Raw genomic sequence first — 115,343 nt, 5'->3', positions numbered from 1 at the left:
CGAGCTCGCGCCGCCGAGGAAGCGCAGGATCAGTATTCCTGCCGTTCCAGCGGGAACGCGTAAGCCACAACCCTGCCTCCACCACTCCCACCGCGGCGACCGCGGTCACGATCCACGATCCGACCAGCGACATCCCCCCACCCACGCCGGCAAGCAGCACGATCGCGCCGAGCTTGGCGACCGCGTGCCCCACGTTCTTCAGTGCCACCCACCGGGCGCGATGCATGCCGATCAACACGGAATCCAGGAGCGCGAAGGCAGCCAACACCACGACGGCCAGCGCGAAGCCCACTCGCTCCCAGGCCGATGCAAACAGCGCCGTGCCCGGCATCCACCACGCATAGCCTCCGCCGAGCAAGAGCGCAAATATTGCTGAACCGGTCAACGCGAAAGCGACCGCGCGTCCGCGCAATCTCCCAGAAGCTGGCAGGAATCTTTCTAGGAGCGGCCCCATGCTGAGGTTCGCGATCGATGCGAGCACGGTTCCCGTATTGACTGCTGTCGTTGCCCGGCCCACATCTGCAACCGGGTAGAGCGTTGTGGCTGCAATCCAGAAGACGAGCCCCAGAACCGCGGTTCCCGCACTCCCTCCCACGAGGAAGATCGAATCTGACGCTACCCGGCGGGAGTCACCCGTCCCGCTTCGACCGAGGATGCGGGGGAAGGATCGGGACACACTCGTAGATACTACCTGTTGTAGAGTTATTCTGTGTTGTCTGTTCCCCTCGCGCGCCCAGGATCCGCCATTTGCGGGACTGGTCATGCGCTGCCATCCCGCCGGATTCCAAACTCTGAGCTGGAGGCATTCCTCGACACCGATGACTCCTGGATCGTAACGCGAACAGGGATACGCGAGCGCCGCGTCCTCGCAGACGAATCGCTGCTCGATCTCGCAACCCGTGCTGCTGAACGTGCACTCGAAGATGCTGGCATCCCCGTCTCCGATGTGAACTTGGTTGTGGTCGCGACAATGACCGCTCTGGACCGCTGCCCGTCGTTCGCTGCACAACTGGGGGCGCGGCTTGGCGCCACGGACCCTGCGGTGTTCGACGTGAACGCGGCATGTGCCGGGTTCTCGCAGGCGCTCGCAATCGCCGACCATGCAATCAGATGCGGCGCGGCCGACCACGCACTGGTCGTCGGTGCGGATGCAATGAGCGAGGTTCTCGACTGGCAGGACCGCAGCACTGCGATCCTGATGGCTGACGGTGCCGGGGCCGTGGTGCTCTCTGCCTCTGAGCGTCCCGGTGTTGGCCCGGTGGCGTGGGGGTCAGACCCAGATCTTGCGCAGGCCATCACGATCGCTGCACCGGATCACCTCTTCCGACAGCAAGGACAAACAGTGTTTCGCTGGGCCATCACCCGCGCCCAGCATGTCGCTCGCGACGCACTCAAACAGGCCGGCATCACGGCCGCAGACCTTGCCGGATTCATTCCACACCAGGCGAACTTGCGCATCATCACTGCTCTCGCAAGCCAGCTCTCGATTCCTCTTGAACTGACTGCGCAAGAGGTCACCGAGTTGGGGAACTCATCTGCAGCGACGATTCCTGTCGCGTTATCGCGCATGATCGAACGAGGAGCGATTGAGGACGGACCGGTCCTGTTGCTCGGGTTCGGTGGCGGGTTTTCCTACTCCGGACAAGTAGTGATCCTTAACAGAGGAGACCGGTCGTGACAGAGGAAGTCGTTCCCGCGGCCACGCCGCTTGAAGAAGTACTCGCCGACGCGTGGGGCACGGTGCTGGGAATTGAACCGATCAGCAGACATGATCGCTTTGCGGAGCTCGGTGGAACTTCGCTCGCTGCGGAGAAGGTGCTGGTACTTCTTCGACGCCGTCTGGCGGTCGATCTCGGGGCGGAGGTACTCGTCGGCCGGCCGACACTCGCCGAGATCGCCGCACGCATCGAAACCACTCAGAGAACCCGTTTCACCCGTCACACGCCCGCGCATCGGAGATTGACGAACCCCGGAACGGTGACCTCCACGGTGCACTGCTTCGCAGGTGCGGGAGCCGGGAGCGTCAGCTTCCTCGGCCTCGCATCCATGGCTGACCCTGGCTGCGCCGTCATCGCCTACCAAGCGCACGGTCTCGAGTCGAGAGCGGTTCCCTCCTGGACTGTTCACTCGCACGCACGTCGTCACTTCAAGTCCCTGCTACGCGAACAGCCCCAAGGCCCGTACACGCTTCTCGGGCACTCATTCGGCGGTCACATCGCCACGGACGTCGCACAGCTCCTCACTGAGCAAGGGCGAACGGTCGAGCGACTGCTGCTCCTCGATACTGTGCTGAAAAGCATCGACTCCGCCTCCGTGGCTGACTACCGCCAAGCAAGCAACACTGCTTCACCACCACCGCTGAGCCAGCGACTGCGCACCCACCTCCGCGTCGCCACTGCCGGAGTTGTGCGCTACTCACCCCCGGTCCAGCAGGCAACCTTCTGGGAACAGGGCATCCGCATCCAAAACCGTCACAGGCCCGCACCGCTCCCGCCATACGCAAGAGTCCTCGTGTCCGATGAGAACGCCGAACAGGCCGCGCGGTGGTCCAGTGGACTCGCAGTCCCGGAGCAGGTGCACCGCATCTCGGGCACCCATTTGAGCATACTCAGCGACCCCGCCACACTGGCGCAGGTATGGTCCGCGCTCACTCCCGCACAACCATCGCCAAGCAAGGACATGCCGTGATCTTCCACCCCAATCTCACCACCCTCAACCACACGATCGCGTTCCACGCGCGGCATGCTCCTGAGCATGCCGCGATTCTCACCCCGACAGGCGCCACCGTCAGCTACAGGGAGCTTCACTACCGCAGCACACGCCTCGCCGGCGCGCTCCGCTCCGCAGGCATTCGTCCCGGCGACCGCATCGCCTGCCTCGGGCGCGAGACCCCGAGCTACTGGGAACTCCTCTTCGCCGCCTCCGCCACCGGCGCAGTGCTCGTCCCCATCAACCCCGCTCTGTCTGCTGCAGAAGTGGAGCATATAGTGGACGACGCAGACGCAGCACTCGTGTTCATCGACCACGACCACCCCCTCGCCGGGCAGACCGGCCGCACCGAGATCATCGCAGATCTCCCGAGCTTCACTGTCTGGCGAGACTCCGGATCCGATGCCGCGCCGTTCGAGACGCATCCGGATACGCCGATCGCGCAGCTCTACACCAGTGGCACTACCGGACTCCCTAAAGGCGTCGTGCTCGGGCAGCGCAGCTTCACCGCAATCCGCGACGCACTCGGCAACGCTGGCCTCGACTGGATCGATTGGTGTGATGGCGATATCGCGATGATCGGCATCCCCGGATTCCACATTGGAGGGCTCTGGTACGCCACTCAAGCGTTCCACGCTGGGGCGACGGTTTTCAGCATGCCGGAGTTCGACGCGGTGACCGCGCGCACGGCCATACGTTCCCTGGGCATCACCACCGCGATCGCCGTGCCCGCGATGCTGCGACAGATCCTCGACGCGCCTGGGAGTCTCAGAGATTTCACCACGCTCCGCAAGATCATCTACGGTGGCGCCCCCATCACCGAGTCACTGCTGCGCCGTGCGGCACGCGACTTCGCCGCTGACTTCGCACAGATCTACGGCCTCACCGAAACCGGCAACACCGCGATCTGCCTCCCGCCCGACCAGCACGGCCCGGATTCCACGAGACTACGAGCTGCAGGTCGCCCCTACCCCGGAGTAGAAGTGCGCATCACCGACGAGGACGGCGCCCCGGTGCCTCAAGGAGAGGTCGGGGAAGTGTGGCTGCGCACCCCGGCAGCGATGCTCGAATACTGGAACCTTCCCGAAGCGACCGCCGACACTCTCATCGAAGGGTGGATTCGCACCGGAGATGCCGGTCGACTGGATGCCGAGGGATACCTGTTCATCGAAGACCGCGTCAAAGATATGATCCTCGTCGCGGGCGAAAACGTGTTCCCCGCAGAAGTCGAAAACGCGCTTGCCGGGCACCCGGCAGTGAACGATGTCGCCGTCATCGGGATACCGGACGATGCTGCAGGGGAAGCCGTACTCGCCTATATCGTTCCTCACGACAAGATACCGACGAGCCGGGAACTGGCCCTGTTCCTGCGAAACCGGCTTGCTGCCTTTAAACGACCGACCCAATATCTCTTCGTCGACACGATTCCACGGAACCCGAGCGGGAAGATCCTGCGCCGCACACTGCGCGAACAGCACTGGCTCGACCGCGACCGGCAGGTGAACTAAGCATGCGAATACGCGGAGTCATCGCCGCAGTAGTGCTCGCGCTGCTAGGAACTAACACCCCTGCTCAGGCGACGACTCCCTCCACCCAGACCCAGCAGGCCTCGGGGTCGTGGTCGGTGCAGATCGCCGAGAGCGAGGCGACACTCGGCCCATTCGTCGCGGTAGAAGCGTTCTCTGGCGCGCGCGACACCATCACCGTCGAGGTTGAAAACACCTCCGCAAACGCGATCTCCCTATCGATCAGATCCATCGCAGTATCCGCTCCGCAGGGCATGCTCGATTACCGCGAGGCGGATTCGCGTCTCGATCCGAGCAACTGGGTGAGCAGAGCCGAAGCAGACGGCCCAGTCGAGGTGCAAGCCAGCTCGTCAGGCAGCATTCCGTTGACGATCAGCGTACCCAACACCGCCCACGATGGAGACTATCCGCTTGGTCTTGTCGTTACCGACGCGATCAGCGGCAGGAGCCTCAACTTTCCACTGCTGCTCCGAATCCCAGGCGAAGACCGAAACACACAGCTCGAGGCCACCAGCACGTTGTCACTCGACGGAGTGAGCACCTGGCCGCTGACACCTATGCGCGGCGAATCACACTACGAGCTTCGTAATACCGGAACCACTGTCGTCACTGGCGCGCTCGAGGTTGACGTCACCACCCTGTTCTCTCACCCGTCTCAGGTGGCGGTTCTTGAAGACGTGGTGGTTCTCCCCGGCGGCACTCTTTCTGGCACCTCATTCGACTCGGTGCAAGTCATCGGCGTCGGAGCACCTTCGCTGCGCTTCATCGCAGACGGGTGGGAGGCCACCGGAGAGGATCCCGCGGGAGGTTGGGAACAACGCTTCATAGGCGATACCACCCCAGCCATCCCGCTGCTGTCGCTAGTCGTCCTCGCCATCTTTGTTCTCGGGGCTGGTGCGGCCTGGACGTTCATTAAGCGACGCGCGATCCATCATGCGCGACCCGCTTCGGACGCGTGACCAGCGAAGATCTTGCCGGTTCTGGTGATCCCGGCTGGAATCGTGCCACTCAGAGCGATTGAGTATCAAGTTTAGAACTACATGTTGTAGAGTAGTGGCGATGTCTCACCAAACCGTCGCCCATCGGCCTGTTGCCGTACTCCTTGGTGTACTCAGCGTGATCGCATGGCTGATCTTTGCCTCGGGGGTACCCGCCTATGCGCATGATCAGGTGACGAATCAGACACCTGCCGCTGGAGAACATTTCGACACGTCACCTGACGAAGTCGCATTGACGTTCACTGGTGAGCCCCTTTCGGTTGGCGCGATCATCATGGTCGTCGACGCGGAAGGCGAGTCGTGGGAAGAAGGCGAACCATCGTTCTCAGGTTTCACGGTGACGCAGCAGCTGAAGAGCCCGCTGCCCGATGGCAACTATCAGGTGCGCTGGCGGATCGTGTCGAGTGACGGGCATCCCATTAGTGAGAGCTTCTTGTTCTCGGTCGGCGATGTCTCAGATGCGCTGCCGATACCGGAACCTGCTTCTGCGGATTCGCCGGTGTCTGCAGCAGACAATGCCAATCAGGGCGAGTTCTCGCTCGACGGCGCAAGTGACGATAAGACCTCAGGCGATTCCGGGCATTTGCGGACCGCGTTGCTCGCAGGTGCGGGGGCGCTCGCCGCGCTGATGTTGTTTGCATTGGGCCGTGTCGTAAAAACCAGGTCTTCTCGACGTTCGAAAGGAACCACATCATGAAGTCTGTCTCCCTCCCCAGAGTCACCGCATCCTTCGCGCTGGCCGGTGCGCTCGCACTCGGCGTAGTTGGATGCAGCACGACTCCCGCGAGTAACGAGTCCGGCGCTCCTTCTGCGTCGTCGAAGAGCGCGTCCCAGGAACAGTCTTCGACGATCAGCATCCAGGATGCGTGGGTTAAGGCAGCCGAATCTGGCATGTCCGCAGCTTTCGGAGTGCTGGTCAATGACAGCGGCGAAGATATCCGTGTGGTGTCGGCCACGTCTGATGCCTCGCCCATCATGGAATTGCATGAGACCGTCGAGAATGCGGACGGGAACATGGTGATGCGGGAGAAGGATGGTGGCTTCGTGATCCCGGCGAACTCGGAGTATGTGTTGCAGCCGGGCGCGAATCATCTGATGCTCATGGACATTGTGGATCCGGTGCTCGCCGGAAACACTGTGTCGTTCGCTCTCGAGCTGGAGGACGGGTCGGTATTCGAGTTCGAAGCCCCGGCAAAGGACTACACGGGCGCGAACGAGACTTATGTCGATGAGTAAGCAGGAAGACGTGGCGCCCACTGACGGGACGGGAGCAGATTTCACGAAGGAGCCGTCGTCGGGATTGTCGCGGCGTCGCCTCTTGTTCGGTGGTGTGGCGGCCGCGGCAGGAGCGGTCGCGGTCGTTGGGGCCGATGGGTTTGTCACGGGCCGAGAGGCCGCGGCACGTGCTGAGGCGCTCGAGGATGCGGAGCAGCTGCGAGGCGGCGAGACTATCCCGTTCTATGGTGTCCATCAGGCAGGGATCGAGATGGTGCCACAGGCTCACCAATCCCTGGTGGCCGTGACATTGCGGGAAGGAATCACCCGCGAAGATGTGCGGCGCATGCTGATGATCCTCACCGAGGATGCGGCCAGGCTCACGCAGGGAACCTACGCGTTGGCGGATTCGGAACCCGAGCTCTCCCTGCGGCCTGCGCGGCTCACCATCACCTTCGGATTCGGTCGACGCCTTGTCGATATCGTGAACCCTGCGGCCCGGCCAGACTGGCTTGACAGCATCCCGGCGTTTAAGCTCGATCGGCTCCGAGAAGAGTGGAACGACGGTGATCTGCTGCTGCAGATCGCCTCCGATGATCCACTGACCGTGGCCCATGCTCAGCGCATGCTCCTCAAAGACACACGCACCTTCGGGTCACTGCGGTGGGTGCAGCAGGGGTTCCGACGAGCCTATGGTTCAGAGAAGCCCGGCAGGACCCAGCGGAATCTCCTCGGGCAGCTCGATGGCACCGTCAACATGTCACCGGGGAGTGACGACTTCGCGGGCGTCGTCTGGAAAGGCCCCGTCGCAAACCCGGCCTGGCTCGATGGCGGAACAGGCTTTGTCGTACGACGAATCGAGATGCTGCTCGACAAGTGGGATCGGCTCGACCGCAGCGGACGTGAGCAAGCGGTCGGCCGCCGGATGGACTCCGGGGCACCACTCACCGGTACGAAAGAGCACGACGAACCTGATTTCGAAGCTCGTACCCCGATCGGCTTCCCGGTCATCGCAGAGTTCGCACACATCCGACGGGCTCGCTCAGCAGACCCGCACGAGCGGATGTTCCGTCGCGCCTACAACTACGATCAGCTTCCCACGGGAGATGAGATCTCGAACTCCGGGCTCATCTTCACCGCCTACCAATACAACGTTGCAACGCAGTTCGCACCAGTGCAGCGACGCCTCGACGAGCTCGATCTCCTCAACGAATGGATCGTGCACATCGGCTCTGCTGTGTTCGCGATACCACCCGGATGCGAAGAAGGTCAGTTCATCGGTCATACCCTCTTCGAAGCGTGACTGTGTGGCCCATTCTCTCTACACTCACCACGCTGTTCGCGGGCATGGTTCTGATCCTGTGGATCGGGTTGAGTGGGCCTGCGAGGCGAGAAGACGAGGAACCTCCCACGGTCCGTGAAGAGCTTGAAAACCTCTACTACGGCGCGAAACGACTGTGGAAGCGCTTCGCAAGAAGGATCTTCAGCATCGGGAAGCGGGACCCAGGCACTCAGGAAGAGAACGAATGAGAGTATCTGTCATCGGGCTTGGGCGTCTCGGCCTCGTCCACGCCGCCGCCCTCGCCTCGCTCGGGCACAGGGTCGTCGGAATCGAAACGAATACGGAACGCGTCGGCAAGATTCTTGATGGCACGCTCGAAATACACGAACCTGGACTCGCGGATCTTGTCCGTTCGGCACTCACAGACGGTACGCTCGACGTCACTAGCCAACCGAGCACCGCAATGGGAGCAAGGGTTCACTTTCTCACAGTTGGCACACCCGAACTCGCCTTTCACGAGGGGTTCAACGCTGGCTACCTCGAAAGCGCGCTGCGGTCCCTTGTACCCTTCTTACAGCCAGGCGATCTCGTCGTCGGCAAGAGCACGGTCCCGCCCGGGACAGCAGTGGCTCTCGCTGCCCAGCTTCACAGAGAGAGCCCCGATGCCGAGCTCGCATGGAATCCCGAGTTCCTCGCAGAGGGAACCGCAGTGCGAGACACCCTCGCCCCCCAACGGCTCATCTACGGTGTGAGCAGCCAGGAAGCCGCTGGTCGGCTCGATGAGGTCTATCAACCGATCCTCGACACAGGGACTCATCGCGTCATCACGGATCTCGCGACCGCTGAACTCGTGAAACTCGCCACCAACGCGTTCCTTGCCACGAAGATCTCCTTCATCAACACGATCGCGCAACTTGCCGCGACCAGTGGCGCCGATGCCCTCCAGACAGCGCAGCTTCTCGGTACCGACACCAGGATCGGCGCCTCCCATCTGAACCCAGGCCTGGGGTACGGTGGGGGCTGTCTCCCGAAAGACACCCGCGGGCTCGCGTACTATGCCCAGCATGCAGGCGCCATGGAGGCGGCCCAGTTCTTCGCTCAAGTCGACATAATCAACACCGTACAGAGGCAGCACATCGCCGAGTGGGTTATTGCACAGCTCCTTGAACGCCAGGGGTCGCAGGTCGCGATCCTCGGAGCGAGCTTCAAAGCTGATACAGACGACACGCGCGAGTCACCCTCGATCGCTCTCGCACACGTACTCATAAGCGCCGGGCTGCGCGTGCGTATCGCGGATCCTGTAGTGGTCGCGTCGTGCGGAGCGGACAGCCGGCTCGAGTTCGTACGCACCGCCGAGGAGGCGATGCGGGAAGCCGACGTGACGCTAGTGGCTACTGCTTGGCCGGAATACCGGCACCTGAACCCGGAAGCACTCCTTCCCACGGTCCGACGCCCGCTTATCGTCGATACTCGGCATTGCCTCGACTCGGAAAACTGGCGCAACGCCAGTTGGGACTACCGGAGCATGTTCAATCTTCCGCTGCACTAGATGTCGTTCAGCGGGTGGGCTTCAGCATCGTGGAGTGTCACGCTCGATCCGGCTCCTGGCGATTCTCGAAGCACGAGCTGGCAGCGGCTCGGCCGAGCCTGTTTCTATCTTCGGACGCTGTTGTTTGTCATCATCTCGGTAGCGAGTTATTGATGAACTCGAGTCTCACAAATGTCGACCCTGCGAGCGTGGCGGGTTGCGAGAGCTACGGAAGAACTGTCGCTGCAAGAGCCTTCGGAAGCCGTCGACGGGATGCAGATGGCCACCGCTTACTCGTCAAACGTGTCGCGCGAAGCCGCATCCCCGCATCCCCATCGCTTTCTGCGAGCAGCGTGAGCGCATTCGCAAGGTTCGCGGCCCCGGCCTGACGCGCCGCCGCATCATCGGCTGCGAGTTCAACGAGGAGTTTTGTTGCGCGATGCAAGTCGCGGCCCGGACGGAGACGGCCGAGGCAGAAAGCGTTGACGGCGGCAATGCGGAGCGCCCACCCGTGATGGTGGCGTAGGTGCGCATATTCATGCGCGAGCACCGCACCCAGCTGCGCCTTAGAAAGCAAATCCTCCACCGCTGAGGAGATAAATATCTCGGGACGCCTGCCTGGAACAGCAAACGCGACCGCCTCGTCAGAGTCGAACCTCACAAGGATGAACCCCTGCCGCGCTTCACGAGATCGTGCTACCGGAGCCATCACCTTCAAGGCTTCTCGTCGAGCCTCAACAATCGGCTCGGAGGATACGGAAACCATGGTTGCAACCGCTCCGAACACGCCGAGTCCGAACCAAGCGACCACAGTGAGCAGAAGGGACTCGGTCCCACCAACATAATCCGGTGCAGAAACTGCACCGATCACACTGATCGCAAGACCAGCCAGAATGAGTGCCACGCCGGTAAAGAGCGCCCCAAACCAAGCGGTGAGAGCAGTCCGTGGATGAAGGAGCTGCCAGCGTCCGATGGTCAGCACCAGCGGGGCGAGCAGCGACATGATCAGTGCGCTACCGAAGCAGGCAAGAACTATCCACAGCACGAGCAGAGCTAGCGCTTCTTGCGAGGTGTCACGAAAGCGGAACTCAGCAGCGCCACATCATCTTCGTCAAGATTGCCAGCGAATGCCAGCAGTGCGGCACGCCGATCACCCGCGCTACCAAGCGCAGACAACATCGTCTGGCTCGCATGCTCCTCATCCGACCGAGCAGGGAAGAACTTCACCTTCCGCGGAGAGCTCCCAGAGCGAACGACCTCGCCCTTCTTCTCGAGCCGAGTAAGCACAGTCATCAAGGTCGTATACGCCGGCACCTGACCAGAGAACAGATCCTGCAATTCACGGGCACCAATCGGTTGGGCTTGTGCACGCAGCAACCGCATGATCTCTTGCTCGAGTTCGCCTCGTTCCCGAGTTGCTCCACCAGTCATTACAAACCTCCTGAATCAACTCTACAAGATGTACTAGAAAGAAGCCCAGGCCTTCTGCCAATGAGGCAACGTTTCACTGCTACCTCACATCATGCAGGCGGATGAGGCGTTGCAGGGCCGTGCGCGCCTGTGCGGGTAGTACGCCGTTACCAAGCGCGGTAAGTTGCTGGTTCATCGTGAGGCCGTGCTGGCGCTCGGTTACCCAGCCGTCGGGAAGCCCCATGAGCCATTCGACAAACTTCGGCGCTGGACGCGGGCCAGTCTCGTCGCTTAGCAGAGCCGGCGCAGGGGCCACGCGGCCAGTGATCTGTTCCCATTGGGTCACTGCCTCGGCGTATCGACCCCATCGCCGAAGAGCCGCCCGATCAACATCCATAGGTTCTCGGGTTCCTCGCGCGGGTATCCGCTCGGGCCATGGAGGGCGAGATCGATGATCTGATGGCTCAACGCGATCGTCCCGCGCCGGGCCTTCACCCGCTGCAAACTCTCTCCGCCACGGGACGCGTCCGAGGCAAGTGGGGTTCGAAAAAGTGCGGTGGGCGAGGATAAACACGCGATACCTGGGGTGCGGTGCGCCGATGGCGGAAGCGGGTAGACCGATCCATTGCGCGTCATACCGGAGGTCGGCCAGGTCTCCGAGAACTGCTCCTGCTGCGCGAAGAGGTCGAGTTGCGGTTTCTCCCAGATGCCACGGGTCGGATTCCACACCGCGAGGGGTTGCATCTCGGGGGTTGCGTTGCTCATCGTCATCTCCTTGGAGGTTTGCGCGGATCGCGGGTGCGGAGAGCAGCCCACGGACGTTCTCAATCACGACCCACCCGGGTTGCAGCGCATCGATCGCTGCCGCCATGTGCGCCCACAGGCCGGAGCGAGTGCCGGGCTTCAGGCCGGCCATCTTCCCGACGGTGGAGACATCTTGGCAGGGGAACCCTCCGCAGAGGATGTCCACCCGAGGGACGAGGCTCCAGTCGATGGTGGTGATGTCTCCGAGGTTCGGCGCGTCAGGCCAATGGTGGGAAAAGACACGCGCGACGGGTTCGTTGATCTCCGAGAACCAGATCGTTCGTGCTCCGAAGACTTCCTCGATGGCAAGGTCGAGTCCGCCGTAGCCGGAGAACAGCGACCCGACACGCAGCGGCGCGGGCGGATCGGTGAGGGTCTGTGCTGCCACGGGCGAACCTCCTGGAACGGCGCTCCTCAGAGCCGCATTGCTTGCTCCGAGCTGGTCACCCACCAGGTGCACGAGCCACCCCACCCACTGCCGTTCAGCCGGCTCTTCCCGAGTCACGTCGGCCGACATCGACGCCCAGCGCCGCCGACCTCTCGCGGTTCGCTCGAACGGGTTGTCACGCCTCTTGCAAGCGAGGCATGACCGCGCCAATCGTCGCCGTTGGACCGATGGCGGGGTCGCTACGACAAATGAGAGAATTTCGGTATGGCCGAGTTGATCTACATTGATGAAACCGGGTCGACCGGCAAAGGCGCTCGAAACCAGCCGCTGCTCACCCTAGCTGCGGCGATCGTTCCCGAAACGCAAGTACAACCGTTGGCTGCGTCTCTCAGAAAACTCGCTTTCAAACATCTTGGCTGGGTTCCAAAGGATTTTGAGTTCCATGGGGTTGAGGTCTGGGGTGGCGCAGGTCATTGGAAGGACAAGACCCCTGCAGAGCTATTGGCGGCATTCCGCGATGTAATTGACCTCCTTGCAACCCTTGAGATTCAGGTGGCTTACTCGAGCATTCATAAGTCACGCCTCCATGAGAAGTACGACGGAAGCGCTGACGCCAATGCCTACTTGCTCGCGATGCAGTTTCTGCTGGAAAAGATCGAGCTGAGAGGTTCGTCAGAGCTTAAGATCGTGGTCGCTGATGAAGCCAAGGAACACGAATCAAACGCGATAAAGCTGATTTCGGACTTACAAAGCTATAACGTGGGCGTTGTGCCAGGAAAGAAGCTGAAGCGAGTCATCGACTCAGTGCATTTCGCTCGTTCTTCGGATAGCCCGGGTATCCAGATGGCGGACATGGTTGCCTTCGCGCTGCAACGAAAGCAATACCAGAAGGATTCGCACCCGGAAGCCGTCACCGCTCTAAATGAAATCTATGAGGCGATAATCTCTGCTCGGCTCACATACCGAGATGTTTGGCCTGCCGGGATCTAGCGATCTGATGAAGACGAGTCCTGAGCTACGTGCTTGAACAGAGGAAGTAGCTCGCGCACCTCCCTGTATGACCGTATCCCTCAGGGTGATGTCCGCTGGAGACGGCTACAAGTACCTCCTGCGCACCGTCGCCACAGGTGACGGCGACCGCGTGCTCTCCACACCGTTGACCAGGTACTACACGGAGGAAGGAACGCCGCCGGGTCGCTGGCTCGGGTCAGCCCTTACCGCGCTCGGCGGCGGAACGATGACCGTCGGTGACGAGGTTTCCGAGCAGCAGCTTCAACGCTTGATTGGGCAGGGCCGAGACCCGGTAACCGATCAGGCGCTCGGCAGTCCGTATCGGAAGTATCCAACCGTGGCTGAGCGGATCGAACACCGCACCAACAGGCTCGACGCCGGCCTTCCCGTGACCGAGCGTGCCGAAGCGGTCGCTGCAATCGCCGCTGAGGAGAATGCTTGCGGGGCGCGGAAGGCGGTTGCAGGCTTCGATTTCACGTTCTCGATCCCGAAGTCTGCCTCGGTGCTGTGGGCGGTGTCCGATGCTGGTACGCAATCGCTGATTGCGGATGCGCATCATGCGGCGGTTGCGGAGATGGTTGCGTTCATCGAGCGCGAGGTAGCTGCAACCCGTGTCGGTGCGGCAGTTCGCAATGGGGCGGTTGCGCAGGCTGATGTGTCCGGGGTGATCGCGACGGCGTTCGATCACTATGATTCACGGGCGGGTGATCCGCATCTGCACACGCATGTGGTGATCTCGAACAAGGTGCAGACAGCCCATGACGGCAGATGGCGCTCACTCGATGGACGCCCCCTTCACGCCGCGACCGTCGCTCTCTCCGAATTCCATGAAGCCGTGTTTGCCGACCACCTCACCCGTACTTCCGGCGTCGCATGGGAAGCACGTGAGATGGGACGCGACCGCAACCCTGCCTGGGCGATCACCGCGGTGCCGGAGCGGCTGGTTGCAGAGTTCTCCACTCGTGCGCGGCACATTGATGCAGAGACGGATCGTTTGATCGCAGCGTACGTTGCCGCGAACGGGCGCAGGCCTACGCCTGCCACCATCGTGAGACTTCGCGCACAGGCGACGTTGGCGACCAGGCCGGAGAAGCAGGTCCGTTCCCTCGCGGACCTCACGAGTGAGTGGCGGGAGCGTGCGTCGCACCTTCTCGGCGAGAACGCCACCCGCTGGGCCCGCACCGTCACCGCCAACGACGCCCCGATGCTGTTACGCGCGGACGATGTGCCCTTGGACGTGATCGCCTCACTGGGGCGCAGCGTGGTTGAGGCGGTCGGTGAGAAGCGGTCGACCTGGCGGCGCTGGAACCTCACCGCCGAAGCCGCACGCCAAACCATGCCGTACCGGTTCGCCACCACCCAGGATCGTGAAGCGGTCGTCGGAATGGTGGTCGATGCCGCCGAGCACGCCTCGATCCAGCTCACCCCGCCCGAACTCGCATCCAGCCCGACCGTGTTCCGTCGAGATGACGACAGCAGCAGATTCCGACCCGTCGCATCGACGGTCTACTCATCGCCGGACATCCTTGCGGCGGAAGACCGGCTCCTCGAGCGTGCCCGCACCATGACATCACCCACCGTGCCGGTCGAGGTGATCGAGAAGGTCACCCGTCGCCCGGACCGCGACGGCAGGCTCCTCGCGGACGATCAAGCCGCCGCCCTCGCCGGGGTCGTGATCTCAGGCCGAGTAGTGGACGTCTTGGTCGGCCCGGCCGGGGCCGGGAAGACGACAGCGATGCGTGCCTTACGCGCGGCGTGGGAGCGGGAGCATGGGCGCGGCAGCGTCGTCGGGCTGGCACCGTCAGCGGTGGCGGCGCAGGTCCTCTCTGATGATCTTGGTATTCGTACGGAGAACACCGCGAAGTGGTGGCAAGACCGCCAGAGCACCGGTGCATCGTTCCGTAGCGGGCAGCTCGTGATCGTGGACGAAGCCTCCCTCGCCGGCACCCTCTCGCTCGACCGGATCACCGAACATGCGGTGGAGGTGGGTGCGAAGGTGCTGTTGGTGGGTGACTGGGCGCAACTGCAATCCGTCACCGCAGGCGGCGCGTTCTCCCTCCTCGTCCACGACCGCAACGACGCACCCGAACTGGTCGACGTTCACCGTTTCGTCAATGACTGGGAGAAGACCGCCTCCCTTGATCTCCGTCACGGCCACACCGAAGCCATCGACGCCTACGCCACCCACGGCCGCATCACTGGCAGTGATACCGAGGCGATGATTGACGCCGCCTACACCGCCTGGCGTACCGACACCCTCGCCGGGGTTTCGACGGTGTTGATCGCGGACTCCAACGATTCGGTCCATGCTCTGAATCAGCGCGCTCGTGCCGATCTCATCCTCGATGGCACCGTGGACGCCCGCCGCGAAGCTGCCCTCCAAGGCGACGCCCGTGTTGGGGTCGGGGACACGATCATCACCAGGAAGAACGACCGCCGACTCCACACCCCGCGCGGATGGGTACGCAACGGGGACCGCTGGACCGTCATCGACGTCCGCGATGACGGATCACTCACCGTCCGCCGCGCGAACAGCCGCGGCACCGTGATCCTCCCCGCCGACTATGCCTCCGATCACGTCGATCTGGGATACGCAGTCACGGCGCATAGGGCACAAGGCATCACCACGGACACCTCTCATGTGCTCGTTGATCCGTCTACGACGCGGGAGAACCTGTATGTCGCGATGACCCGCGGCAGACAGTCGAACCTCGTCTACGTCGCGACCGATCGCCCCGACGACAACCACGCCACCCCGCACCCGGCGGATGATCCTAAGGCGACCGCTCGGAGCGTCCTCTACGGGGTCCTGCAGCACGTCGGTGCGGAACTTTCCGCGCACGAGACGATCACCGCCGAACACGAAGCTTGGGGGTCGGTGGGACAGCTCGCGGCCGAGTACGAGACGATCGCGCAAGCCGCCCAACACGACCGCTTCGCCACCCTCATCCGCGAATCCGGCCTCACCCCGGACGAAGCAGAAGACACGATCCACTCCGACGCATTCGGGGCACTCACCGCTGAACTGCGCCGGGCGGAAGCGAACCACCACAACATCGACGCTCTCATGCCGCGCCTCGTGGCAGCCCGCGGGTTCGGCGACGCCGACGACATCGCCTCCGTCCTGCACCACCGCCTCACCCGCGCCACCGAGAGGCCGGCTGGTTCCGGTCGTACCCGCAAGGCGCCCCGTCTGATCGCAGGTCTCATCCCCGAAGCAGCAGGACCCATGTCCGCCGAGATGCAGAAGGGACTCACGGAGCGGCGAGAGCTGATCCAGCAACGTGCCGAAGCCGTCCTCGACCAAGCCATCGCCGGACGGCAGGACTGGGTGCTCGCGCTCGGAGACACACCGGCAGATGCCAGAGCCGCGGCCGCGTGGAAACGGCAAGCGCGAACGGTTGCCGCGTATCGCGACCGATACGGCATCACCACACGCACGCTGCTCGGCCCCGCGCCTGATAGCCATGCGCAGAAGATCGACGCGGCACGAGCGAAAGCCGCCCTCGCGAGGCTCCAGGATCTCCGTTCTGAGAAGAGTGGCGTGCAGGCACAGGTGAAGCACCGAGAGGGAGCTTCTCGAGGACTGTGACCGGTGCCCTTCCTCTTGTCAGTAGTGCGACGTACAGTGGAAAGACAAGCAAGGCGACTTTCAAATGTGTGTCGCCGTCGCCCCGAGCGTGACGGTATGACGGCCTCCGGGCAGTCCTTCAAGGTTCTTTGTCGCCAGACCCTTAGAAGAGGACTGCCGTCATGATTCGCTCGCTCTGGACCCTCAGCATCCATATCCGCGACTTCCTGCGCCGCTACATGCCCACCAATATCCTCCTCGACGCCATCCGCACCCGCCGAGGATTCAAGTGGGGCGTGCCCGCAATGCTGCTTGCCGTGCCGTACCTACTCATCGCGAGCACCTGCACGAACCTCATCCACAACGGCGCGCCCGAATGGATGCACCTCATCGTGTTGCTTTGCATCTGGAACGCGCTCAAGTTCTTATGGATCGGACCGGTCAGCCTGGTGCATCTCGTACGAGCCAACGCGCGTGAGCACCGCGCCCACCAGGCTGTTCAGCGCTCCTGATCGGGGTCCGACCCAACCCGATTCGGGTTCTCGCTCCTAGTTGGAGTTCATCGACGGGGTGCGCCGCGTGACTACCCCGATCGTCCACCTTCGAGACTTGAGGGATGAACGATGAACCACAGACCAGCCCCCACGAACTAGAACCTCTCCTGAATATCAACGAACTCGCCGCTTACCTGGGCGTGCCTGTCTCTACCATCTACGACTGGCGTACCAATGGGAAAGGCCCCCGCGCCTACCGATTCGGAAAGCGGATCATGTTCGGTACCAACGACGTTCGCGCATGGATGGACACCATGCGCGAACCTACCGGCGCCGCCACCTTTCCCGAAGCCACCGAGTCAGCACGTGGGTAGGCCCCGCACCCCGATCGGCACCTTCGGAGTCATCGCAACCCGAGCACAGCCCCGAGGCAACTACGTCTCAAAAGCCCGCTACCGAGACTGGGACGGCAAGAACCGACTCGTGCAGACCACCGGACCATCACGCTCAGCTGCCGAACGGAATCTGAAGCAGAAACTCGCAGAACGCACCCTCTACCAGCCTGGCTTCAACGGGATGAGCGCCGACAGCCCATTCTCAGAACTCGTCGCCTACTGGCTCGAAGACATAAAGATCGAAGACCGACTCTCACGAACCACCAGAAACCTGTACGAGCGAGACATGCGCACCCTCGTCCTCCCAGCCTTCAAAGACCTCACACTCCGAGAGATCGGCGTAGCTCGCTGCGACTACTTCCTCAAACACCTCGCCAAACGCAGTTACAGTCGCGCCAAGCACGCCCGCGTTGTCCTCCGCCTCGCGCTCGCGCTCGCGGTCCGCCACGAGATTCTGCCCCGCAACCCGATGGACCATGTCTCCCGGCTCCACCGGAAGAAGACCATCCCGGATGCGTTCACTATCGGTGAGGTACAGGACATCCGCGCCGCGATCAAGGCCTGGGAATCCCGTCGGATACTAGCGGGGCCGAGGCCTGATCGGCAGCTCGGGCAGATCGTCGAGGTCTTGCTCGGTACCTCCGCCCGCATCGGTGAAGTGCTTGCAATCCGTCTCCAGGATCTTGACTTAGAGGGCCCGATCCCGACCGCGCGGATTGCTGGAACAATCGTCAGCCGCAAGGGCGAGTCCACCCACCGGCAGGATCACCCGAAGACCGATCGCTCCGTCCGTCGAGTAGCACTGCCTTCGTTCGCGTTGCACGCAATCCGCACACGGCTTCTTCGAACCGGCGAAACTGATCCGGATGCTCTCCTTTTCGGAACGCGAGCACGGACGCCGCACACAACGAACAACATCCGCCGACTTCTGCGGGAGGTAACAGATGACACAGGGATCGAGAACGTTACGCCGCATCGATTCCGCCGCACTGTCGCAACTGTCGTCAACGATGCGCAAGGCGCGCTACTCGCCTCCGAACTCCTCGGCCACACCGACCCGCGGATCACGATGCAGCACTATATCCAGCACAAAGAGACTGTGAACCCCGTCACCGCCGCGCACCTGGAACAAGCGTTTGGAAAGGCTGGATAACTGGATCTTGGCACTTCAGAGCAGTGATTCTGTGTATGCAAGATGGATGGGCCGTTCGCAGAGAGACTAACGACGACGCAGTTAGGCCTTACTTATATGATCAAGCTCCAGGGTGAGGAGAGGCGAGGGAGCATTCGACGGCGTGATGATCGTTGCACGCTTCCTCGCCCGCGTCACTGCAACGTTGAGCGCATATCGCGCGGACTCCAAATCTCTCGGTGTCGCATTCAGCCTGAGCAAAGGTTCATATCGCTCTTCATATGTGATGACCTCGTCGAACTCGCGACCTTTGGCTCGGTGAATGGTCATGACAATGAGATCTCTGTTGCCACGTTTGCTGCTAGTTAGTTGGTACTGAAGGACTGCGTTCCGGAGCGTGTCAGCTGCCCCGACATAGGAACCGTTCTCGCGCCAGATATCCGCCAACGATGTTTCGATTTCAGATCCCCGTGTGATGAAGTTAAGCATTCGCACATATCCAGCCATCTGCTTAATCTCGGTCGCATCAGACGCCGCAAGGATACTGACGATGGTGAGGTAGTCCCCGAGTACATATCCGCTTCGGGCTCTATTGATCGACCCGTCAAGGACTTCACGCAGCGCCTTGACAATCTTGACGTTGACGGGCGTACCTGTTCGGAGCTTGGTGGCGTATCCTTCTAAGCGATCGGCCATGGTGCGGGCGGTCGCTGAAAGCTTCGTTGACTTCGTTCGCAGGTAATGGGCCATTGCGCTGCAAACGGTTGCGTCTCGCTCGGAGCCTTCGCCGGACATTTGGAGAATCGCGCCTATAAAGATGAGTGCGGCATAGCCCTCCTCTTTTGTTGTATGGATGTCGATGCTGAGAGCAGGCAATTTCGGGTTGCTCTGTGACTCACTTATGTAGTCGTATACCTTCATAGCGAGGGCATTTGTTGGCGTGAGAATAGCGATCGTCCCACCGCCATCGTCCCGAAGCCGCTTTAGTGATGCAAGAAGGGTGAGTTTGAGCCTCATGAGTGGAGGGAAGTCGCTCAACAGTATGTCGACCTCATCGTAGGGAGGTTCAAAGTTCCCGCGAAGAGCATCGCGACCGAAACGGGTAATCGAACTGCCGGGACTCCGCCAGTTCCACTCTGAAAGGTCCACGTGTTGTGGCGCGAGTGCTTCGTCGAAGTCTGCGAAGCGAGTTTCGCTTGCCCCTTCCACGAAGTCGTAAATTCGTTGGCTCGGGTCTCCGAGGGCAACGAGCTGTGAGTGTTGGCTAAGCGTCTTGACTAGGGCCCACTGATCGTCTGTAGTGTCTTGGAATTCGTCGAGGACGATGAGTGGATAGGCCGACGCATAAGCCTTGAGGAGTGAAGGGCTCCCCGCGAGAATCTCGTTGGCAAGTCCTGCGAAGTCGTCGAACCCTACGTGTCCCAGCATCTCGAATTGCCGCCTGAACTCAGCGCGTAGGTCAACGTTGGGATCCTGAAAGTGAGATCGGAACGCGTTCTGTTCGGCCTGGGACATGATTTTCACACCTCGTGGCGCGCCTAGGAGGTAACCATGGCTACGTAGGATCGTCCATGCAAAGCTGTGATACGTCCCAACCTCTAGCTGGTGGCGCTCTTTCTTTGCGAGCTGGAGAGTTGCGTACTCTGCAACGCGGTCGACGGTTGCATTCGCGAAGCTCAGGAAAAGCACTCGGGTGTGGGGGCTGCCAAGGCCCTCATTAATCGCGCGAGCGGCCTTTCTAAGAGCCACGGTGGTTTTGCCACAGCCAGCACTACCGGTGACCATCACTGGGCCGTTAGCTTCCAACAGCGGCTGTATAGCGAGTTCGTAAGCTTCCTCAGGTTGCGGCGTCGCTGGCATGGTTACTCTGAGCCTTCCTAACCAGCGTCAGCGGTCGGCGCTATGGTGTCCGTGGAGACAGGTGCGGGAGGTTCGCTGGCTTCCTTCAATGCTTCCAGGACACTCGTCATAGAGGGAGGGAAGTCAACCTCCGCCAGACCTGCTACCAGATCAGCTGCGAAGCGATCTCCCTTGGTCTTCGATAGAAGCTTCTTCAGTGCCTTGACGTATTCGTCATCAGTATCCTCTCTCGGCCCTGTCACATGTGTAGGCCACGTCCCATTAGCGATTAGCGCATCAACATACTTGCGTTTCGCATCAACGGGAACTTCTGCCAGAACTAAGTCTTCGAAGCCGACGTACGGCTGCTCGAATGTGTAGTCAGAACTCGCCTTGATCTCGTCTAGACGATCAGCGGGCTGTTGATCAAATACTGAAGCAACATCTTTTCCAAGGCCGCGGAAGAAGCCCGCGAAGCCGGCGACGTTGGTTTCACCTTGTGCATCGAAAATAGCCCAACCGCGGGTGTCGAGCCTCGCAAATCGGGCGGGGTTGGCTCGGGCGGCAGTTTTGGCGAGTTCGGCGTACGAAGCAGCCTCAGTGTCTCCTTCCGTAACGAGAACTCTGCGAGCTAGCAGTGCTTCGCAGAATCGCGTTCGAATCCCGTTACGGAACGCCTTAAGACGCAGCGAGGCAGGCAATGTGACGGGTGTACTAGACAGCTGCCCGGTGCTGTGTGCACGAGAAAGCACGGTCATCTGCTCAGGTTCGAACTCTTCGAGCACGTAAGGTGAGTGGGTGGTAAATATGGACTGGCCGCCGAGCGCGAGAATGAGATCGACGACTCTCTTTTGAGCCGTCGGAGGAACTGAGATCTCTGGCTCCTCCATCGCGAAGATGACGCGTCCCTCACGTTTTTGGGCGATGAGAGTAAGCATGGCGATTACCAGTGAGTTGATAGTGCCCGATCCTTGGTGGTTGAAAGGCGCCGAATAACCGGTCACCCCCGTGGCCATGAAGGACTTGAGCACTCGGCGGAGGTCCTCCCGCGTGAGTTCAGACACCCTAAGATGCGGCGCATCTGCCCACTCTGCGGCGACGATCTGTTTCATAGCTTCATCGATACTTGAGAGAACCTGGCCAAACTCGGGATTCTCTTCTCCGGCCACAGCCACACTTCGTAGCTTTTGGAGGAGGGCCTCCCACATCTGAACTTCGACCTCAAACGTGCGAAGAACATAGTCAAGGAGCGAGCCGCGTTCCATCGACATGGCTCGGGTACCTGTCCGCAGGGCACGAAGCAGGAGGAAGCCAAATTCGCGCTTGTCAGCCGATCTCGCCTCGTTGGTGAGGTTCCCCTCATCGTCTTCTGGACTGCAGAACCAGGTTCGACCTTCGAAATCGTCCTCTTCCGCGTCGTACCGTCCAACGAATCGGATCCGCACGGAGGGAAGTGCGTCCGAACCTGGTCCAGGTAAAGATGTGAGCAGCGTGTTGCTGGCAGAGTCCCAGTACTCGAGGTTGTTTCGAAAACGAGATTGAAGCTCATCGTCAAGATCAACAATCATGACTTCGATTGTGATCTCATTCACGAGATATTCACCACCGTGAAAGTCGTGCTCATCGATGACTGGGCGACGGAACAAGCGATCAGCACCTAGTGCAAGTTCCGCGGCTTCGAGCACGGTGGACTTACCCGAGTTGTTGTCGCCGAGGAGCACTGTGTTTCCCGCGAACGAGACTTCCGCCTTTGAAATACCCCGAAAGTTTTCGATGGTGATTCGCGCTAGGTGCATGAGTCCTCAATCCCCTACAGAACGTTATTCGGCACATCGTCAATGATGCGCGATCCTATCCTCTCAGAGGATCGCTCAGACTCTGACGTAGCCCGCTCGCAAGACCATTGGCATTGACGCCCGCGCGTCGTCTCTGTAGTTGAGCTCTTAGGCATCGTGGTCACGTCACTTTCGGTTCGTAGACCGTCTGCCTCTTTTCCAGGCGTACCCCACTTTACGAAGCGAGGGAGTATGAGTTGTAGACGCGCTCGTCTGTTTCTGCAAGAAGGGTTGGCGAGGAATCGGCGAATCGTTCCGCCTCGGTATGAGACAGATCTGAGTGCGACACAGACCCGACAGAGGCGCAGGGCGCAGACAACATGGGAGAATCTGAGGTGAGGCCAGCTTGGATCACCGATCAGAGCAAGGAACGCGAGGAGGCGGCCGAGCATGTGGACCGACAACGAGACTGATCGCGACTTTCTTAACTTCGAGGGTGTCGCCGACACCATCGCCGAGGTCATCGTCAGCGCTGACGGACGGCCCGTATCAATCGGGGTATCTGGTGCCTGGGGTGTTGGCAAGTCCTCGATGATCAAGCTGACAAAGACGTCCCTCGCGAAGTATCAACCAGAGCAGGGACCAGAGAAGTTCGTCTTCGTAGAGTTCAACGCTTGGTTGTACCAGGGATACGACGACGCCCGTGCAGCGCTTCTCGAAGTGATTGCCAACAAGCTCGAGGCTGAGGCAGAAGCTCGCAAGGCAGGGATCGACAAAGCAAAGGACTTTCTTTCACGGGTCCGATGGTTCCGTCTTGCAAAACTGGTCGCGTTGCCTGCCGCGTCGATAGCGCTGGGGCTTCCGCCATTGGGACTCGCGGGCGAGATCGCTGGAGCTGTCAAGGATGCAACCTCTGGCAACCTGGACAATGAAGCGCTGGAGACTCTTGGCGAGCAGGCGGCGGCCACAGTAACCGCCGCGACAGCTCTGGTGAAGCCGAAGGAAGCGGTGTCACCGCCGAAAGAGATTCAGGCTCTTCGCGACTCGTTCGAAGACGCAATCAAAGCGCTTGATATCACGCTCGTGGTGCTCATCGACGATCTAGATCGGTGCATGCCAGGGACGACAATATCGACTCTGGAAGCTATCCGTCTTTTCTTGTTCCTTGAGCACACGGCGTTCGTCATCGCTGCCGACGACAATATGATCAAGTACGCCGTCAAGAAGCACTTCGGTGGACTGGAAGATGACGAACTAATCACCAACTACTTCGACAAGCTTGTACAGATACCTATTCGCGTACCAGCGCTTGGAACTCAAGAAGTTCGTGCCTACCTCATGATGCTGTTCATCGAGAACAGCGACCTCGTTCAGGCGCACAAGGATCAACTTCGGACATCGATTGCAGGCCAACTCCGAGAGTCTTGGAAGGGCAAGCGCGTCGACCGGTCATTCGTTAGTAGTTGCGGGATTGACTTGAAGCCCACGCTGCTTGCTCGGTTGGAGACAGCGGAGCGGCTTGCTCCGCTCATGACAACCTCGGATCGGATCGCGGGAAATCCCAGGTTGATCAAGCGCTTCCTCAACGCGCTTTCGATCCGCATGACCATCTCGACCGCTCAAGGCGTAGGCGTGGATGAAGCGGTTTTAGCGAAGTTGCTCCTGTTCGAGCGTTTGGCTTCTCCAGCGGCATACGCGGCATTGACAGGCGCGGTAAACGCCGACCCGGATGGAAAGCCTCAAATCCTAACTCCGTGGGAAGAAGCAGCAACGAAGGAGGAGGAGTTTGAGCCCGACGAGGCATGGAGTGAAGCGTTCGTTCGTGAATGGCTGGCTCTCCCGCCAGCGCTCGGCCAGATAGACCTTCGTGGCGCGCTCTATGTCGGACGCGAACATGCGCCCTTGGTCACCGCATCGGATCGTCTGTCCTCCGCGGCGGCCGATCTGCTTCGAGCACTTGTTGAGGATCCCCAGGAGTCCCAGGCCCTCGTTACTCAACTCGCGGCGCTGCCTCGAACCGAGTTGTCGATCATGATGGATCGCGTTCTTGCGCGCGCTCGCCAGGTCCAAGAGTGGGGAGCTCCGCCAATCTTGGATGCCTGCATTGCCCTCGCTGCGGCCGACCCAAACCAAGGACGAAGCCTCGCAGGCTTTCTCATCGAGCGACCCGGCAGACAGATTCAGGCAAGTATCGTGCCGAAGATCGAGTCGGAACCCTGGGCCGCCGATGTACTCAAACATTGGAACAACGCCACGGATGTCGAGGGGCCAGTAAAGAAGGTCATCGAAGGAAGGTCCAAGAGTGGGAACCTCGCAAAGTAGCACCGGACCAGGCGCCGGAGTCGCCCTCGTCCCACCGTGGGCCGACGACGTGCCCCCGGACAACCCATCCGACCCCAGCACCGACGACACATCCGACGAGCCCGACCAGAGCCGGCCGCAGGAAGCACCACCTGCACGGTTCAGGGACACTCGCCGAAGTCTTGGAAGCTATGCCAAAAATGGGGACAGCCGGGACCTTCGCCGGTCGCTCGGTCACTATGTAAGAAGCGGCTACGGCGGCACCGCGACCATGACGCGCCGGCTTGGTGGAACGGCAGCGACAGCCGGCCGGCTGGGCTCGATGTTTCAGTCTGGCCGAACGCCGGACGGGACGTCGCTCCGCGATGCAGCTCTGGCTAACGGGAGCGACGCGAATGCTGTACTCGACGCGATCGTTGACGCCGCCAGTCCCGCGGATGGAACGCAGGACAAAGAAGCATCACGCCTTTCGATCCGCAATGCGCTATCCGATTTACTAGTACGGTTCCCCGACGCCGACCTCTTTGCGCTGACCGAAGCGCAGAGGAACTACGTGATCGAGCGCTATGCAGCTCTCGACGTATATGCGCGATTCTGCCTCGACTTACAGAAGACTGTGCTGGACAAAGCCCCAGATGCAGTCACCGGGATGCGCCGGCTGAGATACATCCGCGAGTTTATCTCGGAGCAAGTCTCAGCCTCGTTTCGCAAGATTCGCGACAACAGCGAAACTCCGACGACCAGGAGCATCGCTCAACTTACCCGTGCGGCGCTCCGCGAGACGCTGGCAGTTTTCGAGGAGTACACCTCATGAAGTACCTCAGCGTTCCCAGGTTATCGGCGAGCGATCGAAGCGGCGACCGAACTCCCATCGTGTTGTTCGGACATGGCGAAACCAGCGATGTACTCACCGCGGGGTGGTCTGCTGCGGAAAAGGTCCGCCGACAGAAGCTGACGCCAGATGCCGTAGCGTGGGACTTGCTCGCTATCGCCCTGTCGGTTGTTGTCGCCGACGGCACGACGTTGCGAAGCGGAAGCCCAGACGGATGGACCCGGCAGATCGAACTTGAGATTGCCTTAAGTGATCCGGAGCGTTGGCACCCGCACGCCGAAGCAATCGCTACGGCGTTGAAGTTCCTAACCACCGATCTTTGGGCGATCTCGTTTCGAGACGGCGGAGCAATCCCAACCCCGCCCAAGAAGCCTCGATACCCGACGAGTGATGCTGTCGCGCTCTTATCTGGTGGCCTCGACTCTTTGATTGGTGCGATCGACCTCACTGCCGCAGGAACGACACTGCTTGCCGTCAGCCAAACGGTGCGTGGAGACGCGGCAAAGCAAGACCGGTTCGCCCGGCGCATTGGCGGGGGCATCGATCACCTCCAACTCAATCACAACGCAAGTACCCCACGTGGTGAGAAGGAAACCTCACAACGCTCCCGTTCACTGATCTTTCTGGCCTTCGCCGTGCTGGCCGCCACCGCCACCCGTCGTTACGCTTACGGCCAGCCGGTACCTCTCTACGTGAGTGAGAACGGATTCATTGCGATCAACCCGCCGTTGACAGCGGCTCGCGTAGGAAGCCTCAGCACTCGAACAGCGCATCCCGAGTTTCTGGGACGAATGCAAGGCATCTTCGATGCCGTAGGACTCAATGTCCAGATCAAGAACCCCTACGCGGAGAAGACCAAGGGCGAGATGCTTCGCGAGTGTCTTGACCAAGACCTGTTGTCCACCGAGGCGCCGCTATCAACAAGCTGCGGTCGATTCCAGCGCTTCAACTACAGGCATTGCGGTCGATGCGTCCCATGCCAGATTCGACGCGCTTCATTCGAGGCGTGGGGACGCCCAGACCCGACTGAGTACGTGTACGACAACTTGGCTATCCAAGATGAAGACCATGCAGCGTTTGATGACGTGCGTTCCGTAGCGATCGCGCTGCTCACGATCGAACAGGATGGCTTCGACCGTTGGCTCGGACCGACTCTCGGCTCTCCGCTAATCCATAACCGACTTGAGCTTCGAGACATGCTCCAGCGCGGCTTTGGCGAACTACGGAAAGTCCATGAGAGGTACGGTCTCGTATGATCGACTTCCACTGCCACCTAGATCTCTACCAATCGCCACCTGCCGTAGCCGACGAGAGTCAACGCCGCGGTATCGGCGTACTCTCGGTAACCACGACGCCCTCCGCGTGGAACGGCACCGCGAAGCTCGCCGCGGGACGTTCTGCGGTCCGCACTGCGATTGGCTTGCACCCTCAACTCGCAGGACAGAGAAAGCATGAACTGGCCCTCTTCGACACTTACTTGGCGAAGACTCCCTTTGTTGGTGAAGTAGGCCTAGATGGCTCTCCCGAGTGCCGCACCTTCTGGGAAGACCAGTTGGAAGTATTCGACCACGTGCTCCAAGCTTGTAGCGCCGGAGACGAAAAGGTCATCTCGATCCACAGCCGTAGGGCGGCCAAGGATGTACTTAACCAACTCGACCAGTACTCTCAGATCAAGACCCCGGTGCTTCATTGGTTCTCAGGCTCACACTCACAGCTGGGGCGCGCGATCGGGCGCGGGTGCTGGTTCAGTGTTGGTCCAACGATGTTGGCTGGCGCGAAAGGCAGAGACCTAGTGGCGGGCATGCCCAAGGACAAGATTGTCCTTGAAACTGATGGGCCGTTCGTACGGGTGCGAAGTCAGGTACTGAACCCATGGGATATCGTCACGGTCCTCGGGCCGATCGCGGAGCTGTGGGGTGTGAGCGAGCATGAGGCGAAAAGACAGATCGAAGCCAATGAGCGGGCGCTTCTCGCCCCTGTCGCGAGTGCGCTCAAAGCGGACTACTGAGGCATCAGTTTTCGTGGAGATCCGGATGTCGACCGTGATGCTCCCTTGTTTTGAGCGCCTGGAGCACAGAAGACGCTACGTGGGAATCGAACTTTGGGAACTGTTGAAGTTGCCGACGAACAAGAGCATCCGGGGCTATCCAGCGAAGCTAAGACGGTAGCGCCGACGTTCGGCAATATCATTGACTCATGAGCATGGGTCGGGACTCTCGGTGGCGGGTAGCTGCGAGCCACCCTGAACTGCAGGCAGCGCTCGCTGAACAAGACACCGGAACGCTCCTCATGGGCAGTCCTCTCCGGGCAATTGCAGATGATGCCGAAATCGACGACGACGTCCGTTTCGTGGCGGGCCTGCTTGCGACGATCTCGTGGTTCATGCCGAATGGGGACGACTGGACCAACCCGTACGGTCCTTTCGCTACGTTCGGCGATCGGCGGAGTTCCATTCCCGCGGACTTCACGGAGGCGGACATCGCGGTGCTGGGCGCGGTCATTGACCTCATCCCCAGCCTGATCCTCCGGAGTCGCGTCCTCGACGTGGTAGCAATCACTGGAGACCCTTCGCTTCGCCCGACTCGGCATGTCGAGCAGCTCCAGGCCCTGGTCGACCATGGGGTGACTAGCGAGGCCATCAGCCACGCCTCTGAGCAGTGGGAACGTGGGCTTGCCGTCGCCGTTCGCTTCCGCGGCGTTGCATCCGCGCAGCTCGATGAGATCGAGCGCCAGCTTGTTGAGGCCGCGAGCACTTCCTCCGACGGCGAGCTTGCGGTACGCGCGGCGCGAATGCTCGGCGAGAATCGACTTGGGCGAGAGCATGCAGCGGCGATCGCTGAACACCTCGCAGCACATGCTGAAGGCATTGAGTCCATCGCCGCGCAAAACACCTTGGAGGTCGCGGCCGAGTGGTATCTGCGGGCAGACGATCCAGGGTCGGCAGAAGAGACAACGTACGCAATCGTTCAGCGGCTGATCGCTGAAGCAGACGCGAGCCAGGCTTTTCGTGCATCCATTCACCTAGAGTTGGCGCTCAAGATTCTTCGCACGTTGTCCCGTGCGGCCCGCGAGCGCCTTGGGGCGATCGATCTACCAACCGAACTTGCGCGTCGAATCAGGGAGAGTGGCGCCGCAGCGATCGGTCAGATGCAAACGTTCACTACGGAGAGAGAGGACCTCGGCAGCCAGGTCACTGAGTTGCTTGCCGTGATCCGTAGCGACGATCCCGTTGAGTCGATTCGACGCTTCGCTGGCCTACAGCCGTTCGCGAGCGCGTCGACAGCTCGGACTGAGGCTGAGGAAGTCGGGCAGCAGTCCCCAGTTTCGTTATTAGTGACACGGCGAACCCTCAGTTCCGATGGGCGCACTGTGTACCGCTCGCCTGAGAGTGACGACGCCACAATCTACGGCGAGAAGGCAGAGATTTGGGAAGGAATGATCCAGTACTACCGGCAGCGGGTTAATCTTCTCGGCGGTATTCTGCTGCCGAGGGCATGGAGACAGCTATCAACTGCTCACCGGCTTCACATCGGGGATTTCCAAGCGCTTGCTTCGGGCAGTGCAATCGTGCCAAGCACGCACGAAGGGGTCTTCGCGCGTGGCCTGTACTACGGATACAACGGAGACTTCGGAGCCGCGGTTCATCTTCTCGCGCCCGCTGTCGAGGCACTCGTGCGACTGCACCTTGCGAACGCTGGTGAACGCACGAGCGTCATTAGTGCGGACGGCAATGAAAACGAGGTCGGACTCTCCGGACTCATGGAGAACGAGCGGGTCATCGACATATTCGGTGAAGATATTGTGTTCGAACTTCGCGCCCTGCTGTGCGGACCTATTGGCCCGAATCTGCGCAACGAGGTTGCGCATGGGTTGATCGGCGACACTGTCTTCTCCTCAGGAGTGAGCGTCTACCTCTGGTGGTTCACGCTCAAGCTCGTCTTCATGCCCTACTGGAACGCGCTGCACGATCCAGGGGCGGCTGAAGCGCGAGAGCCTGCAGCTCCGGGGCAGGAATCAGGCTAGAAGCCTCTCTCGAGCCTCTCGATCAGTGTTGCCTTGCGAGCGTATTTGGCGTTGATGAATCGATAGATGATGGCCGCATCCTCTCAATGGTCCTGGCTGACAGGTCATCATAAGCCTGGAGCCAAGTTGAGCCAGTTGTTCGTCGGTTCGGGGAGGGGACCAAAAGGGGACCAGAATCATGCAATCCACGCATTTCGTGACGTACTCTGCATGATCTGATCCGCGGAATCACGCGGTTCTTGGTGAGATTTGAGCCGTTCGGACGCCTGGGGGTCAAGGGGTCGCAGGTTCAAATCCTGTCAACCCGACCAAGAGAAAAGTTCCTGATCAGGAAGGTTTTCTCGGTCGTTCACCTGGGTAGTATACCAGCTCTGAACGACTTTGGTGTACCCAATTTTGTACCAACTGAACCCCTTGACCAGACGTGGTCAAGGGGTTCAGTTGGTACAATGGCGTCGTCGCTGCCTGAGGAAGTGCTGGTTCATCGATCGCACTGCCGCGCGCAAAGCGGAATTGTCAGGATGCAGGTACGCACGCGTCGTCTCGACGGAAGCATGCCCGAGAATGTCGCTCACCACATGAATCGGAATCCCCGCGTTCGCAAACCAGGTTGCACCTGCATGCCGCAGATCATGACGGCGCAACCCCTGCAACACTAGTGATGCAGCCAGTCCATCCCAGCCGGTTGCACTTCGCGAAGCTGCCGTCGTGATGACACCTCCGCGCGTACCCCGCAGCAGGGGCGCGTTGCGACGACGTTGCGTTGTGAGCCGTCGCAACACCGGTGCAACCGGATCGATTATGGGCACAAGCCGCGCACGACGCCCTTTTGGCGCTTTGACGCTCAGCCCGCCGGTTCCGGGGAAACACTGGCGCTCGATTGCGACGACTCCGTTCTCCCAATCCACCTCCCGGACCAAGAGGCCGGCAACTTCTGAAGTCCGTGCAGCAAGGAACGCACTCAGCATCACATGGTCGGAGTAACTCTGATGCACTTCGGCACATGCCGCCGCAATCCGCTCAACGTCCGCACGCGAAGGCATCTCACGGATCGATGCAAGCTTTCCCCGCGCCTGACACCTCCGGCTCGACCGGCATCGTGCTGGATTGCGGCTGATGATCTCATCACGGACTGCTTCGTCAAGCACCCGCGTGAGGGCGACAATCGTGTTCTTTACGGTTGACGGCGAGTATCGAACCTCCCACTCGTCGATGCAGCGATCCACGATGCCAGCAGAGAGATCGCGAATACGAACGTGGCCAAGCGTTGGCAGAACACGAAGCCTCAGGCCTGCGCGGTAACCGCTCGCTGTGGAAGTCATATCGACGCCACGCAGGAAGCGTTCCCCGATCAAACCTGCATAGACACTCAGCGTGATCAACGGGTCCAGCTTCTGGTCAAACGGCGATCGCATATTCTCAAAGAATGCCTCTGCCTCCGTTTCGTTCTCCACGGTGATTGAACGGCTCTTGCGTTGGCGTGTGGCGGGATCCGTCCAACGCACTCGAGCACGAAATCGGGAACCACGAGGACGGACGTCAGTGCTCAAGCGAGTTCCGAACGGAGGAAAGGAAGAATGATGGATGCTCATTAAGTCGAGGATTTCGCATCGCTAGCAGTCAGCGCCTCCGAAGCCGAGGGATGCGAGCGCCTCGCTAAAAGCGCGATGGTTGGGAGACCACACGGTTCTGTTCGCAATGGTCAGACTCGACGAGCATCACCAGGCGCGGGCTCGGGCTCAGGCGCTGGCTCGCGAACCACTGCTCAGCGCTGCATCGTTCACTAGGGCCTTGCGGCTCAGAGTTCTTCTATGAAGATCTGCGGGTGCGGGCGGGCCAAGCAGGCGTCGCTGTGCACTCAAAACTAGGGCCCGAAAGCGGGATCAAGGAGCACGGCTGTGAAGGGTCTGGAACGGGTTGTCAGTAGCTAGCCTCATGTGTTGAAGATTCGTTAACTTTCCCTCGGCGTAGGTTGCTAGTGCTCCCGGAGCGTCAACATCTAGGCTCCGCGGTGGCCGCACTGGCGGGACGAAACGTCGTCAGACACAGTTACCTGTACTCGATTCGTTTCGAAAGGTGGTTGAGATGCGTGCGATTAGGCCCAGCGCGCCAGCAGGGACTACTCGGAGCGCCCTGTACTGGGGTGCGAAGGCGGGGCGCTGAGAGCGCATTGCGCGAGGCATTTACATGCCTATTGATGCACCACCTGCAGACTGGGAGCAGATCGAGGCCGCGACTAGGCGACCAGACGCCACCATTTGCCTCCTGTCGGTGCTCGCTCACTACGATCTCACCGACGCGATCCCCGACGCGTTGGATGTGGCAATCCCACGTGGCGCGCGCGCCCAGAACACAGGGCGCGATCAGGTGGCACCACTTTAACAAGGAGACGTTCGATCTTGGACGGGACGAAATACTGATTGCGGGGAGCGGCCAGATGATCGGGATCTACAGTCCTGAGCGCACGATCGCCGATTGCTTCCGTTTGCGTTCCTCTACCGGGTATGAAATCGCACGGGACGCGACGAAGGAGTGGCTGCGTCGCGGTGGTAAGCCTGCTGCGTTGATGCAGATCGCCAGTCGGCTTCCTCGTGCAAGATCGACCGTCCTCACCACCTTGGAGTTGCTGGCGTGAACACTGACGAGGTCTACCGGGAAATTCAGAAGGCCGCACGCACTGATGCGGCGCGTCTCGGTATCCCGATTCCTACGCATGAGTATCTAATTCGACACGCGCTGGAATTGTTCCTAGATCGTCTCAATCGCACGCCATACACCCCCGACTTTGTGTTGAAGGGAGGTCTTCTGCTCGGAGCCTATGGTGTGCGTCGCCCCACGAAGGATGCTGACTCAAATGCAATCAGCGCGGACACCACCCCCGCCCATCTTGAGCAAGTCGTTCGGGCCGTAGCCGAGGTTGCCGTCAACGACGGCGTGATGTTCGATCTAGACGGCGTCAACGTGATCGAGATCCGGGACGGCGCTGAATACCCGGGCTTGCGCCTTCGCGTGAAGGTCGCAATCTCAACGTGGAAGGGCACCATCTCATGGGACGTGTCGACAGGAGACCCGATTGTTCCCGCTCTGCGCAAAGTTACGCTCGATCGAGTTCTGGGCGAGCCGATCACCCTCATCGGCTACGCGCCTGAATCGACTGTTGCAGAGAAGGGCGTTACCATCCTCGAACGGGGAATTACGAGCACTCGTTGGCGAGACTACGTGGACATCGTCACTCTTGGCAGCGTCGGACTGGATTGCGAAGCGCTTGAGCGCGCGGTGCGGGCAGTGGCAGCGTATCGGGGAATCGAGCTGCAACCCATCGGCCCGGTCGTTGAAGGCCATGGTGCTCTTTCGCAAGCAAAGTGGTAGCCTGGCGCCGGAAAGAGGGGCTCGAAGCGGCTTGTGATGAGAGACTGGACGACCAGCTGACACGTGTAGCAGCAATCCTTGACCCTGTGTTCAGTGCGGAGGAGTCGCCTAAAGCAACGGTTGATACTGAGAGTGCTGAGAAGTAGGTGCTCCGTGAAACGAAATGCGATCGATGCTGGCTGAATCCGCAAGCACGATCCGGGCTACCCGACAGTCCTCGGCACTCGAAAGTCGTGTCGTGCCGAACTTCTTCTTTCGGGGCCCGAGGGCCGAAACACTGGTCAAACCGCGACGGGAGCGAGAATCTGGCTGAGCGTTCCTCCTCCAGTCAGCTGGCCCAGACCGGCGGGACTATGGTAGCGCGCTTGAACGGCGACCGTGTCGTTGCCGTCAGGCACAGTAGAGGAAGACATGCGGCCTGTCCTGCTTATTCTCGACTAGCAAGTTCCGGACATCGGAGATTGGGAGTACGCCGGCGCAACACCGCGCTTCCGAACGGCGCTGTTTGCCAACAGGCGGCGTCTAGTGCGAAGGTGGTTGGACCATGAACCCTATATGCGATCGTCTCGCGATGTTTGAGTCAAGTGAGTGTTTCTGCGAAGCACAGGAGTCTCTGGCCAGACCGTGAACCCGATCACGGCTTGATCGCTACTTCGGCCTAGGCGCTTGACGCGCGTAGTCTGCGATGCGGGCGGCATGCACGTGTTCGCCTGTGACATAATTGAGTGGTATGGGACACACGATTGAGCTTGCCGCGGTGGCTCTGCGCGAGCCAGAGTATCTCCAGCTTGAGCTTGATTTAGGTCTGCCGCCAAGGATTCAAAGCCGGAAATCAAGACGCCGTCGGGCCGATGAAGCCGTGTCGAACACGCAAATCGTTAGTGAGTTCCATGTTGCCTTCGATTTGCCGATAGCGAGTCGTCCGCGGGGGCGAGTGTCGAACGAGCTCAGCAAACTCCGGGTGGAGCTTCTGCGGGAGGAGTTCGAAGAGTTCAAGAACGCAGTCGAGTGCGAAGACGTTGTAGCGATTGCAGACGCGCTTGGAGACATTGTTTACGTCACGTACGGCGCGGCGATAACGTATGGGATTGATCTAGACGCGGTCCTTCGCGAGATTCATCGCGCTAACATGAGCAAGTTGGGTCAGGATGGACGTCCTGTTATTCGAGAAGATGGCAAGGTGCTCAAAGGGTCGGACTATAGGCCGCCCAGAATTGTGGATGTTCTTCTCGATCAACCACCGCTTTTCATCGATTGAACCCGAGAGTCTTCGCGTTAGCATCGAGTGCGCCGGTACGTGATTCCGAATTAAGAGACCCGCGCTCCGTGGTGCCATTGGGATGCAGAAAGTACAGCGTTGCCTAACTGTGCTGAGTGACGTACCGTGAGCTCCACGATTGCATCTTTGCTTCCGCGGATGCGCTCCCAGTAAGGCAAGGAATAGTCTTCCAGAGGTTCAAAGGTCTCGGGACCTCTGGGGGGCATGTTTGGGACATGTACACTTCCGGTGTTGTATGGAGCTAGCTCGACGTTTGGATGATTGCCCAGAAACGTGGCGGTGTCGAGCATGAGCACGTCATGAACCTTGTTGCGATATGCCCTTGCGTTCAGGAGTCGAAGTAGTCGTTCCTCATCGACATGGAAAAAGACTCGAGTGTTGAGAGCATCAAGGAATTCCTGAGTGGTTACACCGGGAAACAGGCAGCGATCGATGAACTTAAGCGGAAGTTGATCGCGAACTGTGGCGTCATCCAGACCAGGGTAACTCAGCACATAGCTTCTGCGTCTTACGGTTTCTAGGATCTCATGCCGTACCGCGGGTGTGGGGTCGTAGAGATCGACGAGGGCGCTTGTAGATAGTAGTCCGTGACGCTGGATCGAAGGCCAAGAATCTGCCGCCGCCATGTGAAATAGTCGCGGATGGCGAGCAATGAAGTCTTCTCTGTTCAATTGAAAGCTCCCTATTTTCGACCTGAGCGCCAGGTTCGTCGATCGATTATGTTGCGGTCGGAGAAAGAAGTTGCTATCAGTGAGACTGACGCGCCAGTAACACTCTCGACCTCTTCTACGAACTGAAGCGTGGCGGGAGAGAGCTGTTCATAGCGGTACGCACTTGCATTGTGCGAGCTGATGTAATCTGCGAAAGTTAACGCGATATCGGTTGCAGAGTTCAACTCGGCCGATCTCCGGAGCATTGCCCAGTCGAACTCTGCGACCCGACGTTGCTTCTTTCCAACTGAACTAAGTTCAGTGACTTCGGTTCCTTCAACGCCGGATCGGGCCTCGATTTCATCCCAAGTGAGCTCGTTTCCGTTCCCAATCGGTCCCGAGGCACCGTTGACTCTGATGGGATAGGTTCGAGCCACCATGATGGCTCGGCGTACTCGACGTGGTCCTATACCCACCTCGGCCAGCGCACCGGCCACCGTGGTGTCCCTGCTAGTAACGTAGGGGTATGTCCCATGGTAGAGGCTGAGGCCTGTTCCTTGGGTGCCTTCCACTAAGACGCGGTTGCCCTGTTTGAACGCTTCGTGAAGAAGATCCGCAGTGGGATGAAGAAAGCTCGCAAACTCGGGAAGGTCCTTGGCTAATTGTGCTCTAGGTTCTCCTCTGCCAGTGATTCTTCGGGCTGCAGCGGCTCCTGCTCCTTGCCCCGTGGATTGGATCGCACGACGAAGGTCCTTCTCTGCGGCTATGTCCTCATCCGTTATGACCATTACCTGAGGGTCGATCTTAACTCTGCCGGGATCTACACCTGTCTCTTGCAGTTCATTCTGAAGAACCGAAAGGTTGAGAACAGCGCCGGGCCCGATGATAAGGTCTGCGTGAGGGTTCGATAAGGCCCCCGAGGGAAGCGAGCGATGGGTGTACGATTTTCCGTCGTGCCAGACTTTATGCCCGGCGTTTGGGCCACCCACCCGTATGAGTGAATGGTATTCCGGCGCCAAATAGTAGGAAACGTTCCCCTTGCCCTCTGAACCGTACTGCCCACCAACGAGCACATCCGCCAGCGGGTCTGTAAGGGAGGGGAGGAGGCCTAGTCGAGCTTCGCAACGAACTAGAAGATCTTTCTCCGTGTTGCGCAAAGTGTCAATAACCACATCGGCGTGCATGCCGAGATTCGCAATGAGAGCTTCGGTTTCGTTCTCAAGAACTTCTTCGTAGCTCCCAAGCTCTTCGAAGTACGCGTTCGATCCTCGCCGCTTGCGATATCGATTGGCGAGTTCTTCGCGGCTACTGGTCTCGAGATGCACATGAACTAGAGATCTCCCAAAGATCTCCCTTAGTGCGCTAACTTGCTGCTCAATTCGAACTGCGTCGATAATTATGAGGCTTTCGACAGTGTCTTTGCTGGCATGGGAGGCTTCAGCCACCCATGAACCTCCCGTTTCCCGGTCCAGTAAATCCCCGAACTCCTGAAAGTCTCTTCTGTTTGTCAAGCTCACTCGCCGCTCAGAGGCGCGCTTGGCCAGCACCTCCCGAGTGGAAATGATCACCCCGCCCCAACGTTCTTCCAGAGCCTTAGCGAGAGTAGTCTTCCCGGACGCGACAGATCCGGAGAGAGCAACGACGGTCGCCATGGTGTACTTCCTTTCCCACTCTCGCATCTTTGCGAGAGCCATGAACCTATTCTGTCGGAGCTGACCGTGCGGCGTGCACGACTCGCCGGGCCATAGGCTTCGGATCCTCGTCGGGGCCGAGGACAGCCCACTTGGCTGGGGCGCGTCTGGATTGTCAGGGATCAGACCGTAGTTCGGTCTCGAGCGCGTCAAGACCCGATCGAGCGGTAGTGACAAACTTCAGTGCACAGTCAAAGCAGTAGTGGAAGCGGTCCCTGTCGATTTTGACCACCAGAATTCGTTGCCCCTTTTCGAGCACGTGTCTCTTGTTGGCTTTGCAGTAGTGCTTTCGTTTCGCAGTGTCCACGGAGAGGGACCTCAACAATGAGCGTTGGCTACCCACGACGCAACTCCTCTTCAACATGGCCGATGATATTCGGTAGTTCCTTGATGAGATGGTCCAGATCCGCGGTCGAGTATTCGCTGCGGGTGCTCGCGCCGCTGGGGACCGTCTTTTTGATGCGAAGGTCGATGGCGGACTTCGCAACCTTAAAATTTTCACGGGTCTTGTCGAAGTCGCGGCCGGCGTGCTTGAGGTTGTGCTTGGCGAGGAACCGGCCGACTGCGGTCTTCACAAGCTCGTCGAGCAGCGCCCGCTTGGCCTTGCGGGATGCCTGCTTAGTTGGGGTGATCCGCTGCAACCGGTCGAACTGCTCTCCAGTGCTGATGCCTGCATCCTTCAGAACCGCGAGGGCCTCCGCGATCTTGGGGTCGGCAGTGAGGAGAGTGAGATTCTCCAGCAGTACGTCGTCCTGTGCGGTGATTACCGGAAGGTTGCTGCCTCCGCCGTTGCCTCCCGTGCCGGGCTCACGGGTTGTGGTGGGTTCCACCAGGTTCTCGTCGATCAGGTTCGCGAAGAAGACCTGGTCAGCCTCCGCGAACTCCTGGAAGTCTGTCCAGACGCCGGTGATGTTCCCTCCGACGTGGAAGACCACGACTCCGTCGTTGACGGGGTCGAAGGCGTCCACGCCGGGGATCGTGCGCATGATGCGGCCGACGAACTGCATGAACGGCCCGAGGTTGCTGAAGATGCTGAATACCGCAGCGACGCTGAGATAGGGGTGATCGAAGCCTTCGCCGAGCTTCCGAACCTGCACGATAACGTCCAGTTCGTGGTTCTCGAGCTTTTCGTGGATGCGCCCGTTCGCCTTCTCCGCGAGCAGGCTATGGACGAAGTCGGCACGCATTCCCAGTTCGCGGTACTTTGCGACGACCTGCTTGCAGTGCTCCATGTTGAGAGCGGAGGCGATGATCTTTAGGCGGGGCTGGCCGGTGGACTCCCGCATCTCCTGAAGCTTGCGGATGGATGCTTCGGCGATCGTGGTGAGGGTGGCCTCGGAGCTGACGATGCTGCGTCGGAAGCCGGCGTCCTCCTCGCCGAGACGGCGCACTTCATTCAGAGAGACCTCGACTTCGGTGCCTCCCTCATGGCGAACGTAGTGCAGTGTAGTCGGGTTGAGGCGGTATCCGTTGATGCGCTTGATGTACCCCTTTTCGACGGCCTTGGAAATTGGGTAGCTGTAGATGACTTGGCCGGTCATTACTTTTCCGTCTGCGCGGGCCGGGGTCGCGCTTACATTCAAGATCCGCGCGTCTGGGAACTTACGTCGCAACGCGTCCCAGCTCTCGGCGACGTTGTGGTGGCCCTCGTCGAAGAGGATCAAGTCGAAGAAGTCGCTGGGGAGCTTGCCGAGCCACTTGTTGTTGTCGCGCTGCAGCTGCTGAATGTTCGTGACGACAATGTCGGCTTCCTCGAGGTCGCCGATGTTGCTAGACGTTCCGCGGATCTCTGCAGGCTCAGGGAAGGGCTCGTGATCGAGGACCTTTCGCTTGGTATAGAAGTACTTCGGGTTGCTCGGGGTGAGATCGCCCAGTAACTGGTCGGCGATCTTCAGGTTCGGCGCGACAAGCAGAGCGCGCCTTGCCTTCGTCGCGAAGGGGGCAAGGGCAAGGAGCCCGGACTTGCCGCACCCCACTGGCAGGACGACCGAAACCTCGCGGGCGTCGACAGCGTTAAAGTCGTGCTTCTCGATCGCTTCAAAGGCGAGGATCTGCGGTTCCCGCAACTCCGGGTTGGCGGCAATCGTGGGTTGCGCCACGACGTACTGGTCGGTCTTCACGTACTTCTCCGAACATGATGGTAACGGGTTGGTGTTTATGCTGGGAATGGGACCGCCTACCAAGGCGGCTCCGCTTGGCTCACACGAAGCCTTAGCTGCTCAGCTCTTCTTCGTTGTGAACCACCGCCGTCTCGGGACACACGGCCGCGTGACGCGGCCGTTCTTCCCTTTGGCATGTCATTCGCCTCCTTTCTTGAAGAGGGAAAGGGACATCAGCTGGCCTCGCCTATCCAGTCCGAGATACCGACCCGGATCGCCGGCGGTAGCGTGCGAACGGTAAAGTCGGTGATGGACCAGGCGACCTGGCTGCGGCTCACCGATCGCAACCCCTCGAGAGCAGCCATCGACATCTCTTCCGACTTGACGTCCTGCAGTACCGAGACCAACACATCCCGCACATGCCAACGACCGTGGCCCGGGCCGAGGATGGCGAGCGCGGCGACCGCCATGCGCAGAATGCTAGAGTCGCCGATGGTATCGACGACACGCTGCATGAAGTTCGCAAGCACATCGCAGTACTCGAACGAGAAGCCCGTGCGCTTGACGTAGTCGGTGAACCGCTCGAACAGACGGCGGAACGCGCCTCGCTCGCGGTCCCAGAGGAACTCGATGGACGACGAGGTACACCATGGCAGGACCCGGCTGAGCGCCTTCATATCATCCTCGTCAGATTCGTCGAGAAGAGTGGCCCACTCAAACATTTCGATCAGATCGGCCGGTGTCGTTGAGGGGCTCAGCATTCGATCGCGGAGTCGTTCTGCTGTCTGTTCGCGAGATTCCCAGCTCTCGTGCTCCTGGCGAGCGCCGAGGGAACGCTCGAGCGCTTCGAGAAACTCCGAGACTGAGGCGTATCGGCCAGCGGGGTTGTTTGCGGTGGCGCGTTCTACGACCGGGCGCAAAGGGCCCGCCGTCATCTCCGTATTGACTGGGTAGTCCTGGGTCACGAGTTCCTGCAGGATCTTACCGAGGCTGTAGACGTCGGAAAGGTGGTCGGCACTGCGTGCCCGGGCCCACTGCTCCGGCGCTGCGTATACCCAGGAGCCCATACCAGCACGAAGCGTGGATGTGAGTGGGGCTGTATTTCGTTCCGCCTCGACTGCGAGGCCAAAATCGGACACCGCCCACTCGCCGCTCTCGAGTCGCAGCACGTTCGCGGGCTTCAGGTCCCGGTGGTAGACCCCGTTCCCATGGATGTACATAAGTCCAGTGCAGATCTGACGCATGATGTCCACGATCAGTGGCGGGTTGCTATCGACCTTTCTGATGAAGTCAGCCAAACTGCCCTGCGCTAGGGGCATTGCATACCAGACGTCTTGCTCGTCGGTCTCGCCTTGCGCGATCACGGGAATCACGTTGGGGTGAGCCAGCCCTTCCAATATCCGCAGTTCTCGCTTGAAGCGGCTGATCACTTCCGCATCCACGGTGGCTGTATCCCGCAGCACCTTGACGGCGACGAGGTTGCCTGTCTTCCGGTCGGTTGCCCGGAAGACGTCGGCGAACCCGCCGCTTCCGATCGCTGGAAGCTCAAGGATGAACCGGCCACCCAGGGTCCTGACAGTCAGGTCAGACTTCGGGCGTCCGGCTTTTCTCTGACGAAGGCCCGACCCATTCCAGGCGTTGACGACATCTAGATCCCAGATCGGCCCCTGAGCAATCTCCCCGATAGCATCCGGAAAGTCGGGTCGTTGCCGCAGTGCGGCGATTCGCTGGGGGGTCACCCCCAGTTCCTCTGCTACCTCACTCAGGCCGCCGAGCCTCATCGCCGACTCCAGCACGCAGTGAAATTGTTGTCCATAAATCAAGCATATCACTTAAATAGTTTATTGATATTAAACTATTATTAATTGGTGTCGTAGGAGGGTCCGGAATCGGTCGACCGTTCCCCATCTACGCTCGCCGGATTGGGTCCGACGTCAAGCTGCGGGCCAGGGGCATCATGATGGCATGCTCTGCCCTCTCGATCGTCCTGCTATCGCTCGACGACAGCTAACGCAGGCCGCGGCAGAAGGCAGTCGAGCCGACCCTGATCGCGCAGGCTAGCTCTATCTGCGCCCCTCCGGGGGGGGCGACTCAGTCGCCGTTAACTCGTCAGAAACTGGCTTCTGGAGCAGTGCGGTGGTTACGAATCTAGTGGGCCAATTTGGTGGCCAACATCCCTGGACCGCATGTAATCTGTGACGCGCTGTGCAATGTATGAGCCACCGAAACCTCCGAAAACGCGGGTTCGGAGCCCGATCCGTCTGCCTGGGGGTCAAGGGGTCGCAGGTTCAAATCCTGTCAACCCGACAGTTCAGTGAAGGGGACCGACATTCATGTCGGTCCCCTTCACTGTTCCGGAGAACAGAACCGCAACTGCAAGCAGGTACCTTTACGCTGCGAAAGACGCCGCGCTTCGTCGCGCCTACTAAGAAGAAGCCGTGAAAACAGGTCACCCTACCCAGCACACCCGCAATCCACCTCCCCCAACTTCGCGCCACCACCTACCACCCACCACCCGACCGCTTTCACCCCGCCACCCGGCCATACTTCACTGCTTTCTCGTGCTGCGCACACCCGCGCCCCGTATCGTTGATTTGAGACTGGTGTGCAAGTTGCTGGAGCGGCGGAGGGAACAGCGTGATCCGAGTAGTGATTGTCGATGATGAGGCGCTCGTGCGTTCTGGCTTTCGCCTCATCCTTGGTGCGGCTGACGATATCGAAGTGGCCGCCGCTGTCGATGGCCCTGAGGCGATTGACGTGATCCAGCGTGAAGAACCTGATGTGGTGCTGCTCGACATTCGGATGCCTGGCCGCAGTGGACTCGATGTGCTCGCCGATATTCGTGAGATGCCGACTCCCCCGGTGGTCGCGATTCTCACTACCTTCGATTCCGACGATTACATTGCACAGGCGCTCAGCGCGGGGGCCGCCGGGTTCCTGGTGAAAGACACCGATCCGGAACAGTTACCAACGCTCATCCGTTCGCTCGCGGCTGGCGGTATCGTCCTGTCGCCGCAGGTTTCGAAAACAGTAATCAATAGTTTCCTCGGCATCACGACAGGCAACGCAAGCACCGCATCAGGCAGCAGCAACGCCACCAGTAAAAGTAGCGAGCACAACAACAGCTACAACAAAGCAAAGTCACTCATCGCCCGACTTACCGAACGCGAACGCCAGGTGCTCGCGCTTCTGGCCACCGGGCTTTCAAACGCTGAAATCGGCCTCAAACTCCATCTGAGCGTTGGCACCATCAAAGATCATGTCAGCGCGCTCCTCGCGAAACTTGAAGTCACCACACGACTACAGGCAGCGCTCATCGCCGAACGTGCGGGCCTCACCGCGTCAGCAGATCACAGCGCATGAACCCGCTCAAACGAATCCCACCTGCCCTGCTTGATAGCGCGATCGTGGCAATCGCGCTGTTTGACAGTTTCTTTTATCTTTACGAGCCGACCCCGTTCGAAATAACTATGGCGATTGCGGGCCCGCTTGGTTTGTTTTTCAGGCGCCGCTGGCCTTGGCTTTCGCTGCTGCTCGCGATTCCGGCGCTGATCACCTCGTCGTCTTCGATCACGGGCCTGGTCGCGCTCTATTCTGTTGCGGTTGCCGAGCGCCGCCGCTGGGCAGTGCTGCTCGCGGGTGTCGCTATTTTCGCTGGAACTTCGGTCACCTGGTGGGGCTGGATCGACGGTGGATCTGCCATTTTCTCGATCATTTTCGCCGTGATGACCACTGCGGCCCCCATCGCGCTCGGCCTGCTGGTACGCACCCGACGCGAGCTGACGGCGAGGCTCAAGGAGCTTGAAGAGGCACGTGAGAGCGAACGGCGCTACGCAGAGGAAGAGATTTTGGCGACTGAGCGGGCAAGGATCGCGCGCGAGATGCACGACGTGGTCTCGCATCAGGTCAGCTTGATCGCGGTGCAAGCTGGAGCGCTGCAGGTGGGCAGCATCGACCCCGACACAAAAACCACGGCACGCACTATTCGATCCCTCGCCACGAAAACTCTCGATGAGCTGCGCCAAATGGTGACGGTGTTACGCGACTCGGGTGGCGAGCTCAGCCAGATCGCCCCGCAACCAACCATCGCCGATTTGCCAGAACTGATCGCTGCGTCAGGCATCCCATCAACAACTACGCTGGATCTTCCCGCCGACCTGCCCGCAAGCGTGCAGCGAGCAATCTACCGCACAGTGCAAGAGGCCCTGACGAACATTCGCAAGCATGCGCCGGGCGCAACCGCAACAATTACCGCGCACAGCATTCGTAACGACCTCTCAGTCACCGTGCACAACACCGCGGCCACCGCACCGTCGATGCAATTGCCTGCTTCGGGGCACGGCCTGGTTGGTCTCCGCGAACGTGCCGAGTTGCTTGGCGGCACGCTCAGCGAAGAAGCGACGAGTGACGGTGGATTTACGCTTACGCTCACGCTTCCTCAGGATTAGCACTGCGAACAAAAGCAGTGCCGGGTCGAAACGTAAGTCTCGACCCGGCACTATCGCGGCTTCCGGTTTCCCGTTCACCTCACCTACATCTCAAGCAGCGCCTCACGACGGGCGAGCCGTGCCTCGCGGCGGCGCTCCATCGCTGAATAGATGATCGGCACGAGTACGAGCGTCAGCAGGGTTGATGAAATCAAGCCACCGATGACCACAATCGCGAGCGGCTTCGAGATGAACGCTCCACCACCGGTCAAGCCAAGCGACATCGGAACCAGCGCGAAGATCGTCGCAGCTGCCGTCATCAAGATCGGGCGCAGCCTGAGCCTCGTGCCGTGATCCACCGCTTCGCGAAGCGGTACTCCATCTGCTCGTAATTTATTGATCAGGTCCATCAGCACGATCGCGTTCGTTACGACAATGCCTACCAGCATGAGCAAACCAATCAGGGCGGGCAAACCCATAGGTGTGCCGGTGATCAATAGCCCAAGAATCGCGCCGGTTGCCGCAAACGGTATCGACACCAAAAGCACCAGAGGTTGCCTGAAGTTTTTGAAAGTCGCGATCATCACGATCAGCACCAGCATGATCGCAACCAGCATTGCAATGCCCAGCTGCCCGAACGCTTCGTCTTGCTGCTGGCTCGCGCCGCCAACGTTGAAGGTCACACCGGCCGGCAGCTCGGTGCCTGCGATAGCTGCCTGCACCGAGGCATTTGCCTGACCCAGTTTTCCCTTCTTGGGCATCACCGTGAGCGACACTTTGCGCTCGCCCTCCGCGCGAATAATCATTGGCGGCACCAGTTCGTCTTCAACCGCGGCAATATCACTGATTTTCAGGCCCGTGCCACGAATCTCTTGCACGGCTTTTTGTTCGGCTTCAGCTTTTTGTTGTTCAACGAGCTGATTCGCCTGCTCGACCTGCGATTGGCGCAATTGATTCACCTGCTCGTCTGCCGCAGTGATGCTCGCCTCGGCACCCGAGATAGCTCCCTGCAACGCAGCGATCTGCTCGGCGCGCTCATTCTCGGCGCGTTCCAAATCATCTGGTTCGTCTGGTTTTGGAATCGGAACAAGCGGCTTCTTCATCAATGCGGTGAGCTGTTCTCGCAGTTGCCCCAGACTCGCGACGGCTTCTTTGCGTTGCGCTTGTGCATCGCTGATCTGTTTTGCCATCTCAGCTTCACCGCGCGCCTTGGCACTGTCGGCTTCCTGCTGGGCCTTGGCCTGCAGCGCGTCTGAGGCAACTTTTTGGGCTTCGGCTGTTTGCTGCGACGTGACAGGCAGCACGATGCTGCCCACTTGGTCGGCAGTGCGCTGGGTGCCCGGGGTTCGCATCAGAATCGAACGCGATTCGCCCTCGAACATCAGTTGACCGATTTGGGTGCCGTCCATTGCTTCCTGAATTGCTTTGGCGACACCGGCCCGGTCAAAACCAAGCTTCGCTGCTCGGGCCTCATCAAGTTTGATCCGAACCACGCTTTGCTCACCCGAGAGTTCGCTGCGTACCGACTGCACGCCCTTCGCTTTACCGAGTTTCGTTTCAAGCAATTCGCTGGCAGCTTTTAGTGCCGCAGGATCGTTGCCCTGGATCTGCAGATCGATGGCGCCACCACCACCGCCACCACCACCGCCGGCGAATGCGTCTTTGGTAAGTAGCTGAAATTCTCCGGGCTTTTTCATCTTGTCGAGCACGGCTTGAACCCGAGTAGCAACCTCTTCTGAGTCAGCACCCGATTCAAGCATCATTGAATACGAAATGGTGGGTGGCCCAGCCGTCTCGTCGTTGCCGAGTGGGATCGAGACGATTACGTCTTTCACTCCGTCGACTTTAAGTGTTGCCTTTTCGACCGGCTCGGCAGCGGCGATCAGATCCGCTGCTTTCAAAGGTGCCGGTGTTGCAGTGGCTGCGCTCTGTGCGTTTGCACTTGGCGCTCCCCCGATCTTTTCTTCGGTGTTCTCGGCAGCCGCACCGCCGCCCGGGGTCTGAATGAGTTCAAGACTCTCGTTGCCAGACGAACCAATAAAGTCAGTCTGAATCACTGAGGTCAGGCCGAGCGTGATCGCAAGTAGCAGCACGGAGGCGGTCACGGTAATCGCCGGGCGTCGCCAGGTCGCGCGTAGCTTCGGCATGATCGCGCGTTGCAGTTTGTCTTCTGGGAGTTGAATTTCGTCGGCGTCTCGATGCGCGCTGACAGCGGTGGGGTCCGCGCCCTCGGTAGCGACTGCCCCGCTCACGGCTGCATCACCCGCCCCTGCTTCAGCATTCGCCGGGGCTTTCCGCGGGCCTCTGCGGAGGAACCAATACGCCATCACCGGCACGATCGTGAGCGCCACCAGAAGTGAAGCCATCAGCGCTACCGAAACGGTCACAGCGAACGGCCGGAACAGTTGCCCTGTCGGCCCGGTCACAAAGATAATCGGCAAAAACACCGCAACAGTGGTGAGGGTTGAGGCTGTGATTGCACCCGCAACCTGCCTCACCGATGCAATAATTCCAGGCACAGTGATGCCGTCGACAACTGCCCGTCGGTTAATGTTCTCGATCACCACAATCGAGTCGTCAACCACCCGCCCGATTGCGATCGTGAGGGCACCGAGCGTCAACATGTTCAGGGTGTTCCCTGACCAAAGCAGGCCGATCATGCTGATCAGTAGTGAGAGCGGAATGGAAACCGCGGCAATAATTGTTGATCGCCACGAGGCCAAAAACACAAGGACCACCAAGATCGCAAAAAGCAACCCAAGTCCGCCCTCAACAGAGAGATCGTGCACAGACTGTTCGATGTAGGGCGCCGGATCAAAAAGCGTCACAAATTCTGCTTTGAGCCCGGGTGCAAGCTCGGCTAGCTTTTCTGAGACGGCATTCGAAATCTGCACAATGTTGGCGCCCTGCGCTGCGGTCACCGAGAGGGTAAGCGACGGTTTACCGTTCACTCGGGAGATACTGCCGACCGGCAACTTTTCGGCTTTTACATCAGCGAACTCTTTGAGCAGCACCAGGCCGTTTTCGGCGGGTACGGGCAAGTTTTGCAGCTCTTCAAGGGTAGTAATTGAGGTGCCGACCGTGATCGAACTCGACCCATTCGCCGTTGGCGCCTGTCCCGCTGGCAGCACCGCTCCCTGAGCCTCAAACACTTGAGTGATTTGCGTTGGATCAACCTTCAGCCGGGCGACGTCTGCCGGGCGTAAATCAATCGCGATGCGCTGCTCTTCGCGACCGCCAACTTCAACTTTTTGCACCCCGGGGATGGTCTTGAGCGTCGGCGCGACCTTTTGAGCGAGTGCGGTAGAGAAGGTGTCTTGGTTGCCTGTGCTGCCCGCGCTGATTTGGATAGAGGGAGCCTCTTTATTGCTGCCCGAGAAAACTTCAAGTCTCGCCGTGCTTGGGAACGAAGATTTCATGCCCTCGGCAGCTTGTTTCACGGCCTGCAGCGTCGCTTCACTATCACCCTCGAATGCCCACTCAACCATCACGTCTGAAGATCCGGTTGAGGTGGTCGAAGTCACAGTTTTCACGCCAGCAACAGTCTGCAGCGCCGACTCAAGCGGCTCCGTGACTGTCCGGCTCATCTCCTCAGGAGCAACACCCTCAAGCTGCACCGAGACGTAGGCCGCGGGGATGCTCGTAGGCGGCATCATCTCTTGTTTAAGCGCACCGGCCGCGAACACACCCAGCGTTGCGATTGCGGCTGTCACCAGCCCCACCAACAAACGATTCGCCAAACTCAATCGCGTCAAAAACACCCAGCTACCTCACGATCACAAACAATCGGCGGCACCCTATAGTGCTGCCGATTCCAGCATGCGCAAGGCGAGCTAGCGGGGGTATCCGCTACCCGGCTGGTCCGCCCCCGCCGGTCGGCCAGAAACTGGCCGAATACTGGCGTTTTCGAGCGCCGAAGAAAACCACACAGCAGACCCAACACTTTCCTGTGTCCGCACCGAGGTGTGCTTGTTCCGCACCCAATTGATCACGATTCGCACCGAATACATCACGTTCAACTCGGAAGATTCATTCTGCCCAATGAACAGGTGTTTCAGGCGTTGAAGCTGGGGGTGTGGCCCTTCTTAGTAGCATTTCCGCTCCCTCCTCGGCTCCCTCGACGAGCCGAAGCGATGCTGCCCTTTTGTGCGAAGTTCGTGCTGGGTCAAGCGAAGCGTGGGCCGAGCTCTGGCGGCGTCATTATTCAGCAGCTTTACTCACCGCGCGGCGTGCAATGTCACGTCACGAAGCCGAAGATCTCACCTCGCAGACATTCATTCGGGTTCACGAAACAATCATGCGAGGTAGTGGCCCAGTCGACACATTTCGCGCCTACTTACTTACAGCGGTTCGCCACGCCGTCTATGACTTCACGAGAACGCACCGAGAGGTTCCATTTGGGTTTGCGGAGGACCTTCCCGAGACAGAACAGTTGAGCGTCGCCCAATTCACTGAACACCCGCACAGCGCGGTAGTTCAAGCTTTCGAGTCTCTGCCAGAACGTTGGCGAAATGTGCTCTGGCTCTGCGAGGTTGAAGAGTTGCACGGCCAAGAGCTGGCACTGCGACTCGGGTTACAGCCAAACGCGGTCGCGGCACTTGCGTTTCGAGCACGTGCCGGGCTGCGCAACGCCTGGGTTGAATACAAATTGCGGGAGCGTTTGATTTGCTCCCCAGAGCATGACTGGGTAGCAGTCGCTGCTGTAGCTTTTCATCGCGAAACCCTTCGCGGTAGAGCACACACCCGATTGCTCGCACAAGCAGAGTCATGCAGCTCATGTGCGCTAGCACTGCACGAAGCACGCACTCTGCTCGAACGAGTTCGGTCGAGCCGCTAGCTGTTGTTCGACATCCGTCCAAGCTCCAGCTGCTGGGAAAAAACTTCAGCACTCGTTGGAGTGCTGATAATTGGCGCCTCTTGCATGGGGCTCAGCGTCACCACGCTCAGCACGCCTTCACCGAGATCTGCCTGCACCGAGTCGAACCAGGGTACCGAATCAGAGAGCTGAAAGCGCTGCTGGGCCCCCTCGACGGTTACACTCAACGCTCCCGCGTGGTCTCCAGAATCAATCATTGTGGGATCATTCAGCAAGATGCTCGACCCGAGCGATTGCAGAAATACCGTCATATCGGCAAAACTAATCAGGGCACTCGCCTGCTCACCAGAGAACACGGCAAATTTTGAGCCAATCTCGTTGGCTTGCACCTCCGGGACCCCGTAAGAAAGCCAATACTCTCTTGGTGCAGATATCCAAGCGGTGTCGCCAATTCGTACGATCTCAATAGGGAACGCACCCAGCAGAAACTGACCGTGCCACGAAAGCAGGTCTCCGCTGACCTGCACCACCCCAGAGAGTGCCGGTTTTCCGTCTTGCGCGACCTCAAGTTGCGTCTGAATCCCCTGCTGGTTGAGAATCGCCGCCCGCGCGTCTCGGTACTGCGCAAGCGTAGTGCTATCGGGTTGGGTGAACTGATCCTTGCTGCTTACTTCGTTCTCGGCAGCGTCTGCTGTCGCTTCAGTCGGGTTGTCGACTGTGCAGCCTGTCAGCAGACCGCCAAGCAGCACAAAACCGAGTAGGCCTGCGACCGTGGAACGCCAACCTCGGTTAGCCACCGACAAAGATCTCATCCGGAGACACACTGCAGCGTGATTCAATTGCTTGGCCGTGCTGATCCGCAGCCTCTTCATAGGCGAGTGCGAGTTCACCGAGGGCAGTTAATACTTCATCGTTTGCGATTGCGCCGCCATAAGAGCCGAGCACTTCATTGGCTTGTTTTGAGGTGTCTACGATTTTTTGCCATGTTTTCACTTCTGCTGGCTGTTCAGAGAGCTCTGCGAGCTTAGTGAAAATAACCTGGGTCTGAGTGAGGCGGCCAGACAAATCTTTCTCGACGCTCGCCGGCTCAAGCTGACCGGTCAGCACGTTGAGGCTGCGCATATCTTCAAAAAGCGCGCACTCGTTTGTCGCTTTCGAAAAGTCAAAGCCATCAATCTCAGCGAGAATCTCGTCTTGGGCAGCCTGCCGAGACTGTGCTTCTTCCTGCTCTTTCGACGTTGTAGCTGAAGGGTTCTTCTCCGCTTCATCGCTCGTGGTACAGCCGCTCGCCCCCAGTACCGCCACCAAGGCGATTGCACACAGCATGGTCATTTTCGAGCGTTTTGCTAACAAGGGTGTTCCTTCCTCAGAACTCAAATACCCGTCGTGTGTATTTGAGGAGAACCGTGTTCGGTTACCCGTCATGGGACAGGTGTGGTGGGTTCGGTGTTTCCACCGAACCCACCGAGCGGCTGAGAGCGCAGAGCAGGCTTTGTGCTCTCAGCCGCTGATTACTTATTCAGCGCTACCAGCGGTGCGGCGACGAATCACCGAAATACCCGCGGCAGATGCGCCGAGCAACAGTGCAATCGCAGCACCCCAAAGGAGTCCAGCGTTGTCACTACCGGTGTTTGGCAGGTTGGTGCCGTTGGTGTTGCCGCTTGCGTTTGCGTTGGCAGTTCCCTGTGCCTTTGCCGAAGCATTCGCTGCGGCACTCGCCTGGGTTGACTTGTCACCATTGGTCGACTTGTCGCCATTGGTCGACTTATCGCCCTCGGTTGACTTATCGCCCTCGGTTGACTTATCGCCCTCGGTCGACTTGTCACCCTCGGTCGACTTATCACCCTCAGTTGCCTTGTCACCCTCAGTCGACTTATCACCCTCAGTTGACTTATCGCCCTCGGTCGACTTGTCACCATCGGTCGACTTATCGCCCTCAGTTGACTTGTCACCCTCAGTTGACTTATCGCCCTCAGTCGACTTGTCACCATCGGTCGACTTATCACCCTCGGTCGACTTATCACCCTCGGTCGACTTATCACCCTCAGTTGACTTGTCACCCTCGGTCGACTTATCACCCTCGGTTGCAGCATCTGCGTCTGCAGCGGCCTCACCCGATGCGTTCGACGATGCGTCTGCGTCAGCAGCTGCCTGAGAAGCTGCCGAAGCGTTGCCGTTTGCCGCTGCCGAAGCCTCAGCATTCGCGTTCGACGATGCCTTTGCCGCGGCCTGCGCCGAGCCCTCAGCGTCCTTCGAAGCCTCAGCCGAAGCTTCAGTCTTGGCAGCAGCCTGCGCTGCAGCCTTCGCAGTTGCATCGCCAGCTGCCGAAGCTACGTCGTTGCCATTCGCATCAGCTGCAGCCTGCGCTGCAGCCTCAGCGGCCGCGTTTGCCTTACTGTCGGCCTTTGCCGAAGCAGAAGCAGACGCAGAAGCGTTCAGGTTGCCGTTTGCATCGCCCTCAGTCGACTTGTCACCCTCGGTTGACTTATCGCCATCGGTCGACTTATCACCCTCAGTTGACTTGTCACCTTCAGTTGACTTATCACCATCGGTCGACTTATCACCCTCAGTTGACTTGTCACCTTCAGTTGACTTATCACCATCGGTCGACTTATCACCCTCAGTTGACTTATCGCCTTCGGTCGACTTATCGCCCTCAGTCGACTTGTCACCATCGGTCGACTTATCGCCTTCAGTTGACTTGTCACCCTCAGTCGACTTATCACCATCGCTTGCTGCGTCAGCGGCTGCATTGGTTGATGCATCCGAAGACGAATCTGCGTCAGCAGCTGCCTGAGAAGCTGCCGAAGCGTTGCCGTTTGCCGCTGCCGAAGCCTCAGCATTCGCGTTCGACGATGCCTTTGCCGCGGCCTGCGCCGAACCCTCAGCGTTCTTCGAAGCCTCAGCCGAAGCTTCAGTCTTGGCAGCAGCCTGCGCTGCAGCCTTCGCAGTTGCATCGCCAGCTGCCGAAGCTACGTCGTTGCCATTCGCATCAGCTGCAGCCTGCGCTGCAGCCTCAGCGGCCGCGTTTGCCTCGCTGTCAGCGTTTGCCGAAGCAGAAGCAGACGCAGACGCATTCACGTTGCTCTCTGGGTCGCAAGAAATGCCGCCCTCTGAGATGTGCGCTGCAACATCGGTCTTCATGACGCCAAACTCAACATTGCCGAGCGCACCAATCAATGGCAGCTTGAGCAGCGAAGCGTCGAGGGTCAGACCGTTCATAGTGCCTGAAGCACTCGTGCCGTCTTGAGCCTCTACCTTGTTGGTGATGCCTCCGTAGGAGATCTCACCGGTCAAGATCGCGTTGATGGCCTTTGGCAGGATTTTGTCGAGCTCGATGCTCATTCCTGGATGCAGGCTGACGCTGAGTGCTCCACCAATTGCAGAAACAGTCATGTCAGGCATCTCGCTCACAACAAGCTTCGCGCCACCAGGCTGTCCATTCGCAACTGCGGTCATCTCAGGCCACTGGTTTGGATCTTCACCAGCGCCCCAAGACACACGAAGCGTGTTGCCCAGCACGGTAGCTTCACCAAACTGCCACTTCGAACTCGCAGCAACTGCGGTGCCGCCGACGCAAGCGTCATCAGCAACCAGGTCAACTGATCCCGCAGTTTTGCCGAGCTTCGCGCCCGCAAGCGGAAGCATTGGCTGCAGCATCGAAGGAAGCAGCGGCAACTTCGTCAGTACTTCCAGATCAAGCGTGGTCTGGTTCACACTTGCGAGGGTGCCAGATCCGGCAGCCACCACGGGTGCCCAAGAGCTGCTTGCGGTGCCAGTCAGCGCATCGATCTTCGCAAGCGGCGAAAGATCGACTTTGCCAAAGTTCTGGACTGCAGTCTGTCCCTCGACGTTTGTGAGAGAGACAGATTCGGCCTTCACCGGCTGAACTGGGATACCCATTGCACCAATACCGAGTGGCGTTGCGCGTGCGTACGAACGAGCGTCCGGGTTATTGATAATGCTGTTGGGGATACCGAAGTCGAATGCACCGAGCTGCCCGTAGTGGGCAAGTCCCTGGCTATCGGCCACCGAAATCGACTCAGCAATATTCGCGCGTGCGTTAATAAATCCGACAAGATCAGCAGCCGCGAACGCGCCATACGCACGTACGTGACCACTGAATTCGCCCTCGATCGGTGCGGCCTGGGCCGCAGCACCGCCGCCGATCAAGCTCGCAGCGACGACGGAGGCGACTACGCCGGAAGCCGCAAGGCGGCGCCCGACGCGCGACGGCGCCTCAGACTGTGGGCGTTTTGCCCGAAAAGCTGAACTCATGCTTCTCCTCATTTATTCATTCGAAGTGGGTAGCGCCTCAGAATGAAGCACCTTCGAGCGGAGCTGCATGCCAATGGCGCGCGGCTGCCCTCACATAGAGAGACTGGAGATCCGAGTTCGTATTACGCGCGAGTAGAAGTTTCTTCTCTTGTGGGGTCTTCGTCTCCCTCGAGAGACTTTCTTCCGTTGCGTCGGCCTTGCAATACCGGCACAAATCCAGCAAGATCACTTCGCTGTTCAGCTTCAGCTTTGCGCAGGATCCGGTTGAGATGGCTCTCAACCGTCCGAATGCTCATTCCGAGCTTGCTCGCAACCTCGCCGTTGTTTAGACCAGCCACCACTGCCGAAACGATCTCAGCCTCGCGAGAGGTAAGTCGGAGATAGTTCTGGGAGAATCTGCGTTCATCAACACTCGCCGTACCCGAAGCCTGTCGACACGCCTCGTATCGATCCAAACATCGATGTTTGAGCGCCAACTCACCCGTTGATTCTGCAATTTCAGCTGCGCGACGCCACGCATACAGTGCGTTTCCGTCTTCGCCATTTTTTGCAAGCTTTTCGGCTACTGACGCAATAGCCAAAGGATCTTCATCTCGAATCGCAATAGCGAGCGCAAACTGGGTGTGCAGAAGCGGGCTATCAACGTGATCAAGCCACATTTCAACTCGTTCAAAACGCTCGTCAGATGGCTCGATCTCTATCGCTGCCAGGCCGTGCAGCACGGCAGCAACCCGTCGTCCCTGTTGCCAGCCCGCTTGAGCGCTTGCCCAGAGCAAGTCGCCGTTCTCATGCTGACCTCTCGCAATAGCGATCTGAGTTTCGAGTAGCACTTGGCCGAGCCCGGGCCGATCTGGCGAAAGGTAGTCAACAAACTTCACCCTGTCGGCGATCGCGATCCCTCGCTCCAAATCACCTGATCGCACGAACGCTAGGGCGACAAGATTGAGTGAGTCTGCATGAGACTGTGCCTGATAAGTTCGCAAACTACTTAGGGCGCTAATACCGCAAAACAGCAGGGGAATATCGTCATAACGACCACGTAGTGTCAGCACAAGGATGAGCACATAGTAAGCAGTGTGCAAGGCGTCAAGGTCTAGTCGTGAACGTGCAGTGTCCACGGATCTACGCGCCTGTTCTTCGGCAGCAATCAGGTCTCCTTCAAAGCAGAGCAGCAGCGCACTGGTAATTGCGTAGTTGCTACTGCCCGCGGCGTTGACGCGTGAGATCTTTTGGCTAAGAGTTCTGGCGTGCAAAATATGTCCGTACCAGACCTCCCCAAGGAATCGTTCGTTCAGCATGAGTCGGGTCTGCATGAGCGGAGCAAAATCCGAACTCTCTTGATGCAGATCATCTTCTTGCCGCGCTCCACCGCACTCAAGAGATGCCGTGAGTCGAACAAATTGCGCACCCACTGGGCTGAGCTGCGACTCGGGCCCGGTGGCAGACTCGAGAGCTTGCCTCACCTCTTTTCCTTGCGCGATCTCGAGTCGAAGCCGGCAATAGGCAACAATCGCGAGCGCAAAGTCTTCTTTCATGCCCGAAAAATCGGTGTTTAGAATTTGGCTGAGTTCGGCCTCGGTTCCTGGCAGTTTTGAGAGATCCCGCGCTAGCTTCACGGCGTGCAAAGGGTTCGCATCCGCGGCCCAAAGCGCACGACGTTTTGCTATCTTTCGTTCGACTTGCTCGCCCATTGCCCGCAGGAATATCGCATCACTCTCACCAATCTTGCTGAGGTCTCGATCGTTTTTGCGGAGGTTAAGATCGAACTCACGGCTCAGCAAACTCACGCGATCCATTGGGGCGCCCGGTAGTGAACTCGTTGCACTACGATCGTGGAAATAATCAACAAGAATTGGTGGCGAAACCGCTGTACAGGATTCTCCATCGAGTTCATAGAATGCCATGAACCCCGCATTCGCGAGTCGATTCAAGCGAGAGGCACCAACTAGTTGTTCTGCCGCAAAAAGTTCAAGACTGCGCTCCGCGCTCAGCATCATCAGCGCTTCGCGATCCTCGTCGCTAATTCCCTCAAGCATGCTTGCGACCACTCCGCTTAATGCGGAATGCCACAATTGCGTCTCTAGTTCCCAAACGGCGTTTCGTTTTGTGATGCGGTCTGCCATGAGCAGGCCTTCAAGCACACCGAAGACCAGCGCAGGCACACCACCGCTATAGACAAAGAGCCTGCTCGCAGAGGCATAGTCGAGCGCTCCCCCCAGTCGCTCCTCGACCGCCACAGTCATTTCAGAGAAACCCATCGGGTGCAGTTGCACCACAAAACTCGACCTCGCAGATGACCCTTCAAGCCCGGTCGGGGTTTGCATAAAACTGTCAGTCGGGCGGCGGCCCACCACCACCGAAATCGAGGATCGGGCTTTTACGGTTTCGATGACTCCCCAAGACACTTCGTCCAGGTCGTGCCAATCATCGACAAGGAGCGCGAGCGGACCTACTGAGGCCAGCGACCGGAGTGAGTGCACGACCCCGGCAATACCGGTGGCTCTGCCGTCTGCCGCGATCCCGATTTCGGCCGCGTGCAGGGCGGCGAGCGCGTGCGGGCGCAATGAGAGCACACCCTTGATTCGAACGACCCGCCATTCTCGCTCTTCGAGCTCTAACGCTACGCGTTTGAGCATCGTGCTTAAGCCGATTCCCCGCTTCGCAACAAGATCGATGTCATGCCCGAGTTCAAGCATTTTTACGATGCGCTGCAGAGCAGTCGCTCTTGGCTGTTCCAAGCTGTTCATGTTCCCCGTTTTCCTTATCTGGTCTTCATGTTCAGGCAGCCACGCAGTCAGTTTGGGCATCCCTCCCAAAGTCAGTTCTGCATTTCACAGACCTTCAGGTGGCGGCACTGCAGAAGCATCATCACCCAATAGGAGGGAACTCAACGAGTAATTCGTCAACTTAAGATCAGCCATTCGGCGAAGGATGTGCTCAGATCACGCAATCGAGGGGGTCGAAACCTCTCTTCCGCGGGCGCGATGCCAGCGCTGCTCAAGCCCGCTCCAAGTTCGATCGCTAATAAAAATTGCGTCGAGGGCGATCATGCCGAGTGAGAACCAGGGCAATCCCATGAGCAGCCCGATAGCCGCGTGGAAACCCATAATGATGATCAAAGCGAGCACACGAGTGAAGCGATGCAACAACATCATTGGAAAGGCTGTCTGCACGAGTACTGTACCTATGGTGCCTATCGCAACCACGGGCCCCCAGAAAGTAACGAGATTGCTGAGCGCCGGCCACGTTCCGAATTCCATGGTGTGCAGTGGTGCGTAAATGGCAATGCCTTCTTGCCATGGCTCGCCGCCAGCTTTGAATAGCCCACCCGAGGCGTAAACGAAACAGATCTGAACACCGATCACCACAACCGCAGAATTGTGGGCAAGATTCGTCATCCAACTAGGAAGTACCGGCTGAAAGTTCCAGAGACTGCGCAATTTACCCGTGCGCAGGTGCGCAGTTCTTGATCTGCGTATTGCGTCGAGTGACCAGCGTTCGGAGATTCCACTAAAAAGTAATGCGATGAACACGATTCTGGTGAGATTATCGCTTTGGTTTTGCACATAAAGGTTGATGTTCACGAAGCCCACCCAGAGTACAAACAATGGAATCATGACGAGCCTTGTGCGGTAGCCGACAATGAACAGCGTTGAACAAACGATCAGGGCAAGCAGCACTAGTGTGATGCCGAGTTCCGTTCGAGCAGCTTCACGCACCAACGAAAATGGCCACATCGTTGAGAAACTACTCGATGGGTATTGCAGCTGACCTGTCCAGGCTGCGCCGGGTCCCCACGTGTAGTTGCGTGTTCCAAATTCGGACAGCGCGCTGCCGAGTAACGTCACACCGAGCAAGATCCGCACGACCGCTGTGCCGTAGAGCGCATGTTTTGCGTCGAGGGCCCAGCTTTCGACGAATGAAACCATTCGGTCAACGGTGTGCACTGTTGAGCGCCAGATTCCCGCGAGAAACACAGATATCGCTCGGAGCAGGCTGTTTACTGATGTTTGCGAGTCTTCCTCGATGTTTTGGGTTTCATCAGGGTCCTTCAGACCTATGGACGTGTTCACTGGCCAGACCTCCTCAAGGCATCGTTAAAAGTGCGCGCGAATGCCTCTTGAGATTGGTTCTGCAGTTCGAGCATGCCCCGCCAACCTGTCTCGACGATTTGTTCGGCTGGACGTTCTGCGTCGGGGTCGTGGCGCTGAGCAAAAGGAATGACATTTTGCCGACTCACTTGAAATTGCACGGTGACGACTGAATCTCCCCAAACTGCGCGAGCAACCTGTGCCGCATACGCCGATGCGTAGCGTTCTTGCGCAATATACGTCGCCACCGGGCTGTCCTCTTCGGCAGCCTCATCGAGCGAGAACTGCATTCTGCCTAGCCAGTCATCGCCCTTGTAATATCCAAGCTTTACGATTTCTTTTTGTTCATCGTTGAGCGCAGCATGTGCACCTTTGAAGTTCGATGCGAGCTGCGAGGCAAGGCCAGCGGCGCGTGGCGGGAAGACGTTATAGCGGGCAAGTGAAAGTTCTGCCGCGGTTGCATCAACCCACTCGGTCATTTCGAATTCGCCATCTTTTTCAATGTGCGCCCTCACTTTGAAGAGGTAGTCACCGTTGATTGGCGCGGGCGCAAACACGCTCCAGCTTTGCCCATACCAAGGAAGCATGTACTCGGAGAGCAGATTTCCCGGCACGACAGTGCGTAACTCGCTCGGCGGTGAGATCCATAGGAATGAGGCAAAAATGTGCCATCCGGTGAAGAGGGCAACTACCGTGAGCCCGATTCGCGCCGCAAGCGGTCGTTTTCGCCGTTCCAAGATTCCTCCGCATGTTCCGTTTCCAGGGGCTGCGCGGCGTTGCTAGACGTCACGCCCTGACCGAAGGCGAAAAACACCAGGCTGCATACGCATAATGCGGTATCAGCGGGCTCGTCGTGGCCAAGCTGAGTTTCACAATAGGCATCAGCACCATGTCTGAAAACTCCTCGGGCGTTCTTCCGAGTGGCGCAACACTTCAAGCGTGCACAGTTGCATGAATTAAGTGCAGGGTTCAACAACTTCAGCGTGCACTTACCCCTTCTTCGGTGCGAGTACCCACATGCGAGCAGTCGACCCACCTGGATCGGTGGCGAGAACACCAAAAACCCCCTCGACCACGTGTTTTCTCACGCAGAGCAAGGCAACATTCGAGACAACCCATCCCGCACACGCCCACCACCCTCTGAACAACCTCTTGCCCACACGTAGAGCACGCAGTTCTCGCACGCAATCGCCTCACTCCCCGTTTTGAGGCCCGTTCTGTGCTTAGGCTCTCTCATGTTCCACCCAACTTTCCCCCCAAAGCTCAGGAGGGTGGAACGCTTGGCAGAAAGTCAGCGTGCGTGGTTTCCATGACGTACTGGCCCTGCCGATGCGCCAAGGCGCTGGGCTGCCGTCGGGCTACACTTCCCGAGAACGACGGCAGTCCCTCAACTCGCGAACACGAGTAGGGTAACAATTCAAACAATCATTGACGCATATATTTGTTACCTGATTGAAAAGCTTCAAAAGCAGGGGTGGAATCGTAAATGGATCGGCTTACCGCGTTAATTCTGCTGCTCGTAGAGATGTACACCCCTCGAATCCGAGACCTCATCCTGTTGCTTGACGTAGAGGGACCGCTCGCCATCGATTCACCCGATGTCACGGTATTGCTGAAACGCTTGACCGAAATGCTCGACGAGGGTCTGATCTGCACCGAACTCGAGGACACGACTGAATACCCAGACGCTCGCCGTCTTCGAATCTCAAGCAGCGGAGAGTCAGAGTTGCGCAACTGGTTCGAAAAGCCGTACTCACCAACCCCGCGGGTCGAAAAAACGACATTCTCATTGCGCATGCTTGCGGCAGCAGCATTTGCACCGCACACGGCGCTCCGCACGCTTGAAACTGAAGTGGCATTTCGCAATTCACAACTAGAGCTACTCACAGCGCAACCGACTGTGGTCATTGATCACCCCGAGCCGACCGAGTCCCAACGCCGCGCCCGACTGCTGACCGAAACACTGCACCAAGGCAGGATCATCTCAATTCGCAATTGGATCGATGTACTCACAAAAATGCACTTCCAACTGATTCACGGCAGCACCAACTCGGCAGACCGTTAGAAGCCAAGAAGTCACCGGTTTCAAATCGAACAAAATTACTGCGGGCTCAAGCTCTCGCGGAGACACAAAACGCGGCTGAAATTTCCCGCCACTGTGCGGTAAAGTCTGGAATTATCAAGATTCCAATCGCACCTGCATTCGTGCCCTAGGAGCCCCGCATGCCCCCCTTAGCTCACTCCGCTGCGCCTCGCGTACTGGTGGTTGACGACGATCCCGATCTCGCGCTGCTGGTGAAGGTATTGCTTGAGCGTCGGGCAGGTGCCGAGGTTGAGGTTGCAAACAACGGCGTCTCGGCGCTCGCTGCGGCCACCGATTTCAATCCTGACGTGGTCGTGACCGACATTGAGATGCCCGGACTCAACGGTATTGAACTACTTTCCGAGCTACGCCAGCGCACCCCAGATGTTGGCGTCATTGTGATGACGGCGCACGTTTCGGTTGAGCACGCCGTTTCAGCACTGCGCGCGCAAGCCGACGAGTTTCTACAAAAACCGCTCGACAACGCCAAAGTCGTAGAAACCGTGCTTCACCTCACCGAAGAAAGTCGCCGCCGAGCCAAAGCGAGCCGGGCACAGCAGCGGGGCAAAGGCGAAACAGTGTTGGCCGTCGGCGCACACCCCGACGACGTCGAGATCGGTGTTGGCGGTTTGCTTGCCGCACATGCCCACGCGGGCGATGAGGTCACCATACTCACCATGTCGCGAGGTTCGCGCGGAGGCAATGCCGACAATAGGCAAAATGAGTCACTGGCTGCAGCTGAGCTTCTTGGTGCACGACTCTTTTTGAAAGATCTTGTCGACACTGAAATTTCAGGTGGCGGCGCAACCGTGCGACTCATTGAAGAGGTAGTGGCCGAGGTGAAACCCTCGATCGTGTACACACACAGCATTCATGACCGGCACCAGGATCACCGTGCCGTAAGCGAGGCAACGAGTGTAGCCACCCGCCACGTTGGCACTGTTGCTTGCTACCAGAGCCCATCGGCAACCATCGATTTTCGGCCGACGCGTTTTGTGCGTATCGAAGACTTTCTTGAGCAGAAACTTGAGCTCTTGCGCTGCTATCAGTCGCAGACTGCGACACGTGATTACCTCTCCCCCGATTTCATCACTGCAACAGCCCGCTACTGGTCACGTTTTGGTGGTGGCACGGCGGTAGAACCACTTGAAATCTTGCGAGAAACTTCTGGTCTTGTTTACGCCGACCGCCTCGCCGAAAAGGACGCCTAATGTCGATCAACGTTTTGGTCACCGGAGCGGGCGGAGCCGCCGGAGTCGCTGTGATCCGCTCGCTGCTTCGCAGAGCAGACCTCACAGTGTTTGCCGCCGACATGGATGGCTGGGCGAGCGGCTTGTATTTGGTGCCAGCGGCACAGCGCCGCATTGTTCCGCCAGGGGCCGGTAGCGATTTTGTGCCGGCGCTTGCGGCGCTCGTCGAAGCAGACAGTCTCGACCTTGTTATTTCAACGGTTGATGTTGAGCTGATCACTCTTTCCGAGCGGCGCGAAGAACTCGCCCCAGCGGTTTTGGCAGCGCCCTGTGCGGACACGTTGAACTACGCGCTCGACAAGCTGAGCCTTGCCCGGCAATGCGAATCAACCGGTTTGGTGCCGCGCACCGAGGCAGCGGGCGCAGACGCGAATAGGGTCGATTGGGAGTTCCCGGTGTTCGCAAAGCCTCGCCGAGGTGCCGGCAGTCGAGGCGTTCGAGTCGTGCCAGATCGTGCCGCGCTCGAAGCTCTTCCCCTTGACGAAGACCTCATTGTGCAGGATCTTCTGCCCGGTGAAGAGTACTCGGTTGATGTGATCTCTGACACCACCCAGCATGTCATCGCTGCGGTTCCACGCACCCGCACCCGCGTTGATTCTGGGGTGTCGATCGCAGGTCGAACTGTGCACGACCCCGAGCTCGAAGAAGCTGCGACGAGAATCGCTGAGGCTATCGGCCTTGTCGGAGTCGCAAATGTGCAGCTTCGCCGCAACCGCCAGGGCAAAGCCGTGCTGCTTGAAGTGAACCCGCGTTTTCCTGGCGCGCTCCCCCTCACGATTGCGGCAGGCGTCGACATTCCCTCACTCGTCGTGGATCTGTTTCTTGGCAAGTCGATGCCTGAGCGACTTGAATTTCGCGAACTTGCAACGGTTCGTTTTCTGGAAGACGTCTTCATCGACCCTGCCGAAGTGCTCGTTTCTGAGCACGCGGCGCACCAGGACGACTGATGCACGCGCTGCTTCGGGGCGACCACCACGTCCACTCCACCTTCTCTGACGACGCAGTCTCTTCGCTCGCCGAGAATGTGGCTGCCGCACACGCAATCGGGCTCACCGAGCTTCGCCTGGTCGACCATGTGCGCCGCGATACCGCCTGGGTGCCTGAGTTCGTGTCGGCGATCCAGCGCCTGGAAATTCCTGACGGGCTTACGGTTCTGAACGGTGTCGAGGCGAAAATTCTAGATCACGCTGGATCACTCGACATTCCCGTGCTGCCTTCAGCGGTGCAGACAATTCTGATTGCCGATCATCAGTTTCCCGCACCAGAGGGCCCCATTGGCCCCACTGAGGTGCGCCAACGTATTGCAAACGGGTGGGCAACCAGCGATGTACTCGATTGCTACGTGCAGGCGCTGATCGCGACTATCGAGCGGCACCCAGGAAACCAGCTTGCGCACTGCTTTTCGCTACTGCCCAAGATCGGTTTGAGCGAAGAAATGCTCGGCTCCGAGCGTCTCGCTGCCTGGGCGGAAGCTGTTGCGCGGAGCAACACTTCGGTTGAGGTGAACGAGAAATGGGGATGCCCTGAAACTTCGGCTCTCAATGCCGCCATCGCCGCTGGCGTGACTCTCGTCGCGGCAACAGACAGCCACAACGCGAATAATGTCGGCAGATACTCACGTGTCGCCGATCTGCTCAAAACGATCGAAGTGTTGCCATGACTCCCGAGCTCTCAGCATTCGACATTGTCGTCATCGTGCTACTGCTGATCTGCGTGTTTCTCGGCATGACTCCGGTGCTCACTTCGGCCTTTCAGTTTCTGGTGCTGCCGCTGCACGCGTTTCGTAATCACTTTCGTCAGGCGCAGCCGTTCACCCCTAAAGTCGCGGTTGTGGTGCCAGCTTGGAACGAGGGTCTTGTTATTGGCGCCTCGATTGATCGCCTACTCGCGCTTGATTACCCAGAAGATCAATTGCGCATATTTGTGGTCGACGACGCTTCGACCGATAACACCCCTGATGTGGTGCTTGAGCGTGCCGCAAATCACCCGGGGCGTGTGGTGCATTTGCGACGTGAAGTTGGCGGCGAGGGCAAGGCACACACTCTGAACCATGGCATCTCACGCATTCTTGCCGATGATTGGGCAGAAGCCGTGCTGATTATGGATGCTGATGTTATCTTCGCGCATGATTCGCTACGCAAACTCGCCCGCCATCTCGCCGATGAGAAGGTGGGGGCGGTCACCGCTTACATCGCCGAGGGCAGCGAAGACCGCAACTACCTCACTCGTTTTATTGCGATTGAATACGTTGTCTCGCAGTTGGCGGCACGTCGCGCTCAAAACGTTCAGGGCGCGATCGCCTGCCTTGCCGGCGGTGCTCAGTTGCACTCGCGCGCAAATCTTGAGGCCATCGGCGGGAGAATTCCCACCGGCACTCTCGCTGAAGACACGATGACGACTTTCGAGGGTCAGATCAAGGGCCGCCGAATGGTGTTTGAGCCCTACGCGGTGGTGCTTGCCGAGGAGCCTCGCACGATCGACAGTCTCTGGAAACAGCGGCTGCGCTGGGCCCGTGGAAACGTGCAGCTCACCTCTATCTACAAGCACCTGTGGTTTCGGCCCAGCCGGGAGCACCGACTTGGCAGCGTTTCTTTCGGGCTGATCTGGTTCAGTGTGTTGCTGCTGCCTGCGTTTATGTTGCTCGCTTCTGCTGCGCTCATGACGCTGCTCATTCTGCACAGCGATATCGCTGAGGTGACTTTCCGTTTCATGTGGATATTCACGGTGTGCGTTTACGTCTACCTGATGGTCTTTTCCGTGCAATTGGATCCGAGGATCGGCAGGCAGTCTTGGCGTGAAGCGCTGCTCTTCCCCGGTGTGGGCGCCTGGCTATTAATGTCTGCAGCGCTTTTTCCGCAGCTGCCAGAGGTCATCTCGGTTTCAGCGTTTGGCGTCGAGTTGAATGCCGATGGGCGATTTATTGTGCTCGCCTGCTTGTATCTTTGGGGGCCGGTATCGATGGCGGGTGCGTGGCTTGCGCGCTACGTCGAACGTCTCCCCGGCGGCAAGTTTTTTGCCGGGCTTATGCTTTACATATTCGGCTATGGCTCACTGCTCTGCGCGATCACAGTTGATTCGTACATCAAAGAGTGGCGACGCGCAGACGCGTCGTGGGTGAAAACCGAAAAGGTTGGAAGGGTTGTCTCGTGAACGATGGATCACCGAACACTTCTCGAAAATACACTCGTGAGATAGAAGACGACGCGCGTGCTGAGCGACGTCTGATTCCGCAGGCGCTTATTGCCCTGTGTGTGGTTATTGCCCTCGCGATCGTACGCGAATTGCTGGTGCGATGAGCGGGCGCCCACGCGCCCTCGTTGTAGAGGACAGCGCTGACCAGTTAGAGCTTTTGCGGTTTCTACTCAATCGTGAGGGTTTTGATGTGTTCGGTGCGCTCGATGGCGAGTCGGCGATCGCTTCGCTCAGCAGTTTCACCCCTTCGCTGGCGGTGATAGATCTGCTGCTGCCGGGTATCTCAGGTTCCGAGTGTGCCCGCCAGTTACGCGAGCGGGTGCCCGAGTGCCGCATTGTGATCAGCTCGGTGCTTGATGAGTCCGAGTATCCTGAAGCCGATGCTGCCCTACCGAAACCGGTTCGCGGCTCACAGGTGCACGACATGCTCGTACGGATGGCGCAATGAGCAAGGCCCAAGCGCCGAGCCGTTTGAACGGTTCAAACACTGTCTCGGCCGGTTGGTATCGAAGGATTAATGATCCGAGCCCGCTGCTGAAGCAGTCTCCCACGCTGCTGGCGGTACTCGTCGCTGCCGCACTGGTGCTCGCTTCACCCGGCATCGCGGTTACCAACATGCCTGCCGTTGTCGTCTCTGTGTCTGCAATTGTGCTTGCAACAATCGCGGCAGCATTTTTGAACAAGTGCGACGATGTGGATTGGCGTGTGCTTGCCATTCCGATGATCGACATTCTTGCGCTCGGACTTTTTCGCGCGGGCACCGGTGGCACTTCGTCGCTCTTTGGGTCTCTTGTGCTTCTGCCAGCGGTGTGGCTGGCAGCTTCACCGGGGTTGCGCCACGTGTTCACGGTTGGCGGACTTACCTCTATCGCTATGCTGATGCCCTATTTTGCGAATCCACCGAGCAACTCGGTCGACTGGCTTCGCGGGGTTATCACGCCGCTGGTTTTCGCTGCGGTCGCGGCGGTGGTGAACGAGCTTTCAAGGCAACAGCGGCTGCAACTGTGTCGGGCAAAAGAGCTGGTTGAACAGCGCACGGCGGCACTGCGCGAAAACGAGCGGATGGTTGCTCGTCTCACTGAATCAGAGCAGCAATACCGCGCACTTCTCGAATCGTATGACAGTCTTTGGGCTTCGATTACTGCTCAGGCCGTGATTGCGACCGACACTGACGGTCAGGTGGTTGCTTGGAACACAGGGGCCGGCCGCTTGCTGGGTCTTTCTGAGTCTGCGGCTCTTGATGGCGTAAACATGGAGCGTTTTTTCACTCCGGCTGCGATTGCGAACGCGATAGCTGATGAAAGGGTCGATGGCGAAGCCGGCTTGCGCGGGCTTTTTGCGGTGGTCGATTCTGGTGTTGACGTTGATGTGAACATTGACGCATTGCCTGCCACTGGTTTCAGTTTTCCAGCTCGCCTCACCGCTTCGATAAGACGCAATGGAGCGGGCGAGTCGATCGGGTATCTTCTGGTGCTCAGCGACGAAACACGCGCTGCGGAGATCGCCCGCATGAAGGATGAGTTTGTCGGCATGATCTCGCATGAGCTGCGCACGCCGCTCAGCTCGATTGTTGGTTTTCTTGACCTTTTGCAGAGCGACACCGAGTATCCGCTGACTGAGGAACAGCTCGGCTTTGTCGAGGTTATTGATCGAAACGCGCGCAGGCTGTTGCAGCTTGTCGGCGATCTTCTTTTCACCGCAAAGGTTGAGTCCGGGCATTTTTCGATTGACCGAAGCGAGATGGATCTTGCGTCCGTCGTTCGAAATTCTGTTGCCTCTGCGCGAATCCAGGCTGAACAGAACGGGATCGAGTTGCAGGCTGAGCTGCCAGTTGCCGAGATTCCGTTTAGTGGTGATGCCGGTCGTCTTGGTCAAGCGGTCGATAATCTGCTCTCAAACGCGCTCAAGTTCACTCCGCGTGGTGGCACGGTGACGGCTCGAGCGGTGCAGACACCGCAGGGAATTCTGCTGAGTGTGGCAGATACCGGTATGGGGATCCCCGAGGACGAGCAAGAGAAGCTCTTTACTCGTTTTTTCCGGGCCTCAACGGCGACGCTCAATGCGGTACCCGGTGTGGGGCTCGGTCTCAACATCACTCGAGCGATCGTTCAGGCTCACGGCGGCGAGATGAGTGTTGTCAGCAAGGTTGGCGAGGGTGCTGAGTTCAGGATTCTGCTGCCTCAGCAGTGACTCGGTGAATTTGTTGAGGCGAGGGCTCTTGCGTGCTCAATAATGGTTGCACGCTGCTCGTCGAGGCTCATTGGTGTGCTCATGATTGAACTGGCGAGGTGACGCAGTTCACACCAGCCGACGGCGAGCGCGATCAGGCTGAAGAGCAGTTGTTCGGCTTTCGTTTGGTCGAGATTTGGCAGCGCTGATTGCACCCCGCATACCTTGCTTTCGCAACCGAGTTTGCGTGATTCGAGTGCTACTGGTTCATCGAGTTCCAGGCTTTCCCATACAAGCAATCTCGAAAGTTCGGGTCGTTCTTCGCAGCGGTCGAGTAGCTGCGTCATGAATCCGGCGATGCTTTCGGGGCCGGATCCCTTGAACACAATTTGATCGAGCAGGGCGGTCAGTTCGTGCTCGAGCACGGCACCGAAGAAGGCGCGCTTGTCGCCAAAGTAGCGATAGATGCGCTCTTTGTTGACGCCGGCATCGGCACCGATCGTTTCCATTCGAGCGCCAGCGAAACCTGCGGCGGCAAATTGACGCACTCCCGCTTCAAGTAGTTTGCGCTTTGTGGTGTCGGTGTCCCAGGCCATGCGGCAAGCCTAGCAAATCCCAACCAAACAGTTGCAATTTATGCGCTGGATCGATACGCTCCATTTGCAACCAAACGTTTGGAGATTTTCATATGCCGTCCAACCCAACCGGAACAGGCCCATCCAGCTCCCCCGAGCAGCCGCGAATGCGCGCACTCGTACTCGGAGCACGAGGCGCGGTTGGTCGCGAAACGGTCGCCGAACTCAAACACCAAAATCACCAAACCGTGAGCGTTGGCCGCGGCAAAGAAAACGAACTGCAGGCAGACATATCAACAGCAACGGGTCGTGAAACGCTGCTCGCCGAGCTTCACAAAGGCGATGTCATCGTAAACGCTTCCGGCCGCGAAGACATCGAACTCGCCGAACTCGCAGTGCGCGCGCCATTCATCGAGATCTCAGCCACCGGGCGCTACCTTGACGCCCTCGAAAAAGCAGTCAGCGAGAGAACTCACGAGAGCCGCCCACAGCACTCGCTCGTGCTCGGCGCCGGTATCGCCCCCGGACTGAGCACGATCCTACTCGCAGCTCTCGATTCAAGACCCGGCGACAACCTTGACCTCGGCGTGACTCTCGGATCAGGTGAAAAACACGGAGCCGCCGCAATGGAATGGACCGAATCACTCATCGGCGCAGCGATCTACCAACCGGTAGAAGCACCCGCGAAGGTGCTCAACTTCCGGGAATCAAAAAAACTACCCGGCCTCGCCGGACGATCGCGCACCCACCTGCGCGCGGATTTTCCAGACCAGGTGATCCTCGGCGCCAAAAATGGCACCCTCATACGCAGCTACCTGGCCCTCAGCAGCGCAAGCATGACCACCTCGCTCGCATTACTCGCACGAATGCCACGCCTCGCCAGCCTCATGAACGCGGTGCCACCAATCGGTTCAGAAGACTGGCGCATCTTCGCAGCAAACCGCAGAACCGGGGAGACCATCGCCGCCGAAGGCCACGGCCAGTCACACGCGACCGGGGTACTCGCAGCTTTCGCCGCAGAGCGAGCATTTGCGCGCAGCCAACGAGACGAGGCAACAGGCACCGTCACGATGGCCGATCTTTGCACGGCCGAAGAAGCGGCTAGTCGACTCCGGGCTACCCTGCAACGAACTAGCTGATGGTCTGGTCGATAAGCACGCGCACCCTGTCAAACCGAGGGTCTTCAGCGCCACGCACATACGCGCTTGGCAGCGTCGAAATATCGGCCAAATAGGCAAGAGTATCTTCGGTGAGCACCTCACCCGGAACCACGTTCGGGATACCCGGCGGGTATGCCGCCAACATCGTCGCTGCAACCCGCCCCACTGCTTCAGCTGCTCGCACCGACTCGCTCGGCGCGAGATAGGCCTCCCGCGGGGTCAACGCGCCACGCCCCGGGCGCGGCGCAGCAATTCTTTTGACAAGCTCAGACTCAGCAGAGTCCCGGTTCGAGCCAGCGCCTGTTTCGCCAGCTCGAACCAACGCCGCCACCAGCCCCGAGACATCGGGAGAACTCCGCGGCCCAATAAGCGCGACAATCACTGTCGGCGAAGCAATCTCGACAAACACCGGCGCTGCCGCTCGCGCAAGGCGAGTTTTCATCTCGGGACCCGAAACCCCAAGGCCACGCACATCGATAGAAACATGCAGCGGATCAATCTCCGTCGCCCCTGCGCTCCTCAAAAAGTCCGGCTCAGCGATCCTCAACCCCGGTGTACGGTCGACCAGGCTGCGAAGTTCACGAGCAGCGGCGAGCGAAGCTGCCAGTGCGTCACCCTCAGTGGCAAGTTCTGACCTTGCAATATCGAGCGAAGCGAGCAGCAGCGAGTTCAGACTCGTCGACTCAGTGAGGCGGTACGCAGCCTCAAGCGCCGGTTCAAGTTTCCCTGCGAACGGCCCCTCGCAAAGGTGCAGAAAAGCAGTCTGAGTGAGGCTGCCGCCGAGCTTATGAATGCTCGAGAGTACAACATCGGCACCCTGCCGTGTTGGCGATTCGGGCAGCTCAGAATGGAACCCAAAATGCGCACCCCAAGACGCGTCAACCACCAGAGCGGCGCCGTGCCGGTGGCAGCTCTCTGCAATAGCGGGAATGTCAGCAACGACCCCAAAGTAACTGGGCGAGACAATCACTAAACCTGAATACGGATCGCCCTTGGCCGCAGCCTCGGCAAGCTCGCGTTCGACCTCAGCTGCAGTGACACCGTGCGCGATACCGTGCTCAGCGTCGGTGACAGGGAAAAGGTAGCTGGGTTCCGCCCCAGACATCACCAAGCCGTCATAGACACTCGAGTGGCAGCTGCGTTGCACGAGAATTCGCTCGCCAAGCATGCGCAACGCTTGCACAGCCATGCGGTTTCCCTGAGAGGCTCCATTGGTAAGAAACCAGGTGGTCCTCGCGTCCCAAGCCGCAGCGGCAAGTGTCCGGGCCCGCGAAAACGCGTTCCCTGGCCCAAGATCAATACCTTCTACCAACTGTGGGATATCAAGTCTCAGCGCTCGCTCACCCAAAAAATCGCTTAGTCGCTCAGAACCACCCGACTGCCCCGCAGAGTGACCGGGAATCATAAACGGCAAACCGTTTCGATCACGGTGCGCCTGCAGCGCTTCGGCGTATGGTGCCGCACGTTGCCCGGTGAGTGAACGGCTCACTTTGAGAACCGATCAAGAGCCGCATAATAGATCCCAGCCACCGGCACAAACCAGGGCCAGCCCACATGCCCCGGAATCGCAGGATGAGGTAGCTCGGCCCAAGGGTTATCGCGATCCCCGCTCACATTACCGGCGAGGATCTTTCCCATGTAAGTGGCCATCTGAACGCCGTGGCCCGTGTACCCCTGCGAGAACCAATAGCCGTCACGCTGACCAGAGTGAACCATCCGGTCGAGGCTGATGTCAACCAGCCCGCCCCAAGCGTATTCAACAGAAACATCACGCAACTGCGGAAAGAGTTCAACCATTTCACGTTGCAAGATTTCACCGCTCTTGCGGTCAGCTGCAACGTCGCGGCTCAAGAACCGTGCTCGACCGCCAAATGCCAGACGATTATCTTCGGTGAGTCTGAAGTAGTTCAACAGCTCCTTGCTGTCCGAACACACCCTGCGATTTGGCAGCAATGACGCAGCAAGCTCTGCCCCCAAGGGTTCGGTAACAATCACGAAGCTTCCGACAGGCGCGAAGCGGCGCTGCAACCAAGAAAACGGTTTCTTAGAATATGCCCCCGTTGCGACAACCAATTGCGCAGATTCAAACGTGCCACTCGAAGTGTGCACTCGGTGGCCACCGTTCGAGGTGCGTTCCACTTTGGTAACCGGTGTGTTTTCATGGATCCGCGCACCTCGCGAGACCGCTCCATTTGCGAGTATCGACAAAAACTTCGCAGGGTGCACACTCGCTCCCAGCGGATCGAGCATGCCACCAAAGTAGCGGTCAGCCCCAATCTCTTCACGCACGCCTGCCTGGTCGAGGTAGTGAGCTTCATACCCGGTAAGTTCACTGATCAATTCGGCTTCTCGTTGATAGCCGTCGAGGTGACTCTGGCGAGCCGCAAGATTCAGCAGTCCAGCCCGACGAAACTCTGCGTCACCGCCCTCATCAATCGAAATCTGCTCAATCAGGTCGATGGCATCGTTGTAGCGCTGGCGCATAGCAACGGCCCGATCTGCTCCAAATCGCTGCACGGCTTTTCTCAGCGAAATTGACAAACCAGTTGTGGCCATTCCCCCGTTGCGCCCCGAGGCTCCCCAGCCGATGGTGTGCGATTCAAGGACCCGCACACTCGCTCCGCGTTGAGCCAAATGATAGGCGCAAGACATGCCGGTGAGCCCTGCCCCCACCACGATCACATCAACAGCCGCAGAGTCAGCGACATCAGGAGTTGGCACGCTCGGGTTTGCCGTGTCCAGCCAGTAGGCGGTTTCCTTCATTGGATCCTCTTTTTCTTTCTCCGCAAGATCGGCGTGCCCGCCAGAACGTTTAGGCGTTCAATACTTAGGTGAGAAACTCACCGGCGCTACCGTCGTCTTCGAGCACGACAGCATCTTCCGGACGCCAGGTGGCAAGCATTGCCTGACCCGCGACTGCTTGAACTACCTCGTATTCCGATTTCGCCATGCCCGCGCTGCCATCAGGAAGAATCAGCTCATACCTCCAAGCATTACCGAGATAAGTAGCAGTGCGTACGATCACGGAGATCGCGCAGTCGCCATTTGCAATTGACGATTCCACGGGGCGCAGCTGCAGCTTCTCCGGTCTGATCAATACCGCTCCCTGATCCCCAGCCAAGCTCCCCTTCCCGGCCACGGCCTTTCCGAATGCGGTACCCGACGAGAACCCGTTGGTCGCAGCAAAACCTGCACCTCGTACAAGAGTGGAGTCCCCAACGAAGGTGCCAACAAACAGGGTCTTTGGAGCCTGGTACAGCTCCTGTGGCGTACCGAGCTGCTCAATTTTTCCGTTGTTAAACACGGCGATTCGATCAGAGAGCGAGAGCGCTTCTTCTTGATCGTGAGTAACGTACAAAAAGGTCGACTTCACTTCAAGGTGAATACGCTTGATCTCGCTTTGCAGCCAATCACGCAGTTTTTTATCCAAAGCACCCAGAGGCTCATCCATCAGTAGCACTGCAGGGTTGTAGACGAGAGCACGAGCGAGTGCGACTCGCTGCTGCTGACCACCGCTGAGTTCCTTGGGAGAGCGATCCGCGTACTCCGTCATATGCACCATTTCAAGCGCTTCATCGACCATGCGCTTACGCTCTGGTTTTGCAATTCTTCGGCGCTCAAGCGGGAACGCCACGTTTCCAGCTACCGTTCGGTGCGGGAACAACGCGTAGTTCTGAAAGACCATCCCGATGTCGCGTTTGTGCGGAGGCACAGTTGCAACGGAGCGGTCATGTATCTCGATTTGCCCCTCAGTCACCTGCGTAAAGCCAGCGATCATGCTCAGAGTGGTTGTTTTTCCTGATCCGCTTGGTCCAAGAAAAGTAACAAACTCACCCCGATTGATGTCGATACTGATGTTGTCGACTACCGCCTTGTCCCCATAGCGTTTAGTGACATCGGTGAGTCGCACGCCAACGTTCGAAGAGTTGGGCGAAACCGGCTCAGCGTTTGAAAATACTGCCTGTGTCATGTTGAAGTCTCCTCTGTTCTTCGAGACGGAATCTGCGAGTGCGGTGTCGTTCATCGAGAGACCGCCGCCCCTCGGCTACCCCGCCCGGAAAACTGCGCAAGCAGCATGATCGTGACCGATACCAGCATCACCATGACGGAGACTGCAGCAACGGTTGGGTCAGTGTCTTTCGTGACAGAGCGGAAGATCTTCACCGGCATGGTTTGTAGGTAAGGGGTCTGGATGAAGAGCGACAAGATAACCTCATCAAACGAGGTCACGAATGCCAGCAGCGCACCAGACAGCACGCCCGGGGCGATCAGCGGCAACGTCACCAGTCGGAAGGTATCCCATCGGTTTGCGCCGAGGCTCGCCGCCGCATCTGATAACCGGCCGTCGACACCGCGAAGACTCGCCAACACATTTGTGAGCACTAGCGGAAGTGAAACAACCGTGTGCGCAAGCACGAAGCCCGGCAGCGTGCCAAGCAAGCCCGTGTTGAGAAAAATTGCGTAGAGCCCAATGGCGATCACAATGCCTGGAACCAGCAGCGGCAGCATAAAGTACTGCTGCACCGCAGCGGCCCACTTCGGCTTCATTTTCACCAGGCCAAGTGCTGCACAAACACCCGCAATCGTGGCAACGATCGAGGTGACTACCGCCACCTGCGCCGAGGCCCAGAATGACTTCAGCCAACCCTTGTCGGTGAAAAAGTTTTCATACCAGCGCAGCGACCAGCCCTTTGGCGGGAAATTGAATGAGGCCTGATCGGTAAAAGAAATCGGAATGATTACCAGTGTCGGGGCGACCAACCAGACCACAACGATGACGGCAAAAACCGAAAGCGCAATCTTGAGTTTCACTTCTTCCCCCTAGCGGCACGACGGCGAGCGCTTCCAGTGATGAGTTGCAGCACACCGAGCAGCACCGCTGTGAGCAACAACAGCGCGATTCCCATGGCAGAGCCGTGGCCCCAATCCAAGAACGCCGAAAATTGCTGATAAATCAAAGCGGAAAGCATTGTCGTCTGCGGCGATCCGAGCAGCGCCGGCACAATGTAGAAGCCGAGACCAAGAATGAATACGGTGGTAGCTCCGCTAGCAACTCCGGGCAATGAAAGCGGCAGGTAAACCTTAAAGAATGCGGTTACCGGGTGGGCTCCAAGGCTCCGTGCAGCAGGCACCAATCGGGTATCAATGCCAAGCATTGCTGAGTAGAGAGGCAGCACCATAAATGGAAGAAGCACCTGCAGCATGCCGAGACCAACACCAAAGGTCGTCCGGATCAGTGGCTGTCGCCCAATTCCGACAAACTCAAGCACGTCGTTAATTGGCCCTGAGTCTTGCAGCAGCACCATCCAGGCGAGCGTTCGTACCAGGATGCTCGTCCAAAGTGGCATCAATACAAACAGCAGCAAGAGCTTCTGCATCGTTCCACCGACGATGGTCATCAAGTACGCGTATGGGTACGCAATCAGCACACAGGCGGCGGTGACGACGCTCGAAACCAAAAAGGTTCGAATTAGAACCTGCAGAAAAACTTCGTTCTCCGCGAGCCAGGCATAGTTGCTGAGTCCGATTTCTGGATCAGAGATGCTCCGCCAGGCGACGACAATGATGGGGACAAGGAAGAAGCAGGTGACTACGAGTAGGCCGGGCACCAGCAAGAGGGGCGTGGCCCGGCGAAATACCGGGCCACGCTTTAGCTCGTTCGAGAGTGACATAGTTGCACCAAGAAGCACAGTGCTCCTTAGGAGCCTGATGCCCACTTCGTCCAGGCGCCCTCTAGGTCGGAGTAGTTCTCTGTCCAGAATTGCATGTCAATCGTTTTTCCGGTGTCGAGGTGGTCGTTGATGAACCACATCTTCGCTGTGTCAGAGAGTTCTGGCTTTGAATCAACATTTACTGGCGCGAATGAGGTGAGCTCTGCTGCCTTGGTCTGCTGCTGCTCGCCGAGGAAGAAGTTGAGACCCGCGAATGCTGCTTCTGGGTCTTTTGCTCCCTTTGGCACTGTGAGTGCATCAACGCCGAGGATCCAGTCGCCCCACATCGGTGCAATTGGTGCTCCGGCATCAGTCGCACCGAATCCGCGCGAACTCCAAACCAGACTCATCACTACTTCGCCGCTTTCAAGCTGCTGCTGCGACTCTGCACCCGTAGTCCAGGTGATGAGGTCGTTGCCAAGTGACTTGTACTTTGCGATGGCTGCATCGATATCAGCTACGGTTCGCTGGTCCTCGCCCTTGCCCTCAGCGAGCAAAGCGAATTCCAGTACCTGTGGCTCTGCGTATGTGCTCAGTCCGATCGCGCGCTTACCGGGGAACTTCTCTGTGTCGAAGAAGTCTGCCGCGCTATTGGGTGCGTTCTGACCGAAGGCGTCTGTGTTGTAGGCGACGATGAAGCCGTAGCTAATTGTCGGCACCATGCAGTCGTTGGTAATAGTGCCTTCTGGGACCTTCGAAATATCGATCATCGAATAGTCGAGCTTTTCGTACAGTTCACCGCAGTATTGGCCGGCATCAAGCACGGTTGTATTCGCAATGTCCCAGGTGACGTTGCCTGACTCAACCATTGCTTTAAGTTTTGCTGCTTCGAATGAGTCCTGCACCACCTCGGCGCCGGATTCCTCCATGAACGGTTCCCAAACTGCTTCGGTACGGCCTTCTTGCGAAATACCGCCAGAATCAGCGATTGCCATGGTCACTCCATCAAGAATGCCTGGCTTCACTACGCCTGCCTGTGGTGTGCCGAAGTCCCTATCCTCCGGTGCCGCCCCTGTGTTTCCCCCGCTGCACGCCGCGAGGACCACAGCGAGGGAGACGACAGCTGCGCTCTGTGTAATGCGTTTCACCTGTAACTCCTTTGTCCAGTAACCCCGCGTTCTCAGAGGGTTGAGTTCAAACTATACTGAACAAAATGTTCAGTCAAGATAAAATTTTGATTCTTGTGTTGAATCGGTTTTTATGGCAACTTGGGAACAATTAGCTCAAGAACTCCCGTGAAATCAGGAGTTTTCTGTTAGAAATAATCACATTCCAACAAACGCGAGCACAGAAGCTTGTACAGTGACGTCAACCACTGAACAGGCAGATGTGCTGCGCTCACTGCACAAAGATGACGCAGTAGCGGCGCAGCAACACGGCTCGGAGAGGAACAGCATGGACGCAGGGTACGAAGTGGGTTCGCGAATTTCGCAGGCACGCAAGTTACGTGGCGCCACACTCAGAGAGATCGCAGCAGCCGCTGGGGTGAGCCCCAGTTTTTTAAGCCAGCTTGAGCGCGGTCTCACAAACGCGAGTGTTGCCTCGCTACGCAAAATCGCCAGCGCGCTCGGGGTTCCAGTAGCTGATCTTTTGGAGTCCAATCCCCGCCACACCCACGGAGTACTCCGGGCATCACAGCGCCCGTCGACCCCGCTGTCTTCCGGTTCAGAAAAATTCGTGATCGCGCAGCCACCCGTGCAGCACGTAGAGATTTACGTCGGCAGATTCGAATCAGGCGGCGCCACCGGCCAAGATCCCTATGTGCACGGAAAATCACAAGAGTTCCTCATTGTGCTTTCGGGGAAGATCTTGCTCGAACTGGGCGACCACAAATATGTCATGGATGCCCACGACAGCATCGAATACCTCAGTTCAGTACCCCACCGGGTAGAAAACATCGGTTCCTCTATCGCCGAAGTGATGTGGGTGACGAGTCCACCAACCACAAGCTCAACTCCAGTACCGAGCAGCGGCAAGAGCAACAGCACTCAAAGCGAAACCGCGCATCCTCACGAACTAGCTAACGCCCAATAGGGCTACACCTACAGCTTTCTCGCCTTCGCTAAGGCAGAAGCCACGTCGCCGGCAGGCGCCCTGGCAAGATTTGGCGCGCCCTGCGCCAAAAACCCACCCCGCCACTACAGGAGCATTCCGCAATGTCGCAGTATCAAGTAGTTGATCCGTCAACCGGCGAAACAGTCGCCACCTATCCAACCGCAACCGATGTCGAGGTCACCGCAGCCATCACTGCGGCGGGTAATGCCTACGACGGAACCAACGCCGCTCAGCGCGCAGAGCGCGCCGCAATGATCGCAAGAGTTGCAGAGCTACACCTTGAGCGCGCTGACGAACTGGCCGAGATTATCGCTCAGGAAATGGGAAAGCCGGTTGAGCAGTCCCGCGGCGAGGTTGAGTTCAGCGCCTCCATCTACCAGTACTACGCTGACGAGGCAGTGAAGCACCTGGCTGACGAAGAGATCCCCAACGAGGGTGGCGGTCGCGCCTTCGTCCGCCGGGTTGGTTTGGGTGTAATTCTCGGCATCATGCCTTGGAACTTCCCCTACTACCAGGTGGCTCGCTTTGCCGCCCCAAACCTCATCCTCGGCAACACAATTCTGCTGAAGCACGCCGAGCAGTGCCCACGTTCCGCTGAGGCGATTGAACAGATTTACAAAGACGCTGGCTTTGGCGAATCCTACGTAAATCTTCGTGCGGCGCACTCACAGATCGAACGCGTCATTGCAGATCCCCGCGTACAGGGCGTGTCATTGACCGGCTCAGAGCGCGCCGGTGCGGCCGTCGCCGAAATCGCTGGTCGTCACCTCAAAAAGGTGGTGCTCGAACTCGGTGGTTCAGACGTCTTTATGGTCGTGGATCCAGCGAACCTCGACGCAGCCGTCGAAATGGCTGTGAGCGGCCGCATCGAAAACAGCGGCCAAGCCTGCAACGGATCAAAGCGCATCGTCATACTTGATCGCTTCTACGATGAGTTTGCAGAGAAGTTCGTTCAGGCGATGGGTGCTGTCACCTCAGGCCCGGCTTCCGACACCGGAAAGGACATCGGTCCGCTTTCTTCACTTCGTGCCGCTGAACTTCTGAGCAGCCAGGTTTCTCGGGCCGTAGAACAGGGTGCAAAACTCCACATCGGTTCGACTGAGGCAGACGGCGCGTTCTTCCCGCCAACTGTACTGAGCGACGTGACCGCAGATATGGATGTGTACACCCAGGAGCTCTTCGGTCCAGCAGCGGTCTTGTATCGGGTGGCCGATGAAGATGAAGCAGTCGAACTGGCCAATAGCTCGCCGTATGGTCTCGGCTCGATTGTGATTTGCCAAGACACAGACCGTGCTGTCGCAATCGGCGACCGTCTGCAGGTTGGCATGGTGTTCATCAATGGCGTTGGACTCGACGCGCCGCACCTGCCGTTTGGCGGCGTGAAACGAAGCGGCTTTGGCCGTGAGCTTGGTCGCTACGCTCTTGAAGAGTTCGCGAACAAGAAGCTCTACGTATTCGCCGAGTAGCGTCAGCTAAGCGGCAGCCAAACAATAGCCAGGCGATAGGCGGCAACCGCTGCGGGGCCAGCTCAAATAGAGCTGACCCCGCAGCGGGTGTCGCCTGATCCCGTTCTCAGCTCATACCCGAGCCGCGGGCCCAAGCGAACTCTCAATACCGCTCAACACCACCTGAAGCTTGGTCGAAAACCACGCAAAGGGTTCGGCCAAGATCACCGCACGCACACTCTCTCGCACGGCAGAGTGGCCTGCAAAAGGCTGCTCAGGCCAGTGCCCACTCAGCTGTTCACGCTTCGGTCCGGTCCCAGGCACCAGAGCGTCTAGCTGCTCAACACCGCGGCGGTTATCGGTGGCCAGGTCAAACACAAGGTCACCAGCAAGCACCGCATGCTCTGGTGTGAACCCGGCTGCAACGAGTGCGGCACAGACACTATCAAAGAGAGTCACCATTGAGGCAGGAATGATCCCACGCGCCACCTCGGTTGCCGAGCCGGGGTACTTCGCAAGCGTGCGCCAAGCAGCGTGACCGTAGGATTCAAGCATTGGCCGCCAGGGCCCCTCAAGCTTAGGCCAGCTCACCTCGGCGAGCGCCCGATCAAGACCGATTCGCACCAGCTCATCACGGTCAGGTGCGTGCCGATACAGCGTACTCTCGCCGACGCTTAAACGCTCACGCACTGCCGCAAAGGTGAGCTGGGCAAACCCCACCTCGAGCACGGCTGCGGCGATGTCGTCGCGCGTGATCCGCGGTGGGCGACCCCGTCGCGCAAGCTCTGCCATAGCGCCCCCTAGCAATCTGCGTTACTCCTGCAATGATGCCAGATTGCGAAATCTCGGGTGCAACAACACGAACACAAACACGGCGGTCATCACAATCGCGCCAACGATCACGGGGGCTGGCGGCCAAAAACCGTAGAGTGCGGTACTCAGAGTCGGTGCGACCACAAAGGTGAGCCCGTTGGTAGCGCCAATCAGCCCAGCGAGGCTGCCCTGCTCTTCTCGCGACATCAGTAGCGAGGGGCCAGCAGCGTAGCCGGGCATCCCGATGCCGAGTCCGAGTCCGATGAGGAAGATCGCGAAGACCAGTAGCGCCGCACCGGCGTTTGGGATCAGTACGAGAAAGCCGATCAGTGCCGTCAGCGCGCCCACTCGCAGCAGTTTCGGTGGCCCCCACGAACTGCGTGGCACGATGATGGTCTGTGCCAGCACCATGCCAACTCCCGCCGCAAGCAGCACTCCGCCGGTGACCAGGCCGGTGAGTTTGGCATCGAGCATGAGGCGATCTTGCACGATGAATCCGGCAATCACTTGAATGCAGCCGAGTGAGGTCAGCATGCCAAAGCCCGCGAGCAAAAAAGGCCAGACGCGTGGGTCGCTAGCCTTCACCTTGACCGGGTTTGTGACGAGTTCGTGCCGCGGCTCTCGGCGCAGCCCAAATGCGACGAGCAGAAAACCGACGATCAGCAGCACTGGCACCACAATAAGTGGGGTGAGTAGGCCGAATCCCGCGAGCACACCGCCAAGCACGGCGCCAGCCATCATGGCGATGCCTTGCACCGCGCCGACCCCGGCGAGTCCTTTTACGCGCTGCACCTCATCGCTCGTGACGTCGGCGATGTAGGCCTGCGCCGTTGGCGGCACAGCGGCGATTGCGGTGCCAAAACCGATGCCACGTAGGAGCAAAAAGAGCGCAAAGAGTGAACCGCCGGTAAGCGCCGCACGCATTCCTGCCGCTGCAACAACCGCGAAAAGCGACATGGTGATGGCGGCGAGCGCGAGTGCGGCCATCAGCACGGGCTTGCGCCCCCACGATTGCGAACGTCGACCCCAGAATTGACTCGAAAGCACGACCATGACTGCCGCCGCGCTGATAGTGACGCCGATCTGCCATTCGGCAAGGCCCACCTCGCGCGCGAGCGGGGCGATGATCGGGTTCAGCGTCATCTGCGCCAGGTAGGCGAGAAATACCGCGCTAAGCAGCAGCGGAATCTGGGGGCGGTCTGCGGTGTTTTGCTGTTTCATGGGGCTCCGGTTGCGAACAGAATTCGGGCGAACATCACCACCTTAGTTTATTTATGGGGGTCTGCATTCATAATTGCTAATTTGGTAACGCTGGATCGCCCGCACCCAACCCCATTCGTCGAGTAGAAACACCGCTACCAAGCGAATGCGCCGTCACCAAGCGGACACGTTGCCACCAAGCGAATACGCCACCACCGAGCGACTACGTTGTCGCTGAGTGGATACGCCGGGGCGCCCTGATTCACACCGATTCGACGACAACGTATCCACTCGGCGCGCGCACGCGGCACGCGGGCGGCACGCGGGCAGCACAAAGCCCCGACGAGCTAGTGCTCTTGCCGGGGCTTTGCGCCGCGCAGGTAGGGGCTCACGCCCCAACCATTACAGTCCCTTACCGCTTGGCGAAACGAGAATCTTCACTGCGGTCTCGTTGTGGTTAATCAGGGTGTCGAAACCCTTGTCAACCAGGTCTTCGAGCGCAATCTTGCCGGTGATAAACGGCTTGAGATCGATCTTGCCGGATTCAACGAGCGCAATGGTGTCTGGGTGCGAGTTCACGTACCCGATGGTGCCGCGCACATCAAGCTCTCGCATCACAAGCTTGTGCATGTCGAAGGTTGCGGGCTTGCCCCAGATCGAGACAACCACGATCACTCCGGTGGGTCGCACCGCATCCATCAGGGTGTCAAATACTACCTGAACCGAGGTGCATTCAAAGGCAACGTCTGCGCCCTTACCGTCGGTGAGCTTTTTGACCTCGGCAACAACGTCCACTTCTGCCGGGTTGAGAGCCACGTCGGCAACACCAGCGTCGAGTGCTTTCTGGCGGCGCAGCGGCGAGAGCTCAGAGATGATTACCTTCACGCCGAGCGCGTGCAGCACGGCTGCGGTCAGTTGACCGATTGGTCCGGCTCCTCCTACCACTGCGGTCTGGCCCGCAACCACGCCTGAGCGCTGCACTGCGTGGTACGCGACTGATAGTGGCTCGATTAGCGCGGCTTCGTCGAGTGGAACCGCTTTATCGATCTTGTGCACCCACCGACTCTTCACCACAATGTTCTCGGAGAGCCCGCCGCCGCGGCCCGCTAGTCCGATGAAGTTCATGTCTGGCGAGAGGTGGTAGTCCTTCGACTCTGGGCCGGTGTCTACGCTGTCGCGAATAATGTACGGTTCGATCACGACGTGGTCGCCGACGGCGAGGTCGGTGACGCCCTCGCCCAGTTCTGACACGACACCAGAGAATTCGTGGCCGAGCGTAATCGGTGCGTCTTCACCTGAGATTGGGTGTGGGTGTCCGTGCGCTGGCACAAAGATGGGGCCGTCGAGATATTCGTGCAGGTCGGTGCCGCATATTCCTGTCCATGCGACGTCTACCCGCACGGTTCCGGCTTCGAGGGCCTGTGGTTCGATGTTTTCGATACGAATATCGCCGCGGTCGTAGTAACGAGCTGCCTTCATAATGGATTCAACCTCTCAGTTCACGATACGACTGATCGGAGGCCACTGAACCTTGTGAGTTCAGTACCAGCTGGTCAGTCGCTGGATCGGTTCTCACTCAATCGTGGCGATTCGATGGGCACTGCGATGACGCCGTTTTGCCCGTTCAATTCACTCACGATTGATACCTCAATCATAGGCAAGCAAAACTACACCTCGCTGTGAAACTTAGTCACTGTTCACAGGAATGTTTTGCTGCTCCGCGGAGTTAGGCCGAGGCAGCTTTTACGCGTTCGGCTCCTTGAAACGCCTGTAGTTCTTCCATCAGCCAAGAGCGATCGTTGCTCGCGCTTGCTTCTACGCGCCAGATCATCGATGTTGTGAAGGTTGGCACCGCCAGAGGCACTGGCGAAGTTGTTAGGCCCGCAGTCGATGCGATTGCTCTCGCCGCGTAGTCGGGCAGGGTGACAATCGCCGGGTTCTCGTGCAACACAGTAGAGATTCCCGCGAAGTGGCTTATCGAGAGCGGCACTCGGCGCTGCACGCCGGCCGATTCAAGTAACTCGTCGATAAAGCCACGTTGTGCATCAAATGAAACCCTGAGGTGCACGGCTTCTCTGAATTCTTCTTCGCTGAGCGGTCCTGACGCACCCCGCTGCGATTCCGAATACACGCACAAATAGCTGCCCGAGAACATTGCTTTGCTCCGATACTGCGACGACACCTCGGCTGGGGTCGCGCAAAGGACGAGGTCGATCCGCTCGTCTTCGAGCGATTGGTGCCATTTGCTCGAGTTGGTCTGGTGAAACGCAAATTTCACCTGCCAATCGGCTTCAATGCTGCGGCGCAGCAACCATGGCGCAATGACTGCTTCGATGTCGTCAGACATTGCCAGGTGGAACGTTCTCGTTGAGTCGCTTGGGCTGAATGCTTCTTCGGGGTGCAGTGTTCGCGCAAGATGGCCGAGCGAGAGCGCGATCGGCCCCGCTAGTTCTTTGGCTCGGGCCGTAGGTTCCATGCCGGTTTTGCCGCGTTCAAAGAGCGGATCCTGCACAATGCTGCGCAATCGCGAGAGCGCGGCGCTGACCGCGCTCTGCGAGAGGTGCAGCTTTGCGGCGGCACGAGTCACATTGCGTTCTTGCATGAGTAAGTGAAACACGACCAGCAGGTTCAAGTCGGTGCCACGTAAATCACTTATGTTCATAGTGCTCATAATAACTATTTGTTTCTCAAATGTGCGGGAGTTCGAGAAGATGCCTGTAGTACTGCTTCGTCAAGGGAGACACTTATGACAACCGCAACAAACACCTCAAATGCCACACCGCCGGGTGAGCAATCTTCGAGTGCGCCAGAGCTTGCCCGATCAGACATTCGAAAGCGCCAAATCGCCATCGGTGTCGGCAACTTTATGGAGTGGTTCGACTTCGCGGTTTACGGCTACTTTGCGGCAATTATCGGTGCGCAATTCTTCCCAAGTGGTAACCCCACCACCGAGATGCTCTCGGCCTTTGCGGTGTTCGCAGTCGGCTTTGTAGCCCGACCTCTCGGCGCACTTGTGCTCGGCCCCATCGGCGATCGGGCCGGCCGAAAAGCCGTACTCGTGATCACCGTAATGGGCATGGGCCTCACCACCGCCGCGATTGGCCTTGTGCCAAACTACGCCACCATCGGCATCGCCGCACCGATCCTGATCGTCGCCCTGCGGTGCGTACAGGGGATGATGGTCGGCGGCGAGTGGTCAAGCGCCGCCACCTACCTTGGCGAAAGCGCCCCAGCGGGACACCGTGGGCTTCACGCAAGCCTCGTGACCGCCACCGCAGGCGCGGCCTTCCTCGTTGGCACGCTCACCGCGACGCTGCTCAACAATGTGATGAGCGAAGAAGCACTGCACAGCTGGGGCTGGCGAATTCCATTTGTCGCCTCGGTTTTGATGGCGGTTATTGCAATCTTCATTCGCCGAAACCTCGACGACACCCCCGTTTTCAAAGAGCTCGAGCTGCGTCGCACCCAGCAGATTCAAGTGGTTGCCTCACGCTCACGCAAGATCAAAGCATTTGCAATCTCGCTCGCGTTTTCGGCACTTTTTGGGGTCAGCCTGTACTATTTCGTCACCTACGCCAACAATCACCTCTCGGGCGCCGTGGGCATGCCACGGGTCGAAGCGCTTTGGGTGTGTTCAATTGCTACCGCTTACTACGTGGCGATTCAGCCGCTGATCGGCCGAATCAGCGATCGTATTGGCCGCCGCCCGGTCATTCTGGTCGGCGCCGCAGGCATCACTCTCTCGGGTATTCCGATCTTTATGCTGCTGAACACCGGCAACTTCGCACTCGTGCTGCTTGGCCTCATTGTGCTGGCGACTTTTGTCACCTGCGCCGGGGTGATGGCTGTCACCCTGCTCGTTGAGGTGTTCCCCGCTTCAAGCCGCAGCACTGGCGCAGCTCTCGGCCACAACGTTGCCTATGCAATCCTCGCGGGCCCTGGCCCACTCATCGCCGCCGCGCTGATCCAGGCAACCGGCAACCTCGTTTCGCCTGCCTACTACCTGATCGCCGTCGCCGCGATCGCCGGTATCGCACTGTTCTTTGCGCTGCCGGAGACAAAAGACGTCGACATCACCGAGGGCTAAGCGGTATTTCCCGCAGACCACACGTATCCCGCACCCACCAGCAAGGAATTCACACATGAGTAAAGTCGCTGTTGTCCAGACCAGCCCAGTTGTTGGAAGCACGCCGGCAACCATCGCAAAAGCAGAACGGTTGATTCGTGAGGCCGGTGCCAATGGCGCAACGGTCGCGGTCTTCCCAGAAGCTTTTATCGGCGGCTACCCCAAGGGTGCAAGCTTCGACACCGTGGTTGGCACACGCACTGCTCTTGGGCGAGAGGAGTATCGCGAGTATTTCGACAGCGCCATTACGTTGAGCGGGCCCGAGATTGAAACTCTCTGCGTAGCCTCAGCAGAATCCGGGGTGTTCGCGGTTATCGGCATTATTGAGCGCCACGGCGACACGCTTTACTGCACAGCGGCGCTGATCGATCCAGAGCAAGGCCTGGTCGGCAACCACCGCAAGCTGATGCCAACTGCGAGCGAACGATTGATTTGGGGCTTCGGCGATGGATCAACTCTGCACACTGCGGACACCGCTGCTGGCAGGGTGGGCACGGCAATTTGCTGGGAAAACTACATGCCGATGCTGCGACAGGCAATGTACGCAAAGGGCGTCGACCTGTATTGCACGCCAACGGTCGATGACCGCCCGGCATGGCAGTCGAGCATGACTCACATTGCTCTTGAGGGTCGAAACTTTGTGCTCTCCGCCTGCCAGGCGCTACCAAAATCGGCTTACCCAGAGGGCACTGAATTTCTTCCGCAGATCGGCAATGAGCACTGGGTAATTCGGGGCGGCAGTGTGATCATTGATCCGCTTGGAAACGTCTTGGCTGGGCCCGTGTACGAGGAAGAAACAATTCTCTACGCAGACATTGACCTCAGCGATCGCACACGCGCGCACTTCGACCTCGACGTGACAGGCCACTACGGTCGCCCTGACGTGTTCGAGCTTCGTGTCGATACCCGAGCAAAGTCAGGCACGGTCTTCGACGCCTAAGACCTAGCGCAACACCCCGAGCTCACGGGCCTTGGCAACAGCTGCTGTTCGCGAAGACACCTCGAGCTTGGTGTAAATATGCACCAGATGCGACTTCACGGTGGCATCACTGATGTGCAGTCGGCTCGCAATCACACCGTTTGAGGAGCCGTCTGCCACTAATTGCAGCACCTCAAGTTCACGCGCGCTCAACACCGGCTGTGGCGAGCGCATTCGGGCAAGTAGCCGGCCAGCAATGGCGGGGGCGAGGGCAGTCTCCCCCGCCGCTGCGGCACGAATCGCTGCGATCAATTCTTCTGGCGGCGCGTCTTTAAGTAGGTAGCCACTCGCGCCTGCCTCAACCGCACTCAAAATATCGCCGTCGGTGTCGTAGTTGGTGAGCACGAGCACTGCAGGTTGCTCCGGCAGTGCTCGGATCAGTCTGGTTGCATCGGCACCGCTTTGCTCGGTGCCAAATTGTAGGTCCATGAGCACCAGATCCGGCAGCAAATTGGCCGCCAGATCCACCGCTTGATCTGGCGTGGCCGCTTCGGCCACCACTTCAAGATCTCCCGCAGTGGCGAGCATGGCTCTTAGCCCGGCGCGTACCACCGGGTGATCATCTGCCAACACAATTCGAATCATGCTGCTCCCTCGTCTGCCTCGATCAGGGGCAGCTGCGCGCGAATCTCGGTGCCGCCACCCTCATTCGAGACGATCGTCAGGGTGCCGTCGAGTTGGCGCACCCGTTCCTGCATTGCCTGCAATCCGAACGATCCTGCCTCATGCGAAACGGCGACCGCCTGCGTCGCGTCGAAACCTTTTCCATCGTCTCGAATGACCAATAGCACCGCACGATCGAGACCTGTGAGTTCAATATCGATGTTGCTCGCTGCTGCGTGCCGAATCGCGTTCGAAAGCGCACCCTGCGCGATCCGCAGGAGCGCGGTCTGTACGTCCATTGGCAGTTCAAGATCTTCTGCACGTACGGTGACGGGTATCGCGGTTCGCGCGGTTTGGTCCTCGCCGAGACGCCCGAGCGCTGCTGCCAGGCCATCATCGAGCCTGGTTGGTGTGAGCTCGCGAATGATCTGCCTCGTGTCGGCCAGGCTGTCGGCCGCGGTTTCGCGCGCCAAACGTAAATAGCCGGCCCCGGGTTCTACCGCGTCTGGTTCGGCCGCCCGCAAAAGCATTTGAATCGAAGATAGGCCCTGGGCGACGGTGTCATGAATTTCGCGAGCGAGCCGCGCCCGCTCAGCCAGCGCCCCCTGCTCGCGCTCAGTTGCTGCAAGCGCCGCTCGAGTGTGCAGCAGTTCTGCTACCAATCTCTCGCGTTCATCAGCTTCGCGGCGTAGTGCCCGATAGGTGAATCCGATGAGCAGGGCCACGCAGGCTCCGATGAGTGGCCCGATCACTCCGCCAAGCTCGAAGCCGAGGTGCAGACCCAGTGCGCAGATCGCGAATGCGGTCGAAACCAAGATCGCGGCAACTCCGCCTACCTCGGGCAAAATGTGCAGGTACAAAAAGAAGAGTGGGAAAACAAGGTACGCACCCTCCGGGCTGAGCCACACGAGCACCGCCCAGATCAGGGTGAGCAGAGTGATCCAGGCGAGGGCAAATCCGCGCTTTTGCATGGCACCGCCAGCACCAGCACCAGCACCAGCACCAGCACCAGCACCGCTAGCACCCCTGGCCGCAAACGCCCCAAGCAAATACACCGCAACAAATGCGAGCCCAGCGATCAGCACCCACATGGCCATCGGTGATGCCACCACATATGCGCGCACCATCACAAACACCGCGAGCCCGAGCAGCAGCGCATGCAGCCCAATGCGCAATCCGGTAAACACCGGGGCAAGTGTCGAGTGTGTGGTCACGTTTCCAGCCTAGGCGAGCACCACAAGAACACCATCAACCAAAAGTTTGACTGCAATTGCCGCTGAATTGGCGATGCCCTGGCATACCCCTCGGCGAGAGAGTTATCAGGTAGCTCGCACAGAGTGTGCCTGCGGAAAGGTTCATCGTGTTCGTCGCGTGGAGAGAATTGCGGTTTGCCCGTGGCCGATTTGTGCTGATTGGCGCGGTTGTCGCGCTGATTACCCTGCTCGTAGGCTTTCTTTCCGGGCTGACCGGTGGGCTTGCCGCGCAGAACATTTCGGCCGTCTTGCAACTACCTGGCAGCCATTTGGTCCTGCAGCAGCCAGAAAACGGTTCGCCAAGTTTTGCAACTTCTTCGCTGGATCAGCAAACGGTCTCTGACTGGGAGCAGGCGGCTGGAGTAGACGATGTGTCGGCGATCGGTATCGCCCAATCTCGGGCGCTCGCTGGCGCATCGGGCGATCCAACGGGTGTTGCGCTTTTTGGTTTGCCAAAGGGCAGCGCTAGCGACCAAGACAACTCGCTTCTCGCGCTGACCCCAACACAGAGTGATGAGATTGGTCTTTCGGCCGGTGCCGCAAAAGAACTTGACGTCACCGTCGGCGACACCGTGACGATTATTGGTCAAGAGTTCACTGTCTCGGCAATTGGCGAGGACCTTTGGTACAGTCACACCCCGGTGATCGCGATGAGTTTCGATGCTTGGAGCGAATCAAGCATTCGTATCGGTGGCAGCGGCGAAGCAACAGTGCTTGCGGTCACCGGCACCCCAGATTGGAATGCGGTTAGCGAAGCTACAGATACTTCAGCAAAAAGCACACTCGCGAGTCTTACCGCACTTGAAGCATTCAAATCAGAAATCGGTTCACTCGGGCTCATGATCGGCATGCTCTTTGGCATTTCGGCGCTCGTGATCGGCGCTTTCTTCACCGTGTGGACCATGCAGCGCGCTGGCGATATCGCGGTGCTTAAGGCGCTCGGCAGCACAACTGGCTCTCTCGTTCGAGACTCGCTCGGGCAGGCGCTCGTGGTGCTTGTGCTCGGCATCACAGTCGGTCTCGGCGCGGTGCTGGGGCTTGGCGCACTTGCCGGTCAAGCGCTGCCGTTTGTGGTCAGCCCGCTCACCACTCTGGCACCGGCCATTGTGATGGCCCTGCTCGGTCTTGCCGGTGCCGCCTTCGCCCTTCGTTCAGTTACCAAAGCAGACCCACTCACCGCCCTTGGGAGCAACCGTTGATTACTCTAAAAAACGTCACCCTCACTTTTCCTGACGGAGACCGCACCATTACCGCGGTCGACGATGTCACCCTGATCGGCAAAAACGGCAAGGTCACCGGAATCACCGGTCCCTCTGGTTCAGGCAAGTCGAGCATTCTCGCGGTTGCCGCAACACTCATCACGCCTGACTCCGGCAGTGTTCGTATCGGCACAGGTGCAAACGTGATCGATGCCGCTAACCTGTCGAAAGACGAGGCCACAACGCTGCGTCGAGAACGCATCGGCATCGTGTTTCAGCAGTCGAATCTGCTGCCCTCGCTGACCGCACGGGAACAGTTGCAGGTTATGGCCCGGCTCGGTGGCGGGCAGGGCGCCACCCGCAGAGCACAAATCGAGTCCCGGGTTGATGAGCTGCTTGGCGCGGTCGGTCTTTTCGAGCATGCCGACAAGCGACCTCACCAGCTTTCTGGTGGGCAACGTCAGCGAGTCGCGATTGCGCGTGGTCTGGTGCACAACCCCGAGGTGTTACTTGTTGATGAGCCGACAAGCGCCCTCGATCAGGAGCGCGGTGCCGAGATTATGGATCTGATTGCGCGGCTCAGTCATGAGCGCGATACTGCAACTCTTCTGGTCACCCACGACCTCGTGCACCGTGACTTGCTCGATGAGCTCGTCACGGTGGTTGACGGGCGTATTGTCGAGCATGCGGTAGCCGCATAGTCGTTTTCGCCAACACAAAACCCGGGTAGCGTGTGCGAGCTACCCGGGTTTTGCGCTGTAAAGCTTTGGGCTTTCACTGGCTCGACTATTCGGTTTTTGTAGCACCCTGCCGCTTCGAACGAAACGCCAACGCACCAACAACAAGCAACACACCACCGAGCACCCAAAGCGACCACGGCGCCTCACCACCGGTATTCACCAACGGCTTCGTTGGATCAACCGGCTTCACCGGCACCACAGCGTCATGAGTTACCGTCACCGTCGCAGTATCTCGAGCACCAAGATCAGCACCCGTCACCGAAGTGATCATTGCGGTGAAACTACGACTACCCGCCTTGTTCTTTATCGTCTCAATCTGAATCGTCTTGTCGGCAGTGTCACCGTCAGCCCAACTCACCTCAAAACGATCAGCGAAATAATCGTCACCATCTTTCGCAGTACCATCCTGCAACTCAATCACCGCAGACACCGCACCAACACCAGCACCCTGACGCTTCACCGTCAACACAGCAGGTGAACCAGCCTGAACCGTCACGTCAGGCCCCATCACAACCGCATCAACAACAGGCACAACAGCCGCAACCTCAACCGCGCCACGATCAGGAGCAACACCCTGCGGGCGCGCGATCCCACGCTGATCGACAAGCACATCACCCATTGCCGCAGTATCAACAAGCGGTGAATCATCGGCGGGCAAAAGCGTCTGCGTTAAACCACCGTTGTTCGCGAGCGCACCAAGTTTCCAGTCTGCAACTGGCAGCACATCGGTGCTGGCCGCATCAAGTTCACCGAGCACAGCCACGGTGTTGTTTGCACCCGTAACTGTGCAGACAACAGGGTCAATGACGGGAGCCGAGACCTCAGCGATCGCCGAATTACGAACGGTCAGATAACCAGATGGGCTGCACTCGTGAACATATGCGCCACCGGCCATGGTGACGTGCTCCACAAGTGCCAAGGCATCGTTTGTTATGCCCAGCACCGAGGGAAGCGCAGCACTCGGACGGTCTTGGCGATCAAACGTTGAATTTCGGATCACCAGTGACTGATGGTCTGCCTCGCCCGAGCCGGTCACGCTCACTTCAAGGTCGCTCGCATTCGCGCCGGCAAGCGGCACATTTCGCGCAAAGGTGGATCCCTCGATGCTCACGCTTTCGCCGTAGTCCAAGTCAATCTGTTCAAGGTGCATAGCAATTGCTGAGTTATCGAGGAAGCTAGATCCATTTACCCGAATACTCGAGTTGTTCTCAAAAATTGAGAGCGCCGCGAGTGCAGCCTGCACCCGCGAAACCGTGCTGTTCACAATCTCAAATGCACCGTAATTCGCTTGAGCGTACACGCCATAGTCGATGCTGTTTCCGTCATAGCCGGTAACACCGTCAACAGTGACTCCGTCAAGCTTCACCAAGAGCGCATTTGGGCCATCTTGATGTTCAAGGCCTTCGAAGTTGATAGCTGTCTCGGAAACGACCGAACCGATCACGTCAGTGTCTGCAATCAGCACAGTTCCGGTGACGCCATCAAATCGCAGCACCGAACCTTCGGAAGCAGTATTCGCGTTGAAGGTGTTCCCAACGATCCAGGCTGCGACGTTGTTGTCGCCGAACGCACCGTTTCCGTCTGAGACAGAGAGTGTGTTTCCTTCGATATTGGTATTCGTCACACTGTTTTTGGCAAACATAATCCCAGCTTCAATCGAACCGAGATAGACGCCAGCGAGTGTGCGGCCCTTGATATCGTCAATCTGATTTTGGGCAATATGCACGGCGGCTCGCGCTGGACTCGCAACAGCTTCGACCGAGTCAATCGAAAGCACAATACCGCTGGCTTCAACTTCCTGAGCATCGATATCAAAGAAGTTGTTGTCAATAATCAGGATCTGCTCATCTGCCGCCAACTCGGCACTGACCACGATGAGGCCAGCCATACGGGTCTCACTGAATGAGGAGTTCTTCATCGTGAGACCGCGATTGAGATCGCTGATGTTGAAAACAGAGCCTTCGGAATAATCGTTCCCGAAAGGCGATCCAGCGACGGTGACCTGATCAATCAGCACACCGCCGTAGGCAGACTCAATGTTCACACCGCCCTCGCTGAGATTAGTCATCCAGACCCGTTCGAAAACGAGGGGGTATTCGGCGACCGCGCTCGAAAGCTGAATCATCGGATCCATCGATGGCTTTGTGACTTTGAACTCAACGTCAAACACCTGCATGGTCACGTTGTCGCCCTCGAGCATATAGCCGAGGTCGTCTTGAGCGGGCGCCCAGTTGATGATGCTGCGTCCGCCACTTCCCTTAATCGTGACGCTTTGCTCAAGGGTAAGCGGCTGAGTAACGGTTACCTCAACACCGGCAGCGATCGCAATGGTGCTCGGTCCGGGCTCAAGATTGGCGAGACCTACCGCCTCGGCAAAGGTACCTGCTCCAGTATCGCCCGGATCTGTCACGGTAAAGGTGGTACCAGCCGGAAGCAGCGAGCGCTGCACTTCGATTGTTGCCGGTTCAGCGGCGACTGCCTGCGTCACGACAGTTGCGGGCACGAGCCCCGTAAATGCGAGTGCTGCGCCAGCACCAATCGCCAAGTATGCACGTATGCGCTTGCGCATGCACTCCCCCATTGTTTTAGTCTTGTGTCTAAATTAATGGGCGGACGTGCCGCTGTGCAATACTTTTTCGCCACATGCACAATGGCATACCATTTACGATTGAGAGCTCAGGCTGCCGGGTTCTGAACCGCGGGGCCAAGCGGCTGACGCCGCCGCAGAACTGTCTCAATAATTGCTGCGCTCGCAAGCGCTAACACAGTAGCCGCGAGAGTCGCTTCCAGTCGGTAAACACCCAAAGTGATGAGCGATTCTTCAGATGCTGTCGTGAGCAGAATTGCCGGGGTAAGAAAGAGAATGAACAGGGCGTAGTTGCCAGAGTTGATGTAGGCAACACAGAGCACCAAACACACGAGAGCGGCGATCGTTGGCACGGGGGCTGGGAACACGGCAAGACCCACCGCGAGCATGGCACCACCCACCGAAGCCAAGATCCGAAGATATCCGCGATTCTTTCGCTGATCAGCGCTCACCGAAAGCAGGATGCAAAACGAAAGAAGCGCCCAGCCCACATATGGAAATCCGATCGCCTTTGCTCCAAGCACGATCATGAGAGAACCGATTGCCGTAGCGAATCCATACGCCAGGCGTTCTCGAGTTGGCACCGATGTTTTGTGATCCGCCGCTCGTTGCCGCGCCAGCGCGGCAAACGCCAGCACAACACCCGCGCCAATAAGCGAGCCCAGCAAGACCTGCCAAATTTCGGCGCCGACCTCCGAGAGATTGGCGAAGGCCAGAAGATTCACCGGTGAGCGGGTGAGCATTGCGGTCTCTCCAAGCATGGTGAAGCCCTGCACCAGCGAGACAACAACGAGCGCGATCATAACTGCCAGCAAGCCCATACTGCTCGCAAAAAAGCCCAGCAGAGCAACCGCCAAGGACCAAGAAACCGCTATCACCCGAGCCCGCCAGCTCTGACCTCGCACGATCGAAAGCAAAAAGAGAATGGTCAGATAGCCCGAGGTAGCAGTATTTGGGCCAATCAGCGCATTGCATATGCCAAGCACAAAACCAGCAACTGCGACAAGAAGCACTGCAAATCCGATGGACTTGGGACTGAGCTTCCAACTCACTGGTGAACGACCTCCCGGTGAGGCGGGATCGTTCGAAACCTCGCTATTTCGCGCCAAAGTCACTCACGCTTCTTGCCGACCAGAGACTGCACCGCTTGCTGAATAACCGCAAACTCCGCCTGCCTTGTCGCAATAAATTCGAGCGCTTTGCGTCCAGTGGCAAGCACCTCGCTCGCAAACTCACCGACATCGCTAAAGCTTCGACTGACATTGCCAGCGAGGCCACCCTCAAGCGCCAAGCGCCCGACCAGATCAAGTCGCAGCACCTTCGACCCCTCGCTAAAGCTGAGTTCGTCTAGGTCTACCCAGACGATGCCGGGCCGGGTGGTCGACTCGAAGACGTAGCGACGATTTGTGAGGTCGAGCACCACCTGCCAAATCGTCTGCGAAGCATCCGGTTTTCCAGGATCCGGCGTACGGAACGGCTGGGCCACGTTTCGAATAATGCTGAACATTGCCGCAATCGCCGCAAGCTGTGTGGCCGGCTGCTCCTGGCGCTCCACATAGTACGAGGCGCGCGCAAAGCGATCGGTTGCGAGCGTCGATCCGGGTAATGGTTTTTCACCGCCGAGCCCCTCGAACTCTTTCACAAGTTCAAGCTGCTGGTCGTAAGTCGGCGAGTTGGTCATTACCTTGTAGTCGCGGCTGTGGTAAATCGTTGGCAAGCCGTCAGTGTATTCAATAATCGCCGAGTCACCAGTGGCATCATCAAGCGCGAGGTGCAGTGTTGGCACGAGATTGCCGGTTGGGTCAAATAGCTGCGCAATTTGCACCTGAGATTGCCGGGTCCACTCCACTGCCTCTTCAACCGTTGCAAAATTATCGAGGTAGTACTGCAGCCAGACAGCCTGGCTCAGTTGCGTGGCATCAGTGTCAGGCTTTCCGTATTCCGACTCCGCGAGCCAAAGAATGTGCCCCGCAAAACCCTTTTCGTTCATGCCGTCAGTGCCGACCAGGTCAAAGGCTGTGGCGACAAGGCTGCCGTATTTCGAAGTCCAATTCAGTTTGCCGTGCACCCCGTCGGTGCGTTTCATGCCGCGCGGATACTTCCACAGGTTAGTCAGTAGGTCCATCCGAAAGTCCATATTGCGACCCACGAGAACCGCGCCGTTCGCATCTGGCCAGACAACTCTTGTGCACATGTCTTCGATCATATTGCGAGCGCTACCAGCCTGAAACTCTCCGCAGGCAAAGATTCAAAGCAAAAGGCTCACTGCGAGTGATGCCTAAGCGCCCCACCCAGCTACGCATTTTTGTTCACGCTTGTACCCAAATGGGGCGCCTAGTGGACAAGAACGCAGTCACCTGAAATTCAATTGCATTTGATAGGCAAGCAGCACGCCAGCCACCAGCTTGTAAGGAGCCTCTACATGTCAGACCCGAAATGCCCAGTAACTTTTGGCGAAAACGGCAATAGTGCAGCCAGAACTCACGCTCAAAACAATTCTGATTGGTGGCCAGACCGTCTAAACCTCAAGATTCTCTCAAAACACTCCGCTGTTGCGAATCCACAGGGAGTCGATTTTGACTACCGTTCAGCTTTCCTCTCGCTCAACCTCGACGAAGTGAAACGCGACATTGCCAGCCTGCTCGTGAATTCCCAACCTTGGTGGCCCGCTGACTTTAACAATTACGGTCCGCTCATGATTCGAATGGCCTGGCATTCTGCAGGCACCTACCGCGTGTTTGATGGCCGTGGCGGAGGTGGCACCGGGCAACAGCGTTTCGCGCCCCTCAATAGCTGGCCAGATAACGTCGGTCTAGACAAAGCCAGACGCCTACTTTGGCCGGTGAAAAAGAAGTACGGCAAGTCGCTCTCGTGGGGTGACCTCATGATTCTCGCCGGAAACGTGGCTCACGAGGAGATGGGCATGCCAGCCTTTGGCTTTGCCGGAGGACGCCCCGACGTGTGGGAACCAGATGACGACGTCTACTGGGGATCAGAACGCACCTGGTTGGGCGACGAAGATCGCCTGGCTGGGGAAGCACACCGCAAGAGTCTGCAAAAACCACTCGCTGCCACGATGATGGGACTCATTTACGTAAACCCCGAAGGGCCCGGCGGCACACCAGACCCACTCGCCGCCGCGCACGAAATCCGCGAGACCTTCAAGCGCATGGGCATGAACGACGAAGAAACCGTGGCACTCATCGCTGGCGGTCACACCTTCGGCAAGACTCATGGTGCCGCTCCTGCTGACGATCATGTAGGGCCCGAACCTGAGGCTGCTCCCATGTCGGCGCAGGGACTCGGTTGGCAAAGCAACTTTGGCACCGGGCACGGCAACGACACCATCGGCTCGGGTATCGAGGTCACCTGGACTTATCACCCGACCCGGTGGGACAACGAGTTTTTGCACATTCTGTTCGGTTACGAGTGGGAGCTGGTCACGGGCGAAGGCGGGCATTTTCACTGGCGCCCAGTAGATGGCGGTGGATCGGACATGGTGCCGATGGCACAGGGCCACGAGCGCCGTGAGCCCCGTATGCTCACCACCGATCTGTCGCTGCGCGAAGATCCCGCGTACCGTGAAATCTCACTCCGGTTCCGAGACGATCAGATGGCATTCACGGAGGCCTACAGTCGCGCCTGGTTTAAACTCACGCACCGCGACTTGGGCCCAAAAACTCGATATCTTGGCGCTGAGGTTCCTGCTGAAGACTTGCTCTGGCAAGACCCACTTCCTGAGCGGGATTACCCGCTAGTCACTCCCGAAGATCTTGCTCTTCTTGAGCAGCGAATCGCCGAGTCTGGACTCAGCATTGCCGAGCTTGTCGGAACAGCGTGGGCGGCAATGTCGACCTATCGCGGTAGCGATAAACGCGGCGGTGCCAATGGCGGCAGAATTCGCCTCGAGCCGCAGCGCTCTTGGCAGGTGAACCGCCCAGAAAAGCTTGTCGGTGTGATTGCCAAGCTTGAGGCGATTCAAACTGAGTTCAACTCCCGAGAGGATGCTGACTCTCAGGTTTCTTTTGCCGACCTGGTTGTGCTCGCCGGCAATGTTGGTGTTGCCCGCGCAGCCGCGGCTGGAGGCGTCGATGTGTCTGTACCGTTCACGCCTGGTCGAACAGACGCGAGCCAGGAGCAGACCGATGTTGAGTCGTTCGGATATCTTGAACCAGCAGCAGATGGATTCCGAAATTATGAGAGCGAACGAGGCTTGGGTTACCCAGCAGAGCATTTGCTGATAGATCGAGCGAATCTCTTGACACTTTCGGCCCCCGAGATGACCGTGCTGCTTGGCGGTTTGCGAGTACTCGGCGCCAATTGGGACGGCTCAAACTACGGTGTGCTCACCGATCGTCCCGGTGTGCTGAGCAACGACTTTTTTGTGAATCTTCTTGATCTGAACACCACTTGGACGCCGCTTGATCCGGGGTCGCGCGCGTTTGAAGCGAGTGATGATGCCAGCGGCGAGCGCAATTGGCGCGGCACCAGGGCCGATCTGGTGTTCGGTTCAAACTCCGAACTGCGCGCCGTGGCCGAGGTGTATGCGAGTGATGATGCAGCTGATTCCTTCACTCACGATTTTGTGAAAGCTTGGGTGAAGGTATCAAATCTCGACCGTTTTGATCTGACGGTCTAACCATGATGGCTGAGAGTACGGAGATCCCCGCTCTCAGCCATCGCTGCGTTTGCGCTTCTGGGAATGTCGCAGGCCTATGAATCCAGCACTGGCAAACACCAAAGCTAAGGCGAGCATGCTTGTCGTGTACCACCGAGCTGCACCTGTTGAAACCAGACCGGTGGACCCGTTTGGCACAGACGGGGTTACCGGCAGTGTCGGCTCGACGTAGGGCGACGCCTCGTCAAATACCAGCTCAAAATAGACTGCGCTGAACACGGGGTCAAAGGCCCAACCTTCTGGCAGCGCGGAGTCGTCGATGTAGTAGCCGCCGTGAGGGAAGGCGTATAGTCGCGCGGTTTCGCCTGCAGTAACCATCCCAAACAGGATGTACGTGATCCCGGCTGTCTCAACAGATGTCAGTACCGGGTCGTTTACCGAGCCGTCTTTGTTCGTGGTGGCTTGCGTAATGCTTGGCGTCTCTGGCATAACTTGGGTGCCCGTCACAGCCCACTCGATGATGCCACCATAGTCTGCTGTACCGTCTCCCGAGGGGCTACTCCAAGCTGTTTGCGCTTTGCCGTGCGTTTCGAACACGAAGCTGTCGCTCGCTTCGTCGAACCAGAACGAGTTTGAGGCTACTGTGAGCCCGTCAAAGCCAATAATTGGGTTTTGTGTTGGCTCACCAGCTTTGGCGGAACGCTGTATTACCTGGTCACGTACGCTCAACCAATACCCAGAGAATCCTGCAAACGCAGAGACGTCTGCGATCCGGTTTTCGTTGAGGTTGACTGTCATCAAGTTTTGCAGTGCGGCAAGGGGCGTCACATCTTCAATACCGTTGCCCCGTAGCCCGAGGTTCAACAAGTTGCCGAGTCCTTCCAAGACGCTAAGGTCGCTCATGCCGGTATTGCTCGCCTCGAGAGACTCGAGGAGATCGAAGTTTTTGAGTGTATCCCAGCCAGCTATCGAATTGGATTCCACTGCGAGCTGTCGCAGATTGCCGAGCGGTGCTAGCGGTGAAAGGTCACTGACCTGGTTGTATCCAATCCACAGTGACTCCAGGTTGGGCAATTGACTGACGGGCGTGAGGTCGGCAATCTGGTTATCCGCCACTTGCAGCTCGATCAATCTGTGCAGGCCAACGAGGTCAGAGAGTTCAACGAGCTGGTTCGAGTCGAGCTTTACCCGCTCCAAGCTATATAGCTTCGATATCGGGGAAAGGTCACTCACTTGGTTCTTTGCAAAATCTATTGATTTGATTCCAGGCAGGGCAATCAATGGCGAAAGATCATCAATCTGGGAGCCAATAATCGTGAGCGATTGCAGCATCACTGAGTCTTTTAGTGGAGTGAGGTCTATATGAGTCGTGCCGTCACCGAATACAAAAAAGCTGCTCAAAAACTTCGCTGTTTCAAGCCCACTCAGATCACTTATTCCCGGGGCGAAACAGCTGAGATTGGTGATCTGACGCATCTGTGTCTCGGTGATCTCGGCTGTTGGGTCTTGGTTCAGCGATTCACTAATGCAGTTTCGAAGCACTGAGTCTGGAATATGAACGCCGTCGCCTTGATCTGCGGCAGCTGCGCCCCCACTGAGTATCGTGACACTCGCTGCGAGTAGTGTGACGAGTGCACCGGCAAGTAGCCCGCGCGAGCGTTGGCGCTCTTGATTCGCGCGCATGTTGACCCCTGTTCATGGGCATTCGTGAAGTCTTGCCCTCGAGTGTTCTCGTCGCGCAACTGTGCGCGATCCTCGTGGTAAATGTAATCTGCGCGGCCGCCTATTTTCAAGCCACTCGTCAAACAAATCTGTCTAGCGCGTTTTGCGCACCTTGCGATACGGGTGATCCTCAACCCGCGCCGTGGCAGCTCCGATGAGTTCTCCATACGACTGCGACTTGCGCGCAAGTGACATCAGCCACCGCGTAGTTCGCGCCGCAGAACGCAAATTCATCGGCCTCCCCTCGATTCCGTACAGCAGCCTCGCCCAATCAGGCAGCAGCGAGAGCACACCGTCCTGCACGATGATGATGCTCCAAACCTTCACCGGATTGCCCCTAAAAGACGGCTTCCGCAACGTACGCGTGACTTCAGCGGCTTCGACCGTGAGCGAAAGCCAGCTTTGCTGGGCGTCGATGTACTTCTCCAGTTCAGAGACAGAACGTGGGATCGCCGAAAGATCTTCGATCCCAATCAGACGCGCAGCTTCTACCTGTTCCACAATGAACCGATTCGCTTCGTCCAGGGTCAACTCGTTGCCAAAAGCATTGCTAGCCTGAATCAAGGCATACACAAAAGTATTGTGCGTCCAGGCAAGCCAATCCTGGTTATCTGCTCGCATCTCCTGGCCGCTATGCGGGTCAACCCACACCGCGTGCGCGTGCATCCGCCGCACCGACTGAGCAGCCGCTTCAGCGTGCGCTTTGTCACCAAACACAACGGTCTCGAAGTAGCGGCCAGTGCGCTCATCGCGTCCAGCGGAATCATCGTGCGAACCCGTGGTTTTGTAAAAGAGCCGCATCATGTACGGGTTGAGCGCCTGCAACAAAAGCGCGGCCATGCCGCCAAGCTTCGAAACCGGATCGGCAAACACACGCCAAGAAACACTGTCTGGCCCGAAGAATCCATCATCGCTGCGCGCAGAACTCTCCTGCCCTTTGGCACCCGTGTGCTGCTGTTGGCGAGGATCTTCGGTACTCATATTGGCTGGCTCCTTGAGATTAAACACAGTCCATCTCAAGTTAGCGCCGCGCCAGCGCTGACACGCTGCAGCTCAGCTGCCGAATCACGCAATAAACGACCGATCAACGAATCGATCGGTCGTTTATTGTGTGAAAGTTTACTTTAGGCGATTGGGGTTGGCACAATGCCAAACGGAGCGAGACCTGCAGCGCCGCCGTCCGGCGCGGTAAGCACCCAGATACCTCCAGAGTGCACCGCTACTGTATGCTCCCACTGCGCGCTCATCGAGCCATCTGCGATGCTGACTGTCCAGTCGTCGTCTTCGATCACAGTGTCGATCGTGCCAGCCGAAATAATCGGCTCAATCGCAACAACAAGACCGGGTTTCACCTCGGGACCCTTACGGTGCGTTGGCACATTGAACACAGGCGGATCCTCGTGCATACGACGCCCGATACCGTGCCCAATGTAGTCTTCAAGAACGTTAAAATCGCTCTCTGCGTTGACATAAGCCGATACGGCCTCGCCAACCTCATTCAGGTGCTTTGCCTTCGCGAGACGAGCAATTCCGTGCCACATCGCTTGTTCTGTTACCAGGTTAAGCTTTTCGTTCGCAGCTGTCAGTTCAGGGCGAGCCGGATCTGGCAGAGCCACAGTGATCGCAGTGTCGCTGTGCCAGCCCTGAATCACGGCACCAACGTCAAGCGAGACAATGTCGCCAGGCTCCAACGGACGGGCACTCGGAATCGAGTGCACCACGTTCTCGTTCACATTGGCGCAAATCGTGTGACGGTAGCCAGGCTCCAACATAAAGTTGGGTGCACCGCCGAGCTGGCGAATTGCCTGCTCGGCGATGGCATCAAGCTCAAGCGGAGTGATACCGGGCCGAACCGACGCAGCCATAGCGGCAAGCGCAGCAGCACCAGCATCCCCGGGCGCCTGCATGAGACGCAGTTGCGCGGGTGACTTGTAGATCGAACGCCGCAGCAGACCCCGACTCACGTAAATTCAGCTCCTATAGAACGTTGGAAAGACCGGAACTAGCCGGCAAGCTTTGTATCAAGCGCGGTGAAGATACGCGAGGTAACCTCTTCGACGTCACCAAGACCATCAACCGTAACCAGCAGATCACGGGTGGTGTACAGCTCAACCAGCGGGGTCGTCTGCTCCTGGTAGACGTTCTGGCGGTGACGAATGACCTCTTCAGTGTCATCGGCACGACCCTCAACCTCAGCACGGCCGAGCAGACGAGTGACAACCTCATCGGTATCAACCTCAAGCAGCACCACGGCGTCAAGCACGCGCGCATCGGCCTCAAGCGCCCGATCGAGAGCGTGCACCTGATCCACCGTGCGTGGGTAACCGTCGAGCAAGAAACCGTTCGCGGCATCTTCCTGCTTGAGGCGATCCGCAACAATCTCGTTGGTCAGCTCATCTGGCACCAGCTGACCAGCCTCGATCAACTGCGAAACGCGCTTGCCGAGGTCGGTACCAGCCTTGATGTTTGCGCGGAAGATATCACCGGTCGAGATCCACGGAATTCCGTAACGCTCGGCGATTCGTGACGCCTGGGTGCCTTTGCCAGCCCCTGGAGGGCCAACGATGAGAAGACGAGTCTGTGCGGTTACGCTCACTTAAGAAGCCCTTCGTAATGACGCTGCTGCAGCTGAGCGTCGATCTGCTTGACGGTCTCCAGGCCGACACCCACGATAATGAGGATCGACGCGCCGCCGAATGGGAAGTTCGAGTTGGCGCCGAAGAATGCCAGCGCGATCAGCGGCAGCAGAGCAATCAGACCGAGGTACAGCGAACCAGCACTTGTGATGCGGTTCAGCACGTAGTTGAGGTATTCAGCGGTTGGTCGACCAGCACGAATGCCTGGCACGAATCCGCCGTACTTCTTCATGTTGTCTGCGACCTCTTCAGGGTTGAAGGTGATCTGAACGTAGAAGAAGGTGAAGCCGATGCAGAGCAAGAAGAAGACGGCCATGTAGACCGGCTGATCGCCCTGGACGAGGTTTGCCGAGATCCAAACGACCCAGCCCGGCAGATTGCCGTCTTTGTCAGGAGTCTGGCTGAACTGCGCAATAAGCATTGGCAGGTAAAGAATTGCCGAGGCGAAGATAACCGGGATAACGCCCGCCATGTTCACCTTGATCGGAATGTAGGTGCTGCTGCCACCGTAGGTGCGGCGTCCAACGACACGCTTCGCGTACTGCACAGGGATGCGGCGCTGTGACTGCTCGACGAAGACCACGGCAGCAATCACGAGGATACCGACGCCGATAACGAAGAAGAAGACTTCCCAGCCCTTCGAGAGCTTGATGGTCCAGAGCGCGTTCGGGAACTGCGCAGCAATCGAGGTGAAGATCAAGAGCGACATACCGTTACCGATACCGCGCTCGGTGATCAGCTCACCGAACCACATGATGAGGCCAGTGCCAGCGGTCAAAGTGAGGATCATGATGATGATCGCCCACCATTCCTGCGACACAAGGTTCTGGCAGGCCTGGTTTGCCGAGCTGCCAAACAGCATGCCCGAGCGTGCAACAGTGATCAGAACGGTCGACTGCAGCACTGCGAGTGCGATCGTAAGGTAACGCGTGTACTGCGTCAGCTTCGCCTGACCGGCTTGGCCTTCCTTGTGCAGTGTCTCGAAGTGAGGAATCACCACACGCAGCAGCTGCGTAATAATCGAAGCCGTAATGTAAGGCATGATGCCCAACGCGAAGATCGACAGCTGCAGCAGCGCGCCGCCACTGAACATGTTGATCATCTCGTAGATGCCAGAGGTGCCTTGCTGGTTTGCAACAAGACATGCCTGTACGTTGTCGAAGTTAACAAACGGCGCGGGCACAAATGAGCCCAGCCGGAACAATGACACGATCGCGAGCGTGAAGAGGATCTTCCGTCGCAGGTCGGGGGTCTTAAAGATCCGTCCGATGGCACTAAACAAGGGCCTGCCTCCTGCAAAAACTATGAGATGTCCGAGTTGTGCACGAACACCAAGAACCCAGCCTACACCGAGAGGCTGATGTGAAAAAGTAGGGGCCGAGCCGATCTTTCCTAATTTCTTAGAAAAGATCGAGCTCGGCCCCCGCCCGAACTCTAAAAGAGTTACTTGATCTCGCCGCCTGCGGCGGTGATCTTCTGCTCTGCCGAAGCCGAAACCTTGTCGACTGAAACAATGAGCTTCACGCTGAGGTCGCCGTCACCAAGCACCTTGACAGGCTGGTTCTTGCGCACAGCGCCCTTCTCTACGAGGTCTGCAACCGTGACCTCTCCACCCTTCGGGTAGAGCTCGGCCAGCTTGGCTACGTTGACGACCTGGTACTCGGTGCGGAACGGGTTCTTGAACCCGCGCAGCTTCGGGGTGCGCATGTGCAGTGGCATCTGCCCACCCTCGAAACCAGCCTTGACCTGGTAGCGCGCCTTGGTGCCCTTGGTGCCGCGACCAGCGGTCTTACCCTTAGAACCCTCACCGCGACCAACACGGGTCTTGGCCTTCTTCGCGCCTGGTGCTGGACGCAGGTGGTGCGCCTTCAGCACGTCGCCGCGCTCTTCGATGTTCTCGCTCATGCGTCGATCTCCTCAACCTTCACCAGGTGAGCGACAGTGCGAACGTAACCGCGGTTCGCTGGGGTGTCTTCGCGAACGACCGTCTGGCCGATCTTGCGAAGGCCCAAGCTGCGGAGCGTGTCGCGCTGGTTCTGCTTCTCACTGATAACGGACTTCGTCTGCGTAATCTGCAGGCTCTTCTTCTGGGCAGCCATTACGCACCTGCCTTTGCCTTGGCTGCAGCGTCGGCCGCGGCCTTCGCCTCAGCGCGCACGAGGCGAGCTGGAGCGACGCGGTCGAAGTCGAGACCACGGCGGGCAGCTACGGAGCGTGGCTCCTCGAGCTGCTGCAGAGCCTCAACGGTCGCATGCACAATGTTCAGGGTGTTTGACGAGCCGAGCGACTTGCTAAGCACGTCGTGAATGCCAGCGCACTCAAGTACGGCACGCACTGGGCCACCGGCGATAACACCGGTACCTGCAGCGGCTGGACGCAGCAGGACTACGCCTGCGGCTGCCTCGCCCTGCACTGGGTGCGGGATGGTGCTGCCAACGCGTGGAACGCGGAAGAAGTTCTTCTTAGCCTCTTCAACGCCCTTCGAGATTGCCAGTGGCACCTCTTTAGCCTTGCCGTAGCCAACACCAACGGTGCCGTTGCCATCGCCTACCACGACGAGCGCGGTGAAGCTGAAGCGGCGGCCACCCTTAACAACCTTCGAAACGCGGTTGATGGTGACAACGCGCTCGAGGAACTGGCTCTCGTTGCGGTCACGACCGCCACGCTCGCCACGGGTACCGCGGTCACGGCTGCCACGACGCTGCTCGCGAGGCTCGCTGCGGTGGTCGGTAGCCTGAGTCTCAGCGCCCTGCGCCGAAGCCTCCTGGGTCTCTGCAGACACTTGCTGCTCCTTCGTCTCTTCGCTCACAGGGTCAGCCCCGCTTCGCGTGCGCCGTCAGCAATCGCTGCAACACGGCCGGCGTACTTGCTGCCACCGCGGTCGAAGACCACGGCGTCGATGCCAGCGCCCTTAGCGCGCTCGGCTACGAGCTCACCAACGCGGCGAGCCTTTGCGGTCTTGTCGCCATCGAAGCTACGCAGGTCAGCTTCCATGGTCGAAGCCGATGCGAGGGTGAAACCCTTCGAATCGTCGATGACCTGGACGAACACGTGACGTGACGAACGAGTAACAACGAGACGCGGACGCGACTCGGTGCCAACGATCTTCTTGCGCAGGCGAGCGTGGCGGCGGATACGCGCAGCCGCGCGACCCTTGGCGCGGGAAATGTTAGCGGCCATGGTTACTTACCAGCCTTTCCAGCCTTGCGGCGAACGTTCTCGCCCGCGTAGCGGATGCCCTTACCCTTGTAGGGTTCTGGCTTCTTCAGCTTGCGGATGTTGGCGGCGACCTCGCCCACGGCCTGCTTAGAGATACCGCTGACAGAGATCTTGGTGTTGCCCTCGACTGCGAGCGTTACGCCCTCAGGAGCGTCGAACAGTACTGGGTGCGAGAAGCCGAGCGCCAGCTCAAGGCCGTTGCCCTTCTGCTGCACGCGGTAACCGGTTCCGACAACCTCGAGCTGCTTTGCGTAGCCCTCGGTAACACCGATGATGTCGTTGTTGATGAGCGTGCGGGTCAGGCCGTGCAGCGCTCGCGATGCGCGCTCGTCGTCGGGACGGGTAACAATTACCTGGCCCTCTTCGAGTGCAACGCGGATAGGTTCAGCAACAACGAGCGACAGCTCGCCCTTGGGTCCCTTGATCGTGACCTGCTGGCCAGCAATCTTGATATCTACACCACCGGGAACGGTGATGGGAAGCTTTCCAATACGTGACATAGCTGGTTACCACACGTAGGCCAGCACTTCGCCGCCCACGCCCTTCTGCTCAGCCTCGCGGTCCGTGAGGAGCCCCGAAGAAGTGGACAGGATCGCGATGCCCAGACCACCGAGCACGCTCGGGATCTCGGTTGAACCTGCGTAGACGCGAAGGCCGGGCTTTGAAACCCGCTTGATGCCTTCGATCGAACGCTCACGGTTCGGGCCATACTTCAGCGACATGGTGAGGATGGTACCGACGCGGCCGGCCTCAACCTTCCAGTCAGCAATGTAGCCCTCGCGCTTGAGGATATCGGCGATTCGTTCCTTCAGCTTTGAGCCTGGGAGCGAAACGTCATCGTGGTGCGCACTGTTAGCGTTGCGCAGCCGGGTCAGCATATCTGCGACCGGATCGGTCATCGTCATAAGTGACTCTACTTTCTCGCCTGGTATCGACTGCCGTTACACGACAGACGACCTGGGTGACATGCGGATTGGCACCCCGCTCACGCGGGGTGCCATCCACTTGGACTATTCAGTTATTCAGACTTGAACGGGAAGCCGAGTGCACGAAGCAGTGCACGACCCTCGTCGTCAGTCTTTGCGGTGGTCACGACAGTGATGTCAAAACCACGCACTCGATCGATCTTATCCTGATCAATCTCGTGGAACACACTCTGCTCGGTCAAACCGAAGGTGTAGTTTCCGTTTCCGTCGAACTGCTTTGGCGAAAGTCCGCGGAAATCGCGGATACGCGGCAGTGCGAGGGTCACAAGGCGGTCCATGAATTCCCAGGCGCGGTCACCACGAAGGGTAACGTGTGCGCCAATGGCCTGGCCCTCACGCAGCTTGAACTGCGCGATGCTCTTACGAGCCTTGGTGACCATGGGCTTCTGACCGGTGATCTTGGTGAGGTCAGCAATTGCGCCCTCGATCACCTTGCTGTCGCGGGCAGCCTCGCCGACGCCGGTGTTGACAACGATCTTCACGAGGCCAGGGACCTGCATGACGTTCTCGTAACCGAACTCTTCGCGAAGTGCAGGAACGATCTCGTTCCGGTACACCTGCTTCAGGCGTGGCAGGGTTGCTACTGCAGTCTCAGTCATTAGAGATCCTTCCCTGACTTCTTGGCGTAGCGAACACGCACGGTCTTCTTCACACCGTTCTTCTCAACCTCTTCGACGCGGAAGCCAACACGCGTTGGCTTCTTGGTCTTGGGGTCAACAAGTGCGACGTTTGAGATGTGGATCGGAGCCTCGTGGGTCTCGATACCGCCCTCATTGGTGCCGCGCGAGCTCTGGCCCTGACGCACGTGCTTCTTGACGTAGTTCACGCCTTCGACAATCACGCGGTCGCTGTCCTTGATTACCTCAAGAACGTGGCCCTGCTTGCCCTTGTAGCCGCCGCGCTCCTGCGTGGCGCCCGAGATGACCTCTACGAGATCACCCTTCTTGATCTTTGCGCCCATAGGACTAGATCACCTCCGGTGCGAGCGAGACGATCTTCATGAACTTCTTATCGCGAAGCTCACGACCAACCGGCCCGAAGATACGGGTGCCGCGAGGCTCCCCATCTGCCTTCAGAATGACCGCAGCGTTCTCATCGAAGCTGATGTACGAGCCATCAGCGCGACGAGTTGACTTGCGGGTGCGAACGACAACAGCCTTAACGACGTCGCCCTTCTTGACGTTTCCGCCCGGGATCGCGTCCTTGACGGTCGCGACGATGGTGTCTCCGAGCCCCGCGTAGCGGCGTCGTGAACCTCCGAGCACACGAATCGTGAGCAACTCCTTGGCGCCGCTGTTATCGGCTACCTTGAGTCGCGATTCCTGCTGAATCACTGGTTACTCCTTTTCCGAAGCCTACGGCTTACTTCGCCTTTTCGAGGATCTCGACCAGGCGCCACCGCTTGGTCGCGCTCTGTGGGCGGGTTTCGTGGATGAGCACGAGATCGCCGATGCCGGCGGTGTTCTGCTCATCGTGTGCCTTGACCTTCGAGGAGCGACGCAGCACCTTGCCATACAGCGGGTGCTTCACACGATCCTCAACCTCGACAACGATGGTCTTGTCCATCTTGTCGCTCACGACGTAGCCACGACGTGCCTTGCGGTAGCCGCGCTGTTCGGTTTCGACCTCAGCCATGTTTAGGCCTCCTTCGTATCAGCGGCGGCATCCGCCTGCTCGGTCTTCTTGGTGCTCTTCTTCGCAGCCTTTACAGGAGCGGCAGCCGGGGTAGCCCGAATGCCGAGCTCGCGCTCACGCAGCACCGTGTAGATGCGCGCGATATCGCGCTTCACCTGGCGCACGCGGCCGTGGCTCTCCAGCTGGCCGGTAGCCGACTGGAATCGAAGGTTGAACAGCTCAGCCTTTGCCTTCTTCAGCTCTTCAGCCAGTCGCTCGTTCTCGAAAGTATCGAGTTCGGTGATGGCAAGATCCTTGCTTCCGATAGCCATTACGCGTCGCCCTCCTCGCGCTTGATGATACGGGCCTTCAATGGCAGTTTGTGGATCGCGCGGGTCATAGCCTCGCGAGCCAGCTGCTCATCGACACCGGCGACCTCGAAGAGGACGCGACCCGGCTTGACGTTAGCTACCCACCACTCGGGCGAGCCCTTACCCGAACCCATGCGGGTTTCGGCAGGCTTCTTCGTGAGTGGGCGGTCTGGATAAATGTTGATCCATACCTTGCCACCACGCTTGATGTGACGGGTCATCGCGATACGAGCTGACTCGATCTGACGGTTCGTCACGTAAGCGGGGGTCAGGGCCTGGATACCGAACTCGCCAAAAGTGACCTTGTTGCCACCCTTTGACATGCCGCTGCGGCTTGGGTGATGCTGCTTACGGTACTTGACTCGACGGGGAATCAGCATGACTTACTTCTCCGCTCCTGCTGCACTGGTAGCAGCCTCGGCCTGAGCGCCACGAGGCGCACGGCGGCGGTCGCCGCGATCGCGTGACGGCTTCTGAGCCGCCTGCTCGCGAGCGAGTTCCTTGTTAGTGAGGTCGCCCTTGTAGATCCAGACCTTCACGCCGATACGGCCGAAGGTGGTCTTAGCCTCGTAGAAACCGTAGTCGATGTTCGCACGAAGGGTGTGCAGTGGCACACGACCCTCGCGGTAGAACTCCGAACGGCTCATTTCAGCGCCGCCAAGACGGCCTGATACCTGGATGCGAACACCCTTGGCACCGGCACGCTGAGCGCCCTGGAGGCCCTTACGCATTGCGCGGCGGAAAGCCACACGAGCAGCAAGCTGCTCTGCAATGCCCTGAGCGACGAGCTGAGCATCAGCCTCTGGGTTCTTAACCTCGAGGATGTTCAGCTGGATCTGCTTGCCGGTGAGCTTCTCGAGGTCAGCGCGGATGCGCTCAGCCTCTGCGCCACGGCGGCCGATGACGATGCCTGGGCGAGCCGAGTGGATGTCAACACGCACGCGGTCACGGGTGCGCTCAATCTCGATACGGCTCACGCCTGCGCGGTCAAGCGAAGCAGTGAGGTGCTGACGGATCTTGATGTCCTCGGCGAGGTAGTCAGCGTAACGCTGGCCCTTCTTCGTCGAGTCCGAGAACCAACGCGACACGTGGTCGGTGGTGATCCCGAGGCGGAAGCCGTAGGGATGAATCTTCTGGCCCATTACTTGGCTCCCTTCTTTGCTGCCGCGAGTTCATCTGCGCTCTGCAGAACGACAGTGATGTGGCTCGTGCGCTTGTTGATGCGGAAGGCGCGGCCCTGTGCACGTGGGCGGAAACGCTTGAGCGTTGCACCCTCGTCTACAAAAGCGCGAGCGATGACGAGTTCGTCCTCATTGAGGCGAAGGTTCTCGTTATCAGCCTTGACGCGGGCGTTAGCGATAGCAGCAGCTACCAGCTTGAAAATCGGCTCCGAAGCGGCCTGCGGGGCGAACTTCAGGATGGCCAGGGCCTCCTGTGCGTTCTTGCCACGGATCAGGTCAACAACACGACGAGCTTTCTGGGGGGTAACGCGGATATGACGCACGCGGGCGATCGACTCCACCATTTCTCTTCCTCCTTCACGTCACCGCGTTAGCGGCGACGGCCCTTCTTGTCGTCCTTCACGTGGCCGCGGAAGGTACGAGTTGGTGCGAATTCGCCCAACTTGTGGCCAACCATGGTTTCGGTGACGAATACGGGGATGTGCTTGCGACCGTCGTGCACTGCGATGGTGTGTCCCAGCATTGCTGGAATGATCATCGAGCGGCGCGACCAGGTCTTGATCACGTTATTGGTGCCAGCTTCGTTCTGGGCAACCACCTTGTGAAGCAGGTGGTTGTCAACGAAGGGGCCCTTCTTGAGACTACGAGGCATCTTCTACTCCTTACCTGCCCGTTAGCGCTTCTTGCCGGTCTGGCGGCGACGAACAATGAGCTTGTCGCTTTCCTTATTGGCCTTGCGCGTACGGCCTTCCTTCTGGCCCCACGGGCTGACCGGGTGACGACCGCCCGAGGTGCGGCCTTCGCCACCACCGTGTGGGTGATCGACTGGGTTCATCACGACACCACGCACGGTTGGGCGGACGCCCTTCCAGCGCATACGGCCGGCCTTACCCCAGTTGATGTTCGACTGCTCGGCGTTACCGACCTCGCCGACGGTTGCGCGGCAGCGCACGTCAACGTTGCGGATTTCGCCTGAAGGCAAACGGAGCTGAGCGTAAGGGCCATCCTTAGCGACGAGACGAACCGAAGCGCCAGCCGAACGTGCCATCTTTGCACCGCCACCGGGCTTCAGCTCAATGGCGTGAATCACGGTACCGGTTGGGATGTTACGAAGCGGCAGGTTGTTGCCTGGCTTGATATCGGCGGTTGGACCCGACTCGATAGTGTCGCCCTGCTTCAGCTTGTTTGGAGCGATGATGTAACGCTTGGTGCCATCAACGTAGTGCAGCAGTGCGATGCGGGCGGTACGGTTCGGATCGTACTCAATGTGAGCGACCTTTGCGTTTACGCCGTCCTTGTCGTTACGACGGAAGTCGATGACGCGGTACTGACGCTTGTGTCCACCACCGATGTGACGGGTGGTGATACGGCCCTGGTTGTTACGACCGCCGGTCTTAGGCAGCGGGCGCAGCAGCGACTTTTCAGGGGTCGAGCGCGTGATCTCAGCGAAATCGGCGACACTCGAACCGCGACGACCTGGGGTCGTCGGCTTGTACTTACGAATTGCCATGTTGTTTCCTCTTCGCTTCCGAGCTACAGCGCAGCCGTGAAGATGTCGATGGTGCCCGACTTCAGGGTCACAATGGCACGCTTGGTGTCCTTGCGCTTGCCCATGCCGAACTTGGTACGGCGGGTCTTACCCTTGCGGTTGAGAGTGTTGATCTTGTCAACCTTTACACCGAAGACCTGCTCGATAGCGAACTTGATCTCAGTCTTGCTCGCGGTCGGCTCGACCTCGAAGGTGTACTGACCGTTCTGATCGATCAGCCCGTAGCTCTTCTCAGAAACGATTGGGCGGATGATCACATCGTGTTGCGACTTGTTCAGGCTCACTTCGAGACCTCCTTCTGGCCACGTGCCTCAACGAAAGCGTCGAAAGCAGCCTTGGTGAAGACAATGTCATCGCTCACGACTACGTCGTATGCGTTGACCTGGTCCTGGTAGAGGACGTGAACCTGTGGCAGGTTACGTACACTCAGCACGGTCAGATCGTCTTCGCGGTCAACAACCACGAGAACGCGCTTACCTGGAGCAACCGAAGCGAGGAACTCGCGAGCGCTCTTGGTGCTTGGCTTGCCCTCGATGCCGAAGCTCTCGACGACGTGCAGGCGGTTTGCGCGAGCACGATCGCTCAGCAGACCAACGAGCGCAGCCGCGATCATCTTCTTAGGGGTGCGCTGCGAGTAATCGCGAGGCACTGGACCGTGAACGATGCCACCGCCGCGGTGCTGCGGCATACGGACCGAACCCTGACGAGCGCGGCCGGTGCCCTTCTGCTTGAAAGGCTTGACACCAGAACCGCTGACTTCGCCGCGGGTCTTTACTTTGTGAGTACCCTGACGCGCAGCTGCGAGCTGTGCGGTCACCACCTGGTGGATCAGGGGCACATTGGTTTCAGCGCCGAAGATAGCCTCGGGAAGCTCGACCGAACCGGCCTTCTTGCCCTTCGCGTCGACGACGTTGAGCTTGGTAGCGGTAGCCATGAACTACGCCCCCTTCACTGCGTTGCGAACGAATACGAGACGGCCGCGTCCACCTGGAACTGCACCCTTAACGAGCAGCAGACCCTTCTCAGCGTCAACTGCCTGAACCACAAGGTTCTGCACGGTGACGCGATCGTTGCCCATGCGTCCAGCCATCTTCTGGCCCTTGAAGACGCGACCCGGGGTAGCTGCGCCACCGATCGAGCCAGGCTTACGGTGGTTACGGTGTGCACCGTGCGAAGCCGAAACACCAGAGAAGTTGTGACGCTTCATGGTGCCTGCGAAACCCTTACCCTTCGAAGTACCAACGACGTCGATCTTCTGACCGGCTTCGAAGGTTGCATCGACGGTGAGCTCCTGGCCCAGCGAGTACTCTGCGGCATCTGCGGTACGTACCTCAGTGAGGTGACGACGCGGGGTGACACCGGCCTTTGCGAAGTGACCTGCACTTGGCTGGTTCACCTTGCGTGGGTCGATCTGACCGGCAGCGATCTGAACGGCGCTGTAGCCGTCGACCTCTGCGGTGCGGATCTGGGTGACCACGTTAGGAGCCACCTCAATAACGGTAACGGGAACGACCTTGCCGTCCTCGTCCCAAACCTGGGTCATACCGAGCTTCGTGCCCAGCAGGCCCTTGACGTTGCGTTCTGCGTTCGACATTCGAGACCCCCTTACAGCTTGATCTCGATGTTGACGTCAGCTGGCAAGTCGAGACGCATCAGCGAATCGACGGCCTTCGGCGTTGGATCGACGATGTCGATCAGACGCTTGTGCGTGCGCTTCTCAAAGTGCTCGCGGCTGTCCTTGTACTTGTGAGGAGAGCGGATCACAGCGATCACGTTCTTCTCCGTAGGAAGTGGCACTGGACCGATAACGGTGGCACCCGCGCGGGTAACCGTGTCAACGATCTTGCGTGCCGAGCTGTCGATGACCTCGTGGTCATACGACTTCAGTCGAATGCGGATCTTTTGGGCCGCCATAGACTTCTCTCTTTCTGGTCGCGTCTTACTGAAAGCGACACTCTTTGCCAAAAGGCGTGGAGCATCGCGCCCAGCATTGGACGTCTTGCGTATCAGCGCCCTGTGCATTCACGGAGAATGACACTCGCTGTTCACCTGTCAAACGCGCACATCATTTCGTTTGTGAGCACGAAAGCAGCAGAAACCAAGTGGCTTCTGCCCGACATGCCCCGAAATAATGAGGCGTAATGTTCGCTGCCCGCGGCCTAACCCGCCCCTGAACAGGTCAAAAGGGGGTTATGCACTACCTGGCAGTGATTCCCGAAACCGAGAAGTACTGAACCTGTCTATTCTGACACGACTTTAGGGTTCTTTGCAAGCCGGGCGTGTCGCGCATTTCGCGGTAGAGACACCTGATCGATGTCTGAGACGTATGCGGAAAGCGTTCGCACGCTCTAACGAGCGCGCGACTTCTCAAGAAGTCGAGGCATCGCAACATAGATCACAACCAGCGCAAGACCACCGGCGAGCAACAACAACCACCAGATTGGTGCCACAAAAAACGAAGCAAGGCCAAGTAGCGCTCCAGCGAGGCTGAAGAGCGCAGTGATACCAGATGCCTGCACGTGCGAAAGCCCGAGTTGGTTCAGCCGTTGGTAGACGTGTTCCTTGTGGGGCTCGTCCCACTTGTGTCCGGCACGAACACGTTTCACGAGGGTCACAGCGACATCGCCAAAGTAAATGATCATCGGCCCGATAGTGGCAAGGATGGGAGCACCACTCACCAGTGCGAACAGACTCGTCGCGGCAGTCGCGCCACCGAGCAGGTACGATCCAACGTCGCCAAGAAAAGCTCCGGGCTTTGTCAGGTTCCAGGGCAAGAAGCCACCAAAACCAGCAGCGAGGATCAGCCCGGCAGGCACCAGCCAAACGATATCGGCGAGCACGCCCGTCGCTGCGAATGCCAGGCCTGCGATCACTCCGTGAAAGCCGCTAATGCCGTTGAGCCCATCCATGAAGTTTGCAACATTGATGTAGCCCGAAACGAATAGCACCGCGTAGATCACAAGCCACCAAGCGGCACCGCCATACCAGACGAGACCAAGACCGACACCGAGCGCGATCGCGAGCAGCAGCACGCTGCGTACTGTGACACTCACGCCTTTCAAGTCTTCGCCAAGGCCGAGAAGACCAGAGCAGATCGCCGCCCCCGCTACCAGCGACAATGCAAGTGCGGCCGAGTCATACTCGATCATGCCGCCAGGCGCTACGAGCGCAACGAGATACCCAATGGCCATCGCAATCAGCACGGCAAGACCGAGACCGCGCAGCACAGGCTTTATGTGCGAGGAACGATCATTGGGCACATCCATAATGCCGAGACGCACGAGGATCGGCTTCACGACAACGGGCAGCGCAAGGCTCAGCGCAAACGTCACCACACCCGCAATCAATGCAAATGTCAGAGATGTCACTGGACGCGCTCCCCTGCCTCCGCCGTAAGGTTCATTCGAGCAACCCAGCCAGCGTGATCCAACGTTTCTGGGCTCATCGTGTCAACGTGAGCGTGCGTGATCTTGCTGTGGAACGGGCGCTCATCACCTTCGCCGGCTGCAACCAACTCTTCGTGCAACTTCTCACCGTGACGCAACCCAGTGAAAACAATTTCGACCTGCTTGCCTGATTGCGCGATCATGCGCTTAGCAACGTCAAGAATCTTTACCGGCTCACCCATATCTAGGATCAGCACCTCGCCCTGGCGGCCAATGCCACCGGCCTGGATCACCAGCTGGCAGGCTTCCGGAATGGTCATGAAGAAGCGTGTGACGTCTGGGTGGGTCACCGTGAGCGGGCCCCCGGACTCGATCAGCGAGCGGAAGGTCGGCAACATCGATCCTCGGCTACCAATAACGTTGCCGAAGCGTACCGAGAGGTAACGCTCTCCGGTTTCTTGTGCCATCCACGCAGTGAGCTTCTCAGCTACTCGTTTTGAGTGGCCGAGCACACTCGTTGGGTTTGCTGCTTTGTCGGTAGAAATATTCACAAAGGTGCTGACACCGACGGAGCGCGCAGCCTGCAAGACGTTGAGTGTGCCGAGCACATTTGTCTTCCAAGCCTCATCAGGGTACTGCTCCAGCATCGGAAGGTGCTTGAGCGCAGCCGTGTGAAACACAACCTCTGGGCGACGTTCGGCAAAGATCTGGTTCAGTGCCGCGGCATCACGAATGTCTGCGAGCACCACGTCATTCGTGTCAAGCAGCCCGTGTCCACTAATCGCGAGCTGTGCGGCCTGCAGCGACGTTTCATCGCGATCAAGGAGTATCAGTTCTCGCGGAGCAAACTTTGCGAGCTGTCGTGCCAGCTCCGAACCGATTGAGCCACCGGCGCCGGTGACCAACACAACGCGGTCTTGCAGGTACTCGGCGATTGATGCGGTTTCTAGCCGAACGGGGTGACGCCCGATCAAATCTTCAATTGAAAGCTCGCGAACTTCATTCACCACCGAAGAGTTCTGCAAAATCTGTTCGAGTGGTGGCAACACCTGAACCTTGAGACCGGCGCGGTCTGCAAGCTGATCAACTCGACGCATGAGCGATGCATCTGCGTCACCGATGCAAACAATGAGCGTCGTCGCCCGGGTGTCTGCGGCGGCTGCCGCTAGATCGTCAAGCCCACCGAGTACGCGCACACCACGCACTTCAAGGTTTGCCTTGTTTGGATCGTCATCGAGCAGCCCGACCGGAGTACTCACGCCAGCGTGATCGGTGATCAAACGCTTGACGGTCTGATTACCGAGATAGCCGGCGCCGTAGATCAGAGCGCGTTCAGCATCTGCCTTCGGCTTCATTTTGTTTTCGGTTGAGAGGCGAATCAGATAGCGCGCGGCAGCCATCAGCGTGAAACTAATCGGCGCGGCGATAATCATTGTGCTTCGCGGAATACCTTGCCCATAAGCGAGCAGATAAGCGATCACCCAGCCGACCGCCATCACGGCGAAAACGTCAAAGACAAGAGCCTTCACTTCGTCGAAGCCACCGGTCTCATAGCGACCGCGGTAGAGCCAGAACAGCCAACCCGCCAGAAGCTGCAACAGCACAACGGCGACGATGAGCACCACAGCCCAGCCCCAGTGAATACGCTGCAACTCAAAGTCATAACGCAACACGAGGGCAGCAAGAATACCGACCGTCCATGCAAATGCGTCGCAAAGGAACAGCAATCCCGAGGCCGCGAAGGCGTGATCGAGTCGCTGCTTCAGAGTCCGCGACGGAGTGCGCTTAGCTGCAGGTTTGGGCTGATCCACTCTTCGAGTGTAGCTGCGTGGAGGCCGAGCCTACGCTCGGACGTGCCGGATGGGGTCAAGTACGTGAGATTCAACCCCTATTTTTCAGACAGTTTCTCGTAGATAATGTTGCCGTACGCACCGCGCACACCGCCATGTCTGGCATAGCAATCAAGACAAAGGGACAATCATGGGCATCGAAGATCTTGCAAAACAAGCTGGCGATTTTGTGAAGCAGAACTCTGACAATATCCAGGCTGCGCTGAAGAGCGAACAGGCCGAAGCTATCAGCGACAAGGTGCTCGACGGCGCTGCTGACTTCGCCAACAAGGCCACGGGCGACAAGTTCAAGGATCAGATCGCAGCGGCTCGCGACGAGGCTGATAAGCACATCGGCGACAAATAATCTCACACAAATACAAAAGAACCCCCGAGGATAATTCCCCGGGGGTTCTTTATATCTCTAAGAGATTAGCTCGAGAGATTACTCGACAACCTTGGTCACCGTGCCGGCGCCGACGGTGCGGCCACCCTCACGGATCGCGAAGCCGAGGCCATCTTCCATAGCGATTGGCTGGATCAGCTCAACAACCATGTCAGTGGTGTCGCCAGGCATAACCATTGGCTTGTCCTCTGGCAGGGTGATAACACCGGTCACGTCAGTTGTACGGAAGTAGAACTGTGGACGGTAGTTCGTCTCGAATGGGTTGTGGCGGCCGCCCTCTTCCTTCTTGAGGATGTAGGCAGTGCCCTCGAACTTGGTGTGAGGGGTGATCGAGCCTGGCTGTACAACAACCTGGCCACGCTCAACGTCTTCACGCTTGGTACCGCGGAGCAGGAGGCCACAGTTCTCGCCAGCCCATGCTTCGTCGAGCTGCTTGTGGAACATCTCGATACCGGTAACGGTGGTCTTCTGAGTTGGGCGGAGACCAACGATCTCGACCTCAGAGTTGATCTTCAGGGTTCCACGCTCGGCGCGGCCCGTAACAACGGTGCCACGACCGGTGATGGTGAAGACGTCCTCAACAGGCATGAGGAACGGCTTGTCCTTGTCACGCACTGGATCTGGAATCGACTCGTCAACAGCGTTCATGAGCTCGAGGATCGAGTTGACCCACTTCTCTTCGCCCTGGAGAGCCTGGTAGCCCGAAACGCGGACGACTGGAGCGTTGTCTCCGTCGTAGCCGTTCTTGGTGAGCTCCTCGCGGACCTCCATCTCGACGAGCTCGAGGATTTCCTCGTCGTCGACCTGGTCGCACTTGTTCAGTGCAACGAGGAGGTAAGGAACGCCAACCTGCTTAGCGAGGAGGATGTGCTCCTTCGACTGAGCCATCAGGCCGTCGGTTGCTGCAACCACCAGGATAGCGCCGTCCATCTGGGCAGCACCGGTGATCATGTTCTTGATGTAGTCAGCGTGGCCTGGTGCATCAACGTGCGCGTAGTGGCGCTTTTCGGTCTCGTACTCAACGTGCGAGATGTTGATGGTAATGCCGCGCTGGCGCTCTTCCGGAGCCGAGTCAATCGTTGCGAAGTCGCGCTGTACGTTGGTCTCTGACGGGAACTTGTCAGCAAGCGTCTTCGAAATAGCAGCGGTAAGAGTGGTCTTACCGTGGTCAACGTGACCGATCGTTCCGATGTTCACGTGCGGCTTGGTCCGCTCGAACTTGGCCTTCGCCACTATGGTCCTCCTCAGGACGTCGTGTGCTGCTTCCGCCGAGGGATTTCGGCGGTCACAGGCACGGGGGTGTGTCTATATGTTACTTGCTCGACCGGCTTGACGCGAGTCGAGCCGGCCTGCAGTTCTCTGAAAATATTCAGGAACCACAGGCCAGCGGGCGTTGTTAGGCGCCCTGAGCCTTCTGAACGATTTCATCGGCCACAGCCTTCGGCACCTCAGCGTAGCTGTCGAAGGTCATCGAGAACACCGCGCGACCGCTGGTCTTCGACCGCAGATCACCGATGTACCCGAACATCTCTGAAAGAGGTACGAGTGCGCGAACAACCTTCACGCCACTTGCATCCTCCATGGACTGAATCTGGCCACGACGGCTGTTCAGGTCACCAATGACATCGCCCATGTACTCCTCAGGAGTACGAACTTCGACGGCCATCATAGGCTCGAGCAGCACTGGCTGTGCCTTGCGTGCAGCTTCCTTGAATGCCATCGAACCGGCAATCTTGAACGCCATTTCCGAAGAGTCAACGTCGTGGTACTGGCCGTCAAGCAGCTGAGCCTTGACGCCAACCACTGGGAAGCCAGCGAGGATACCGTACTGCATTGCATCCTGGATACCAGCGTCAACCGATGGGATGTACTCGCGAGGAACGCGACCACCGGTCACCTTGTCCTCGAACTCGTAGATCTTCTCGCTGTCAGCAGCAAGCGGAGCGAGCGAGATCTGCACCTTAGCGAACTGACCCGAACCACCGGTCTGCTTCTTGTGGGTGTAGTCGTGCTTCTCAACGGTCTTGCGGATGGTCTCGCGGTAAGCAACCTGTGGCTTGCCAACGTTTGCCTCAACCTTGAACTCGCGCTTCATACGATCCACGAGGATGTCAAGGTGGAGCTCGCCCATACCTGCGATAACGGTCTGACCGGTCTCAGCGTTCAGGCTGACACGGAAGGTTGGATCCTCTTCAGCAAGCTTCTGAATAGCAGTGCCGAGCTTCTCCTGGTCACCCTTGGTCTTAGGCTCAATAGCCACTTCGATCACTGGCTCTGGGAAGGTCATCGACTCGAGAACAACCTGGTTCGCTGGATCCGAGAGGGTGTCACCGGTGGTGGTGTCCTTCAGACCGATAACGGCGTAGATGTTGCCCGCAGTGAGCTTCTCAACAGGGTTCTCCTTGTTGGCGTGCATCTGGAAGATCTTTCCGATGCGCTCCTTGCGGCCCTTGGTTGAGTTCACAACCTGAGCGCCCGACTCAACTTCACCCGAGTACACGCGCACGTAGGTGAGGCGACCGAAGAACGGGTGCACTGCAACCTTGAACGCGAGAGCCGAGAATGGCTGGTCAGCAGATGGCTTGCGCTCGATGATGATCGACTCATCACGAGGATCGTGAGCCTCGATCGCGCCAACGTCAAGTGGGTTTGGCAGGAAGTCAACAACAGCGTCCAGCATTGGCTGGATGCCACGGTTCTTGAACGCCGAGCCACAGTAGACCGGGTAGATCTCGTTGTTGACTACGAGCTTG

General features: G+C 58.8%; 106 protein-coding genes and 1 pseudogene (2 of these 107 running past the window's edge). 42 read left to right on the top strand and 65 right to left on the bottom strand.

Features of this window, described 5'->3' with window-relative positions:
* Nucleotides 1-676 carry the 5' portion of a hypothetical protein gene (locus QBL02_RS11035; RefSeq protein ID WP_282726486.1) on the bottom strand. 608 nt of this gene lie to the left of the window's left edge, so only the first 676 of its 1,284 coding nucleotides appear in the window; its start codon is at nt 674-676; its stop codon lies off the left edge, out of view.
* A 33-nt stretch (nt 677-709) separates the two neighbouring features.
* On the opposite strand from QBL02_RS11035, the gene QBL02_RS11030 reads away from it, so the two are divergent.
* The 9 genes from QBL02_RS11030 to QBL02_RS10990 all read left to right on the top strand — a co-directional run bounded on the left by QBL02_RS11030 (nt 710) and on the right by QBL02_RS10990 (nt 9,279).
* Nucleotides 710-1,678 carry a beta-ketoacyl-ACP synthase III gene (locus tag QBL02_RS11030; protein WP_282726484.1) on the top strand — a complete coding sequence of 323 codons (969 nt, stop codon included), beginning with the start codon at nt 710-712 and terminating at the stop codon, nt 1,676-1,678.
* The gene (locus tag QBL02_RS11025) at nt 1,675-2,688 is read left to right on the top strand and encodes an alpha/beta fold hydrolase (protein WP_282726483.1); all 1,014 of its coding nucleotides are present in this window, start codon (nt 1,675-1,677) and stop codon (nt 2,686-2,688) included. The genes QBL02_RS11030 and QBL02_RS11025 overlap by 4 nt, the downstream gene beginning before the upstream one ends.
* Nucleotides 2,685-4,217: a long-chain-fatty-acid--CoA ligase gene (locus tag QBL02_RS11020; RefSeq protein ID WP_282726482.1), complete on the top strand. Its 1,533-nt coding sequence runs from the start codon at nt 2,685-2,687 to the stop codon at nt 4,215-4,217. The genes QBL02_RS11025 and QBL02_RS11020 overlap by 4 nt, the downstream gene beginning before the upstream one ends.
* Nucleotides 4,218-4,219: 2 nt before the next feature.
* The gene (locus QBL02_RS11015) at nt 4,220-5,194 is read left to right on the top strand and encodes a hypothetical protein (RefSeq protein WP_282726481.1); all 975 of its coding nucleotides are present in this window, start codon (nt 4,220-4,222) and stop codon (nt 5,192-5,194) included.
* Nucleotides 5,195-5,294: 100 nt separating this feature from the next.
* Nucleotides 5,295-5,930, top strand: a complete 636-nt coding sequence (locus QBL02_RS11010) for a copper resistance protein CopC (protein WP_140393387.1) — start codon at nt 5,295-5,297, stop codon at nt 5,928-5,930.
* Nucleotides 5,927-6,469, top strand: a complete 543-nt coding sequence (locus QBL02_RS11005; RefSeq protein WP_087015641.1) for a copper chaperone PCu(A)C — start codon at nt 5,927-5,929, stop codon at nt 6,467-6,469. Before QBL02_RS11010 ends, QBL02_RS11005 begins: the two co-directional genes overlap by 4 nt.
* Nucleotides 6,462-7,751: a Dyp-type peroxidase gene (locus tag QBL02_RS11000; RefSeq protein ID WP_087015645.1), complete on the top strand. Its 1,290-nt coding sequence runs from the start codon at nt 6,462-6,464 to the stop codon at nt 7,749-7,751. Before QBL02_RS11005 ends, QBL02_RS11000 begins: the two co-directional genes overlap by 8 nt.
* Nucleotides 7,748-7,978 carry a hypothetical protein gene (locus tag QBL02_RS10995; protein WP_282726479.1) on the top strand — a complete coding sequence of 77 codons (231 nt, stop codon included), beginning with the start codon at nt 7,748-7,750 and terminating at the stop codon, nt 7,976-7,978. The genes QBL02_RS11000 and QBL02_RS10995 overlap by 4 nt, the downstream gene beginning before the upstream one ends.
* Nucleotides 7,975-9,279: a UDP-glucose/GDP-mannose dehydrogenase family protein gene (locus tag QBL02_RS10990; protein WP_282726478.1), complete on the top strand. Its 1,305-nt coding sequence runs from the start codon at nt 7,975-7,977 to the stop codon at nt 9,277-9,279. The genes QBL02_RS10995 and QBL02_RS10990 overlap by 4 nt, the downstream gene beginning before the upstream one ends.
* Before the next feature lie 205 nt (nt 9,280-9,484).
* On the opposite strand, the gene QBL02_RS10985 is transcribed toward QBL02_RS10990, so the two are convergent.
* The 5 genes and pseudogenes from QBL02_RS10985 to QBL02_RS10965 form a co-directional block, all read right to left on the bottom strand.
* The gene (locus QBL02_RS10985) at nt 9,485-10,303 is read right to left on the bottom strand and encodes a M56 family metallopeptidase (protein WP_282726477.1); all 819 of its coding nucleotides are present in this window, start codon (nt 10,301-10,303) and stop codon (nt 9,485-9,487) included.
* 8 nt (nt 10,304-10,311) lie between these two features.
* Entirely contained in the window at nt 10,312-10,689 is a 378-nt protein-coding gene (locus QBL02_RS10980) for a BlaI/MecI/CopY family transcriptional regulator (RefSeq protein WP_087016139.1), read from the bottom strand.
* A gap of 79 nt (nt 10,690-10,768) precedes the next feature.
* The gene (locus tag QBL02_RS10975; RefSeq protein ID WP_282726573.1) at nt 10,769-11,014 is read right to left on the bottom strand and encodes a hypothetical protein; all 246 of its coding nucleotides are present in this window, start codon (nt 11,012-11,014) and stop codon (nt 10,769-10,771) included.
* Nucleotides 11,011-11,433: a hypothetical protein gene (locus tag QBL02_RS10970; protein ID WP_282726572.1), complete on the bottom strand. Its 423-nt coding sequence runs from the start codon at nt 11,431-11,433 to the stop codon at nt 11,011-11,013. Before QBL02_RS10970 ends, QBL02_RS10975 begins: the two co-directional genes overlap by 4 nt.
* 46 nt (nt 11,434-11,479) lie before the next feature.
* Nucleotides 11,480-11,989 (bottom strand): annotated as a pseudogene (locus QBL02_RS10965) (DNA cytosine methyltransferase); the annotation flags it as partial.
* Nucleotides 11,990-12,124: 135 nt separating this feature from the next.
* Between QBL02_RS10965 and QBL02_RS10960 the strand changes: the two are divergent.
* From QBL02_RS10960 to QBL02_RS10940, 5 genes are all read left to right on the top strand, one after another.
* A complete protein-coding gene (locus QBL02_RS10960) occupies nt 12,125-12,850 on the top strand; it encodes a DUF3800 domain-containing protein (protein ID WP_282726476.1) in 726 nt (241 codons plus the stop codon).
* Nucleotides 12,851-12,917: 67 nt separating this feature from the next.
* Complete coding sequence (mobF, locus tag QBL02_RS10955; protein ID WP_282726475.1) at nt 12,918-16,463, top strand: MobF family relaxase; 3,546 nt, start codon at nt 12,918-12,920, stop codon at nt 16,461-16,463.
* Nucleotides 16,464-16,624: 161 nt separating this feature from the next.
* Nucleotides 16,625-16,954 (top strand): hypothetical protein, encoded by a 330-nt coding sequence (locus tag QBL02_RS10950; protein ID WP_282726474.1) that lies wholly within the window; start codon nt 16,625-16,627, stop codon nt 16,952-16,954.
* Nucleotides 16,955-17,058: 104 nt separating this feature from the next.
* The gene (locus QBL02_RS10945; RefSeq protein ID WP_282726473.1) at nt 17,059-17,310 is read left to right on the top strand and encodes a helix-turn-helix domain-containing protein; all 252 of its coding nucleotides are present in this window, start codon (nt 17,059-17,061) and stop codon (nt 17,308-17,310) included.
* Nucleotides 17,303-18,484 (top strand): tyrosine-type recombinase/integrase, encoded by a 1,182-nt coding sequence (locus QBL02_RS10940; RefSeq protein WP_282726472.1) that lies wholly within the window; start codon nt 17,303-17,305, stop codon nt 18,482-18,484. The genes QBL02_RS10945 and QBL02_RS10940 overlap by 8 nt, the downstream gene beginning before the upstream one ends.
* Before the next feature lie 81 nt (nt 18,485-18,565).
* Here the strand turns inward: QBL02_RS10940 and QBL02_RS10935 are convergent, their stop codons facing one another.
* A complete protein-coding gene (locus QBL02_RS10935) occupies nt 18,566-20,323 on the bottom strand; it encodes an ATP-dependent helicase (protein ID WP_282726471.1) in 1,758 nt (585 codons plus the stop codon).
* Between the two features lie 17 nt (nt 20,324-20,340).
* Complete coding sequence (locus QBL02_RS10930; protein ID WP_282726470.1) at nt 20,341-22,098, bottom strand: AAA family ATPase; 1,758 nt, start codon at nt 22,096-22,098, stop codon at nt 20,341-20,343.
* 429 nt (nt 22,099-22,527) lie between these two features.
* On the opposite strand from QBL02_RS10930, the gene QBL02_RS10925 reads away from it, so the two are divergent.
* The 5 genes from QBL02_RS10925 (at nt 22,528) to QBL02_RS10905 (ending at nt 29,233) form a co-directional block, all read left to right on the top strand.
* Nucleotides 22,528-24,399: a P-loop NTPase fold protein gene (locus QBL02_RS10925; protein WP_282726469.1), complete on the top strand. Its 1,872-nt coding sequence runs from the start codon at nt 22,528-22,530 to the stop codon at nt 24,397-24,399.
* Nucleotides 24,380-25,192, top strand: a complete 813-nt coding sequence (qatB, locus tag QBL02_RS10920; protein ID WP_349238643.1) for a Qat anti-phage system associated protein QatB — start codon at nt 24,380-24,382, stop codon at nt 25,190-25,192. The genes QBL02_RS10925 and qatB overlap by 20 nt, the downstream gene beginning before the upstream one ends.
* Nucleotides 25,189-26,466, top strand: a complete 1,278-nt coding sequence (qatC, locus tag QBL02_RS10915) for a Qat anti-phage system QueC-like protein QatC (protein ID WP_282726467.1) — start codon at nt 25,189-25,191, stop codon at nt 26,464-26,466. The genes qatB and qatC overlap by 4 nt, the downstream gene beginning before the upstream one ends.
* Nucleotides 26,463-27,218, top strand: a complete 756-nt coding sequence (gene qatD / locus QBL02_RS10910) for a Qat anti-phage system TatD family nuclease QatD (protein ID WP_282726466.1) — start codon at nt 26,463-26,465, stop codon at nt 27,216-27,218. The genes qatC and qatD overlap by 4 nt, the downstream gene beginning before the upstream one ends.
* Before the next feature lie 188 nt (nt 27,219-27,406).
* A complete protein-coding gene (locus QBL02_RS10905) occupies nt 27,407-29,233 on the top strand; it encodes a DUF4209 domain-containing protein (protein WP_282726465.1) in 1,827 nt (608 codons plus the stop codon).
* Between the two features lie 437 nt (nt 29,234-29,670).
* On the opposite strand, the gene QBL02_RS10900 is transcribed toward QBL02_RS10905, so the two are convergent.
* Nucleotides 29,671-30,687: a tyrosine-type recombinase/integrase gene (locus QBL02_RS10900; RefSeq protein WP_282726464.1), complete on the bottom strand. Its 1,017-nt coding sequence runs from the start codon at nt 30,685-30,687 to the stop codon at nt 29,671-29,673.
* Nucleotides 30,688-31,420: 733 nt separating this feature from the next.
* Here QBL02_RS10900 and QBL02_RS10895 point away from each other — a divergent pair.
* The 3 genes from QBL02_RS10895 to QBL02_RS10885 all read left to right on the top strand — a co-directional run bounded on the left by QBL02_RS10895 (nt 31,421) and on the right by QBL02_RS10885 (nt 33,860).
* A complete protein-coding gene (locus QBL02_RS10895) occupies nt 31,421-31,615 on the top strand; it encodes a hypothetical protein (RefSeq protein ID WP_282726463.1) in 195 nt (64 codons plus the stop codon).
* A 249-nt stretch (nt 31,616-31,864) separates the two neighbouring features.
* Complete coding sequence (locus QBL02_RS10890; protein ID WP_282726462.1) at nt 31,865-32,602, top strand: nucleotidyl transferase AbiEii/AbiGii toxin family protein; 738 nt, start codon at nt 31,865-31,867, stop codon at nt 32,600-32,602.
* A 730-nt stretch (nt 32,603-33,332) separates the two neighbouring features.
* Entirely contained in the window at nt 33,333-33,860 is a 528-nt protein-coding gene (locus QBL02_RS10885) for a hypothetical protein (protein WP_282726461.1), read from the top strand.
* A gap of 50 nt (nt 33,861-33,910) precedes the next feature.
* Here QBL02_RS10885 and QBL02_RS10880 read toward each other — a convergent pair whose 3' ends face one another.
* The 4 genes from QBL02_RS10880 to QBL02_RS10865 all read right to left on the bottom strand — a co-directional run bounded on the left by QBL02_RS10880 (nt 33,911) and on the right by QBL02_RS10865 (nt 40,144).
* Nucleotides 33,911-34,552 carry a hypothetical protein gene (locus QBL02_RS10880; RefSeq protein WP_282726460.1) on the bottom strand — a complete coding sequence of 214 codons (642 nt, stop codon included), beginning with the start codon at nt 34,550-34,552 and terminating at the stop codon, nt 33,911-33,913.
* An 11-nt stretch (nt 34,553-34,563) separates the two neighbouring features.
* On the bottom strand, nt 34,564-36,225 hold the full coding sequence (locus QBL02_RS10875) for an adenylosuccinate synthetase (protein ID WP_282726459.1): 1,662 nt from the start codon (nt 36,223-36,225) through the stop codon (nt 34,564-34,566).
* Between the two features lie 332 nt (nt 36,226-36,557).
* The gene (locus QBL02_RS10870) at nt 36,558-38,342 is read right to left on the bottom strand and encodes a DEAD/DEAH box helicase family protein (protein ID WP_282726458.1); all 1,785 of its coding nucleotides are present in this window, start codon (nt 38,340-38,342) and stop codon (nt 36,558-36,560) included.
* A 212-nt stretch (nt 38,343-38,554) separates the two neighbouring features.
* Nucleotides 38,555-40,144 (bottom strand): serine/threonine-protein kinase, encoded by a 1,590-nt coding sequence (locus QBL02_RS10865; RefSeq protein WP_282726457.1) that lies wholly within the window; start codon nt 40,142-40,144, stop codon nt 38,555-38,557.
* An 814-nt stretch (nt 40,145-40,958) separates the two neighbouring features.
* Here QBL02_RS10865 and QBL02_RS10860 point away from each other — a divergent pair.
* Both QBL02_RS10860 and QBL02_RS10855 read left to right on the top strand, forming a co-directional pair.
* Nucleotides 40,959-41,684 (top strand): response regulator transcription factor, encoded by a 726-nt coding sequence (locus QBL02_RS10860; RefSeq protein WP_282726456.1) that lies wholly within the window; start codon nt 40,959-40,961, stop codon nt 41,682-41,684.
* Nucleotides 41,681-42,769 (top strand): histidine kinase, encoded by a 1,089-nt coding sequence (locus QBL02_RS10855; RefSeq protein ID WP_282726455.1) that lies wholly within the window; start codon nt 41,681-41,683, stop codon nt 42,767-42,769. The genes QBL02_RS10860 and QBL02_RS10855 overlap by 4 nt, the downstream gene beginning before the upstream one ends.
* Nucleotides 42,770-42,852: 83 nt before the next feature.
* Here QBL02_RS10855 and QBL02_RS10850 read toward each other — a convergent pair whose 3' ends face one another.
* The gene (locus QBL02_RS10850) at nt 42,853-46,509 is read right to left on the bottom strand and encodes an efflux RND transporter permease subunit (RefSeq protein ID WP_282726454.1); all 3,657 of its coding nucleotides are present in this window, start codon (nt 46,507-46,509) and stop codon (nt 42,853-42,855) included.
* 314 nt (nt 46,510-46,823) lie between these two features.
* Between QBL02_RS10850 and QBL02_RS10845 the strand changes: the two genes are divergently transcribed.
* Nucleotides 46,824-47,585: a sigma-70 family RNA polymerase sigma factor gene (locus QBL02_RS10845; RefSeq protein ID WP_282726453.1), complete on the top strand. Its 762-nt coding sequence runs from the start codon at nt 46,824-46,826 to the stop codon at nt 47,583-47,585.
* On the opposite strand, the gene QBL02_RS10840 is transcribed toward QBL02_RS10845, so the two are convergent.
* From QBL02_RS10840 to QBL02_RS10815, 6 genes are all read right to left on the bottom strand, one after another.
* A complete protein-coding gene (locus QBL02_RS10840) occupies nt 47,582-48,361 on the bottom strand; it encodes a hypothetical protein (protein WP_282726452.1) in 780 nt (259 codons plus the stop codon). The genes QBL02_RS10845 and QBL02_RS10840 overlap by 4 nt on opposite strands.
* Complete coding sequence (locus QBL02_RS10835; RefSeq protein WP_282726451.1) at nt 48,354-48,917, bottom strand: hypothetical protein; 564 nt, start codon at nt 48,915-48,917, stop codon at nt 48,354-48,356. Before QBL02_RS10835 ends, QBL02_RS10840 begins: the two co-directional genes overlap by 8 nt.
* A 162-nt stretch (nt 48,918-49,079) precedes the next feature.
* Nucleotides 49,080-51,842 carry an LPXTG cell wall anchor domain-containing protein gene (locus tag QBL02_RS10830; protein ID WP_282726450.1) on the bottom strand — a complete coding sequence of 921 codons (2,763 nt, stop codon included), beginning with the start codon at nt 51,840-51,842 and terminating at the stop codon, nt 49,080-49,082.
* A gap of 122 nt (nt 51,843-51,964) precedes the next feature.
* Nucleotides 51,965-54,589, bottom strand: coding sequence for a helix-turn-helix transcriptional regulator (locus QBL02_RS10825; RefSeq protein ID WP_282726449.1), 2,625 nt, complete (start codon nt 54,587-54,589; stop codon nt 51,965-51,967).
* Nucleotides 54,590-54,784: 195 nt separating this feature from the next.
* Nucleotides 54,785-55,915 carry an HTTM domain-containing protein gene (locus tag QBL02_RS10820; protein WP_282726448.1) on the bottom strand — a complete coding sequence of 377 codons (1,131 nt, stop codon included), beginning with the start codon at nt 55,913-55,915 and terminating at the stop codon, nt 54,785-54,787.
* Complete coding sequence (locus QBL02_RS10815; RefSeq protein ID WP_282726447.1) at nt 55,912-56,670, bottom strand: DUF5819 family protein; 759 nt, start codon at nt 56,668-56,670, stop codon at nt 55,912-55,914. Before QBL02_RS10815 ends, QBL02_RS10820 begins: the two co-directional genes overlap by 4 nt.
* Nucleotides 56,671-57,419: 749 nt before the next feature.
* Here QBL02_RS10815 and QBL02_RS10810 point away from each other — a divergent pair.
* The 8 genes from QBL02_RS10810 to QBL02_RS10775 all read left to right on the top strand — a co-directional run bounded on the left by QBL02_RS10810 (nt 57,420) and on the right by QBL02_RS10775 (nt 64,648).
* Entirely contained in the window at nt 57,420-57,998 is a 579-nt protein-coding gene (locus tag QBL02_RS10810; RefSeq protein WP_282726446.1) for a hypothetical protein, read from the top strand.
* A gap of 158 nt (nt 57,999-58,156) precedes the next feature.
* Nucleotides 58,157-59,227 (top strand): response regulator, encoded by a 1,071-nt coding sequence (locus QBL02_RS10805; RefSeq protein WP_282726445.1) that lies wholly within the window; start codon nt 58,157-58,159, stop codon nt 59,225-59,227.
* Complete coding sequence (locus QBL02_RS10800; protein ID WP_282726444.1) at nt 59,227-60,213, top strand: ATP-grasp domain-containing protein; 987 nt, start codon at nt 59,227-59,229, stop codon at nt 60,211-60,213. The genes QBL02_RS10805 and QBL02_RS10800 overlap by 1 nt, the downstream gene beginning before the upstream one ends.
* Nucleotides 60,213-60,926, top strand: a complete 714-nt coding sequence (locus QBL02_RS10795; protein WP_282726443.1) for a PHP domain-containing protein — start codon at nt 60,213-60,215, stop codon at nt 60,924-60,926. The genes QBL02_RS10800 and QBL02_RS10795 overlap by 1 nt, the downstream gene beginning before the upstream one ends.
* Entirely contained in the window at nt 60,923-62,416 is a 1,494-nt protein-coding gene (locus QBL02_RS10790; RefSeq protein ID WP_282726442.1) for a glycosyltransferase, read from the top strand. The genes QBL02_RS10795 and QBL02_RS10790 overlap by 4 nt, the downstream gene beginning before the upstream one ends.
* Nucleotides 62,413-62,562, top strand: coding sequence for a hypothetical protein (locus QBL02_RS10785; protein WP_282726441.1), 150 nt, complete (start codon nt 62,413-62,415; stop codon nt 62,560-62,562). Before QBL02_RS10790 ends, QBL02_RS10785 begins: the two co-directional genes overlap by 4 nt.
* The gene (locus QBL02_RS10780; protein ID WP_282726440.1) at nt 62,559-62,906 is read left to right on the top strand and encodes a response regulator; all 348 of its coding nucleotides are present in this window, start codon (nt 62,559-62,561) and stop codon (nt 62,904-62,906) included. Before QBL02_RS10785 ends, QBL02_RS10780 begins: the two co-directional genes overlap by 4 nt.
* A complete protein-coding gene (locus QBL02_RS10775) occupies nt 62,903-64,648 on the top strand; it encodes a PAS domain-containing sensor histidine kinase (RefSeq protein ID WP_282726439.1) in 1,746 nt (581 codons plus the stop codon). The genes QBL02_RS10780 and QBL02_RS10775 overlap by 4 nt, the downstream gene beginning before the upstream one ends.
* Here the strand turns inward: QBL02_RS10775 and QBL02_RS10770 are convergent.
* On the bottom strand, nt 64,639-65,223 hold the full coding sequence (locus tag QBL02_RS10770) for a TetR family transcriptional regulator (RefSeq protein ID WP_282726438.1): 585 nt from the start codon (nt 65,221-65,223) through the stop codon (nt 64,639-64,641). The two genes, QBL02_RS10775 and QBL02_RS10770, sit on opposite strands and share 10 nt — an antisense overlap.
* 92 nt (nt 65,224-65,315) lie before the next feature.
* Between QBL02_RS10770 and QBL02_RS10765 the strand changes: the two genes are divergently transcribed.
* On the top strand, nt 65,316-66,341 hold the full coding sequence (locus tag QBL02_RS10765; protein ID WP_282726437.1) for a sugar nucleotide-binding protein: 1,026 nt from the start codon (nt 65,316-65,318) through the stop codon (nt 66,339-66,341).
* On the opposite strand, the gene QBL02_RS10760 is transcribed toward QBL02_RS10765, so the two are convergent.
* From QBL02_RS10760 to QBL02_RS10735, 6 genes are all read right to left on the bottom strand, one after another.
* Nucleotides 66,334-67,851, bottom strand: a complete 1,518-nt coding sequence (locus QBL02_RS10760) for an aminotransferase class I/II-fold pyridoxal phosphate-dependent enzyme (protein WP_282726436.1) — start codon at nt 67,849-67,851, stop codon at nt 66,334-66,336. The genes QBL02_RS10765 and QBL02_RS10760 overlap by 8 nt on opposite strands.
* Entirely contained in the window at nt 67,848-69,125 is a 1,278-nt protein-coding gene (locus QBL02_RS10755; protein ID WP_282726435.1) for an FAD-binding oxidoreductase, read from the bottom strand. The genes QBL02_RS10760 and QBL02_RS10755 overlap by 4 nt, the downstream gene beginning before the upstream one ends.
* A gap of 64 nt (nt 69,126-69,189) precedes the next feature.
* The gene (locus tag QBL02_RS10750) at nt 69,190-70,332 is read right to left on the bottom strand and encodes an ABC transporter ATP-binding protein (RefSeq protein WP_282726434.1); all 1,143 of its coding nucleotides are present in this window, start codon (nt 70,330-70,332) and stop codon (nt 69,190-69,192) included.
* Between the two features lie 50 nt (nt 70,333-70,382).
* On the bottom strand, nt 70,383-71,174 hold the full coding sequence (locus QBL02_RS10745) for an ABC transporter permease (protein WP_282726433.1): 792 nt from the start codon (nt 71,172-71,174) through the stop codon (nt 70,383-70,385).
* Nucleotides 71,171-72,052, bottom strand: coding sequence for an ABC transporter permease (locus QBL02_RS10740; RefSeq protein ID WP_282726432.1), 882 nt, complete (start codon nt 72,050-72,052; stop codon nt 71,171-71,173). Before QBL02_RS10740 ends, QBL02_RS10745 begins: the two co-directional genes overlap by 4 nt.
* 8 nt (nt 72,053-72,060) lie before the next feature.
* Nucleotides 72,061-73,161, bottom strand: coding sequence for an extracellular solute-binding protein (locus QBL02_RS10735; RefSeq protein ID WP_282726431.1), 1,101 nt, complete (start codon nt 73,159-73,161; stop codon nt 72,061-72,063).
* A 214-nt stretch (nt 73,162-73,375) separates the two neighbouring features.
* Here QBL02_RS10735 and QBL02_RS10730 point away from each other — a divergent pair, with 214 nt between their 5' ends.
* Both QBL02_RS10730 and QBL02_RS10725 read left to right on the top strand, forming a co-directional pair.
* Entirely contained in the window at nt 73,376-74,107 is a 732-nt protein-coding gene (locus QBL02_RS10730) for an XRE family transcriptional regulator (protein WP_282726430.1), read from the top strand.
* 122 nt (nt 74,108-74,229) lie between these two features.
* The gene (locus QBL02_RS10725; protein ID WP_282726429.1) at nt 74,230-75,594 is read left to right on the top strand and encodes an NAD-dependent succinate-semialdehyde dehydrogenase; all 1,365 of its coding nucleotides are present in this window, start codon (nt 74,230-74,232) and stop codon (nt 75,592-75,594) included.
* Nucleotides 75,595-75,705: 111 nt separating this feature from the next.
* Here QBL02_RS10725 and QBL02_RS10720 read toward each other — a convergent pair whose 3' ends face one another.
* The 4 genes from QBL02_RS10720 to QBL02_RS10705 form a co-directional block, all read right to left on the bottom strand.
* Nucleotides 75,706-76,365, bottom strand: a complete 660-nt coding sequence (locus tag QBL02_RS10720) for a TetR/AcrR family transcriptional regulator C-terminal domain-containing protein (RefSeq protein ID WP_282726428.1) — start codon at nt 76,363-76,365, stop codon at nt 75,706-75,708.
* A 21-nt stretch (nt 76,366-76,386) separates the two neighbouring features.
* A complete protein-coding gene (locus QBL02_RS10715; protein WP_282726427.1) occupies nt 76,387-77,607 on the bottom strand; it encodes an MFS transporter in 1,221 nt (406 codons plus the stop codon).
* Between the two features lie 381 nt (nt 77,608-77,988).
* On the bottom strand, nt 77,989-79,065 hold the full coding sequence (locus tag QBL02_RS10710; RefSeq protein ID WP_282726426.1) for a 2,3-butanediol dehydrogenase: 1,077 nt from the start codon (nt 79,063-79,065) through the stop codon (nt 77,989-77,991).
* A 247-nt stretch (nt 79,066-79,312) separates the two neighbouring features.
* The gene (locus tag QBL02_RS10705) at nt 79,313-80,248 is read right to left on the bottom strand and encodes a LysR family transcriptional regulator (RefSeq protein ID WP_282726425.1); all 936 of its coding nucleotides are present in this window, start codon (nt 80,246-80,248) and stop codon (nt 79,313-79,315) included.
* An 84-nt stretch (nt 80,249-80,332) separates the two neighbouring features.
* On the opposite strand from QBL02_RS10705, the gene QBL02_RS10700 reads away from it, so the two are divergent.
* Nucleotides 80,333-81,673, top strand: coding sequence for an MFS transporter (locus QBL02_RS10700; protein WP_282726424.1), 1,341 nt, complete (start codon nt 80,333-80,335; stop codon nt 81,671-81,673).
* Nucleotides 81,674-81,728: 55 nt separating this feature from the next.
* Nucleotides 81,729-82,652 (top strand): carbon-nitrogen hydrolase family protein, encoded by a 924-nt coding sequence (locus tag QBL02_RS10695; protein WP_282726423.1) that lies wholly within the window; start codon nt 81,729-81,731, stop codon nt 82,650-82,652.
* Between the two features lie 3 nt (nt 82,653-82,655).
* On the opposite strand, the gene QBL02_RS10690 is transcribed toward QBL02_RS10695, so the two are convergent.
* Nucleotides 82,656-83,276 (bottom strand): response regulator transcription factor, encoded by a 621-nt coding sequence (locus QBL02_RS10690; RefSeq protein WP_282726422.1) that lies wholly within the window; start codon nt 83,274-83,276, stop codon nt 82,656-82,658.
* A complete protein-coding gene (locus tag QBL02_RS10685; RefSeq protein WP_282726421.1) occupies nt 83,273-84,508 on the bottom strand; it encodes a sensor histidine kinase in 1,236 nt (411 codons plus the stop codon). Before QBL02_RS10685 ends, QBL02_RS10690 begins: the two co-directional genes overlap by 4 nt.
* 146 nt (nt 84,509-84,654) lie before the next feature.
* Here QBL02_RS10685 and QBL02_RS10680 point away from each other — a divergent pair, with 146 nt between their 5' ends.
* Together QBL02_RS10680 and QBL02_RS10675 are read left to right on the top strand one after the other, a co-directional pair.
* Nucleotides 84,655-85,746, top strand: a complete 1,092-nt coding sequence (locus QBL02_RS10680) for an ABC transporter permease (protein ID WP_282726420.1) — start codon at nt 84,655-84,657, stop codon at nt 85,744-85,746.
* Nucleotides 85,743-86,447 (top strand): ABC transporter ATP-binding protein, encoded by a 705-nt coding sequence (locus tag QBL02_RS10675; RefSeq protein ID WP_282726419.1) that lies wholly within the window; start codon nt 85,743-85,745, stop codon nt 86,445-86,447. The genes QBL02_RS10680 and QBL02_RS10675 overlap by 4 nt, the downstream gene beginning before the upstream one ends.
* Before the next feature lie 85 nt (nt 86,448-86,532).
* On the opposite strand, the gene QBL02_RS10670 is transcribed toward QBL02_RS10675, so the two are convergent.
* From QBL02_RS10670 to QBL02_RS10660, 3 genes are all read right to left on the bottom strand, one after another.
* Nucleotides 86,533-89,055: a choice-of-anchor Q domain-containing protein gene (locus tag QBL02_RS10670; RefSeq protein WP_282726418.1), complete on the bottom strand. Its 2,523-nt coding sequence runs from the start codon at nt 89,053-89,055 to the stop codon at nt 86,533-86,535.
* A gap of 107 nt (nt 89,056-89,162) precedes the next feature.
* Nucleotides 89,163-90,188, bottom strand: coding sequence for an FUSC family protein (locus QBL02_RS10665; RefSeq protein ID WP_282726417.1), 1,026 nt, complete (start codon nt 90,186-90,188; stop codon nt 89,163-89,165).
* The gene (locus QBL02_RS10660; RefSeq protein WP_282726416.1) at nt 90,185-91,267 is read right to left on the bottom strand and encodes a linear amide C-N hydrolase; all 1,083 of its coding nucleotides are present in this window, start codon (nt 91,265-91,267) and stop codon (nt 90,185-90,187) included. Before QBL02_RS10660 ends, QBL02_RS10665 begins: the two co-directional genes overlap by 4 nt.
* Before the next feature lie 228 nt (nt 91,268-91,495).
* Here QBL02_RS10660 and katG point away from each other — a divergent pair, with 228 nt between their 5' ends.
* Entirely contained in the window at nt 91,496-93,712 is a 2,217-nt protein-coding gene (gene katG, locus QBL02_RS10655) for a catalase/peroxidase HPI (RefSeq protein WP_282726415.1), read from the top strand.
* Nucleotides 93,713-93,745: 33 nt separating this feature from the next.
* Here the strand turns inward: katG and QBL02_RS10650 are convergent, their stop codons facing one another.
* The 27 genes from QBL02_RS10650 to QBL02_RS10520 all read right to left on the bottom strand — a co-directional run bounded on the left by QBL02_RS10650 (nt 93,746) and on the right by QBL02_RS10520 (nt 112,166).
* Nucleotides 93,746-95,374, bottom strand: a complete 1,629-nt coding sequence (locus QBL02_RS10650; RefSeq protein WP_282726414.1) for a leucine-rich repeat domain-containing protein — start codon at nt 95,372-95,374, stop codon at nt 93,746-93,748.
* 132 nt (nt 95,375-95,506) lie between these two features.
* Nucleotides 95,507-96,394 carry an oxygenase MpaB family protein gene (locus QBL02_RS10645; protein ID WP_282726413.1) on the bottom strand — a complete coding sequence of 296 codons (888 nt, stop codon included), beginning with the start codon at nt 96,392-96,394 and terminating at the stop codon, nt 95,507-95,509.
* A 143-nt stretch (nt 96,395-96,537) separates the two neighbouring features.
* Nucleotides 96,538-97,377 carry a type I methionyl aminopeptidase gene (gene map, locus QBL02_RS10640; protein ID WP_282726412.1) on the bottom strand — a complete coding sequence of 280 codons (840 nt, stop codon included), beginning with the start codon at nt 97,375-97,377 and terminating at the stop codon, nt 96,538-96,540.
* A 38-nt stretch (nt 97,378-97,415) separates the two neighbouring features.
* Entirely contained in the window at nt 97,416-98,009 is a 594-nt protein-coding gene (locus tag QBL02_RS10635; protein WP_282726411.1) for an adenylate kinase, read from the bottom strand.
* Nucleotides 98,006-99,331 carry a preprotein translocase subunit SecY gene (gene secY, locus QBL02_RS10630; protein ID WP_282726410.1) on the bottom strand — a complete coding sequence of 442 codons (1,326 nt, stop codon included), beginning with the start codon at nt 99,329-99,331 and terminating at the stop codon, nt 98,006-98,008. Before secY ends, QBL02_RS10635 begins: the two co-directional genes overlap by 4 nt.
* A gap of 161 nt (nt 99,332-99,492) precedes the next feature.
* Complete coding sequence (gene rplO, locus QBL02_RS10625) at nt 99,493-99,954, bottom strand: 50S ribosomal protein L15 (RefSeq protein ID WP_282726409.1); 462 nt, start codon at nt 99,952-99,954, stop codon at nt 99,493-99,495.
* Nucleotides 99,951-100,148 (bottom strand): 50S ribosomal protein L30, encoded by a 198-nt coding sequence (gene rpmD, locus QBL02_RS10620; RefSeq protein WP_282726408.1) that lies wholly within the window; start codon nt 100,146-100,148, stop codon nt 99,951-99,953. Before rpmD ends, rplO begins: the two co-directional genes overlap by 4 nt.
* Nucleotides 100,148-100,858 (bottom strand): 30S ribosomal protein S5, encoded by a 711-nt coding sequence (rpsE, locus tag QBL02_RS10615; RefSeq protein WP_282726407.1) that lies wholly within the window; start codon nt 100,856-100,858, stop codon nt 100,148-100,150. The genes rpmD and rpsE overlap by 1 nt, the downstream gene beginning before the upstream one ends.
* Entirely contained in the window at nt 100,855-101,229 is a 375-nt protein-coding gene (rplR, locus tag QBL02_RS10610; RefSeq protein ID WP_282726406.1) for a 50S ribosomal protein L18, read from the bottom strand. The genes rpsE and rplR overlap by 4 nt, the downstream gene beginning before the upstream one ends.
* 2 nt (nt 101,230-101,231) lie before the next feature.
* Nucleotides 101,232-101,768: a 50S ribosomal protein L6 gene (rplF, locus tag QBL02_RS10605; RefSeq protein ID WP_282726405.1), complete on the bottom strand. Its 537-nt coding sequence runs from the start codon at nt 101,766-101,768 to the stop codon at nt 101,232-101,234.
* A 6-nt stretch (nt 101,769-101,774) separates the two neighbouring features.
* Nucleotides 101,775-102,173 carry a 30S ribosomal protein S8 gene (gene rpsH, locus QBL02_RS10600; protein ID WP_282726404.1) on the bottom strand — a complete coding sequence of 133 codons (399 nt, stop codon included), beginning with the start codon at nt 102,171-102,173 and terminating at the stop codon, nt 101,775-101,777.
* A 113-nt stretch (nt 102,174-102,286) separates the two neighbouring features.
* Nucleotides 102,287-102,853 (bottom strand): 50S ribosomal protein L5, encoded by a 567-nt coding sequence (gene rplE, locus QBL02_RS10595; protein ID WP_282726403.1) that lies wholly within the window; start codon nt 102,851-102,853, stop codon nt 102,287-102,289.
* Entirely contained in the window at nt 102,853-103,215 is a 363-nt protein-coding gene (gene rplX / locus QBL02_RS10590) for a 50S ribosomal protein L24 (RefSeq protein WP_282726402.1), read from the bottom strand. Before rplX ends, rplE begins: the two co-directional genes overlap by 1 nt.
* 4 nt (nt 103,216-103,219) lie before the next feature.
* On the bottom strand, nt 103,220-103,588 hold the full coding sequence (gene rplN / locus QBL02_RS10585) for a 50S ribosomal protein L14 (protein ID WP_282726401.1): 369 nt from the start codon (nt 103,586-103,588) through the stop codon (nt 103,220-103,222).
* 28 nt (nt 103,589-103,616) lie between these two features.
* Nucleotides 103,617-103,889 (bottom strand): 30S ribosomal protein S17, encoded by a 273-nt coding sequence (rpsQ, locus tag QBL02_RS10580; RefSeq protein WP_282726400.1) that lies wholly within the window; start codon nt 103,887-103,889, stop codon nt 103,617-103,619.
* A 2-nt stretch (nt 103,890-103,891) separates the two neighbouring features.
* Complete coding sequence (rpmC, locus tag QBL02_RS10575; RefSeq protein WP_282726399.1) at nt 103,892-104,200, bottom strand: 50S ribosomal protein L29; 309 nt, start codon at nt 104,198-104,200, stop codon at nt 103,892-103,894.
* On the bottom strand, nt 104,200-104,619 hold the full coding sequence (gene rplP, locus QBL02_RS10570) for a 50S ribosomal protein L16 (RefSeq protein WP_282726398.1): 420 nt from the start codon (nt 104,617-104,619) through the stop codon (nt 104,200-104,202). The genes rpmC and rplP overlap by 1 nt, the downstream gene beginning before the upstream one ends.
* A gap of 3 nt (nt 104,620-104,622) precedes the next feature.
* Nucleotides 104,623-105,381 carry a 30S ribosomal protein S3 gene (gene rpsC, locus QBL02_RS10565; protein ID WP_282726397.1) on the bottom strand — a complete coding sequence of 253 codons (759 nt, stop codon included), beginning with the start codon at nt 105,379-105,381 and terminating at the stop codon, nt 104,623-104,625.
* Nucleotides 105,381-105,764 carry a 50S ribosomal protein L22 gene (rplV, locus tag QBL02_RS10560; protein WP_282726396.1) on the bottom strand — a complete coding sequence of 128 codons (384 nt, stop codon included), beginning with the start codon at nt 105,762-105,764 and terminating at the stop codon, nt 105,381-105,383. The genes rpsC and rplV overlap by 1 nt, the downstream gene beginning before the upstream one ends.
* A 26-nt stretch (nt 105,765-105,790) precedes the next feature.
* Entirely contained in the window at nt 105,791-106,072 is a 282-nt protein-coding gene (gene rpsS, locus QBL02_RS10555) for a 30S ribosomal protein S19 (protein WP_282726395.1), read from the bottom strand.
* A 21-nt stretch (nt 106,073-106,093) separates the two neighbouring features.
* On the bottom strand, nt 106,094-106,930 hold the full coding sequence (rplB, locus tag QBL02_RS10550; protein WP_282726394.1) for a 50S ribosomal protein L2: 837 nt from the start codon (nt 106,928-106,930) through the stop codon (nt 106,094-106,096).
* Nucleotides 106,931-106,953: 23 nt separating this feature from the next.
* Entirely contained in the window at nt 106,954-107,253 is a 300-nt protein-coding gene (rplW, locus tag QBL02_RS10545) for a 50S ribosomal protein L23 (protein WP_282726393.1), read from the bottom strand.
* Nucleotides 107,250-107,903 carry a 50S ribosomal protein L4 gene (gene rplD / locus QBL02_RS10540; protein WP_282726392.1) on the bottom strand — a complete coding sequence of 218 codons (654 nt, stop codon included), beginning with the start codon at nt 107,901-107,903 and terminating at the stop codon, nt 107,250-107,252. Before rplD ends, rplW begins: the two co-directional genes overlap by 4 nt.
* A 3-nt stretch (nt 107,904-107,906) precedes the next feature.
* On the bottom strand, nt 107,907-108,563 hold the full coding sequence (gene rplC, locus QBL02_RS10535; RefSeq protein WP_282726391.1) for a 50S ribosomal protein L3: 657 nt from the start codon (nt 108,561-108,563) through the stop codon (nt 107,907-107,909).
* An 11-nt stretch (nt 108,564-108,574) separates the two neighbouring features.
* Nucleotides 108,575-108,883 (bottom strand): 30S ribosomal protein S10, encoded by a 309-nt coding sequence (rpsJ, locus tag QBL02_RS10530; protein ID WP_218115563.1) that lies wholly within the window; start codon nt 108,881-108,883, stop codon nt 108,575-108,577.
* A gap of 434 nt (nt 108,884-109,317) precedes the next feature.
* Nucleotides 109,318-110,337, bottom strand: a complete 1,020-nt coding sequence (locus QBL02_RS10525; protein ID WP_282726390.1) for a UDP-phosphate alpha-N-acetyl-D-fucosaminephosphotransferase — start codon at nt 110,335-110,337, stop codon at nt 109,318-109,320.
* A complete protein-coding gene (locus QBL02_RS10520) occupies nt 110,334-112,166 on the bottom strand; it encodes a nucleoside-diphosphate sugar epimerase/dehydratase (protein ID WP_282726389.1) in 1,833 nt (610 codons plus the stop codon). Before QBL02_RS10520 ends, QBL02_RS10525 begins: the two co-directional genes overlap by 4 nt.
* 169 nt (nt 112,167-112,335) lie before the next feature.
* Between QBL02_RS10520 and QBL02_RS10515 the strand changes: the two genes are divergently transcribed.
* Entirely contained in the window at nt 112,336-112,551 is a 216-nt protein-coding gene (locus QBL02_RS10515; protein WP_282726388.1) for an Rv0909 family putative TA system antitoxin, read from the top strand.
* 78 nt (nt 112,552-112,629) lie between these two features.
* Here the strand turns inward: QBL02_RS10515 and tuf are convergent, their stop codons facing one another.
* Together tuf and fusA are read right to left on the bottom strand one after the other, a co-directional pair.
* Complete coding sequence (tuf, locus tag QBL02_RS10510) at nt 112,630-113,823, bottom strand: elongation factor Tu (protein WP_282726387.1); 1,194 nt, start codon at nt 113,821-113,823, stop codon at nt 112,630-112,632.
* 163 nt (nt 113,824-113,986) lie between these two features.
* A protein-coding gene (fusA, locus tag QBL02_RS10505; protein ID WP_282726386.1) for an elongation factor G crosses the window boundary here: on the bottom strand, nt 113,987-115,343 show its 3' portion. Its footprint extends 758 nt past the window's final position; 1,357 of the gene's 2,115 nt are visible here — the last part of the coding sequence; its start codon lies beyond the right edge, outside the window — the gene reads right to left on this strand; its stop codon occupies nt 113,987-113,989.

It is taken from the genome of Leucobacter sp. UT-8R-CII-1-4, assembly GCF_030010235.1.
Lineage (GTDB): Bacteria > Actinomycetota > Actinomycetes > Actinomycetales > Microbacteriaceae > Leucobacter.
The sequence above is the reverse complement of the archived record's forward strand: the minus strand, read 5'-3'. Positions and strand labels throughout refer to the sequence as shown.

Bases quoted from the DNA above. Each gene is read 5' to 3' on its own strand.
- rpmD (WP_282726408.1), bottom strand. From the start codon at position 100,148: ATGGCTGCCCAGAAGAAGAGCCTGCAGATTACGCAGACGAAGTCCGTT.
- QBL02_RS11000 (WP_087015645.1), top strand. From the start codon at position 6,462: ATGAGTAAGCAGGAAGACGTGGCGCCCACTGACGGGACGGGAGCAGAT.
- QBL02_RS10710 (WP_282726426.1), bottom strand. From the start codon at position 79,065: ATGAAGGCAGCTCGTTACTACGACCGCGGCGATATTCGTATCGAAAAC.
- QBL02_RS10945 (WP_282726473.1), top strand. From the start codon at position 17,059: ATGAACGATGAACCACAGACCAGCCCCCACGAACTAGAACCTCTCCTG.
- rpsQ (WP_282726400.1), bottom strand. From the start codon at position 103,889: ATGGCTGAGGTCGAAACCGAACAGCGCGGCTACCGCAAGGCACGTCGT.
- QBL02_RS10770 (WP_282726438.1), bottom strand. From the start codon at position 65,223: ATGGCCTGGGACACCGACACCACAAAGCGCAAACTACTTGAAGCGGGA.
- QBL02_RS10645 (WP_282726413.1), bottom strand. From the start codon at position 96,394: ATGAGTACCGAAGATCCTCGCCAACAGCAGCACACGGGTGCCAAAGGG.
- QBL02_RS10930 (WP_282726470.1), bottom strand. From the start codon at position 22,098: ATGCACCTAGCGCGAATCACCATCGAAAACTTTCGGGGTATTTCAAAG.
- rpsC (WP_282726397.1), bottom strand. From the start codon at position 105,381: ATGGGCCAGAAGATTCATCCCTACGGCTTCCGCCTCGGGATCACCACC.
- rplB (WP_282726394.1), bottom strand. From the start codon at position 106,930: ATGGCAATTCGTAAGTACAAGCCGACGACCCCAGGTCGTCGCGGTTCG.
- QBL02_RS10670 (WP_282726418.1), bottom strand. From the start codon at position 89,055: ATGCGCAAGCGCATACGTGCATACTTGGCGATTGGTGCTGGCGCAGCA.
- QBL02_RS10715 (WP_282726427.1), bottom strand. From the start codon at position 77,607: ATGAAACAGCAAAACACCGCAGACCGCCCCCAGATTCCGCTGCTGCTT.
- QBL02_RS10755 (WP_282726435.1), bottom strand. From the start codon at position 69,125: ATGAAGGAAACCGCCTACTGGCTGGACACGGCAAACCCGAGCGTGCCA.
- QBL02_RS10750 (WP_282726434.1), bottom strand. From the start codon at position 70,332: ATGACACAGGCAGTATTTTCAAACGCTGAGCCGGTTTCGCCCAACTCT.
- QBL02_RS11015 (WP_282726481.1), top strand. From the start codon at position 4,220: ATGCGAATACGCGGAGTCATCGCCGCAGTAGTGCTCGCGCTGCTAGGA.
- QBL02_RS10810 (WP_282726446.1), top strand. From the start codon at position 57,420: ATGGATCGGCTTACCGCGTTAATTCTGCTGCTCGTAGAGATGTACACC.
- QBL02_RS10695 (WP_282726423.1), top strand. From the start codon at position 81,729: ATGAGTAAAGTCGCTGTTGTCCAGACCAGCCCAGTTGTTGGAAGCACG.
- QBL02_RS10690 (WP_282726422.1), bottom strand. From the start codon at position 83,276: ATGATTCGAATTGTGTTGGCAGATGATCACCCGGTGGTACGCGCCGGG.
- katG (WP_282726415.1), top strand. From the start codon at position 91,496: ATGTCAGACCCGAAATGCCCAGTAACTTTTGGCGAAAACGGCAATAGT.
- qatD (WP_282726466.1), top strand. From the start codon at position 26,463: ATGATCGACTTCCACTGCCACCTAGATCTCTACCAATCGCCACCTGCC.
- QBL02_RS10935 (WP_282726471.1), bottom strand. From the start codon at position 20,323: ATGCCAGCGACGCCGCAACCTGAGGAAGCTTACGAACTCGCTATACAG.
- QBL02_RS10855 (WP_282726455.1), top strand. From the start codon at position 41,681: ATGAACCCGCTCAAACGAATCCCACCTGCCCTGCTTGATAGCGCGATC.
- QBL02_RS10895 (WP_282726463.1), top strand. From the start codon at position 31,421: ATGCCTATTGATGCACCACCTGCAGACTGGGAGCAGATCGAGGCCGCG.
- QBL02_RS10990 (WP_282726478.1), top strand. From the start codon at position 7,975: ATGAGAGTATCTGTCATCGGGCTTGGGCGTCTCGGCCTCGTCCACGCC.
- QBL02_RS10905 (WP_282726465.1), top strand. From the start codon at position 27,407: ATGAGCATGGGTCGGGACTCTCGGTGGCGGGTAGCTGCGAGCCACCCT.
- QBL02_RS10970 (WP_282726572.1), bottom strand. From the start codon at position 11,433: ATGAGCAACGCAACCCCCGAGATGCAACCCCTCGCGGTGTGGAATCCG.
- rplF (WP_282726405.1), bottom strand. From the start codon at position 101,768: ATGTCACGTATTGGAAAGCTTCCCATCACCGTTCCCGGTGGTGTAGAT.
- rplX (WP_282726402.1), bottom strand. From the start codon at position 103,215: ATGGGCGCAAAGATCAAGAAGGGTGATCTCGTAGAGGTCATCTCGGGC.
- qatC (WP_282726467.1), top strand. From the start codon at position 25,189: ATGAAGTACCTCAGCGTTCCCAGGTTATCGGCGAGCGATCGAAGCGGC.
- QBL02_RS10650 (WP_282726414.1), bottom strand. From the start codon at position 95,374: ATGCGCGCGAATCAAGAGCGCCAACGCTCGCGCGGGCTACTTGCCGGT.
- rpsJ (WP_218115563.1), bottom strand. From the start codon at position 108,883: ATGGCGGCCCAAAAGATCCGCATTCGACTGAAGTCGTATGACCACGAG.
- rplP (WP_282726398.1), bottom strand. From the start codon at position 104,619: ATGCTGATTCCCCGTCGAGTCAAGTACCGTAAGCAGCATCACCCAAGC.
- QBL02_RS10950 (WP_282726474.1), top strand. From the start codon at position 16,625: ATGATTCGCTCGCTCTGGACCCTCAGCATCCATATCCGCGACTTCCTG.
- rplD (WP_282726392.1), bottom strand. From the start codon at position 107,903: ATGGCTACCGCTACCAAGCTCAACGTCGTCGACGCGAAGGGCAAGAAG.
- QBL02_RS10790 (WP_282726442.1), top strand. From the start codon at position 60,923: ATGACTCCCGAGCTCTCAGCATTCGACATTGTCGTCATCGTGCTACTG.
- QBL02_RS10885 (WP_282726461.1), top strand. From the start codon at position 33,333: ATGGGACACACGATTGAGCTTGCCGCGGTGGCTCTGCGCGAGCCAGAG.
- QBL02_RS10805 (WP_282726445.1), top strand. From the start codon at position 58,157: ATGCCCCCCTTAGCTCACTCCGCTGCGCCTCGCGTACTGGTGGTTGAC.
- QBL02_RS10765 (WP_282726437.1), top strand. From the start codon at position 65,316: ATGCCGTCCAACCCAACCGGAACAGGCCCATCCAGCTCCCCCGAGCAG.
- rplO (WP_282726409.1), bottom strand. From the start codon at position 99,954: ATGAGCGAGAACATCGAAGAGCGCGGCGACGTGCTGAAGGCGCACCAC.
- QBL02_RS10830 (WP_282726450.1), bottom strand. From the start codon at position 51,842: ATGAGTTCAGCTTTTCGGGCAAAACGCCCACAGTCTGAGGCGCCGTCG.
- QBL02_RS10725 (WP_282726429.1), top strand. From the start codon at position 74,230: ATGTCGCAGTATCAAGTAGTTGATCCGTCAACCGGCGAAACAGTCGCC.
- QBL02_RS11010 (WP_140393387.1), top strand. From the start codon at position 5,295: ATGTCTCACCAAACCGTCGCCCATCGGCCTGTTGCCGTACTCCTTGGT.
- mobF (WP_282726475.1), top strand. From the start codon at position 12,918: ATGACCGTATCCCTCAGGGTGATGTCCGCTGGAGACGGCTACAAGTAC.
- rplR (WP_282726406.1), bottom strand. From the start codon at position 101,229: ATGGCCGCTAACATTTCCCGCGCCAAGGGTCGCGCGGCTGCGCGTATC.
- QBL02_RS10800 (WP_282726444.1), top strand. From the start codon at position 59,227: ATGTCGATCAACGTTTTGGTCACCGGAGCGGGCGGAGCCGCCGGAGTC.
- QBL02_RS10795 (WP_282726443.1), top strand. From the start codon at position 60,213: ATGCACGCGCTGCTTCGGGGCGACCACCACGTCCACTCCACCTTCTCT.
- QBL02_RS10515 (WP_282726388.1), top strand. From the start codon at position 112,336: ATGGGCATCGAAGATCTTGCAAAACAAGCTGGCGATTTTGTGAAGCAG.
- rpmC (WP_282726399.1), bottom strand. From the start codon at position 104,200: ATGGCTATCGGAAGCAAGGATCTTGCCATCACCGAACTCGATACTTTC.
- QBL02_RS10660 (WP_282726416.1), bottom strand. From the start codon at position 91,267: ATGTGCACAAGAGTTGTCTGGCCAGATGCGAACGGCGCGGTTCTCGTG.
- rpsH (WP_282726404.1), bottom strand. From the start codon at position 102,173: ATGACGATGACCGATCCGGTCGCAGATATGCTGACCCGGCTGCGCAAC.
- QBL02_RS10980 (WP_087016139.1), bottom strand. From the start codon at position 10,689: ATGACTGGTGGAGCAACTCGGGAACGAGGCGAACTCGAGCAAGAGATC.
- QBL02_RS10875 (WP_282726459.1), bottom strand. From the start codon at position 36,225: ATGGCTCTCGCAAAGATGCGAGAGTGGGAAAGGAAGTACACCATGGCG.
- rpsS (WP_282726395.1), bottom strand. From the start codon at position 106,072: ATGCCTCGTAGTCTCAAGAAGGGCCCCTTCGTTGACAACCACCTGCTT.
- QBL02_RS10720 (WP_282726428.1), bottom strand. From the start codon at position 76,365: ATGGCAGAGCTTGCGCGACGGGGTCGCCCACCGCGGATCACGCGCGAC.
- rplE (WP_282726403.1), bottom strand. From the start codon at position 102,853: ATGACTGAGACTGCAGTAGCAACCCTGCCACGCCTGAAGCAGGTGTAC.
- QBL02_RS10705 (WP_282726425.1), bottom strand. From the start codon at position 80,248: ATGAACATAAGTGATTTACGTGGCACCGACTTGAACCTGCTGGTCGTG.
- QBL02_RS11005 (WP_087015641.1), top strand. From the start codon at position 5,927: ATGAAGTCTGTCTCCCTCCCCAGAGTCACCGCATCCTTCGCGCTGGCC.
- rplV (WP_282726396.1), bottom strand. From the start codon at position 105,764: ATGGTGGAGTCGATCGCCCGCGTGCGTCATATCCGCGTTACCCCCCAG.
- QBL02_RS10925 (WP_282726469.1), top strand. From the start codon at position 22,528: ATGTGGACCGACAACGAGACTGATCGCGACTTTCTTAACTTCGAGGGT.
- QBL02_RS10700 (WP_282726424.1), top strand. From the start codon at position 80,333: ATGACAACCGCAACAAACACCTCAAATGCCACACCGCCGGGTGAGCAA.
- QBL02_RS10780 (WP_282726440.1), top strand. From the start codon at position 62,559: ATGAGCGGGCGCCCACGCGCCCTCGTTGTAGAGGACAGCGCTGACCAG.
- QBL02_RS10960 (WP_282726476.1), top strand. From the start codon at position 12,125: ATGGCCGAGTTGATCTACATTGATGAAACCGGGTCGACCGGCAAAGGC.
- rplC (WP_282726391.1), bottom strand. From the start codon at position 108,563: ATGTCGAACGCAGAACGCAACGTCAAGGGCCTGCTGGGCACGAAGCTC.
- QBL02_RS10825 (WP_282726449.1), bottom strand. From the start codon at position 54,589: ATGAACAGCTTGGAACAGCCAAGAGCGACTGCTCTGCAGCGCATCGTA.
- QBL02_RS10775 (WP_282726439.1), top strand. From the start codon at position 62,903: ATGAGCAAGGCCCAAGCGCCGAGCCGTTTGAACGGTTCAAACACTGTC.